Genomic DNA, 96,656 nt, shown 5'->3' with positions numbered 1-96,656 from the left:
CGGCTCCGCGGTAGCGGAGCCGGCCCGAGTGGTGTTGGTGGGTGTCAGCAGTCGAAGTACATGGCGAACTCGTGTGGGGTGGGGCGCAGGCGGACGGGGTCGACTTCGTTGGCGCGTTTCCAGTCGACCCAGGTGGAGATGAGGTCGGGGGTGAAGACGCCGCCTTCGAGGAGGTAGTCGTGGTCGGCTTCGAGGGAGTCGAGGACGGCGGGTAGGGAGCCGGGGACCTGCTTGACGTCGCCCCATTCCTCGGGCGGGAGGTCGTAGAGGTCCTTGTCGATGGGGGCGGGGGGTTCGATTTTGCTCTTGATGCCGTCGAGGCCGGCCATCATCATCGCGGAGAAGGCGAGGTAGACGTTCGCGGACGGGTCGGGGACCCGGAACTCGACGCGCTTGGCCTTGGGGTTGCTGCCGGTGACGGGGATGCGGGTGCAGGCGGAGCGGTTGCGTTGGGAGTAGACCAGGTTGACCGGTGCTTCGTAGCCGGGTACGAGGCGGCGGTAGGAGTTGACCGTCGGGTTGGTGAAGGCCAGCAGTGACGGGGCGTGGTGCAGGAGGCCGCCGATGTACCAGCGGGCGGTGTCGGAGAGGCCGGCGTAGCCGGTCTCGTCGTAGAAGAGGGGTTCGCCGCCGAGCCAGAGGCTCTGGTGGGTGTGCATGCCGGAGCCGTTGTCGCCGAACAGCGGCTTGGGCATGAAGGTGGCGGTCTTGCCGTTGGCCCAGGCCTCGTTCTTCACGATGTACTTGAAGAGCTGGAGCTGGTCGCCGGCGTGTAGCAGGGTGGAGAACTTGTAGTTGATTTCGGCTTGGCCGGCGGTGCCGACCTCGTGGTGGGAGCGTTCCACGGTGAAGCCGGTGTCGATGAGGCGGCGTACGATGCTGTCGCGGAGGTCGGCGTAGTGGTCGACCGGGGGGACGGGGAAGTAGCCGCCCTTGTAGGCGGTCTTGTAGCCGCGGTTGCCGCCTTCTTCTTCGCGGCCGGTGTTCCAGGCGCCCTCGATCGAGTCGATGTAGTAGAACGACTGGTGGGCGGAGGTTTCGTGGCGGATCGAGTCGAAGATGTAGAACTCGGCCTCGGCACCGAAGTAGGCGGTGTCGGCGATCCCGGACGCGGCGAGGTACGCCTCGGCCTTCTTCGCGACGTTCCGCGGGTCGCGGGAGTAGGCCTCGCGGGTGAACGGGTCGTGGATGAAGAAGTTCAACGCGAGGGTCTTCTGCGCCCGGAACGGGTCGATGAAGGCGGTGGCGACGTCCGGGAGCAGGAGCATGTCCGACTCGTGGATCGCCTGGAAGCCCCGGATCGACGACCCGTCGAACGCGAGACCATCAGTGAAGAAGTTGTCGTCGACAGACTCCACCGGCAGATTGAAATGCTGCATCACACCCGGCAGGTCACAGAAACGTACGTCGACGAACTTCACGTCCTCGTTCTTGAGGTAACGCAGGAGTTCCTCGGGATTGGCGAACACTCGTCCTCCTGGCAACGTCCACGGGGTAGCTAGGCTCCTGGCGACGCTATGGCCGTGCGGTTGCCCGGCCATGTCTCCAGTGTTTCTGCCGTGTTACGTCCCTCGCGTTGTGTCATGTTCCCTGGTGGGACGGACCCGATACGCGACGGACTGGTCCGGCTGTGCCAGTGTAGTGAAAATTGCTGCTATTGACCCTTTTCGGTATCACGTGCCGGACCTGCGCCGGGCCCGTGCCCGTGTGCTGGCTAGTCTTGTCCGCTGTGACGACCGAGCCCCACCACGCGCCGCCGCCCGCCACCGACCCCACCTTCGCCCCGGCCGACCTGGGCCGCCGCTTCGGGGCACTGGTCATCGACTGGGTGCTCTGCCTGCTCGCGTCGGGCCTGTTCGCCAGCCCCACCGGAGACCCGTGGGCGCCGGTCGTCGTGTTGATCGTGATGTACGGCTTCTTCCTCGGCCTGTTCGCACAGACCCCCGGCATGTACGTCACCAGGATCCGCTGCGTGGCCTGGGTCGACGGCGGACGGATCGGACTGGTCCGGGCCCTGCTGCGCGGCGTCCTGCTGGCGTTGGTCGTCCCCGCACTGCTGATGGACCAGCACCGGCGGGGCCTGCACGACCGCCTCAGCGGCGCGGTCGTCGTCCCGGCCGTACGCGCCGGGCGCTGACCGCCCGACCCGACCTCAGCGGCCCCGGCTCTGCCGGAAGGCACCGCGCGGCGGGCGGAGGTTCTTCGGGATGGCGCCCTTGGGCATCTGCGGCCGGGCGGTGAGCGCCTTGAGTCGCTTGTCCAGCGAGTTGACGTCCTTGCCGCTGAGGTTGCGCGGCAGCCGCATCAGCGTCATCCGCAGCTTGCGGATCGGCAGCTCGCCCTCGTCCTGGCCGATGACGTAGTCGTAGAGCGGTGCATTGCCGATCACCTTGGCGAGCCGACGCTTCTCCTGGCCGAGCAGCCCGCGTACCCGCTGGGGGTTGCCCTCCGCCAGCAGGATCACGCCCGGCTTGCCGATGACCAGGTGGACCATGTCCATCTGGGTGGTCGAGCTGACCGCCGGGGAGACCCGCCAGTCGCCCCGCATGTTCTCCATGATCTGCGCGGCGGCGCCCGGCTGCCCCTCGGCCGCGTTCATCATCGCCCGGTTCGACCGCAGGTTGAGCACGATCAGCAGGGCGAGCAGGGCGAACAGGATGCCCAACGGCAACCACAACCAGCCCCAGATCATGACCGCGACCACGGTCAGCGCGAGCGGAATCAGCACCGCGCCGGCCGCCAGTGGCGCGAACCACTTGTCCTGCTTGGCGGTGAACCGGAACACCAACCCGATCTGCTTCAGCCGCTGGCCGAACGAGACCTTCTCCTGGGGCTTTGCCATGCGCCCGAGTCTAGTGGTCGCTCGCCGCGCGGTTGATCCCCGGCCGGTCCCTGCCCGTCGGGTGCCGCTCGCCGGCCCGTCCTGGACCGGGGTTCGTGCGGTCGGTCGCCGACGCAGCCGGCGGAACCCTGTCGACGCCGGTCGGCTCAGCCGGCGACGGCGACGCTCTCGCGGGCGGCCAGGGCCTGCTGGTAGAGGCGGCCGGCGCGGTAGGAGGAGCGCACCAGCGGCCCGCTCATCACCCCGGCGAAGCCGATCTCCTCGGCCTCCTCGCGCAGCTCGACGAACTCCTCCGGCTTGACCCAGCGCTCTACCGGGTGGTGCCGGGGGGAGGGACGCAGGTACTGCGTGATGGTGATCAGCTCACAACCGGCGGAGTGCAGGTCGCGCAGCGCCTGGGAGACCTCGGCGCGCTCCTCGCCCATCCCCAGGATCAGGTTGCTCTTGGTGACCAGCCCGGCCGCGCGGGCCTGGCTGATGACGTCCAGCGAGCGCTCGTAGCGGAACGCCGGCCGGATCCGCTTGAAGATGCGCGGCACCGTCTCGACGTTGTGCGCCAGCACCTCGGGCCGGGCGCCGAACACCTCGGCGAGCTGCTCGGGGACGGCGTTGAAGTCGGGGATCAGCAGCTCGACGCCACAGCCCGGTTGCAGGGCGTGGATCTGCCGGACGGTCTCCGCGTACAGCCAGGCGCCGCCGTCGGGCAGGTCGTCACGGGCGACGCCGGTGATGGTGGCGTACCGCAGGCCCATCGAGACCACCGACTCGGCGACCCGGCGCGGCTCGTCGGCGTCGAACTCGGCCGGCTTGCCCGTGTCGATCTGGCAGAAGTCGCAGCGGCGGGTGCACTGGTCGCCGCCGATGAGGAAGGTGGCCTCCCGGTCCTCCCAGCACTCGTAGATGTTGGGGCAACCGGCCTCCTGGCACACGGTGTGCAGCCCCTCGCGCGAGACCAGCCCGCGCAACTGGGTGTACTCCGGGCCCATCTTGGCCTTGACCTTGATCCACGGTGGTTTGCGCTCGATCGGCGTCTCGGCGTTGCGTGCCTCGATCCGCAGCAGTCGCCGCCCCTCGGGAGCGGGCGTCGCGGTACGCGCGGCCTGGCCGGTCGTTGGCGCGGAGTGCTCGATCGTCACAAAACGAGCCTACGCCGGATGGTGGCCGTCGATGAACAGGGGCGACGGCCGTCACCTCGGAAATCCTGTGACGCCGGACACCGAGGGCGGGAATCACGCGTCACAGGACGGCCCGATCGGGTGCTAGCGTGGTCGTTCGAGAGCGACGACGGAGCCGAGTAGCGCCCCGATCCGCCAGTTGAAGAGAGCCGCCGGTTGCTGTGAGGCGGTCTGGCGTCGGGCCGTGAAGACCCTCCCGAGCTGCGGGAAGAACGGCGTGTGATGTGTAAGGAAGGGCCCCCTGCTAACGCCTGCGGTAGAGCAGGGGACCCCGCCTAACATCCGCGCCCAGTAGAGCCCGCCCGGCTGGCCCCGGTGAAAAGGCGACGAATGAGGCCCCCGTCCCGACGGGGGCGAAGGTGTGGTGGCACCGCGAGGTTCCCGCTCGCCCACACCTCCCGGGGATCGCGTTGCGATCGACGAGGAGGTAACCGTGCAACGCATCCTGTCCGACCGACTCACCCCGCACACCGGCCGTACCGTCCGGATCGCCGGCTGGGTCCACCGCCGCCGACTGCTCAAGTCGGTGGCCTTCCTGATCGTCCGGGACGCCGCCGGCCTCACCCAGGTGGTGGTCACCGACCCGGCGGTCCGCGCCGAGATCGAGGCGCTGCCCGAGGAGAGCGTCGTCGAAGTCGACGGCACGGTGGTCGCCAACGCCACCGCGCCCGCCGGGGTCGAGCTGACCGACCCGGTGGTACGCCCGCTCGGGCCGCCCGCCGTACCGCCGCCCTTCGACCTGTACCGGCCGACGCTCACCGCCAGCCTGCCCACCCAGCTCGACCACGCACCCGTCGCGCTGCGCCACCCGAGCCGCTCGGCGGCACTGCGCATCTCGGCGGCGGCGGTGGCCGGCTTCCGGGCCACGCTGGACGCCCGACGGTTCGTCGAGATCCACACCCCGAAGGTCGTCGGCTCGTCCACCGAGAGCGGGGCGAACGTCTTCGCGCTCGACTGGTTCGGCCGTCCGGCGTACCTGGCCCAGTCACCGCAGTTCTACAAGCAGCTCATGGTCGGTGTCTTCGAGCGGGTCTACGAGGTCGGGCCGGTGTTCCGCGCCGAGCCGCACGACACCGTACGGCACCTGGCGCAGTACACCTCCCTCGACGCCGAGCTGGGCTTCGTCACCGACCACCGGGACGTGATGGAGGTCCTGCGGGACACCCTGGCCGGCATGATGGAGACGGTCGACGACCGGGCCGGCGCCGCGTTGGCCACCCTCGGCGTGCAGGTGCCCGCCGTACCGGCGCAGATCCCGGACGTGCACTTCACCGAGGCCCTGCGGATCGCCGGGGCACCCGCCGACGAACCGGACCTGGCGCCCGCCCACGAACGGGCGCTGGGCGAGTGGGCGCAGCGGGAACACGGCTCCGACTTCGTCTTCGTCACCGGGTACCCGATGGCGAAGCGGCCCTTCTACACCCACCCCGACCCGGACCGGCCGGACTACTCGAACGGCTTCGACCTGCTCTTCCGTGGCCTGGAACTGGTGACCGGAGGGCAGCGGCTGCACCGGCACGCCGACTACCTGTCCGCCCTCGTCGCCCGGGGCGAACCGGTCGAGCCGTACGCCGGATACGTCGACGCCTTCCGGCACGGCATGCCGCCGCACGGCGGGTTCGCCATCGGTCTGGAACGCTTCGTCGCCCGGCTGACCGGAGCCGCCAACGTCCGCGAGGTCACCGCCTTCCCCCGCGACCTCCACCGCCTCACACCCTGACCCCGTCCGCCGTCCGCCGTCCGCCGTCCGCCGTCCGCCGTCCGCCGTCCGCCGTCCGCCGTCCGCCGTCCGCCGTCCGCCGTCCGCCGTCCGCCGTCCGATCCCGTCGATCATGGAGTTGTGGCACTGGAATCGCGGATGTATTTCCGTTTTGTTCCGACCACAACTCCATGATCGACGGGCGAACGGAGCGGGCGAACGGAGCGGGCGGGCGGGCGGGGGTGGTGGGCCGACGGGCGGCGGGACGCTCAGGTGAGGTGGCGGAGTTTGGCGCGGGCGGCGCGGCGGGCGATGGGGCCGAGGTCGTCGATCACCTCGACCAGGACGGCGAGTCGTTCCAGGGCGTCGAACGCGGAGCGCGCGCCGTCCGGGTCGACGCCGTCGTAGAGTTCCAGGCCGATGAAGGCGGCGCTGACGGCACGGGCCAGTCCGGTGGGGTCGACGACCGGGGCGATCGGTGAGCCGTCGAGCAGTCGCCGCAGCACCGACTCGATCTCGACCGTCCAGATCCGCAGGGCCGCTGCGGTGGACTCGGCGAGCGTGGGGTCGTTCTGTGCGCCGGCCAGCAGCTGGGCCAGCACCGCGAGGTTGCCCTCGGCCTGTTCCTGGTGGTGCAGGGTACGCCCGACGTCGAGCAGTTCGCGCAGGGACGACACCTCGGCGAAACGGGCCCGGTACGCGGCCACCCGGGTGCTGGTGACACTCCGGCACGCCTCGGCCAGCAGTTCGTCGACGCTGCCGAAGTGATAGAAGACCAGCGCCTGGTTGACGCCGGCCGTGGCCGCGATCGTCCGCGCCGACACACCGGCGATGCCGTGCGCACGGATCGCGGCGATGGCACCGTCGATCAGTTTGTCCCGGGTGGCCATGGTGTCCTCTCGTCTACTCCCGGGGATTCTCGCGCAGCGGGCGTACGGCGGCGGGCACCGGTGTCCGGTGCGACGGGACGTAGTCGACGGTGAAGCCGCCCTCGTAGCCGAAGAGCGGACCGAACCGGCGGTTGGTGACCCTGACCTCGATGCGGAACCGGTCGGTCCGGTCGTCGTACCACTCGCGTACGCGTGCCTCGCCGGTCAGCGCGGCGGGGCAGGGCAGCCCGTTCGGGAACCGCTGGACGCCACTGCGGATGGTCAGCCCACCGGCGGCGTCGACGGAGAGGTGCAGGTCGACGGCGAGGTGTTGGTGCGTACCGAGATAGTCGACCAGGACCCCGCGACGGGCGCTCCACACCATCGTGGCGTCGAAGCGTCGCCGCCGGTGTGGGGTGACCTGGAAGGTGCGGACGAAGGTCAGGGTGGGGCGGCCGTACGTGTCGGTGTAGGCGTAGTTCTCGATGGTGAACGGGATCTGCCGGCCGGTCTCCGGGAAGAGGATGTGGCGCAGGCTGCCGAGGCGCAGGAACGGCCCCGTGAAGGCGCCGCCGCGCCAGACCCGGTCCATCGTCCCGGTGCCGACGCAGCCGAGGTCGGGTTCGCCGTCGACCGCGAAGCGGCGGCGCAGGTGCGGGTGCAGACGGTCGAAGTCGTCGCCGAGGGCATGCTGGAAGACGGAGGTCACAGGTGCTCCAGGAGGCGGGGTGGCCGGGCGGCGAGGCGGTCCGGCGGGCGGCGCCGGCAGCGTCGGGCCGCCGGAGTGTGCGGATGCGGGGGTATCAGACAGGCGGCTGACGTGGCGACGACCAGCGCGAGGGCGGCCGACGTCCGGCCCGCGACTCCGGCCGCCGCGGTGACCGCGACCACCGCGAGCAGCCGGAGGGCGACGTCGCGGACCGCGTTGGCCCGGGCACGTTCCGGGGGTACGCCGGCCGTCAACCAGAGCCGCAGCCGGTCGAAGGACCACGCGGTGGCCCAGCCGAACAGCGGCCGGAAGGCGAGGTCGGCGAGCCGACCCAGGAGACCCCACCGAGGGGTGTACGAGTAGCCGGTCAGGAACCGGACGCCGTGCGGCCCGGGCAGGTAGCGCCAGTGGCCGGAGCCGGCGGCGACCAGTGACCGAGGGTCGTCGGAGCCGAACCGCAGTGCCGAGGTGCGGGTGCCGTCGGGACGCTGCCGCTCACCGGCGTGGACACCCCACCCACGCACGGTGAGCCTGGGGAGCACGGTGGTGGCGTACCGGAATCGGGCGGGTCGGCTGCCCGGCACCGGGTCGATCCGGCTGAACCGCACGTCCCATCGACGGTGCTCCCCGGGATCCTGGGTCGCCCACCAGACCTGCTCCATCGGTGCGTCGATGAGCGTCTCGACATAAACAGACCGCATGTCCACCCCCGAGTTTGAGCGACCGCTTAAACGTAACCGAATTTAAGCACTCGCTCAAGAGGTGTCGGCGTGAAGGTGCGCTCCCCCGGTCGCGGCCTGGTGCACGCCGGGGAGTGCACCCGGGTCACGCGCCGCGATCATGGGCTTGTGGTGGGGACGAGTCTGGCGAATGCCCTCAAAAAGGAAGCCACAACTCCATGATCGGCGGCGCGGCGGCGCGGCGGCGCGGCGCGGCGGGGCGCGGCGGGCGCGTGGCCGGGCGGTCCGTTCGTGGGCGACGGCCCCGGCGGTCAGGCGGTGGTGATGGTGGGCAGGTGGCGCTCGACGACGGGGAGCACCTCGGCCACGGTGACCGGGCGCCCCAACTCGGCCGAGAGCGAGGTGACCCCGGCGTCCCGGATGCCGCACGGCACGATCCGGTCGAAGTACGTCAGGTCGCAGTCGCAGTTGATCGAGAATCCGTGCAGGGTGACGCCCCGGGCGACCCGGATGCCGATGGCGGCCACCTTGCGGTCCGGGCCCCGGTCGTCAGCCGGCACCCAGACGCCGCTGCGACCGTCGACGCGGGAGGCGGTCAGGCCGAACTCGGCGCACACGTCGATCAGCAACTGCTCGACCCGCCGGACGTATGCGACCACGTCGACCGGGTCGGGCAGGCGCAGGATCGGGTAGCCGACGAGTTGCCCGGGACCATGCCAGGTGATCTTGCCGCCGCGATCCACGTCGACCACGGGGGTGCCGTCCATCGGCCGGTCCCACGGCTCGGTGCGCTTGCCGGCGGTGTAGACGCTCGGGTGCTCCAGCAGCAGCACCGTGTCGCCCCGCTCCCCGGAGACCACGGTCTCGTGCAGGCGGCGCTGCTCGTCCCAGGCGGCGGTGTAGTCGAGGACGCCGGCACGTACGGCCGTCAGGCCGGAGGTCGTCGCGGTCACGCGTACCAGCCTAGACCCGTACCCGCTGGTCACCTCCGGTGAGCCGGCTCACGGGCCGGGCGGCTCAGCGCTGCCCGACGCGCCACAGCCAGACGTCCTCGACGCGTTCCGGCTCGCCGAAGAGCAGCGTCAACGTCCGGCGTACCGCCTCCTCGTCGACCGGCCACTTGGCGCCGTGCACCTCGTCGGGGAGCACCACCGTCTCGATCCGCCAGTGCTCCAGGTCGACGCGTACCTCCTCGCGGGTGCCCTCGGTGACGATCGGCGGCAGGCCGCTGCGCGCGGCCTGGTCGAGCAGCGCGCCGAACGGACGCGGCACCGGCCCGATCCGGCCCCGGCCGTCGGGCCCGCCCGGGCCGAGGAAGAAGCCGGACGGGATGGCGAACTCACCCTGCCGGTTCGCCAGCGCGTACGCCTGCCAGCGCTGGCCGTCCGGGTAGACGTCGAGGGCCAGCGGCGCCGGGGTCAGCACCCCGCCCGGGGAGACGTAGTCGCGCCACGCGCCGGAGGTGATGAAGCGCGGGATCGGCTCCCGTTCGATGGTGAGCAGCGGCGTCGGGACCAGCGGCACCAGCGCCACCGCGAAGGCGGCCGTCCAGGCCACCGCCGCCGCCCGACCCGGCCGGTGGTGGCGGAGCCGGTCCACGGCGAACGCCAACAGCAGCCCGATCACCGGCGTCACCACCAGCGCGAGTCGGGCCGGCAGCGCGGCGTTCACGACGGGGAGCTGCCCGAGCAGGTCGAACGGCATGGGCAGGTCGGTGCGGTGGCCGTTGACCTTCGCCACCGGCCCGAAGGAGAGCGCGGTGAAGGCCACCGCCACGACGCCCAGCCCCCACAGCGTGGCCCGGCGTCGTGGCGTGGCCGACCGCCACAGCAGGGCGAAGCAGGCGACCGTGAGCAGCAGCAGGGGCAGCCCGAAGAAGGAGTTCTCCTCGGTCGGGTTCGGCGCCAGCGAGGTGCCCAGTCCGGCCTCGCCGGCCAGCGATCGGCGCGGGTAGGCGGCGTACGCGGCGATGTCCTCGGAGTGGATCACCGAGTCGAATCCGGTGCCGTGGAAGCGTTGGGGCCCGGCGAAGTGCAGCCAGAGCGGGTACGCCAGCAGCACCCCGGCGACCACGGTGGTCACCGCGAGGCCGCGCAGGAACGACGGCAGCACGGACCGGGCCTCGACCCGGTTGGCCGGGTGCAGCGCCCAGACGGCGACGAACAGGCCGAGCGCCAGCGCGGTGAAGAAGAGCCCCTCGGCGGCGATGGAGAAGGAGATCGCGACGAGTACGCCGAGGATCGCCCCGTCGCGCAGCGGGTGCGCCGACCGGCGCAGCACGAACAGCCGCCACACCAGCAGCGGCACCAGCCAGCCGGCGGTCCAGTTCAGGTGGGCGTTGGCGTGCGAGACCATGCCGGGGGAGAAGCCGATGAACAGTCCGCCGACGGCGGCGGCGAGGCGACTGCCGACGAGGTGCCGGGAGAGCAGCCAGTACCAGGCGACGGCGGTCGCGGCCAGGTTCAGCGTCAGGATCACCAGGAAGGTGGCCGGCGGCCCGATCAGGTACGTCAGCGGGGCGAAGACCACCGCGTACACGGTGATCGAGGTGTTGACCGCGAGGTTGACGCCGTCCGGGACGTTGATCAGGTACGTGAAGAACGGGTTCTCGCCGTGGCTGACCGTGTGACCACCGAAGGCCAGCAGCCACTCGAACAGTGCCTGGTCGCTGGAGTTGACCGTGATCGCGCGACCGTTCGGGTCTGACCACAGCCCGCTGGTCACCCAGACGGCGAGCGCCAGCGCGATCAACGTCACGATCAGGTCGGCGCGGCGGTCACGGGTGACGCGCGGCGGCGAGGTGGTCAGGGACGCCGAGGACGGGGAGCTTGGCACCTAGCGGACGTTACCAACCGCACCGGACACCTCAGGTCAGACCCGTCACCTCCGCCTGTAAGGAAGGGCCCCCTGCTAACGCCTGGTGTAGATAAAGGGACCCTTCCTAACATCTGGGCGCGGCGCGGCGGTGCCGAACGCACCAGGAGGGCAGGACGGGTGCGATCAGGCGTGCGGGACGGGTGCGGTCAGTCGTGCAGGGCGGCGTGCAGGGCCGTGGGCAGGGCCGTGGGCAGGTCGGGGTGGCGGAAGGTGAAGGCGGCCCGGTTGAGTACGCCGGGCAGAACCCGCGTGCTGGTCAGCGCCTCCTGGGCGAAGCCGCCGAGGACCGCCTTCAGGGCCAGCGCCGGGATCGGGATGACCGCCGGACGGCGCAACTGGCGGGCCAACTCCCGGGTGAACTCGGCGTTGGTGACCGGTGCCGGCCCGACCGCGTTCACCGGGCCGTTCAGGTCGGCGCGGGCCAGCAGGAACGTGACCGCGTGCAGCCAGTCGGTCATCGAGATCCACGGGATCCACTGGCGTCCGCTGCCGAGCCGACCGGCGATACCCAGCTTGAACGGCAGCAACTGCGGCTTGAGCAGCCCGCCGTCGCGGTGCAGCGGCAGTCCGGTCCGCAGCCGCACCACCCGTACCCCGGCGTCCTCGGCCGGGCGGGTGGCCGCCTCCCACACCCGGGCCACGTCGGCCAGGAAGCCCTCACCGGCCGGCGCGTCCTCCTCGACCACCCGGTCGCCGGTGTTGCCGTACCAGCCGATCGCCGAGGCGTTCAGCAGCACCTCGGGCCGGTCGGCCTCGGACAGACCGGCCATGGTGATGGCCAGGGTGCTGGTGGTGTCCACCCGGCTGGCGCGGATGAGCTGCTTGTACTGGTCGTTCCAGCGGCGGTCGCCCACCCCGGCGCCGGCCAGGTTGACCACCGCGTCCGCCTCCGCGACCAGCGCCGGGTCGAGCTGCGCCGCCGACGGGTTCCACTGCCGCTGGTCCGGGCGGCGCGGTGGCCGCCGGACCAGCCGGGTGACCTGGTGCCCGTCGGCCACGAGCAGGTCGACCAGTCGGGTGCCGAGGAAGCCGGACGCACCGGCCATCAGGATCCGCATACAGACATCTTCGGGTACGCGCAGCCGTCCGGCTGGGTCGAGTCGGTCACGCCGATGTCTCGGCTGACCCGACGTGGGTCTGTCGAACGACGACGTCAGGGGCGGCGCACGTGCCGGACGTCGACCAGTTCCGTCAGACCGGCGAAGTCGTTCGGGTTGGTCGTGTAGAGCGGCAGGCGGTTGGCATGGGCCACCGAGGCGATCATGAGATCGGCGAGCCGACGGCGGGTGGTGCGGCCGGTGGCGAGGACGGCGCTGGAGATCATCCCGAACGCTCGGGCCGCCTCGGCGTCGAACGGTAGCGGGTCGAAGGTGGCCTCGGTGTGTTGGAGCACGCTGGTCCGGCGGGCTCGTTCAGCGTAATCGTCGGCGTGGTGCGGGCCGGCGGACAGTTCCGCGAGCGTCACGGCGCTGATCACCATCTCCTCCGGCAGTTCGTCCGGGTCCAGCGCGCCGAGGAGGATCACGATGTTCGTGTCGATCAGGCCCCGGGTCGTGCTCTCACCACTCACGATCGAACGGGTCCTGATCGACGGCGGAGTCGAGATCTCGGCGGAATCGCTCCGCGTCGAGCGGGGGCGCGGTGGCGAATGCGGCCATCACTTCGGCGCGCGGAACGAAGGTGCGCCGCCGAAGCGGGATCAGCTTGCCGATGGGGGTGCCGTTACGGGTGATGACGTAGGAGTCTCCGCGCTCCACCCCGCGCATGATCGCGCCGGAGTCGTTGCGCAACTCTCGCTGTGTGATCTCCCGATGGGCGTGCTCAGCCACCCGCCCATTCTAGCCATGGGTGCTACAGAGTGCTACGCATGTCACGGGTGCGGGTCGGTTGGGTTGTCGTGCCAGCGGGCGCGGTAGGCGGCCTCGGCCGCCTCGTGGGCGGTGCGCTCCTCGAAGACCGCCGCGCGCAACGCGTGCCGGGCCTCGGACATCACCACCACCTCGGTGACGATCATGCCGACCAGGATCACGGCGAGTACACCGAGCGCGAGCAGTCCGGGCAGCGGCATGGCGATCGGGATGCCCAGCGCGAGCAGGCCCACGGTGCCCAGCCGGAGCCAGGAGAGGGTGCGCAGGGTGCGCCACTGGAACAGCATGTTCCCGACCAGATAGCAGAGCGCCCCGGAGAACAGCAGCGGCACGTCCGGTCCCTGGGCCGGCTGGCTGATGGGTACGCCGGGCTCGGCGATGTCGTGCACGATGCCCTCGGCGCCGAGGGCGAACAGCAGGATGCCGACGATCATCGGCAGATAGAGATAGGCGTACGCGTCGCGGGCCATCAGCACCCGGGGGCGGCCCTGGCTGGCGTGCAGCGCGATCCGCGCGGCCGGACCGATCACGTCGTAGTGGATCCACCACATGGCCGCGCTGAAGACGATGCCGAACACGGCGGCGGTCACCCCCGGCAGGGTGGGTGCCTGGCCGAGCAGGTTGCTGCCCAGGCCGATGGAGATCACCGACTCGCCGAGCGCGATGATCAGGATCAGGTCGTACCGTTCGGTCCAGTGCTCGGCCGACGTCACTCCCCAGCCCCAGGTGCGGGCCAGCAGCCCGGTGCCGTACTGGAGCAGCACGACGCTGATCCACAGGCCGTCCCGGACCAGCGCCGCCATGTCGTCGTCGGGCAGGTGACCGGGGAGCAGGGCGGCGACGAGCAGCAGCGCGGTGCTCAGGGTCAGCTCGGGGGCGTACCGGAGCAGTTGGCGGCGTTCCACCGGGTCGTCGCGGACGGCGCGCAGGAACAGCGCCAGGTGTACGGCCCGGATGACCACGTAGCTGACCGCCACCACGATCGGCCCGGCCTCGGTGCCGCCGCCGCCCATGAACGCCTGGGGCAGCGCGAGCGCGAAGCAGAACAGCGCGGCCATCCCGGCGACCATCAGGACGGGTACGAAGCCCTCGCCGATGCGTACCCGGGTGGCCACCACGGTGTGCACCACCCAGCACCACCACAGCACGGCGAGGACCAGCAGGGCGTGCAGCAGTTGCCGGTCGGTGATGTTCGCGGCGGTGGCCCGGGCGATGTTGAAGAAGGAGAAGACGAAGACCAGGTCGAAGAAGACCTCGAACTTGTCGACCCGGGCGCCCGGTGCGATCCCGACCGCCGGCCCCAGCCGGTGCCGTCGGCGCCTCTCGTCCACGGCCTGAGTGTGGCAGCGGCGCCGGTCGCCCGGGTGCATTTCGGATCAGCCCCCCGGGCGGTAACGCAGCCCGTCCATCAGCAGGTCCAGCAGCCGTCGTGCCTGGTCGCGCTGGTCTCGGCCGCCTGAGGCGAGACTGACGCCGCTGAGGCCGACCAGTACGTCGGCGGGGTCGACGTCGGCGCGTACGGTCCCGGCTGCCGCGCCCGCGTCGAGCAGCAGGCCGATCGCGCCGAGGAGGCGGTCGCGGCTCTGGGCGTACGGGTTGGCGCCGGCGGCGATCACCAGCCGGAGCGCGTCGGCCATCTCCCGTTTGGTGGTGAGGTAGTCGATGAACCGGTCCATCCACTCCCGGATCGCCTCGACCGGTGGGAGGCGGTCGCGGAGTTCGGCCGCCGCGTCGCAGAGTTTCGCCAGTTCGTTGCGGTAGGCCGCCTCGACGAGCGACTCCCGGGTGGGGAAGTGGCGATAGAGGGTGCCGATGCCGACCCCGGCGTCCTTGGCGATCGAGTCGAGGGTTACCTCCGGGCCTGCCTGGGAAAACGCCCGGACGGCCGCGTCCAGCAGCCGCTCGCGGTTGCGCTGGGCGTCGGCGCGGAGCGGTCGGGGACCGGTCTGCGGCACGTCTCCTCCTGAACTGGGCCGGAACCCGGGTGGCAAGCGGAGGAGCCTCCGGTTAGTGTGGTGGTAACGGAGGAGCCTCCGCTTCTCATCGTAGCGGCGGTCCACACCCGCCGCGCCTCTGTCGACAAGGATGGATCATGGCCATCGGTACGCCTGTCAGCACCCCGTTCACCGCCGAGTCCACCGCGCTGGAGGTCGTCGCGGGCATCGACCTCACCGGTCGCCGGGCCGTCGTCACCGGCGGCGGATCGGGCATCGGGGTCGAGACCGCCCGTGCGCTCGCTGCCGCCGGAGCCGACGTCACCCTGGCCGTACGCCAGCCCGACCAGGGCCACCGCGCGGCCGAGGAGATCACCCGTACCACCGGCAACGACCGGATCACGGTGGCCGCGCTCGACCTGGCCGACCCGGCCTCGGTCGCCGCCTTCGTGGCGAACTGGGACGGACCCCTGCACATCCTGGTCAACAACGCCGGCATGATGGCCTCGCCCGAGATGCGGACGCCGCAGGGCTGGGAGATGCAGTTCGCCACCAACCATCTCGGCCACTTCGCGCTGGCCACCGGGCTGCGTCCGGCCCTTGCCGCAGCCGGGGGCGCCCGCGTCGTCTCGGTCAGCTCGGCGGCCCACCTGCGCTCACCCGTCGACTTCGACGACATCCACTTCGCGAAGCGCGAGTACGAGCCGTGGACCGCGTACGGGCAGTCCAAGACCGCGAACGTCCTCTTCGCCGTGGAGGCGAGCCGCCGCTGGGCCGACGACGGCATCCTGTCCAACGCGCTGCACCCCGGAGGGATCCGGACCAACCTCCAGCGGTACGTGGACGAGGAGGAACTGGCCCGGCTGCGCGCCTCCAGCGGCCCGGCCGCCCCCTGGAAGACGCCCGAGCAGGGGGCCGCCACATCCGTGCTGGTGGCCACCTCGCCGCTGCTCGACGGTGTCGGCGGGCGCTACTTCGAGGACTGCCAGCAGGCCGGGCCGCACGAGCCCGGCACCCGGACCGGCGTCGCCGCGTACGCCGTCGACCCGGAGACCGCCCAGCGGCTCTGGCAGGTCAGCGAGCAGACCCTGGCCGGTTGAGCCGGCCGGTGTCGCAGGTCGGGGTGCCGGCAGGTGCCGATGGCGACCCGGTCGGCCGCACCGACGGACGAGGGCGCCCCGGTCACCTGACCGGGGCGCCCTCTCGTGCTGCTGACGGCGGTTAGAGGCCCAGCTCGGCCTCGAAGTTGCCGGCCTCCAGCCGCTCCTTGACCGCGACCAGGAAGCGGGCCGCGTCGGCACCGTCGATCAGTCGGTGGTCGTAGGAGAGGGCCAGGTAGATCATCGACCGGACCGCGACGACCTCGCCCAGCTCCGCGTCGTTGACCACGACCGGGCGCTTGACGACGGCACCCGTGCCGAGCATCGCCGACTGCGGCGACGGCACGATCGGGGTGTCGAAGAGTGCGCCCCGGCTGCCGGTGTTGGTCAGCGTGAACGTCGCACCGGCGATCTCGTCCGGGCTGATCTTGTTGGTCCGGGTGCGCTCGGCCAGGTCGGCCACCCGCTTGGCGATGCCGCCCAGGTTGAGGTCACCGGCGTTGTGGATGACCGGCACCAGCAGGCCCCGCTCGGTGTCCACGGCGATGCCGAGGTTCTCGGCGTCCGGGTACGTGATCGTCCCGCCGTCGAGGTCCATCCGGGCGTTGACGATCGGGTACGTCTGGAGCGCCTCGATCGCGGCGAGGGCGAAGAACGGCAGGAACGACAGCTTGACGCCGTGCCGGGCCAGGAACGACTCCTTGGCCTGCGCCCGCAGCTTGGCGATCTTGGTGACGTCCACCTCGATCACGGTGGTGAGCTGCGCCATCTCGTGCAGCGACTGCTGCATCCGCTTGGCGATCGCCGAACGGATCCGGGGCAGCTTCTCGGTCGTACCGCGCTTGGCGCTCGGCTGCGGCTTGGCGGCCGGCTTGGTCGGGGTCGTGGCGGCGGCCTGCGGTGCCGCGGCGGGCGCGGCCTGGGCGGCCTTGGCCTTCTCGGCCGCGTCCAGCACGTCCTGCTTGCGGATCCGCCCGCCGACCCCGGTGCCGTTGAGCGAGGCGAGGTCGACACCGTGCTCACCAGCCAGCTTGCGGACCAGCGGCGTCACGTACCCGGCCGACTGCTCACCGCCGTTCGACGGTGCCGCCGCGCGCTGCGGGGCGGGAGCGGCCGGCTGGGCGGCCTGCTCGGCCTTGGCCGGCTCCGGGGCCTTCTCGGCCTCGGGCGCGGGCTCGTTGTACGAGGCACCCGGCGTCGGCTCGGAGACCTCCTGCTTCGGCTCGGGCGTGGCCTCGGCCTTCGGCTCCGCCTTGGGCTCCGGCGTCGGCTCCGGCTTGGCCTCGGCTGGGGCGGCACCGGCCGCACCGACGACGGCCAGCGTGGCGCCCACCTCGGCGGTCTCGTCCTCGGCGACCTTGATCTCCAGGACGGTGCCGGCGACCGGGGAGGGGATCTCGGTGTCGACCTTGTCGGTGGAGACCTCCAGCAGCGGCTCGTCGACCTCGACGGTCTCGCCGACCTGCTTGAGCCAGCGGGTGACCGTACCCTCGGTGACGCTCTCGCCGAGGGCCGGCATCTGGACCGGGGAGCCCTCGCCCGACGGCGCGGAAGCCTGGGCCGGCTGCTCGGCCGGCTCCTCGACGGCCGACTGCTCCGCCTCGGCCTGCGGCTCCTCGGCAGCCTCGGCGGCCTGCTCGGCGGGGGCCTCCTCCTCCTGCTTCGGGGCGGCCTCACCGCCGGTCGACTCGCCCTCGCCGGAGATGACCGCCAGCTCGCTGCCGACCTCGGCCGTCTCGTCCTCGCCCACCACGATCCGGGTCAGCACGCCGGCCGCGGGCGACGGGATCTCGGTGTCGACCTTGTCGGTGGAAACCTCGAGCAGGGGCTCGTCGACCTCGACGGTCTCACCCTCCTGCTTGAGCCAGCGCGTGACGGTGCCCTCGGTGACGCTCTCGCCGAGCCGGGGCATGGTGACCGATACCGGCATGTTCTCCAGACTCCTTCATTTCCCTGGTGGGGGGATCATCGCCCGTCGCCGGACGCCGCGGGTTGTCGTGGTCAGGCGTGCGCGTGCAGCGGCTTGCCGGCGAGGGCAAGGTGCGCCTCGCCCAGGGCTTCGTTCTGCGTCGGGTGGGCGTGCACCAGCTGGGCCACCTCGCCCGGGTACGCCTCCCAGTTGTAGATCAGCTGCGCCTCGCCGACCAGCTCACCGACCCGGGCGCCGACCATGTGCACGCCGACCACCGGGCCGTCGTCGACCCGGACGAGCTTCACGAAGCCGGCCGTCTTGAGGATCTGGCTCTTGCCGTTGCCGCCGAGGTTGTAGTTGTACGTCTTGATCTTGTCGGCGCCGTACTGCTCCTTGGCCTTGGCCTCGGTGAGGCCGACCGAGGCCAGCTCCGGCTCGGAGTAGGTGACCCGGGGGATGCCCGCCTCGTCGATCACGGCGGGGTTCTGGCCGGCGATCTCCTCGGCGACGAAGATGCCCTGCTGGAAGCCACGGTGGGCGAGCTGGAGGCCGGGCACGATGTCGCCGACCGCGTACACGTTCGGCACGCTGGTGCGCAGCCGCTCGTCGGTCAGGACGTACCCACGGTCGGTCTTGACGCCCTGCTCCTCGTAGCCGAGGTCGGCGGTGTTCGGGCCCCGGCCGACGGCGACCAGCAGCAGCTCGGCCTCGACCGTGTCGCCACCGGCGATGGTGAGCTTGACGCCGTTGTCGGTCTTCTCGACCTTCTCGAACGGCTTGCCGACCTTGAAGTTGATCTTCCGCTTGCGGAACGCCCGCTCCAGCGCCTTCGACGACTCCTCGTCCTCGGCGGCGACCAGGCGGGGCAGCGCCTCGACGATGGTCACGTCCACCCCGAAGGACTTCCACACGCTGGCGAACTCGACGCCGATCACACCGCCGCCGAGCACGATCGCCGAACTCGGGACGCGGTCCAGGGTCAGGGCGTGGTCGCTGGTGATGACCCGCTCGCCGTCGACCTCCAGGCCCGGCAGGCTCTTGGCGTACGAGCCGGAGGCCAGCACCACGTTGCGGCCGGTGTACCGCTTGCCGTCCACCTCGACCGCGTTCGGGGCGACCAGCTTGCCGGCCCCGGCCACGAAGGTGATGTTCTTGGAGCCGCCGACCAGGCCCTGCAGACCCTTGTAGAGGCGGGAGATCACGCCGTCCTTGTACGCGTTCACCCCGGCCATGTCGATGCCGACCAGTTCGGCCTTGATGCCGAACTGCTCCGACTCGCGGGTCTGGTCGGCGATCTCGGCCGCGTGCAGCAGCGCCTTGGTCGGGATGCAGCCGTTGTGCAGGCAGGTCCCGCCCAGCTTGCCCTTCTCGACCAGCGCGACGTTCAGGCCCAGCTGGGCGGCGCGCAGGGCGGTCGCGTAGCCGCCACTGCCACCTCCGAGGATGACGATGTCGAAGGTTGCGTCGTTCGGCTCGCTCACGTCCAACTCCCAGGTCGCGTCGCTGCATCGGGGGTCACGGCGGGGTAACAGGGACACACCCCACCTCGGCCATCTTGTCACCACCGTGCGGAAGCCGCGTACCGAGGTGCCCAACGACACGTTGTCGCCACGTACCCTTGGCACTGCCTTCGACGACGGACGCGTGGGGAGACGGCTCGGTGGGACTGTTCCGGCGACGCAAGCAGGCACGCGCGGTTGACTCCGACCGTACGGCCAATCGCGCTGATCTGGAGCACTTGGAGAACTTTGTCCGGACCCGCAAGGGTGTCGAGGCGTTCATCGAACCCCGCACCACCGTCACCGAGACCACCGTCATCCTGATCGCCGACGACGGCGAGTGGACCCGGCGCCGCATCGACGGGCCGGACGGGGCGCGCCGCTTCGCGTACCGGGTCAGCATCCCGGTCTACGACATCGCCCTGATGGGCTACCCGCAGCGGATGCGCGACTACAACGAGCGCCGCAAGCGCCGCCCCGAGCAGTACTGACCTCGCCACCGCGCGGACGCCGGCCGGACCTCACCGCGCGTCGCACCCCGCCGTGCCCGCGCTCGGCCGTCGCGATGCTCCGGCTCGGGTGTTCGGATGTTAGGAAGGGTCCCCTGCTATGCACCAGGCGTTAGCAGGGGACCCTTCCTTACAAGCAGGTCAGCCGTTTGCGGTGACGTCGTCGATCAGGTGCAGCAGGGTACGGACCGGGACGCCGGTGCCGCCCTTGGTCCAGTAGCCGGTCGCCTCGCCCGAGTGGTACGACGGGCCGGCGATGTCGATGTGCGCCCAGGCGACGTCGTCGGTGACGAACTCGCGCAGGAACACACCGCCCTGCAACATGTGACCGGCCCGGTCCATGCCGGCGTTGACCTGCGAGATGTCGGCCACGTCCGAGTCCATGCCCTTGCGCACGTCGTCCGGCAGCGGCATCGGCCAGGCCGGCTCGCCGACCGCGTCACCGGCGTCACGGACCCGCTCGCACAGCTCGGCGGTGCCCATCAGGCCGGAGATCCGCTTGCCCAGCGCGACCACCTGCCCGCCGGTGAGGGTGGAGGTCTCGAAGAGGTAGTCGCAGCCGTCCGCGCAGGCCCGGGCCATCGCGTCACCGAGGATCATCCGGCCCTCGGCGTCGGTGTTGAGCACCTCGACGTTCTTGCCGTTGAACATGGTGATCACGTCGCCCGGCCGGTACGACGTCCCCGACGGCATGTTCTCCGCCATCGGCACATACGCGGTCACCGTCACCGCCGGCTTCAGCTCCGCGACGGCCAGCATGGTGGCGGCCACCGCCGCCGCGCCGGCCATGTCGGACTTCATCTCCCACATGCCCTGCGCCGGCTTGATCGAGATGCCGCCGGTGTCGAAGGTGATGCCCTTGCCGACCAGTGCCACCCGCTTGCCGGTGCCTCCGCCGTCCGGGGTCCAGGTCAGCTTGACCAGGCGCGGCGGTGCCTCCGAGCCCTGACCGACCGCGATGATGCCGCCGTAGCCGCCCGCACGCAGGGCGACCTCGTCGAGCACCTCGACCTCCAGGCCCGCCGCCCGGCCGGCCTCGGCGACCGCGTCGGCGAAGACCGGCGGGCGCAGCTCGTTCGGGGCGACGTTGACCCAGTCGCGGGTCTGCCGGACCGCGGCGGCCACCGTGCGGGCCCGCGTCACCTCGGCCTGCGCGCCGGCGTCCGCGGCGTCCGGCACCGCGACCAGCACCTCGGCCACCGGCTCGCGCCGGTTCGGCTGCGGGCGGGTCTTGTAACCGGCGAAGCGGTAGCCGCCGAGCAGCGCTCCCTCGCCGACGGCGCGCAGCGCGGCGGGGCCGTCGGCGTCGTCCGGCAGCGGCAGCGCGAGCGCCACCCGGGACGCGCCGGCCAGCGCCCGTACGGCGGCCCCCGCCGCCCGCCGCAGGGTCTCCGGGGCGGGTGCCGCACCGGTGGGCTCCGGTCCGAGTCCCACGGCGGCGACCAGCGGGGCGGTGACGGTGCCCAGAGTGGCCAGTTTGATCACCTCGCCCGGTCCGCCGGTGGCGCCGAGCAGCGCCAGCGTCTCGGTCAGCTTGCCGTCGAAGGCGGCGGCGATGCTCTCGGCGCCGCTGGCGAGCAGCAGGGTGCCGGCGAGGCCGCTGGTGGCGTCCTGCTCACCGGTCGTACTGTGCACGCCGATCACGATCGCGTCGACGGCGAGTTCGGCGGGGTCGGTGTCGACCAGGCTCAGGGTGGTGCTGGGCGATGTCACGGAAGCTGCTCCCGGGCGGGCCGGGCCGGCCGCGTGTGGCGTACCGGCGGTTCGGTTGGTGCCGGCGGATGAGGTACCCGTCGGACGTCGGTGCTGCCCCGCCGGTTCCTCCGGTGGGTCCCGCCGATGCTAACCAGACCGGTCCGCCCCGGTAAGTTCCCACCCATGACCGACGTGACCACCGACGCCGCCGAGACCCGGCTGCGTCGTTCTCCGCTGGCCGAGCGACACTCCGCACTCGGCGCCAAGTTCGCCCCGTTCGGCGGTTGGGAGATGCCGCTGGAGTACGCCGGTGGCGGGGTGCTGCGGGAACACGCCGCGGTGCGTACCGACGTCGGCGTGTTCGACGTCTCGCACCTGGGCAAGGCGCGGGTGACCGGGCCGGGCGCGGCGGAGTTCGTCAACTCCTGCCTCAGCAACGACCTGCGGCGGATCGGGCCCGGCCGGGCGCAGTACACGCTCTGCTGCGACGAGGCCACCGGCGGCGTGGTGGACGACATCATCGCCTACCTGTACGCCGACGACCACGTCTTCCTGATCCCGAACGCCGCGAACACCGCCGAGGTGGTGCGCCGGCTGCGCGCCGCCGCGCCGGAGCAGGTCACGGTCACCGACGAGCACGAGGAGTACGCGGTCCTGGCGGTCCAGGGACCGGGTTCGGCGGCGCTGCTGGCCGGGCTGGGCCTGCCCACCGACCACGGGTACATGAGCTTCTCGCCGGCCTCCCTCGACGGCGTCGCGTTGACCGTGTGCCGCACCGGCTACACCGGTGAGCTGGGCTTCGAGCTGGTGGTCCCGGCGGCCGACGCGGTCACCGTCTGGGACGCCCTGTTCGCCGCCGACCCGGCGCCGCGCGCCTGCGGGCTGGCCGCCCGGGACACCCTGCGCACCGAGATGGGATACCCGCTGCACGGGCAGGACCTGTCGCTGGACATCAGCCCGGTGCAGGCCCGGTCCGGCTGGGCGGTGGGCTGGGACAAGCCGGCCTTCTGGGGCCGTGCCGCGCTGCTCGCGGAGAAGACCGCCGGTCCGGCGCGTACGCTGCGCGGCCTGGAGGCCGTCGACCGGGCCATCCCGCGCCCCGGCATGGCGGTGTACCACGGCGACACCCGGGTCGGCACGGTCACCAGCGGCACGTTCAGCCCGACCCGCAAGCAGGGCATCGCGCTCGCGCTGGTCGACACCGCCCCGGCCCTGGCCGACGGCACCGAACTCCAGGTGGACGTGCGCGGTCGTCGCCTGCCGGTCCGGCTGACCCGACCGCCCTTCGTCGACCCCTCCGTGAAGTGACGCGGACCGGTGGCGTGACGCCGGCCTGACTCAGGGGCGGGGCGGCTCACCGGCGTCCAGGACCGCCTGGGTCCAGCCGCCCTCGACGACGCCGGAGGTGCCCAGGACGGCCCAGTCGACGATGTCGGTGGTCTCGACCTCCACCGGCGAGCCGATGCGGACCGAGGGGTCGGTGTTGGCGTCGCTGGCGCTGGCGCCGACGATCCGCTCCGGCGTCTCCCACGTGGTCACCCCGGCCCAGACGTACTCCGGGCCGTCGTCGCCGGGCAGCCCGTACTTGACCACGAGCTGCGTCTCCGACGGGAGCTGACCGGCGCGGAAACGGGCTCGGATGTCGCCCAGCCCGGCGCGGGCGGTGGCGACCGCCCGGCTCATCGCGTCGCCGGAGCGCGCGTACCGCACGTCGGGCTGGATACCGGCGAACAGGGTGCCGCAGGCGGCGGCGAAGTAGCGCCCGTCCGGGCCGGGGTGCCCGGCCGGTGGGCGCAGGCTCAGGAACGAGTCGGCCTCCGGGTCGGTGGCCGGGTCCAGCTCCAGCCGGAGCAGCACCGGCGCGGTCGCCCCGTGCTGCTCCGGGTTGCCGTACGCGACCGCGATGTCGTGGCCGGTGACCGTGGCCAGCACCGGCAGCGGCACGAACGCGGGCACCTCGTCGCCGGCCAGCCCGTCGGTCCAGTCCCGCAGCAGCCGCCGGGCGGCGCCGGTCATCACCGCGCCCCAGGCCCGGGTGAGGTGGTCCGGCACGCCCTGGGTCTGCAACTCCAGCAGACCGAAGCGGCGCAGTCCCTTGGTGGTGAACCAGAGACCCTCGGCGTCCGAGGAGTACGGCACCAGCACCCAGTCGACCAGCCGGACCCGGCCCTCGGCGTCCGGCAGCGACCGCAGCGCCGCCGCCGGGTCCAGGAACTGCAACCCGAACACGTCGACCACGTCGCCGCCGACCTCCTCGGCCACGGCCGCGGCCACCGCGCGGGCCGCCCACTCGTGGGCGGGCGGCCACCCCGGCCGGTACTCGGCCTGCACCACGACCAGATGGCTCGCGGCAGCCAGCCGGTCGAGCTGCGCCTGCGTGGCCCCGAACGCGGTGAGCAGGTCCGGCGGCAGGGCGGGGAACTCGCCGATCGGGCGGATGTCGACGCTCATCAGCGGGCTGTCCAACATCTGCACGGCGAGCCCGTGCACCGGCTCGGCCAGCCGGCCGGCCAGCCCGCGGACCGCCGTGCGGGCGGTCACCGACGGCAGCCCCACCGTCGGCACCAGATAGGTCGCGGTGAGCGACTCCGGGACCGGTACGGGCAGGAAGTCGTCGGTGATGAGCATGTCGTCCCCAGGGTGGCCGCGCCGGTGCTGTCGACAAGGAACGCTACCCGCCGGTGGTCGCACGGCTCAGCCGGACAGCACCAGACCCAGGTAGACCAGCGTGGTGACCAGCTCCACGGTGGCGCCGAGCACGTCGCCGGTGATGCCGCCGAGGCGGCGTACCACGTGTCGCAGCAGCCCGGCCGCGACGGCCAGCGCGGCGAGCACGACCAGCGGCCCCTGCCACGGGCGGTCCGGCACGGCCGGCACTGCCGCCAGTGCCACGGCGGCCGTCGCCACGGCCAGCGTGACCGGCCCGACGGTGCCGGCGACCATCGCACCGAGTCCGTCCGGGCGGGCTGCCGGGACACCCCGTCGACAGGCCAGCGAGACCCCGAGCCGACCGGCCGCCAGGGCCGCCAGCACCGCCGCGAACGCCGCCGACCGGGACCGGCCGGCCAACTCCGCCAGCGCGGCGGCCTGCACCAGCAGGACGAGCACCAGGGCGACCACACCGAAGGGCCCGACGTCCGGCTTCTTCATGATCTCCAGCGCGGCCGGCCCCCGCCGGTACGACCCGAGGGCGTCCACCGTGTCGGCCAGCCCGTCCAGGTGCAGGCCCCGGGTGAGCAGGGCGCCCGCCGCGACGGTCACCCCGGCGGCGACCAGCGGTGCGGTGACCGTGCCGAGCAGCAGCAGGAGTCCGCCGAGCGGCACGGCCAGCAGGGCGCCGACCACCGGGGCGAGCGCCATCGCCGTACCGGCCGTGGTCCGGTCGATCCGGCCGGCGCGTACCGGCAGGATGGTGAAGGTGGTCAGGGCCAGCCGCGCCCCGTCGCCGAGCCGGGGCTCAGCCGGCACGCGTGCCCTGCTCCGCCGGTTCGGTGCTGGTCGGTCCCGGACCTGCCGGCTCGGGCTCGCGGAAGTCCGGCTCGTCCTCCTCGACCGGATCCGGCTCGTCGGTCGCGTCCACGTCGCCGGCGTCGGCCGTGTCGTGCGACGGGCGCGGCGGCAGCGCGGCGGCCAGCGCCAGCGCCGAGCGCAGCAGCGGCAGCACGGTCAACGCGTTGGCCCCCTCGCCGAGGTCCAGCCGCAGCTGCGCGAGCGGGCTCAGGCCGAGCACGTCGGAGGCGAGCTTGACGGCCGGGTGCCCGCCGTGGTCGGCCAGCATGCACCAGTGCCGCGCCTGCCCGGCCAGGTCCCGACTGACCAGGCCGGCGGCCACGCCGACCGGCCCGTCCAGCAGCACCGGCGTGCGGCGTGCGGTCGCCCCCAGCAGGATGCCGGTGGCCACGGCGATGTCGCCGCCGCCGAGCTGGGCCAGCACGTCCTTGGCGTCGCGGGAGGCGCGCCGGGTGCGGTGCAGGGCGTCCCGGACGGCCGCGCAACGGGCCATCCAGGCCACGTCGTCGATCTCGCCGTTCTCGGTGATCACGCGGCCGAGCACGGCGGGCGCCTCGGCACCGGCGGTCGCGGCCAGCACTGCCGCCGCAGCAGCCTCGGTGCCGGCGCCGCACGCCGCCACCACCAGCAGTTGCACGCCGGCGTCCACGGCCTCCTCGGCCAGCCGCCAGCCGTACCGCAGCGCGGCGTCGACCTGCTCGGCGGTGAGCGCCGGGCCGTGCTCGATGGCGGCGGCGGTGGGCGCCTCCACCACCTGCAGACCTGCTCCGCTCTCGGCGGCGAGCCGGGCGAGCACGCCCTGACCGGCGCGGGCCGCCTCGGCGCGCCGGGCCGACTCCCCGGCCCGGGCTCCGGCGGCGCTCCCGCCGTCGTGGTCGCCGTGCAGCAGCAGCACCCGGACCGACTGCCAGGGTGCCGGGGTCGGGGTGCCCTGCGTGGCGGCGGCGAACGAGACCACCTGTTCCAGGACGCCGAGCCCGGTACCCGGCACGTCGAGCGTGGCGAGTCGCTCCACCGCCTGCGGACCGGCGTAGTCGTCGGGCATGGGCAGTTCCATGCCCGGCTGGATGACCAGACCGGTGTCGGCCACCGGCAGCGTCATGGTGGGTGCCGTCCACCCGGTATCGTCGGCCGCCGGGACCGGCGCGGACGCGGCCGGTGCCTCCGGGGTGGTCACCGGCGGCGACGCCGGCAGCGCCGCGACACCGTCGACCGGCCGCGCGTCGTTCGGGCCGGCCTGTGCGGGCACCGCCGTGCCGTTGACGGTGGCGGTGGACCGTTCCGGCGAGGGCTCGGCGGTCGGTGCGTGCTCCGGCGCGGCCGGCTTCAACCGGACCGGCTGGCCGGCGACCACCAGCACCACGGCGTCGCAGGCGTCGGCGACGGCCCGGTTGACCGCGCCGAGCGCGTCGGTGAACGCCCGGCCCAGCGGCGTGGTCGGCACCAGGGAGAGCCCGACCTCGGGACTGACCAGCACCAGCCGTGCCGGGCAGTCCCGGACGGCGGCGGCCAGCTCGGCGACGGTGACGGTGTCGTCGGCCGGCTGGTGGGCCGGGTCGAGCAGCACCGTGACCCAGCCGCCGAGGTCGTCGACGAGCAACGTCTCGTCCGGCCGGGCGTGGGCGATCACGTCGGCCAGTCGACGCGGATCGTCCGCCGTCTCCTCGGTGCTCCAGGTCTCCGGCCGGCGCTCCCGGTGCGCGGCGATCCGTGCCGCCCACTCCGCGTCGTCGTCGCCTCCGCCGGCGGCGGTGGCCACGTACCGGACCGAGACCGCGTCGGCCACCAGGGCCTCGGCGAACTCCGACTTGCCGGAGCGGATGCCGCCGAGCACCAGGAGCGTGTTCCACCCGTCTAGGGACATGGCTCGTACCTTAACGGCCGGCCGGGCGGGAGCGGCATCGCAGGGCCACGCTCCCGCGCCAGCTCACCGAGGCTCGGGGGACTGGTACATGTAGTCGTTGGGGTTCACGTCCGCCGGCTTCGGGTCCTCCTGCCAGGCACCCTCGCCGGGACGGGCGACCAGGGCGTCGACCAGTTCCTCCCGGTCCATCTCCCGTGCGCCCTGGATACCGCCGCGTACCGCCATGTCGCGAAGCTGTGCCGTGTCCATCTCCGGGATGGGTGTCGTCATCGTCGCCTCCTGAAGATCCGGTTCCTCCGGAGATACCCGGCCCGGCGACGGTCAACCACGGTGCCGACCGCGCACCGCGACGCCCCCGATCGACGCCCGTGGCCGGGCGGTCGACCGCGCGGTGCGACTACGCTGGCGGAGGTCCCGTCCCCACGGGACATCAGCGGCGAGGGGAGACGCGCACATGGCGTGGAGCTGGCGGTACGAGGGCGCGAACGGCGAGTCGGTCGACGGGCCGGGGGAGTCGTTCGGCAGCCAGGCGGACGCCGAGTCCTGGATCGGCCAGACCTGGCGGGAGCTCGCGGCGTCCGGCGTCACCTCGGTCGCGTTGCTGGAGGACGATCGGGTGGACTACCGGATGAGCCTGCAACCTCCGGCGGAGTGATGTCGCCGCGGGACTCCGAGCCGCTGGTGCTGGGGGTGCCCCGGGCCGCGTTCCGGCCCAGCCCGGTGTTCCTCGCACTGGTCGCGTTGCTGGTCGCCAGCGCGTTGCTGACCTGGCACGGCGTCGGCAACGTCCGCGTCGCGGTGTTCGGCTTCGTGGTCACCGGCTGGCTGGTCTCGCTCTGCCTGCACGAGTACGCCCACGCCGTGGTCGCGTACCGGTTCGGTGACCGGGGGGTGGCCCACCGCGGCTACCTGACGCTCAACCCGCTCAAGTACAGCCACCCGTTGCTCTCCATCGCGCTGCCGGTGGCGGTGGTGCTGCTCGGCGGCATCGGACTTCCCGGCGGTGCGGTCTGGGTGGACCGGCACGTGATCACCGGCCGACTGCGGCACACCCTGGTCAGCCTCGCCGGTCCGGCCACCAACGTGGTGTTCGCGCTGGTGCTGGTGGCGGTGTTGCGTCTCGGCTCGTCGGGCGGCGGGCCGGTGGAGTTCTGGGCCGCCGTCGCCCTGCTCGCCTTCCTCCAGGTCACCGCCAGCCTGCTCAACCTGCTCCCGGTGCCCGGACTCGACGGCGGCAACATGATCCAGCCGTGGCTGAGCTCGCCCTACCGGCGGATGTACGACCTCTTCGCGCCGTACGGCTTCATCCTGCTGTTCGCGCTGCTGTGGAATCCGACGATCGGCGGCTGGTTCTTCGACGCGGTCTTCGCCATCGGTGACGTCCTGGGCCTGCCGCCCTGGCTCTACGCCACCGGCCTGGACCTGGTCCGTTTCTGGCAGAGCTGAACCGCCGTCCCCGGCCGGGGCACGTGCCCGCCTCGGCCGGGGACGGGCCGGGTCAGGGCCGCTCGGCCGGCGACTCGGTACGCGCCGGGTCCCGCTCGGTGACCGGCTCGACGATCTCGTCGATCGCCTTGAGCAGACCGGCGTCGAGCTTCACCCCGGCCGCCTTCACGGTGTCGTGCACCTGCTCGGGGCGGGACGCGCCGACGATCGCCGAGGAGACGTTCGGGTTCTGCAGCACCCAGGCCACGGCGAGCTGGGCCATGGTCAGGCCGGCCTGGTCGGCCAGCGGCCGGAGCTGCTGCACCCGGGTCAGCACGTCGTCGGTGAGCCACTTGGCGATGAATCCGGCGCCGGACTTCTCGTCGGTGGCCCGGGAACCGGCGGGCGGCGGCTGGCCGGGGAGGTACTTGCCGGTGAGGACGCCCTGCGCCATCGGCGACCAGACGATCTGACCGATGCCCAGCTCCTCGCTGGTCGGCACGACCTCGCTCTCGATGACCCGCCAGAGCATCGAGTACTGCGGCTGGCTGGAGACCAGCGGGATGCGCAGCTCCCGGGCGAGGGCGTGGGCCTCGCGGATCTGCGACGCCTTCCACTCGGAGACCCCGATGTAGTGCGCCTTGCCGGAGTGCACGACGTCGGCGAACGCCTCCATCGTCTCTTCCAGCGGCGTGCTGTAGTCGTACCGGTGGGCCTGGTAGAGGTCGACGTAGTCGGTCCGCAACCGGCGCAGTGACCCGTTGATCGACTCCATGATGTGCTTGCGGGACAGGCCCCGGTCGTTGCGGCCCGGACCGGTGGGCCAGTACACCTTGGTGAAGATCTCCAGGCCCTCGCGCCGCTCCTGCTCCAGCGCCCGGCCGAGGACGTCCTCGGCGCGGGTGCCGGCGTACACGTCGGCGGTGTCGAAGGTGGTGATGCCGGCGTCGAGGGCGGCTCGGACGCAGGCGAACGCCGCGTCCTCCTCGACCTGCGAGCCATGGGTGATCCAGTTGCCGTACGAGATCTCGCTGACCATCAGGCCGGAGCGGCCCAGGTGTCGGAATTCCATGCCACGACCCTAGCCCCACCGGGGGTACGAACGGCCAGGGCGATCCTGGACGCATCGGTCGGCGTGGCCGCCCGGGGCGGCGGCGCCGCAGGCCGGTACGGGCCGCCGCACTCGCGCCGCGACGACCCGACCGTCCAGGTCAGAGCATCGGGCTGGCGTCGCTGAGCAGTCCCTCGATCTCCGCCACGACCTCGTCCGGGTGGCGGAACACCGGGGCGATCAGCGACCCGCCGCGCCGGTCCAGCGCACCCCACTGCCCGACACCGTTGGTGGCCAGGAACGCCACCGGATGGATCAGCAGCACCGGGTGGGCCGGGGCAACCAGCACCTGACCGGTCCGGTCCACCACACCCTTGCGCCCACCCAGGTCCACCACGGCCAGTCCCTCGTCGGTGAAACCGTCGACGTACCGACCGTCGGCGAGCGTGGTGTGGAAACCGTGGTAGCGGGTGGGCACCACGATCTGCCCCGTGCGGTCGACGGCACCCCACCCGTCGCGGCGGACCGCCGCCACGCCCCGGCGGAACGGCCGCACCTCGGCGAAACCGGGCGGCACCACCACCGCACCGTCGGTGTCCACCGCCAGCCAGCCGCTGTCGTCCCGCACCACCCAGGCCAGCCCGTCGGAGAAGGGCCGGGCCGCCACGTAGGTCGGCTCGACCACTGTCTCACCGGTCAGGTCGATCAACGACCACCGGTCGCTCTGCGGGCCGCGTACCCAGGCCAGACCCTCCCGGAACGGCTGGGCCTCGGCGTACCGGGCCGGCACGACCATCTCGCCCTCGTCGTCGGCGTACCCCCACAGGCCCTCGTCGCCGTCGCGGGCGGGCGCCGGGGGCCGCTCCCGCTCCAGCACCTCGTCCCAACTCCGCGGGTACGGCCCGAAGCCGTCCTCCTCGGCGCGCGTCGCGATCGCGTCCAGGCCGACGCGTACCCGGGCCAGCAACTCGGCGTCCCCCTCGCCGCGCAGGTCGAGGGCGCGCTCGAAGTGGTGGCACGCCTCCATCAACCGGCCCTGGTCGTAGCAGGAGCGGGCGGCGTGCTCGTGCAACGCCGCGCGCAACCGGTCCGGCAACTCCACCGAGTTGGCCTCCGCGAACAACCGGTCGGCCTCGGCGAACTCGCCCCGCCAGCGCAACACGTGCGCCAGCCGGGCCTGCGCCAGCGCGGACCGCCGCAGTTCGCCGGTGGCCTCCGCGTAGGTCAGCGCCATCCGGCCGTCGTCCACCGCGTCGTCGAGATCGCCGAGTACGCGTGAGGCCACCGCCCGCAGGCTCAGCAACCGGGCACGGGAACGGTTGTCCAGAGCGGAGTCGAGCTTGTCGGTGAGCCCCTGCCGGAGTTCCCGCAGTTCCTCCGGATCGTCGACCAGTTCGCGCAGCGTCGTCGGGTCGAGCCGCCAGGGGTAGTGCGCCAGCACCTGCTCCGGGTCGGCCGGCGCTTCGGGCTCCTCCTCGGGCTCGTCCTCCGGCTCCGGTTCGGGCTCGTCGCCCGGTGTTGCCGCGCCGACGTGGGGTGGCGGGCTGCCCACCTCGGAAAGGACGTCGTCGCTGTCCGACGACGGCAGCCCGTCAGTGAACGGCCCGCTCTCCGACGGCCCGGTACTGGGCGGCGTGGTGTCGTCGGCCGGCAGTTCCGGGATGTCCGGCGGTGCGGACACCGGCGCGGCGTGCGTCGGCGGGGCGTCGAGGTCCGGGCGGGTCCGCGACTCCGCCGAGGTGCCCGGGTCCGTGGTGCGCGTCCGATCCGACGAGGTGGCGGGCACTGCCGAGACCGGTGCGGCGGGAGGTGCGGAGACCGGCCGTGAGGTGTCCAGGACCGGCGACAGGGAGTCCAGGGCCGGCGGTGCGGAGACCGGCGCGGTCGGCGGGATGGCGAGCTGCGGTACCGGGTCCGCCGAGTAGGGAGCGGACGCCACCGACGTCTCCGGGAAGACGGGCGCGGAGACCGGTCGTGCCGGCGGTCCCGAGATCGGCCGGTCCGGGATTCCGGAGACCGGCCGGTCCGGTTGCCCCGAGACCGGCCGTGCGGGTGGCCCCGAGACCGGGGCCGTGGGTGGTCCGGAGACCGGCCGGACCGGGATGTCGTCATCGGAGCGGAACGTCGGTGTCGACAGGGAGGGCACCGGTGGTCCGGAGACCGGCCGGTCCGTCTCGGTCTGCCCGGCGTTGAACCACGATGGCTCCGGCGGTGTCTCGGGGGAACCGTGACGGGCGGGCCGATCGGGGGTGACCGCCGGACCGGAACCGGCGGCACCGAACCAACCCGGTCCGCTCTCGGGCGGTGCGGGCGGCGGCGAGTACGCGGCCGGCTCGGCCGGCGGCGGGAGGAACCGGGTCGGCTTCCGGGCGTCGGGCCGAGGCGCCGACGTCTCCGGCACGGACCGCTCGACCGGTGGTCGCTCGGCCGCTGGTTGCTCGACGGGAGTGCGGTCGACGGGCGTGCGCTCGAACGGCGTGCGCTCGACGGGAGTGCGGTCGCCCTGTGGGCGGTCGGCCGGTGACTGGTCACGTGGTGGGCGTGTCGGACCGGCGGTCGCCGGCGCGGGCGGTGCGGAGACCGGTCGGTGGCTCGGCGGTCCGCTGACCGGTCGGTGAGCCGGTGGTGCGGAGACCGGGGGCGGCGCGGCGGGGGCCGGTGGCGTCGGTGCGGCGCGGTGGGTGGGCGGTGCGGAGACCGGGCGGACCGGTCCGGCGGCGGGTGGTGCCGCCGCGACCGAGGGCGTCGGGGTCGGGGGTGGGGTGGCGACGACCGGCTGGTCGTGCAGGGGAGCGGGACGGACCTGGTGCTCGTGCAGCGGGGCCGGGCGTACCTCGTGCTGGTGCAGCGGGGCCGGCCGGACGGTCTCCCCGGCCTGCGTGCGGGGCCCGGCGGCTGCGGCGGGCCGGTCCGGGTCCGGGCGGTCGAGACGTTCCCGGTCGGGGCGGCCACCGCCGGGCCGGTCGCGGTCGGTGTCGTCGGGCCGGTCCGGGACCGCGGCGAGCGGCCGGTCCCGATGGGTGACGTCGGGCCGACCACGCTCCGGTGCGGGGGAGACCGGCCGGGCGCGACCGGCGGCGGGCGACACCGGGCGATCCGAGTCCGGTGCGGGGGAGACCGGGCGGTCGGGGACCACCGACAGGTGCGGGCGGCCGGGCCGGAGCACGTCGTCGTCGGGGGCGGGGGAAACGGGCCGGTCCAGGTCGGGACGTCGAGCGGCCGGACGCTCCGCGTCGAACCGTTCGGGTCCGGCCGGCTCCGGGACGTCGGCGCGGCGACGGCCGTCCGGCCGGTCCCGCTCGGTGCCGGGTTCGGAGGCCGCCGGTCGCTGGTACTCGCGGTGGTCCCGTCCGGTGCTCGGGCGCAGCGGGCCGGGTGCGGGCCACGGCAGGTCCCCGCCTGCCGGCGCCGGATCCCGTTCCGGGGCCGCCGGGCGTTCCCACTCGTCGCGGGTGGTGCGGATCGGCTCCTCGTCGACGTAGCCGTCCGGGTACGGGGCGCTGTCCGGGTCGCCCTCGCTGAAGTCGTCGCGGTAGTCGTACCGCTCGACCGACGGCCGGTCGTCGATCGAGGGCTCGCCCGGGTGGCTGCTCCACTGGTAGCGGGGTCGCGACGGGGTGTCACCGGTCGACCGGCGGTCGACGTCCTCGGCCGGTCGACGCGCGGCGGGCGACCGACGACGGTCCTCGTCCGACTCCCAACCGGGCCCGGGGCGTCCGGCCGGGGAGATCGGCACGTCCCGGTCCCGGCGACCGTCGCGCCCGACGGGTTCGGACCGGCGCGGAGGCTGGGGGTAGCGGTCCGGGTCGCGCTCGTCGCGTCGGTCCGGGCCACGCCGGGCATAGCGCTCCGGGTCCCGGTCGTCGCGCCGGTCCGGGTCGCGTCGGGCGTAGCGGTCCGCGTCGCGCCGGTCGAGGTCCCGCCGGTCGAGATCGCGGCGGTCGAGGTCCCGTCGGTCCGGGTCGCGCTGGTCGGGGTCTCGGCGGTCCGGGGCGCGCCGTCCCGGGTCGCGTCGGGCGTACCGGTCGGGGTCCCGGTCGTCGCGGCGGTCCGGGTCGCGTCGGGCGTAGCGGTCCGGGTCGCGCCGGTCCGGGTCGCGCCGGTCGGGATCGCGACGGTCCGCTTCGCGCCGGTCGGGATCGCGGTCGTACCAGTCGGCGTCGCGGTCGTACCAGTCGGCGTCGCGACGCTCCGGGGTGTCCCAGCCGACACGGCCGGGGTCGCGGCGATCCGGTTCACGTCGGTCCGCGTCGCGTCGGGCGTAGCGGTCCGCGTCGCGGCGGTCGGCCTCGGGCGGGGTGTGGCGGTCCGGGTCGCGTCGGGCGTACCGGTCGGCCTCCCGGGGGTCACGCCGGTCCGGGTCACGTCGGGCGTAGCGGTCCGGTTCCCGCTGGTCGCGGCGGTCCGGGTCGGGTGGGGCGTACCGGTCGCGGCGGTCCTGGTCCCTCGGCGGGTAGCGGTCGGGGTCGTACCGGTCGGGGTCGCGCTGGTCACGACGGGGCGGTGCACCGGTGGCGCCCTGGGCGCTCATCTCGGACCAGGTGATCCCGTCCCGTCCGCGCTCGGACCACCTGTCCTCGGCGCCGGGGCGCTCCGGACGTGTACCGGCGAACGACCGGTCGAACGGCGGCGCGCTGGTGGGGCCGTCGTGGCGTCGGGGCTCCGGGATCTCCTGCCGTCCCGGCCGACCGTCCGGCTCGTCGTCCCAGGACCGGCCCACGTACGTGCCGTCCGGGCGGGTCGGGGCCAGCGGCGGCACCTCGGCGCGACCGACGGCGCTGGACCGGCTGCGGGTGGGTGGCGGCTGGTGGTCGAGGCCGATGTCACCCGGGTATCGCTGGCCCGGGAACTGGGGTTCCCACTCGGCCGTCGGTTCGACGACCCAGGACGGATCGGCGGGGCCGGGCCACCGGTCGGCGTAGCCGCGACTCATCCGCCGGGCCCGTCGGTGCGGCCGGGACATCGCCGGGTGGCGGCGTGGGCTGCGGCACGGTGGTCGCGGGCCGGTCCGGCGGACGGGACGGCACCGGAACGCAACGTCGCGGCTGACCACGGGACCGACGTCCGCCCGCTCACGGGCGCGCCCCGGTGGTCGGCTCGCGTCCGCTCGCTCACGCCGATGTCACCTCGTCGGAAATGGTCGCGCTGGGCACCCCCGCAGGCCGGTCAAGTCGCTCGTGCCGGCACTGAATGGCTGCGCATGGAGGGTAGCGGCGCGGGCTCGTTCACCGCCACTGCGGCGCCCTCGTCGAACTCAAACGTTATCCTATTGATCAGGACATTTAGGTCTTTGGTGGGGTCGGACTTCCGGCGATCCGCCACCCTTGGTCGACTCGCCGTCGCGGCACCCGTGCCGGGTCAGGGATGCTCCATCACCAGCACCGCGAAGGTACCGGGCGCGAGTGCCTCGTAGCGGTGCGGGGCGTCGCCGGGGAAGGTCGCGTAGTCGCCCGGGTCGAGCTCCACCTGGTCCCGCTCGGGGCCGCAGCGCAGTCGCCCGGAGCCCACCACCACGTGTTCCACGCTGCGCGGGGTGTGCGGGTCGGCGGTACGCACCCGGCCCGGCTCCAACTCGATCAGGTACACGTCCCGACGGGCGTGGGCGGCTCCGGCGGTCAACAGCGTGCCGACGAAGTCGGCGTGCTCGGAGCGGATCCGGGGGCCGTCCCCGGCCCGGATCACCCGGACCGTGGTGGCCGGCGGCTCGACCAATCGACTGAACGGCACGTCGAGCGCCACCCCCAGCGCCCAGAGTGTCTCCACGCTGGGATTGCCGACGCCGGACTCCAGTTGCGACAGCGTCGACTTGGCGATGCCGGCCCGCCGGGCGAGCTCGGTGAGGGAGATGCCCACCCGCTGCCGCTCGTAGCGGAGGGCGGCGGCGATGGTGGCCAACGGGGGAGAGGGTTCGGGGGCCATGGTTCGCTCCGTCGGTCATGCTGTTCTATTTGACGAACATCAGCGGCGTGTTCATCATGATGAACCATGCGTACGCCAGAACGAACGCCGGGGGCGGGCGTACTCCGGGACGTCGCCGCCATCGCGGCGGCGATGGTCGCCGTGGGCGCCTCGTTCGGCGCGGTCGCCGTGGCCGCCGGGATCCCCGGCTGGGCCGCCGTGACGATGTCGGTGCTGGTGTACGCGGGCGGCGCGCAGTTCATGGCAGTCGGGTTGCTGGCCGCCGGCAGCCCGGTCGCCGCCGTCCTCGCCGGACTGCTGCTCAACGCCCGGCATCTGCCGTTCGGGCTGACCCTCGGTGACACGATCGGCCGTCGGCTGCGGCACCGCCTGCTCGGCAGCCACCTGATGACCGACGAGGCGACCGCGTTCACCCTGGCCCGGCCGCCCGGTGCCGACCGTCGCCGGGCGTTCTGGCTCGCCGGTGTGCTGCTCTTCCTGGCCTGGAACGCCGGCACCGTGCTCGGTGTGCTGGCTGGCGGGGTGGCCGGTGATCCGGCCGCGCTCGGACTGGACGCGGCCTTCCCCGCCGGCCTGATCGCCCTGCTGCTGCCCAGCCTGCGTGACCCCGAGACCCGGCGGATGGCGCTGGCCGGTGCCCTGGTGGCGGTACTCACCACACCGCTGCTCCCCGCCGGCCTGCCGGTGCTGCTCGCGCTGGCCGGGCCGGGGCTGCTGGCCGTCCGGCGCATCCGGGCACGCCCGACACCGGGCGACGCACCGGAGATGACCGCGCCGGGAACCACTCCGCCGGAGATCACGCCACCGAGGGCTGCGCCACCAGGGGCTGCCGCGGGGACCGATCCGGTGCCGGCCGGGCGAGGGGAGAAGGAGCCGTGCTGATCGCGGCGATCGTGGCGCTGGCCGTCGGGACGTACGCCTTCCGGGTCGCCGGGGTGCTGCTGCGGGACCGGCTCGACCTGCCGGCGTGGGCGCGGCAGTTGCTGCCGGTCGGCGCGGCGGCGCTGCTGGCGGCGCTGGCGGCCACCGCGGCGCTGACCGAGGCGGGCGGGTTCGCCGGCTGGGCCCGCCCGGCCGGGGTGTTGGTCGGGGTGGCGCTGGCCTGGCGGCGTGCGCCGTTCGTGGTGGTGGTCCTCGCCGCCGCCGGCACCGCCGCGGTGCTGCGCCTGCTCGGCGTGCCGTGACCGGTGCCGGCCGAAGGCCGGAGCGGTCGCCGTCGTGCGACGGCGACCCGACCGATCAGACCGGGTCGCCGAGGGCGACGCGGGGCTCGGGGGTACGCAGCTTGCGGAAGGTGATCGACCGCATGATCGCGTAGAAGTAGAGCGAGCCCATCCGCTGCTCGGTGCGGGGGAAGCGCTCCCGGACCAGTTTCTTGATCTTGCGCGAGATGAGGACGGAGTCGATCACCACGCCAAGCGCCAGCGCGCCCCAGAGCAGGTTGGAGGCGAGCCGGATCGCCGGGGGCATCGCCTGGTTGGAGCCGATCAGCACGACCAGCGCGCCGCCGAAGAACCAGGTGCCGACGGTACGCCGGGAGTCGACCACGTTGCGGGCGAGCAGCCGCTCCGGCCCCCGGTCACGGGGACCGCCCTCGCGCCGGAACTCCGCCGACGCCTCGGCCCGTCGCTGACGACGCAGCGCCTTGGCCTCGTCCTTGCTCAGCGCCTTGGTCGCGCCCGCCGGCCGACGGCCGGTGGTGGGCCGTTTGGGCGTCTCCCGTCCCTTGCTCGGCGTGTAACCACGCGCACGAGTGGACTCCGACTCCTCCTCGGCCGGGGTCTCCGGCTCGGTGGCGGGATCGGCGAGGTCGGCGGACTTACGACGAAACAGCGACGGCACGCGGCAAGGGTAGCCAACGACACGAGCCCGGTGCACATCGCGGTGCACCGGGCTCGTACGGAGGTGGTCGGGGTCAGGGGCGCTCGACGTGCGCGCCGAGGTCGGCGAGCTTCGCCTCGAAGTCCTCGTAGCCCCGGTTGATCAGGTCGACGCCGTACACCCGGGAGGTGCCCTCGGCGGCCAGCGCGGCGATCAGGTGGCTGAAACCGGCGCGCAGGTCGGGGATGACCAGGTCGGCGGCGTGCAGTTTGCTCGGCCCGGCGATCACCGCAGAGTGCTTGAAGTTGCGCCGGCCGAAGCGGCAGGGGGTGCCGCCCAGGCAGTCCCGGTAGACCTGGATGTTCGCGCCCATCGTGTTGAGCGCCTCGGTGTAGCCCAGCCGCTGCTCGTAGACCGTCTCGTGGACGATCGACAGGCCCCGCGCCTGGGTCAGCGCCACCACCAGGGGCTGCTGCCAGTCGGTCATGAAGCCCGGGTGCACGTCGGTCTCCAGGGCCACCGCGTTCAGCTCGCCGCCCGGGTGCCAGAACCGGATGCCGCCCTCCTGGCCCGGGTTCCCCAGCTTGGGCGGCCGGACGTCGGTCACCTCGTACTCGCCGCCGACCGAGCGGAAGACGTTCAGGAAGGTCATCATGTCGGCCTGCTCGGCACCGAGCACCTCGACGTGGCCCCGGGTGGCCAGGGCCGCCGCGGCCCAGCTCGCCGCCTCGATCCGGTCCGGGATCGGCCGGTGGGTGTAGCCGTGCAGCCGGGGCACACCCTGGATCTCGATGACCCGGTCGGTGTGCACCTTGATGATCGCGCCCATCTTCTGCAGGATGCAGATCAGGTCGATGATCTCCGGCTCGACGGCGGCGTTGCGCAGCTCGGTGACGCCCTCGGCCATCACGGCCGTGAGCAGCACCTGCTCGGTCGCGCCGACGCTCGGGTAGGGCAACGAGAACTTGGTGCCGTGCAGGCCGTTCGGGGCGGAGAGGTGCAGCCCCTCGGGCGTCTTGTCGACGGTGGCGCCGAACTCCCGCAGCGCCTGCAGGTGGAAGTCGATCGGCCGGGGCCCGATGTGGCAGCCACCCAGGTCCGGGATGAAGGCGTGTCCGAGGCGGTGCAGCAGCGGCCCGCAGAACAGGATCGGGATCCGGCTGGATCCGGCGTGCACGTTGATCTGGTCGGTGCTGGCGCTCTCCACGTTGGCCGGGTCGAAGACCAGCTCACCGTCCTCGAGGCCGTCGGTGACCTTGACGCCGTGCAGCCCGAGCAGGCCCCGGACGACCTCCACGTCGCGAATCTTGGGCACGTCGAACAACCGGCTCGGGCTGTCGCCGAGCAGGGCGGCGACCATCGCCTTGGAAACCAGGTTCTTCGCACCGCGCACGCGGATCCGCCCTTCGAGCGGGGTGCCTCCGTGTACGACCAGGACGTCGTCGGTCAACGCAACCTCCAGCGCGTGCGTGCTGCCGTGTCGATGTGGGTCACCGCGGGTCGCTACCCACGGCGCGGTCGCGGCCAAACGCACGCGCCCGCGTTCTCGTCCGCCCGGCAGCATAGCCCTCTGTGATGAGAATGGATCCGGTCACACTACCCCTGGGGGCATTTATCGGTGATCCGGCACTTTTGTGTGCGGCAATGGTTGCCGAGAGTGATCAGGCGCCGGGTAGCGCGAGCATCTGGTCCAGCGCCACCCGCGCGTGGTGCGCGGTGTCGGCGTCGACGGTGATCCGGTTGACCACCCGGCCGGCGACCAGCTCTTCCAGTGCCCACACCAGGTGCGGCAGATCGATGCGGTTCATCGTCGAGCAGTAACAGACGGCCTTGTCCAGGAACATGATCTGCTTGTCCGGGTGCGCCAGCGCGAGTCGGCGGACAAGGTTCAGCTCGGTGCCGACCGCCCATGCCGAACCGGCCGGAGCCGCCTCGATCGTACGGATGATGTACTCCGTCGAACCGACCAGGTCGGCCGCGTTGACCACCTCGTGCCGGCACTCCGGGTGCACCAGCACGTTCACGCCGGGCACCCGCTCGCGGACGTCGTTGACGCTGTCGAGGGTGAACCGGCCGTGCACCGAACAGTGCCCCCGCCACAGGATCATCCGCGCGTCGCGCAGCTGCTCGGGCGTCAGCCCACCGCCCGGCTTGTGCGGGTCGTAGAGCACGCAGTCGTCCAGCGAGAAGCCCATCTCCAGCACCGCCGTGTTGCGGCCCAGGTGCTGGTCGGGCAGGAAGAGCACCTTCTCGCCCTGCTGGTACGCCCACTCCAGGGCCCGCTTGGCGTTCGACGAGGTGCAGACCACCCCGCCGTTGCGGCCGACGAAGCCCTTGATGTCGGCCGACGAGTTCATGTAGGTCACCGGGACGGTCCGGGCCGCGATGCCCAGCTCGGTCAGGACGTCCCACGCGCTCTCGACCTGCGGCAGCGCGGCCATGTCCGCCATCGAGCAGCCGGCCGCCAGGTCCGGCAGGATCACCTGCTGCGCCTTCGAGGTGAGGATGTCGGCGCTCTCGGCCATGAAGTGCACGCCGCAGAAGACGATGTACTCCGCGTCCGGCCGGGCGGCGGCCTCGCGAGCCAGCTTGAACGAGTCACCGGTCACGTCGGCGAACTGGATCACCTCGTCGCGCTGGTAGTGGTGGCCCAGTACGAAGACCCGGTCACCGAGCGCGGCCTTGGCCGCCGCCGCCCGGGACACCAGATCGGGGTCGCTCGGTGCCGGCAGGTCACCCGGACACTCGACGCCACGCTCGGTGGCGGGATCGCTGCCACGGCCGAGAAGCAGCAGCGCAGTCGCGGTGTTGGAGGGCTCAGTCCAGGTCGACGTCACGCTGACCATGGTCCCACAGCATGACCAGCGCGCCGCCTGTGCCGGTGTGGGCTGCCACACTGCCAGGCATGCGCGTACTGCTCTGTCCGGACAAGTTCGCCGGCACGCTGCCGGCACCCGAGGTCGCCGCCGCGGTGGCCGACGGCTGGCGGGAGGTCGCACCCGGGGACGATCTGCTGGTCAGGCCGCTGGCCGACGGCGGGCCGGGCTTCCTCGACGTGCTCGCCGGCGCGCTGTCGGGACGGCGGGTGCCGGTGTCGACGACCGACCCGTTGGGCCGTGCGGTCGCCGGTGAGATCCTGCTCACCGACGACGGCGCGACCGCCTGGCTGGAGAGCGCCCAGGCGTGCGGACTGCACCTGCTCGACCCGGCCGAACGGGACCCCAGGGCCACCACGTCGTACGGGTTGGGTCAGCTGATCTCCGCCGCGGTCGAGGCGGGCGCCCGGACGGTGGTCGTCGGGCTGGGCGGCTCCGGCACCAACGACGGCGGCGCCGGGATGATCACCGCATTGGGTGCGGTCCCGCTGGACGACACCGGGAACGTCCTGCCGTACGGCGGTGCCGCGCTGGCCGCCGTCGCCACCCTCGACGGGGCGCCCCGGCTGCGCGACGCCCGCCTGATCGCCGCCACCGACGTCGACAACCCGCTGCTCGGGCTGCACGGCGCGAGCAACGTCTTCGGGCCGCAGAAGGGTGCCGACCGCGCCGACGTGCTGCTGCTCGACGCCGCGCTCGGACGCTGGGCCGAGGTGCTCGAACACGACCTGCCGGGCTGCCCGAGCGGGCTCGGCGCGCTGCCCGGCGGAGGCGCGGCCGGAGGCATCGGTGCCGCGCTGCTCGCCCTGGGCGGGCGGTGCGAGTCCGGCATCGGACTGGTCAGCCGGGCGATCGGGTTGGAGAGCGTGCTCGACGAGGTCGACCTGGTGGTCACCGGCGAGGGCAAGTTCGACCACCAGTCGCTGCGCGGCAAGGTGGTGGCCGGGGTGGCGGGCGCCGCGCGCGACCGGGGCGTACCCTGCGTCGTGCTCGCCGGCCAGGTCAGCACCGGTCGGCGCGAGGCGGCGTCGGTCGGCGTGACCGACGCGTACAGCCTGGTGGAGCACTTCGGCGGCGAGGAGCGCGGCGGGCTGGCGGCGGCGATGGAGCGTCCGGCCGAGGGGTTGCGGGAGCTCGGCTCCCGACTGGCCCGGCAGTGGAGCCGCTGACCGCAGGTCGTCCCCGGACCGCCCCGCTGTCCGGCGTGCGTCGGAGGGGCCGGTCACGCTGCCGGGTCACCCGGCCGTCGGCGGCCTACAATCAGAAGCTGGACCGCTGTGGGAATCGCTGACCGGCGAACGACGTTGGCCAGGGGAAGACCACTTCTTCGAACGCGCGCAGGGAGAATTCCACGTGACCACGCCAGCGCAGACCGAGTCGACCGAGGCCCAGGCCCCCACGTCCGTCGTCCTCACCGACGTCGCGGCGCAGAAGGTCAAGGCCCTGATCGAGCAGGAGGGCCGCGACGACCTGCGGCTCCGCGTCGCCGTGCAGCCGGGTGGCTGCTCCGGCCTGCGGTATCAGCTCTTCTTCGACGAGCGTTCGCTCGACGGTGACGTCGTCACCGACTACGACGGTGTCGAGGTGGTCGTCGACCGGATGAGCGCCCCCTACCTGACCGGCGCCACCATCGACTTCGCCGACCGGATCGACGCCCAGGGCTTCACCATCGACAACCCCAACGCAGGCAACTCCTGCGCCTGCGGCGACTCCTTCAGCTGAGTCTCCGACCTCCGACGGCGGAACGGCCCCCCGGGCCGTTCCGCCGTCGCGCATTCCCCCTCTCTCCCCGCCCCGCCCTGTCTGAGTTGATCAAGAGGTTTGGTCGCCCGGGAGGCGGTCGGGAGGGCGAAAACCTCTTGATCGACAACGCGGTCGGTGCGGGTACGGGAGTGTGGTTGGTGGGTTGGCCGGGGGCGGGATGGTTTGGGGTGGTGGGTGGGTAAGTGGGCGGTGGGGGAGGTTGAGCGGGCTGGTCGCTCGGCGAGCGTGGGGCCGGTAGGCTGACCGCGCCCTGATCCCGACCCCGAGGGTTGACATGAAGATCGCCGTGACCGGCTCGATCGCCACCGACCACCTGATGAGCTTCCCGGGCCGGTTCGCCGACCAGCTCATCGCCGACCAGCTGCACAAGGTCTCGCTCTCCTTCCTGGTGGACGACCTGGTGCTGCGCCGGGGCGGCGTGGCGGCGAACATCGCGTTCGGCATGGGGCAGCTCGGCCTGCGCCCCGTACTGCTCGGGGCCGTCGGCGCCGACTTCGCCGACTACCGCTCCTGGCTGGAGCGGCACGGGGTGGACTGCGACTCGGTGCACGTCAGCGAGGTGGCGCACACCGCCCGCTTCGTCTGCACCACCGACACGGACATGTGCCAGATCGCCTCCTTCTACGCCGGCGCGATGAGCGAGGCGCGCAACATCGAGCTGCACCCCGTCGCGCAGCGGCTCGGTGGGCTGGACCTGGTCCTGGTCGGTGCCAACGACCCGGCGGCCATGCTGCGCCACTCCGCCGAGTGCCGTGAGCGCGGATACCGGTTCGCCGCCGACCCGTCCCAGCAACTCGCCCGGATGGAGGGCGAGGACGTGGTGTCGCTCATCGACGGCGCCGAGTACCTGATGACCAACGACTACGAGAAGTCGCTGCTGCAGAGCAAGGCCGGACTGAGCGACGCGCAGCTGCTGGATCGGGTCCGGATCCGGGTCACCACGCTGGGCAAGGACGGGGTGGAGATCGCCGGGCGCGACTTCGCGCCGATCCACGTGCCGATCGCCCGTGAGGCCCAGGCGATCGACCCCACCGGCGTCGGCGACGGCTTCCGTGCCGGTTTCTTCACCGCGCTCTCCTGGGGCGTCGGGCTGGAGCGCGCCGCGCAGGTCGGCTCGCTGCTGGCCGCCCTGGTGCTGGAGACGGTCGGCACCCAGGAGTACCAGGTGCGCCGCGACCTGTTCGTCAAGCGCCTCGCCGAGTCGTACGGCGACGAGGCCTCCGACGAGGTCCGCCCCCACCTGCTGCCCTGACCTCCGCACCGTCACGGTGTCTCGGCTCTCGATCCCGAGCGGTTCCGCTACGGCGGACGGGATCGAGAGCCGATCGTCGTCTACACGAGGTTCAGGTGTTAGCAGGGGACCCCGGCTATGCACGAGGCGTTAATAAGGTGCCCTTCCTTTCACAGCGGCCGGTGGATGCCGCCTTTCACGCGGAGCGGCGGACGTCGTAGCCGGGGCCGGGGGCGGCACCGAGGAACTCCTGCTGGCGCATCCGGCACCAGGCCGGGATGTCCACCGCCGCCGCCGGATCGTCGGCGAGCACCCGGATCACCGCGCCGACCGGCAGGGACGGCAGTCGGCGGGCCAGCGCGATCACCGGCAGCGGGCACCGCTGACCGAGACAGTCGAGCACCTCGTCGGGGGTCGTCACAGCCCCACCACCCCCGCCTCGGCCCGCAGGTCGGCCACGATCTGCGGCAACTCGGTGAGGAAGCGGTCCACGTCCGCCTCGGTGGTGCCCCGGTGCAGTGAGACACGGACGTTGCCGTGCGACAGCACCCCCATCGCCTCCAGCACGTGCGACGGGCGCAACGTCGACGAGGTGCAGGACGAGCCCGACGACACCGCGAAGCCCCGCCGGTCCAGCGCGTGCAGCAGCGCCTCGCCGTCGACGTAGAGACAGGAGAAGGTGACCAGGTGCGGCAGCCGGCGCACCGGATCGCCGACCACCTCCACGTCCGGCACGTCGGCCGCCACGCGGGCCCGGATCCGGTCCACCAGCGGCGTCAGCCGGGCCGCCTCGACGTCGGCGTCGGCCGCCGCCGCGCGCAGGCTCGCCGCCGCCGCGACGACCGCCGGCAGGTTGACCGTGCCGGGCGTACGCCCCGACTCGTGCTCGTCCGACGGCCACGGCGACTCCCAGCGGGTGCCCTTGCGGACCACCAGCAGCCCGACGCCCGGCGGACCGCCCCACTTGCGGGCACTCGCGGTCAACACCGACCAGCCGGCCGGCACCGGTACCCGCCCCACGACCTGGGCGGCGTCGACGTACAACGGCACCCCGGCCTCGGCGCAGGCCACTGCCGCCTCCTCGACCGGCTGCACGGTGCCCACCTCGTGACTGGCGGCGATCAGCGCGGCCAGCGCCACCTCGGGCCGTGCCACCGCCGCCGACCAGGCCACCGGGTCCAGCCGGCCGGACCGGTCGACCGGCACCTCGCTCGCGGTGCCGCCCCGCGCCACGTGCTGCTCGGCCGCGTGCAGCACCGCCGAGTGCTCGATCGCCGAGTGCACCAGCCCCGCCCCGACACGTCGACGACCGGCCAGGCCGCCCAGCACGGCCGCGTGCGCCGCGCTCGTACCGCTGGGGGTGAAGGAGAGCTCGTCGGGGCGTACGCCGAGGGTGTCCGCCGTCGCCTCGCGGGCGGCGTCGAGCAGTTGGCGTGCGCGGCGGGCCTGGGTGTAGAGCCGATCCGGGTCGGCCCAACCGTCGTCGAGGGCGGCCAGCAGCGCCTGCCGGGCGACCGGATGCAGCGGCGCGGCGGTGGCCGCGTCCAGGTAGACCGGGGAAGGAATCACGTCTGCCCACGCTATCGCCTCGGTCGACGCAAGATCCCCCGTCCAGGGCGGAGAGTGACCCCAACCGGGTCGAGCCCGTCATGGTCGAGTAATCTGCGACCGTCGGTGACGCCTTTGCCGCTGGTGTGGTGGTTCCGCTCGGCGGAGCCGGCCCGACCGAGGAAGCACCGCGGCGCGCTAGGGAGGCAGGACCAGGTGGTCGCAAGGAGTTCGGAGGTACGGCCGACGGCCGTACGGCGCAGCGCATCCCCAGGAGCCGTCGGGCGTCGGGGGCGTCGCGCCGGGCGTCTTGCCGGGCTCGGCTTCGGTGGGGCGGCGCTGCTGGTCCTGCTCACGGGTTGTGACGTCGGTGCGGCGTTCGGCGGCTTCGGCTGGCCCCAGGGCGGCATCACGCCGGAATCCCGGCGGATGTACGACCTGTGGATCGCCTCGTGCATCGCCGCGCTGGTGGTCGGCGTCTTCGTCTGGGGCCTGATCTTCTGGTGCGTGGTGCGTTACCGCAAGCGCGGCAACGAGCTGCCCGTGCAGACCCGCTACAACCTGCCGATGGAGTTCCTCTACACCATCGCGCCGGTGCTGGTCGTGGCCGTGCTCTTCTACTACACCGCGGTCGTGCAGACCGACGTGGTGAAGACCACGAACAACCCCGACGTCACCGTCGAGGTGGTCGCCTTCAAGTGGAACTGGCAGTTCAACTACCGCGACGGCCAGGGTGTGGACGCCGAGACCACCGCCTCGGTGCTGGGCACCAGCGAGGTCATCCCGATCCTGGTGCTGCCGAGCAACCGGTCCATCCGGTTCGAGGAGACCAGCCGCGATGTCATCCACTCCTTCTGGGTGCCGGAGATGCTGTTCAAGCGGGACGTGATGCCGGGCAGCATCCGTAACGTCTTCGAGGTCTCCTCGCTGGAGTCCGAGGGCGCGTACGTGGGCCGCTGCGCCGAGCTGTGCGGCAGCTACCACGCCTTCATGAACTTCGAGCTGCGGGTCGTCTCGCCGGAGAACTTCGACCGGTTCCTCGCCGCCAAGCAGGACGGGGCTTCGACCCAGGACGCGCTGACCGCCATCGGCGAGGAGCCGTACGCGATCACCACGAAGCCGTTCGAGACGCGCCGTACCCAGGACAACTTCAACCAGGCCAACACCACGGCCGGCGCGGGAAGCTGAGGTAACGCCGGATGAAGACCGAGTGGCGCATCTTCCTCATCATCGCCGCGTTCCTGCTCTTCGCGACCGCCCTCTACGGCGGCTGGACGTTCGCCGACTCGGGCGGTCGGGTCGAGTGGATCGGCACCGTGGCCCTGCTGCTGTCGTTCCTGCTCTGCTCGATGTGCGGCGGCTTCTTCTGGTTCGTCTCCCGCCGGATCGACCTGCGTCCCGAGGACCGTCCCGACGGTGAGATCGCCGACGGCGCGGGCGAGATCGGCTTCTTCAGCCCCGGCAGCTACTGGCCGTTCGGGCTGGCCCTGGCCGCCGCCGTCGCCGGCCTCGGCCTGGTGTTCTGGCAGCTCTGGCTGCTGGTCGCCGGCATGCTCGCAGTGGTCCTCGCCACCTGCGGCCTGCTGTTCGAGTACTACAGCGGCACCCGACGCACCGCCGAGCACTGACCGGCACAGCGACCTGGTGAAAGCCCGCCTCCCTCAGGGAGGCGGGCTTTCCCGTGTCCGTGTCCGGGGTCGGCCACGTCGGGCGGGGTGACGTGGGTGGGGTGTCAGGCGGCGTGGCGTGGGTGCAGCGCCCGGCGGGCGGGCGGCGTGGCCCGCGAGAGCGAGGCGTAGGGGGCGACGAAGATCGCCGTGCCGCATCCGGTGCAGAGGAGTTCGGGACAGTCGGGGCCGTGACCATCGGCACAGGGCGGCATCTCGAAGGCCCGCATGCCGTCGCAGGTCTCACAGTGCAGCTCACGTACCAACATGGGGCGTCTCCTCCCGCGCGTGCCGGCCGGCGGTCGTGTGGGGAACTACTCGACTGTAGTTTTCCACGGCCGTCCGACGTTTCCGCACTCGGCCGACCGGCCTGGACGGGGTCGGGTCAGGCGGTGGCGACCTCGATCCAGCGGTCGAGCGTACGGGCGGCGTCGCCGGAGTCGATCGACTCGGCGGCCCGGTCCAGGCCGGCGCGCAGGGCGTCGGTCAGGTCGCCGTCCAGCGGACCCTGGGTGGCCAGGGCGGCGGCGGCGTTGACCAGCACGGCGTCGCGTACCGGCCCGGGTTCGCCGGCGAGCAGCCGACGGGCCACGTCGGCGTTGTAGGCGGCGTCACCGCCGCGCAGGTCGCTGAGGGTGGCCCGGGGTACCCCGAGCTCCGTGGCGTCCACCACGGTCTCCCTGACGGTGCCGTTCTGCGCGATCCAGAAGCGGGTGGGTGCGGCGGTGGTGAACTCGTCGAGGCCGTCCTCGCCGCGCATCACGATCACCGAGTCGCCCCGGGCGGCGAAGACGGTGGCCATCACCGGTGCCATGGACGAGTCGAAGCAGCCGACCGCACCGGCGCGGGGACGGGCCGGGTTGGTGAGCGGGCCGAGGAAGTTGAAGGCGGTGGGTACGCCCAACTCGCGGCGTACCGGGCCGGCGTGCCGCATGCCGGGGTGGAAGCGGGCGGCGAAGCAGAAGCCGATACCGGCCTGCTCGACGCAGCGGGCCACCCCCTCCGGACCGAGGTCCAGCGGGATGCCGAGGAACTCCAGCAGGTCCGCGGTGCCGCAGGAGGAGGAGGCGGCCCGGTTGCCGTGCTTGACGACGCGGACGCCCGTTCCGGCGACCACCAGGGCGGTCATCGTGGAGATGTTCACGGTGTGCGCCAGGTCGCCACCGGTGCCGACCACGTCCAGCGCGGTGGCGCGTACCTCCTCGGGCAGATCGACCGGGACGGCCTGGCCGAGCATCGCCTCCACCAGCCCGGTCACCTCGGCCGGTGTCTCGCCCTTGGCGCGCAGCGCCACGGCGAAACCGGCGATCTGGGCCGGCGCGGCCGAGCCGGACATGATCTCGCCCATCGCCCAGGCGGTGTCGGCGGCGGAGAGTTCCTCGCCGCGCAGCAGCGCGGTGAGCAGGTGTGGCCAGGTCCGATCGCCCATGACGGGCCTCCCGAGCAGACGAGTGCGGGTGGGACGGGACCGGCGCCGGCTCGCCCGGCGCCGTGGCGGTGCCGGAGTCGGGCGTGCGTCAGGCGGGGGCGTGCGTCCGCAGGACCTCGGCCACCGTGGCGGCGGTGGTCACCGGGTCGAGCGGGTGGACCAGGGTGGCGTCGACCTCGGCGTACGCGGCCAGCCAGCGGTCGGCGGCACGGGCGATCACCACGCAGGTCGGCGGGGAGTTCTCGTAGTCGTCCTTGATCTGCCGGGCGATGCCGAGACCGCCACCGGGGCTGGCCTCACCGTCGAGCAGCATCAGGTCGATCTCGAAGTCGTCGACCACGCGGACGCACTCGGCGTAGGTGGACGCCTCGACGAACTCGACGCGCAGGTCGGACGCCGGGCGGGTGCCCACGGCGAGCCGCATCCTGTCCCGCACCTGCGGGTCGTCGCTGTAGAGCAGGACGGTGCACAGACGCTCACTCATGCCGACACTCCGCTTCGCTCCGTGCCGTCCGCTGGCACCACCGCACCGAGTCCGATGACTCGCTCGCGCTCGCTCATGGTCAGACTTGCTCCCACCTCGTAGCTGCGCCGCCGATCGTACCGGTCGTGCCGACCTCCGGGACACGCCGCCCCGCGCGCCCCGCCGCCCGGCTCAGGTGGGGGAGCCGGCGGCGGTCTCCGCCGCACGTTGGCGGGCCTCCTGGCGGTCCAGTTCGCGGTCGACCCGGCGGGCCTCCCGTTCGGCCGAGCGCATCCACTGCACCACCAGGACGCCGAGCATCGTCACGCTGACGAACTCGCCGCCGGCCCAGAGGATGCCTCCGGCGAGCACCTGGTCGTCCCACGGGTCGGCCCAGGCCAGTCCGAGCGAGGGGTACCAGTCGCCACCGAACAGGGTGCTGCTCTGCATGACGGTCAGTCCGAGCACGGTGTGGAACGGCACCGACAGCAGCATCAGCAGGGCCCGGCCCGGGTACGGCCAGCGTCCGGGCAGCGGGTCCAGGCCGACCAGCGGCCAGAAGAAGAGGCAGCCGGTCATGATGAAGTGGGCGTGCACCACCTCGTGCGCCCAGACGTTCTCCAGGGTGTAGCGGTACAGGTCGGTGAAGTACAGCGCGAACGGGTTCACCACGAAGATGGCGAACGCCACCAGCGGGAACGTCCAGATCCGTACGACCCTGCTGTGCAGCACCGCCAGGAGGCGCTTGCGGGGGCGGGTCGGCAGCGTACGCAGGGCCAGCGTCACCGGCGCGCCCAGCGCCAGGAAGATCGGCGCGATCATGGAGAGCACCATGTGCTGCACCATGTGCACCGACAGCAGCGTGGTGTCGTACGCGTGCAGTCCGCTGACCGTGACCGAGGCGATGCCGCCCAGGCCGGGCCCGAGGAAGAAGACCGTCCGGGCGATCGGCCAGCGGTCCCCGCGCAGCCGCAGCCGGTGCACTCCGTAGAGGTAGAGGGCGGCGGCGACGACCAGGACGACGGCGAGCCAGTTGTCCAGCCTGGCCTCGGTGACCACGGCGGTGATCTGGAAGGGCGGCGGGCCGGCGTCGGCCGCGAGCCACCCGGCGCCACCCGTCACCGGGGCCGTCGCCGGGCTGATCGCGCCCGCCGTCAGCTGCGGCGCGGCCGATACGGCCAGCGTGATCGGGTCGGTTTCCAGCACGCCAATCAGCCTAGGTCAGGCGAACCGGACGGTACCGATCGGGCCACTCGGACCACGGGTTTCACCCCCCGCTGATCGCCGGCCGTGGTCAACGGCAATAATGACCGCGTGACTGCGGCCCCAGCCATTGACAAGAGCCGGATCCACTCTCTGACGCGGCCCAACATGGTCAGCGTCGGGACGATCGTCTGGCTCTCCAGCGAGCTCATGTTCTTCGCGGCGCTGTTCGCCATGTACTTCTCCATCCGCGCGGCGGCGCCGGAGCAGTGGGCGATGCACACCGAGGTCCTGAACATCCCGTACGCGACGACGTTCACGACGATCCTGGTGCTGTCCTCGGTGACCTGCCAGATCGGCGTGTTCGCCGCCGAGCGGGGTGACGTGCACGCGCTGCGGCGCTGGTTCACGATCACCTTCGTGATGGGCCTGATCTTCCTGCTCGGCCAGCTCAACGAGTACCGGGAGCTGGTCCACCACGGCATCAAGATCAACGCGGACGGCTACGGGTCGATGTTCTACCTGACCACCGGCTTCCACGGCCTGCACGTGGCGGGAGGTCTGGTCGCCTTCGTGATCTTTATGATCCGCACCACCATGGGCCGGTTCACGCCGGCCCAGGCCACCTCGGCGATCGTCGTGTCGTACTACTGGCACTTCGTCGACGTGGTCTGGATCGGGCTCTACGCCATGATCTACTGGCTTCAGTGATCTTGGCGTGTCTCGCGCCGTGCCGTTGCTCCACCCCCTGAGACAAGGTCCAACCGGTTAAGGACACAGGTCATGACTTCTGACAACGACCGCCGACGCGGCCTGCTCGCGCGGCTGCGCGGGCGGCCCGTGGCGCCCAGCAGGGGCCGCCGTCGGCTGGGTGCCGCGGTCCGGCTGGTCGCCGCGCTGATGCTGGCCGGCGGCGCCTACACCGTCCTCGCCCCGAGCGCGTCGGCGCAGGAAAACCCGCCGCTGAGCAGCGCCGCCGCGGACGGCAGGGCGCTGTTCGACGTGAGCTGTGTGACCTGCCACGGTCGCAACGCGCAGGGTGTCGAGGGGCGCGGGCCGAGCCTCATCGGCGTCGGCGGGGCCTCGGTCGAGTTCCAGGTCAGCTCGGGCCGGATGCCGATGGCCCGGCAGGAGGCCCAGGCGGCCCGCAAGCCCGCGGTGTTCACCCCGGACGAGATCGACCAGCTCGCCGCGTACGTCCAGGAGCTCGGTGGCGGCCCGGTCGTGCCGGCCGGCGACAACCTGCACTCCGACGGCAACATCGCGGTCGGCGGCGAGCTGTACCGGATCAACTGCTCGCAGTGCCACGCCTTCAGCGGCGGCGGCGGCGCCCTCTCCTCCGGCAAGTACGCACCGAGCCTCGCGCCCGCCACCGACCGGCAGATCTACGCCGCGATGCTGAGCGGCCCGCAGAACATGCCGGTCTTCGGTGACAACCAGATCACGCCGGAGCAGAAGGCCGACATCATCGCCTACATCCAGCAGACGCTGAAGTCGGACGGTGACCCGGGCGGGTTCAACCTGGGCCGGTACGGACCCTCCACCGAGGGCGTCGCGATCTTCCTGATCGGCATCGTCGCACTCGTCTTCGCCAGCCTGTGGATTGCGGGCAAGTCGTGACCGAGCGAACCAGCACCCACACCGAGCAGCCAGCCCACGCGGGCCGAGAGACGGTGGACGTGAACGACCCGGCACTGAGCCGGTTCGACATCGTCCGCGAGGGCGCCCGTCGGGACGACATCGAGATCGTCCACTACGAGGAGCAGGTCGCGCCGGGCAGCAAGGCCGAGCGCCGGCTGGTCCGTACGGTCGCCGGGATGTTCCTGGTCACCGGCCTGGCCGCGACGGCCTTCCTGGCGGTCTACATCTGGTGGCCCTGGGAGTACCAGCCGGGCCGTGGCGGGGACAAGTACTTCACCCCGCTGCTCGGCACGACCCTCGGCATCGCCCTGCTGGGCATCGGCTTCGGCATCCTGACCTGGGGCAAGAAGCTGCTGCCCAAGGAGGTGTCGATCCAGGACCGGCACGAGGGCGTGGTGGCCAGCGAGGACCGGACGATCACCGGGCAGACCATGCTCTACATGGCCGACGAGCTCGGCGTGAAGCGCCGCCCGCTGCTCGGCATGTCGCTGCTGGCCGGTCTGGTGCCGGTCGGTGCGGTCGCCGCGGCGCCGCTGGTCGGTGGCCTGATCTCCGACCCGCACGAGAACGACCAGATGATGACCACCGGCTTCGCCCCGCAGGACGGCCAGAAGATCCGCCTGGTCCGTGAGGACGGCCGGCCGATCCGCCCCGCCGACATCAGCGCCGGCGGCCAGATCACCGTCTTCCCGGGGATCGAGCACGGGGTCAGCAACCTGCACGCCGACTCGCCCACCCTGCTGATCCACCTGCGGGACGCCGACGCCGAGACCTCGCGCCGCAACAACGAGCGCGAGGGCCACGGCGACTACATGTGGGGCAACTACGCCGCCTACTCGAAGATCTGCACGCACGCCGGCTGCCCGGCGAGCCTCTACGAGCAGCAGACGAACCGCCTGCTCTGCCCGTGTCACCAGTCGCAGTTCCTGATCACCGACAACGCCAAGCCCATCTTCGGTCCGGCCAGCCGGCGGCTGCCGCAGTTGCCGATCGAGGTGGACTCCGAGGGCTACTTCGTGGCGACGTCCGATTACACCGAACCCGTCGGGCCCGACTTCTGGGAGCGGCCGTGAAGCGGCGCAAGTTTGACGTAGCAGCGGTTCCGGGCAACACCGCCCGGGCGGTCGACGACCGCTTCCAGGTGGCCACCCCCCTGCGCAAGCTGCTCAACAAGGTCTTCCCGGACCACTGGTCGTTCCTGCTGGGCGAGATCGCGCTCTTCTCGTTCATCGTCCTGCTGCTGACCGGTGTCTTCCTGACCTTCTTCTTCGAGCCGACGATGACCGAGGTCATCTACAACGGCAGCTACGCCCCGCTGCGGGGTACGCCGATGTCGGCCGCGTACGCCTCGACGCTGGACATCTCGTTCGACGTCCGGGGCGGCCTGATCATGCGGCAGATGCACCACTGGGCCGCGCTGCTGTTCATGGCGGCGATCGTGGTGCACATGCTCCGGATCTTCTTCACCGGTGCGTTCCGCAAGCCGCGTGAGACCAACTGGATCATCGGTTCGCTGCTGTTCTGGGTGGGCTTCCTGGCCGGCTTCACCGGCTACTCGCTTCCGGACGACGGCCTCTCCGGCACCGGTCTGCGGATCGCCTCGGCGATCATGCTCTCCATCCCGGTGATCGGCACCTGGGTCACCGCCGCGGTCTTCGACGGCGAGTTCCCCGGCACGATCATCATCAGCCGGTTCTTCATCGCCCACGTGCTGCTCATCCCGGGTCTGCTGGTCGCGTTGATCAGCGTCCACCTCGGGTTGGTCTTCAAGCAGAAGCACACCCAGTGGCCGGGTCCGGGCCGGACGAACAACAACGTCGTGGGCGAGCGGATGTTCCCCCGGTACGCGATCAAGCAGGGCGGCTTCTTCATGGTCGTCTTCGGCGTGATCGCGCTGATGGGTGGCCTGATCCAGATCAACCCGCTCTGGCTGTTCGGCCCGTACGAGGCGTGGGTGGTCTCGGCGGCCAGCCAGCCCGACTGGTACGTGATGTTCCTGGACGGCTCGACGCGGTTGATGCCGGACTGGGAGATCAACATACCCATCGGCGACGGGTACGTGATTCCACCGCTGTTCTGGCCGACGGTGGTGCTACCGGGCATCCTGGTCGGGCTCTCCACGCTCTATCCGTTCATGGAGGCCCGCTACCTGAAGGACTACCGGAGCCACAACCTGCTCCAGCGTCCCCGCGACGTGCCGTTCCGGACCGGCCTGGGCGCCATGGCCATCACGTTCTACGTGATCCTGACGCTCTCCGGCGCGAACGACGTCATCGCCGACAAGTTCCACATCAGCCTGAACGCGATGACCTGGGCGGGCCGGATCGGTCTGCTGCTCCTTCCGCCGCTGGCGTACTACGTGACCTACCGGATCTGCCTCGGTCTGCAACAGCACGACCGGGAGGTCCTGGCCCACGGTGTGGAGACCGGCATCATCCGGCGCCTGCCGGACGGTCGGTTCGTCGAGGTGCACCAGCCGCTGACCGCACCGGACGAGCACGGACACACCGAGCTGGACTACGCGGGCTGGGTGGTGCCGAAGAAGATGAACCGGCTCGGTGCGCTCGGGCCGGCGATCCGGGGCTTCTTCTACCCGATCGAGAAGCCGGCGGAGGCGCCGGTGTCGCCGGGTCACCCGCCCGTCGAGCCGCGCGCGGAGCGCGAGGAGATCGGCAGCGGCGAGTCCCGCCGCTGAGTTCCGTCACCGCGTGACGTGGCGCCCGCCGGAGAGATCCGGCGGGCGCCACGCCCGTTGTGGGCCTTCCACCCCGCCGCCGGAGCTTCCCGCCCGTCGTCGGATCGCAGGAATAACCCCGGCCAGCCGGGTATCCGTGCGGTCCAACGTCTCAACGGGGAGGAAGCATGTTGGGTATCAAACGCCTCGGCCTGCTGGCCGCACTGGTGCTGGTGGGTGTCGCGCCCGCTGCGGCAGCGCAGGCGGCGGCGCAGCCTTCGGAACAGGACACGCAGTACCTGCAGGCGGTGCACCAGGTCAACCTGTACGAGATCGCCGCAGGTGAGCTGGCTCAGCAGAAGGCCGAGAACGAGCAGGTCAAGGAGCTGGCGCAGCAGTTCGTCACGGACCACACCGAGCTGGACCAGTCGGTGCAGGACGTGGCCGGGCAGCTCAACGTCCAGTTGCCGAACGAGCCCACCCCTGATCAGCGGACGGCTCTCGACCAGCTGAACAACGCCAGTGGTGAGGAGTTCGACCGGCTCTGGGTGACCCAGGGTCTGGCCGGTCACCTGCAGGCCATCCAGGCGACCCAGACGGAGATCTCGCAGGGCACCGAGCCGCAGGTGGTCCAGCTCGCGCAGACCGCGCTGCCGGTGCTGCAGGCGCACTACGACGCCCTGGTGACGCTGGCCGAGGAACTGGGCATCCCAGTCCCGCAGACCAGCGCCAGCGGTACGCCGGGCCCGGGTGGCACGGTGCCGGCTCCGGGTGGCACCACCCCGGCTCCGGGCGTCACCGAGGAGACCCCGGGTGGCACCACCGAGTCCCCGGCGCCGGGTGTCACCGAGGTCCCGGTGCCGCAGGAGAGCTGATCCGGCGGTGAACGCGGCGAGCCGGTCCGTCCTCCAGGATGGACCGGCTCGTCCCGTCGTGGCAGGAAGCGGACCGCTCGGCTGAGGACTCCAGCTAGTTCTCTGTCCGGCCTTTGCTCTGCTTCAACCGACGCACTGCTTTTCGGCGCGAACCGTTGCGTGGGTTGAAGCAGAGCAAAGGGGCCGCGCAGGACCTCGGTCTCCCCAGCGCGAAGGGCCGCGAAGCACCTCGGCGCCGGGACCGGCAGCGTGGTGGCGCGTCAGTCGGTGGCGCCCAGGCCGATCGCGAACGCCTCCTCCAGGTCGTGCCGGGAGTACGCGCGGAACGCGATGTGCGACTCGGTGTTGAGCACTCCGGGCACCTTGGAGATGCTGCCGGCGATGATCTGCGCGATCTCCTCGAACTGGCGGACCCGGACCATGGCGATCAGGTCGACGTGTCCGGCCACCGAGTAGACCTCGCTGACCCCGGGCAGGTCGGCCAGCGCCTCGGCCACCTCGGGGATCGAGTCGGTGGCGCAGTCGATCAGGACGATCGCGGTGATCACGGCAGGTCTCTCCGTTCGTCGGCGTCGCTGCCCATGCTATGGCCTGCCTGCCGGACCCGCCCCGGAGTACCGCTGCCGCACGCTCCGATCGGGCGGACAGACCCGACCGATCCGACCGGCCCCGGGGAAGGAACCGGAGGAAGCAGGGTCAGGCAGCCGGGACGGTGAGGCCGGTGGCGGTGCGGATCACCTCGTGCAGGCGTTCACCGGCGTCGACGGTGGCGCCCGGCCAGACGACGCTGCGGGTCACCTCGCCGGCCACGGTGGCACCCGCGCCGACCACGCTGCGGTGGCAGCCGCCGGTGACGGATGCGGTCGGGTCGACCAGGCTGTCGTCGCCGGCGGCGTGCAGGTTGGCGGCGAGGTAGTCGGCCGGGGTGCCGGTGTCGACGAAGGTTCCCGGGTAGGGGACCACCGTCAGCCGGCCGTCGGCCTCGGCCGGTCGCCAGACCGCGCGGACCAGGTCGCCGAAGACCGGCGGCAGGTCCCGGACCAGCCGCCAGGGGAGCAGCGAGAAGCCGGTGAAGACGTGGCCGTCGAAGGTGCCCGGCGCGGTGGGGTCCGGCGCGGGTCGGCCGAGCAGGCGTACGGAGTCACCGTCCCAGTCGTGCAGCAGCGCGGCGATGTCCGGCCCGGGTGGTGCGGCCGGATCGGCCAGGTACGCGTCGGCGTTGCCGACCAGGACGCCCCGCCCGGCGATCCAGTCCCGCAGCCGGCCCACCCCACCGGCGGTGCCGAGCGGACCGTCGGGCTCGACGGAGAGGTGGGCGCGCGTACCGACCTGCTCGACGACCTGCTCGCCGAGATAGCTGGCGTTGACGGCGACCGTCTCCGGCCCGGTCAGGCCGAGACCGGCGAGCCGGGCCAGGGCCCGGTCGAGCAGCGGTACGTTGCCCACCGGGCAGAGCGCCTTGGGCACCCGCTCGGTCAGCGGGCGCAGCCGGGTGCCCTCGCCGGCGGCGAGCACCACCGCGCAGATCCCGCCCGCCGGTGCGCCGGTCGGACCGGCGTCCGGGCCGCTCACGGCGCGGTGTCGGGGAGTGGGGGCGGGAACCGGTCGGTCAGCGGGCCGATGCCGTAGTAGGCGAGCAGCCGGGCGGTGGGCCAGGTCAGCTTGGGCAGGTCGTCCAGCGGATGCCAGACGGCCTCGAAGACCTCCGCCCCGTCCACCTCCAGCGCGGTGGTCGACGCCGGCACCTCGGCGGTGAAGACCATGTCGACCCAGCCCTTGGCGTGCACGATCGCGTTCGGTGTGGCCGGGGTCAGCCGGGCCGGGGCGAGTCGGACGCCGGTCTCCTCGTGCAGTTCGCGGGCCGCACCCACCGCCGGGTTCTCGCCGCGTTGCAGCAGACCGGCGGGCAGCGTCCACCCGCGCCCCGGTGGCTGGCGGAGCAGCAGCAGCCGACCGGCACCGTCGGCCTCGCTGTCGCGCAGCAGTGTGACGGCGCCGACGATGTACTTGGGTACCGCCATCCGGACCAGTTGACGACGTACCGGCAGGGGCAGCCGGTAGAAGACCTGGTACGCGACGGCGCGTGCGGCGCGGCGCGAGCGGGGGATCATGGTTCCAGGCTAGTGGCCGTACGCCGGGCGCGCGTCGCGGGACGGCCGGCCGGTCACTGCCGGTGGTCGACCAGGTCGATGAGCTGGCGTACCACGGTGTCCGGTTCGATCACCCGGTCGAAGACCGCGACCAGCAGGGTCTCCAGGTCCGGGTAGCCGAGTTCCTCGGAGAGCCGCAGCAGCGGCAGGTCGCTGGCCAGGCCCCGGTTGTGCTGACGCAGGGCCAGCCCGATGGTGGCCCGGCCGAGGCGCACCTTGTCGCTGATCGAGATGCCGGGCTCGCTGTGGTCGGCGAACCACCGGTTGATCTGCATCTGCGCGTGCGGCGACTTGACGAAGCCGAGCCATTCCCGGCGGGGGCCGCGCGGGGCGACCTCGGCGTCCAGGCCGCTCTCCGCGTCGGTCTCGGTGAAGATCTCGACCACGTCGCCCTCCTCCAGCTCGGAGGAGAGCGGCACCAGCCGGCCGTTGATCCGGGCGGCCAGGCACCGGTCACCCCGGTCGGTGCCGAGTTCGTACGCCAGGTCGACCGGGGTGGCCCCGCCCGGCAGCACGACCTGTCGGCCCTCGGCGACCACCTGGATCTGCGCCTCGGACAGGTCGCAGCGCAGCGACTGGAGGAACTGCGCCGGGTCGGCGGCGTCCTGCTCCCAGTTGAGCACCCGGCGCAGCCAGTCGAGCTGCTCGGCGCGGGCACCACCGGAGCGCGGGAAGCGGAAGTCGGCCACCACGCCGTACTCGGCGGACCGGTGCATCTCCTCGGTGCGGATCAGCACCTCGACGGTGCGGTTCTTGGGGCCGCAGACGGTGGTGTGCAGGGAGCGGTACAGATTGTTCTTCGGCGAGGCTATGAAGTCCTTGAACCGGCCCGGCACCGGGCGCCACAGCCCGTGGATCGCGCCGAGGGCGGCGTAACAGTCGGTGGCCGGGCCGTCCACCACGACGGTGATCCGGGGCAGGTCGTACGGGACGGTGTGCCCGCCGGACACGGTGTCCTTCCAGATCGAGTAGAGGTGGCGGGGGCGAGGGGCCACCGTGGCGTCGACCCGGCCCCGGCGCAACGCCACCCGGGACTGGGTCACCACCTCGGCGAGGTAGCTGTCCCATCCGGGGCGGTCGTGCACGTGCCGGGCGATGCGGGAGTGCTCGTCCGGCTCCAGGTGCAGCAGCACCACGTCGTCCAGCTCCCGTTTCAGGGTCTGGATGCCGAGCCGGTCGCAGAGGGGTACCAGCACCTCCTGCGTCTTACGGGCGATCCGCTCCCGCGAGGCGGCCGAGCGTACGCCCAGGGTCCGCATGTTGTGCAGGCGGTCGGCGAGCTTGATGACCAGCACCCGGACGTCCTTGCCGGCTGCGATGATCATCTTGCGGATGGTCTCCGCCTCGGCGGCCTTGCCGTAGAACGCCTTGTCGAACTTGGTCACCCCGTCGACCAGATGCGCCACCTCGTGGCCGAAGTCCTCGGCCAGCGCCTGCAACGTGTAGCGGGTGTCCTCCACCGTGTCGTGCAGCAGCGCCGCGACCAGGGTGGTGGTGTCCATGCCCAGGTCGGCGCAGATCTCGGCGACCGCGAGCGGGTGCGTGATGAACGGCTCCCCGCTCTTGCGGAACTGCCCCCGGTGCATGTTCTCCGCGATGGTGTACGCCCGGCGCAGCACGGCCGGGTCGGTGCCGGTGTGGATGGCACGGTGGGTGCGGACCAGATGGCCGACCGGCTCGGCCTCGGCGGTGGGCCAGGTCAGCAGTGAGCGGAGCCTACGGGCCAGGGGCAGCTCACCCGGCTGTGTCGGGAGCGCACCGCCCAGGGCTCCGCCATGTCCGGCGTCGACGTCCACCTGGGACACCCCCTGACGCCCACCCCGCGAGTGCCGGAGACCGGCAACCGGGAGCAGACCCTCGAAACGGGCAGGAATGCACTTCCTTAACAGAGTAAGTGAGCCGACGTAGTCCGATCGGACAGTTGCTCATGAGCGTTCGGACCAGAGTTGGTGAGATGCGCCGCTCTCGGCCTTCTCCAGCAGGTCCCGGAAGCGGCCCGCGCCGGCCACCGGGGAGGCCCAACTGTCCGACATCTCGACCAGCCGGGTCTCCGGACGTTCCAACCAGGACAGGATCCGTTCCGACTCCTCCGGGGTGGCCGCCGGGACCGGACCGTGACCGGGCGACACCGTCTCGGCGGTGGCCCGGATCGTGGCCAGCGTCGGTCGAGGGTGGACGCCGGCCGGGGAGACCCCGGCACCGGCCAGCCGGCCGTGCCGCACCAGCGCCAGCTCCCAGCCACCTCCGGCGGCCGGGTGGGCGGCGGCCAGCTCGGCGATCCCGCTCAGCGCGGCGAGCCGCTGCATCCGCACGGTGGCCCGGAGCACCGCGGCCAGCCGGGACCGCAGCGTCGCGGCCTCCTCGTAGCGCTGGGCGGCGGCGAGCGTCTCGATCCGGGCGAGCAGGGCGTCCACCACCGGTTGGGGGTCACCGGTGGTGGCGGTGGCGAACGGCTGCACCGCGCGGTCGTCGTACTCCTGGGGGGTGATCCGGTGCTCGCAGGGCGCCGGGCAGCGACCCAGCTCGGCCAGGGCGCAGGCGGGGGTGATCGTGCGCAGCGACAGCCGGTGGGTGCACTGTCGCAGCGGCACCGCGTCGTGGAAACCGGCGGCGGCCAGCTCCGCGGTGCGCCGCGAGGTGAACGGACCGAGGTAGGCGCGGTCGCCGGGGGAGATCTCCCGGACCACCGACAACCGGGGGTACGGCCCGTCGGTCAGCTTCAGCCAGACCATCCGCTCCGGGTACTTCGACCGTCGGTTGTACGGCGGCGCGTGCGCCCCGATCAGCCGCAGCTCGCGGACCTCGGCCTCCAGCGGGTGCGCGCACTCCACCGCCTCGACGCGCTCGGCGGCGGCCAGCATCTCCGACATCCGGGCGCGTTTCTCGGCGGCCGTGAAGTAGCTGCGGACCCGGGTGGCGATGTCCCGGGAGGTCCCCACGTAGAGGGGCCGGTCGTCGGCGGCCCGGAAGATGTAGACACCCGGGGACCGGGGCAGGCCCTCGGCGAGGTGCCGTTTGCGGCGCTGGGTCGGGGTGACCGCGCGGGAGAACTCGATGGCGTCGCCGACGGTGTCGACCCGGTGGCCGCCGAGCCGGCCGATGAGCCCGTGCAGGACGTCCACGGTGGCCCGGGCGTCGTCCAGCGCGCGGTGGGTCGGCTGGGTGCCGGCCCGGAAGTACGCGGCCAGCGTGGCGAGCTTGCGGTTGGGCACCTCGTCGCGCAGCAGCACCCGGCGCGCGAGTGCGGCGGTGTCCAGCACCCGGAGGTTCGGCCAGCGGTAGCCGTGCCGGGCGCAGGCGGCCTTGAGGAAACCGACGTCGTACGGCGCGTTGTGCGCCACCAGCACGGCGTCCGAGACGAACTCCAGGAAGCTCGGCAGCACCTGCTCGATCGGTGGCGCCGGCAGCAGCATCGCCTGGGTGATGCCGGTCAGCACGGTGATGAACGGCGGGATCGGGACTCCGGGGTTGACCAGGGTGCCCAACACCCCCAGCTCCTCGCCGCCGCGCACCTTGACCGCGCCGATCTCGGTGATCCCGCCGCCGTCCGGGGCACCACCGGTGGTCTCCAGGTCGACCACCACGAACGTCGTCGCGTACAGGGGCAGCGCCGGGTCGACGCCGTCGACGGTCGGGTCGAGCCCGGCCAGCGCCGGCTGGAGGTACTCCTGTTGTGCCATCGCCGGCACGCTAACCGCCCGGTGCGACACTCCGGTCCCGGGCGTCCCATGGGTCCCGTACGTCACCACCGGTCTAGGATGAGAGATCGGCTCACTCACCAGGCGGTGGGCCCGGTCGCGGTGGGAGACTTGCCACATGCCCCTCACCGAGCCGTCCGACGACAACCTCCCGCAGGAGGAGCAGGTCGTCACGGTGCCGGCCGCTGGTGAGGTGGGTTCTGCCGACGGGGCGGCGACCGCTGGAGAGCCGGCGGAGCCGGAGCCGAGCCTGCCCGAGCCGGTCCGCCAACGGATCGTCTCGCTCACCGCCGCCGTGCTCCCCAGCCTGCCCTCCGACGAGGTGCCCGTGCCGTTGCGCCGGGTCGCCAAGTTCGCCCCCAACCGCCGGGCCCGACTCGGCGCGCCCGTGATCGCCGCCCAGCTCGCCGCCGACCCGCTGTTCCGGCAGCGGGTCACCGCCCGGGTCCTGGCCGACGCCGGTGACCTCGGCACCGCCGTGGTGGAGGGGACCGCACCCGCCGCCGCCGACCCGGTCGAGGTGGCGGCCCTGGCCTATCTGGCCCGACCTCGCGGCTGGCGCGAGCTGATCGACGCCAGCGGCGCGGCGGTCCGGGCCGAGGCGGACAGCGCGGTCGTCGCCGAGCTGGTCCGCCTGGCCGAGCAACGGGCCACCCGCGCCGAGCACGACCGGGCGGTGGCCCGGGTCGAGGCCGACAAGCTGCGCGACGAGGTGGCCCGGGTCCGTGAGGAGATGGGTCAGCTCCGCGAGGAGGCCCGCCAACTGGCCCGTACGCTCCGGGAGACCCAGGCCCGCGAGCGCCGGGCGGCCGAACTGCTCGCCACCGAGCGGGGCCGCGCCGCCCGCGCGGCGGCCGACGCCGACGCCGAGCTGCGCCGGGCCCGGGCGCGACTGGCCGAGGCCGAGGCGGCGGCCGGGGTGGCCCGGTCCAGCGCCAAGGAGGCCCGTTCGGTCGACGACGCGCGGCTGTGGCTGCTGCTGGAGACCATCGGTCAGGCCGCCGTCGGGCTGCGCCGCGAGCTGGCCCTGGACCCGGTCGACAAACTGCCGGCCGACTTCGTCGCGGACACCTACGCCGACTCGTCGGCGGCCACCCCGGCCGGTGCCGCCGCCCGCGCCCAGGACACCGACGACCCGGGCCGGTTGGACCAACTGCTCGCGCTGCCCCGGGCCCACCTGGTCGTCGACGGCTACAACGTGACCAAGCGCGGCTTCGGCGAGATGTCCCTGGAGCAACAACGCAAGCGCCTGATCAGCGGCCTCGGCGGCATCGCCGCGCAGACCGGTGACGAGGTCACCGTCGTCTTCGACGGCGCCGAACGCATGCATGGACTGCCACCCACCCCGCGCGGGGTGCGGGTGCTCTTCTCCCGCAAGGGGGAGACCGCCGACGAACTGATCCGCCGACTGGTCCGCGCCGAGCCGCCCGGTCGCGCGGTGGTGGTGGTCTCCTCCGACCGGGAGGTCGCCGACGGCGTACGCCGTCACGGCGCGTACCCGCTGGGGGCCGACTCGCTGCTGCGGCGGCTGGCCCGCTCCTGACCCGGCCGGTCCGAGCGACCGCGCGCGACGGTGGGCCGGCTCGGCGGCGATGCCCGGTCTGCTCGGCGCGGGCGCGGCCCCGGTCGTGGCGGGCAATAGGATGAGCGCCCATGGCGACAGGAGCGGCGAGATGAGGCGCACGGTGGGCGTCGGGCCCGGTGCCGGCCGTGGTGACGGCGGGACGGCCCGGTGAGTCCGCGCGGCTGGGCGGTGCTCACCCTGGTCGTCCTCGGCCTCACCGTGGTGCTGGCCGCGCTGGTGCTGATCCCGTGGCAGCGTCCGCCGGCCCCCCGCGCCGACCAGCTCGCGGCGCTGCGTGACCTGCCCACCGAACAGGTCGAGCGGGCCCGGGAGTTCCGGGCGGCGCTGCGCCCCGGCGGCTGGGCCGCGCTGGGCATCGGCCTGCTGGTGGCGCTGGCGCTCGGGTTGACGCCGCTGGGCAGCCGCCTGGTCGAGCTGGCCGGGCGCCCGTTCGGTGGGCACTGGACCGCCCAGGCGATCCTCGGCGGGCTGGCCGTGGTGCTCGTCGCCGACCTGCTGACGCTGCCGTTCGCCGCCTGGCGGCACAGCGTGCTCACCCGGTACGGGCTGGCCACCAACGGGTGGGGCGGCTGGGCGGTGGACCTGCTCAAGTCGTACGCGGTCAGCGCGGTGATCGGCGCGGTGGCCCTGCTCGGCTTCTACACCGTGATCCGGCTGGCGCCCCGCTGGTGGTGGGCGTTCGGCGCGGCCGGTGCGGCCACCCTGGTGGTGCTGCTCTCCTTCGTGCTGCCGGTGCTCGTCGAGCCGGTGTTCAACCGGATCAGTCCGATGGAACCGGGCCCGTTGCGCACCGAGCTGATGGAGCTGGCCGACCGCGACGGCGTACCCGTGCGCGACGTGCTGGTGGCCGACGCGTCCCGGCGCACCAACGCGGTCAACGCGTACGTCTCCGGGATCGGACCGACCCGGCGGGTGGTGGTCTACGACACCCTGCTGCGCGAGGCGACCCCGGCCGAGGTGAAGGCCGTGGTGGCCCACGAACTGGGCCACGCCCGCGACCGGGACGTGCCCATCTTCACGCTCACCGGCGCGCTGGGCGCGGCGGCGGCCGTGGTGGCGCTCTACCTGATCGGCTCCTGGCCGCCGCTGCTGCGCATGGCCGGGGTGGACTCGGTCGCCCAGCCCCGCGCGTTCCCGCTGTTGCTCGCCCTGGTCACGGTGGCCGGACTGGTGTTCACGCCGATGCAGGCGCTGATGTCGCGGCGGCTGGAGGCACGCGCCGACGCGCACGCGCTGGCGCTGACCGGTGACCCGGCCGCGTTCGAGGCGATGCAGCGCCGGATCTCCTCGGTCAACCTCGGCGACCCGGACCCGCCCCGCTGGGAGTACCTCTACTCCGCCACGCACCCGTCCACCGTGGAGCGGATCGCCGCCGCCCGCGCCTACACCCGAGAGGCCGGCCGATGAGCCGCACGCTGTTGATCACGAACGACTTCCCGCCCCGGCCGGGTGGGATCCAGTCCTTCGTGCACAACCTCGCGGTGCACCAGCCCGCCGGCTCGGTGGTGGTCTACGCGTCGAGCTGGCCCGACGCCGACAAGTTCGACGCCGACCAGCCGTACGAGGTGGTGCGTGAACGCACCAAGGTGCTGCTGCCCACCCCGCTGATCGCCCGACGGGCGGCCCGGTTGGCCCGCGCCTACGACTGCGACACGATCTGGTTCGGCGCGGCCGCCCCGCTCGGGCTGCTCGCCAACGGGCTGCGGCGACGGGCCGGCGTACGGCGGGTGGTCGCCCTCACCCACGGGCACGAGGTGGGCTGGGCGGCGCTCCCGGTGGCCCGGACCGCGCTGCGGCGCATCGGCCGGGGCGCCGACGTGGTGACCTACCTCGGCGAGTACACCCGCACCCGGTTGGCGCGGGCGCTGGACGGCCTGACCGACCTGCGCCGGCTCGCACCCGGAGTGGACGTGGACTTCTATCACCCGGCGGTCGACGGCAGCGGGGTACGCCACCGGCTGGGGCTCTCCGACCGGCCGGTGGTGGTCTGCGTGTCCCGGCTGGTGCCGCGCAAGGGCCAGGACATGCTGATCCGGGCACTGCCGCTGATCCGCCGCCGGGTGCCCGACGCCGCGCTGCTGGTGGTCGGTGGCGGCCCGTACCGGGCGACGCTGGCCCGGCTGGCCCGCCAGGCCGGGGTGGAGCGGGACGTGGTCTTCACCGGTTCGATCCCCGAGGCCGAGCTGCCGGCGCACTACGCGGCCGGTGACGTCTACGCGATGCCCTGCCGCACCCGCAACCGGGGGCTGGACGTGGAGGGACTCGGCATCGTCTACCTGGAGGCGTCGGCGGCCGGTCTGCCGGTGGTGGCCGGCAACTCCGGCGGCGCGCCCGACGCGGTCCGCGAGGGCGAGACCGGGTACGTGGTCGACGGCCGGGACCTCGCCGAGCTGACCGACCGGGTGGTCACCCTGCTCACCGACCGGGACCTGGCCCGCCAGTTCGGGGCGGCCGGCCGCGCCTGGGTGGAGCGGGAGTGGCGCTGGGAGACCCAGGCCCGCCGCCTGTCCGACCTGCTCACCGACCCGAGGTAAGGAAGGGCCCCCGGCTAACGCCTGGTGTATAGCAGGGGACCCCTCCTAACACACGAGCGCGCGGCACCCGAGCGCGTGCGGCGCGGCACCGAGCGCGGCGCGGCGCGGCACCGAGTGCACGCGGCGTGGTGCCTCGGCGGACCGGGCGCGGTGCCTCAGCGGATGCGGGCGAGGATGTTCTCGGCGGGGGCGGGACGGCCGAAGTGCCAGCCCTGGCCGGCGTCGCAGCCGATCGCGCGCAGCCGCTCGGCCTGCCCGACGGTCTCCACCCCCTCGGCGGTCACCGTCAGGTCCAGGGCGTGCGCCAGCGAGACCAGCGAGGCGAGGATGCGCTCGTTGGCCCGGTCGCCCGGTGAGCGCAACCCCCGGACGAACTCGCCGGCCACCTTCAGCTCCGTCACCGGCAGGTCACGCAGGTACGCCAGGTTGCTGTAGCCGGTGCCGAAGTCGTCGATGGCGATGCGGACGCCCAGGTCGGCCAGGGTGCGCAGGGCGCGTACCGGCTCCTCGGCGTTGCTCATCATGGTGCTCTCGGTGATCTCCAGTTGCAGCCGGTGCGGTGGCAGACCGGTACGCCGCAGCAGAGCGCTCACCTCCTCCACCAGCCCGGGACGGCGAACCTGGCGGACCGCGAGGTTGACGCTGACGTACGGCGGTGCGCCGGCGGCGGCCGTCCAGCCGACCGCCTCCCGGCACGCCTCGGCGAGGACCCAGGCCCCCAGCGGCACGATCAGCCCGGTCTCCTCGGCCAGCCCGATGAAGCTGTTCGGTCGCAGCACCCCCAGGTCCGGGTGACGCCAGCGCACCAGCGCCTCCACACCGAGCACCGAACCGTCGTGCAGCGACGTCAGCGGCTGGTAGTCGAGGTAGAACTCGCCGCGCTCCAGACCGGCGGGGATCGCCGCGCTCAACGCCTGACGGGCCTGCTCGCGGCCGTCGCGTTCGGCGTCGTAGAGCGCCCAGCCGCCGCCACCGGCCGACTTGGCCCAGTGCAGCGTGCTGCCGGCGGCCCGCAGCAGGTCGTCGGGGGAGGTGTCGGCGGCCCGCCGTTCCACCACCCCGACGCTGGCGGTGACCGTCACGTCGTGCCCGCCGACCACCACCGGCTCGGAGAGCGCGGCGAGGGCCGCCTCGGCGACCGCGACCACGTCACCGGTGCCGGTGGAGCGCTCCACCAGCACCACGAACGCGTCCCCGCCGAGCCGGGCCACCAGGTGCGGCTCCACCGACCGCGACAGCCGCCGGGCCGCCGCCACGAGGGCCCGGTCGCCGACCGAGTGACCGTACGAGTCGTTGACCCGCTTGAAGCGGTCCAGGTCGAGGAAGCACAATCCGACCCGCCGTCCGGCGCCGACCGTGCCGCCGAGCGCGGCGACCAGCCGTTCGGCGAACAGCGTGCGGTTGGGCAGGCCGGTCAGCGGGTCGTGGGTGGCCTGGTGGCGGAACCGGGCCTCGCTGGCCCGCAACGCCCGCTCCGCGTCCACCCGGGCGGTCAGCGCGGCCCGGCGGATCGACTCCTGCTCGTCCAGCGTCCGGTCGTGCAGGGCCCGCGCGTAGGCGGTGGCGATCGCGGCCAGCAGCCGGGCCATCCGGTCCTCGATGTCGTCGGCGACCAGGTCGAGGTCGCGGACCAGCCGGAGCTGGATCACCTCGACGGTGCGGCCGAGCGCCTCGGCGGAGGCGATGTGTGCGGCGACCAACTCGTTGGCGACCCGGTGGCCCACCCGCAGGTCGAGCGGCTCCGCCCGCAGCGCCTCGGCGAGCTGGTCGGTGAGCTGCTGCAACAGCAGCTCCAACTGGGCGTGTGGCATCGGCAGGTAGCTGGTCCCGGAGACCGCCTTGGCCCAGGCGCGGGCGAACGTGCCGGCGCAGGAACGGCCGTCCGGAGGCTCAACCACCGAGCCGCCCGACCCCGCCCAGGAAGACCGCCTGCTCGGCGTTCTCGGCGCTCTCCGGGGTCTCCGGACGCCACTGCGGCACCCACACCACCCCGGGCTCGACCAGCTCGAAGCCGTCGAAGAACGCGGTCAGCTCGGCCCGGCTGCGCACCCACAGCGGGCTGTCGGTGCGCTGGTAGACCTCCTCGGCCTCGGCCCGCTCGGCCTCGTCGCGGCCGTCGTCGCTGGCCTGCGAGAGCACCAGGTGGCTGCCGGGGGCCAGCGCCTTCCGCAGCGTACGCAGCAGGTCGGCCGGGCGGTCGTCGTCCGGTACGAAGTGCAGCACCGCGACCACCAGCACGGCGACCGGCTCGGAGAAGTCGATCAGGGCGTTGACGTCGGGATGCGCGAGGATCCGCTCGGGATGACGGAAGTCCTCCTGGACGACCGTGGCCCGCTCGGTGTCGGCCAGGATCTCCCGGCTGTGCGCCACCGCCACCGGGTCGACGTCGACGTAGACCACCCGGGAGTCGGGGGCGTGCCGCTGGGCGATCTCGTGCACGTTGCCGACGGTCGGGATGCCCGATCCGATGTCGAGGAACTGCCGGACTCCGGCGGCGGTGAGGTACTGCACGGCCCGGCGCAGGAAGGCGCGGTTGGCCTGGGCCATCAGCGGAGCCTCCGGCACCAGCGCCATCATCGCCCGGGCCGCTGCCCGGTCGGCGGCGAAGTTGTGCGAGCCACCGAGATAGTAGTCGTACATGCGGGCGACGCTGGGTCGTTCGACGTCGATCGTCTCGGGTGACCAGTCCGGCCGCTGCATGCCACACCCCTTCGCGCCAGCCGGGGCGACACCGCCCCGGCCGGTATTCTGCCCCGCCTGGGCGCGGGAGGCCATAGCGCGATCACGGAGAGGGTCATTGACGTGCGGAGATGCGTTTTCCTGCCGAGGGGCGACCCGACGCCCCGACGCCCCGGCGGCGAGGACGGGCCTCGACGCCGGGAGCCGCGACGGATGGATCAGAACTTCGGCGCGTCCGGGGCCTCGAGCAGACCGAGCCGCAGCGCGGTCATCAGCGCCTGGGCCCGGTTGGCCGCACCCAGCTTCTCGTACAGCTTCGAAATGTGGGTCTTGGCGGTGGACTCGCTGACGAAGAGCTGCTTGGCGATGCCGGCGACGCTCATCCCGTCGGCGAGCAGGCGCAGCACCTGGCCCTCGCGGGGGGAGAGCTGCGGACCGGACGGGGCGAGCCGCCGCTTCATCGCCTCGGCCAGGTCGGCGGCGGTGAAGGCGCTGGGGGAGGAGGCGGCGTGCCGGGCGGCGGCGACCACCTCGTCGGCGGGCGCGGTCTTCGGCACGAAGGCGCTGGCCCCGGCCTCCAGGGCGCCGAAGAGCTGGTCGTCGCCCGCGTACATGGTGAGCACCACGATGCCCATGGTGGCGCTGGACTTGCGCAGCGCGCGGGTGGCCTCCAGGCCGCTGCCGTCGGGGAGTCGCAGATCCATGATCACCACGTCCGGCTGCAGCGCGCCGGCCTGCCGTACGCCCTCGGCCGCCGTCGCCGCCTCGCCGACGACCTCGAACTGCCGGTCACGCTCGAAGGCGTGGCGTAGGCCCTTACGGATCAGGTCGTGATCGTCGACAAGGAGGACCTTGGTACGAGTGGCCGGTGTCGGGCTTGTGGTCATCCTCGGGTTACTCCCCTTCTGCTGCTGCGCCGCTACCGCGAACGTTATCGCGCCGGGGGGACGACCCGACCACCACCGCTACGGTCGTCCCGCTGGGCTGTCGCGGCCTGATCTCCAACCGGCCTCGGATACGTTCCGCTCTCTCGGCCATGATCGCAAGACCATAGTGCCCGTCCGAGCGCTGGTCACCTATGCCGTGACCGTCATCCGACACTTCGATCTGTGCGTACGGGGGATCCACCTCGCAGGTGACCCAGAGATTGGACGCTCCCGCGTGCTTACGCGCGTTGGTGACCGCCTCCTGGGCGATGCGCAGCAGCTCCGCCTCGGTCGCGGCGGGCAGCCGCGCGGTGGACTCGTCCAGCGACAGGTGCACCCGCAGCCCGCCGGAGGCGCCGACCGTCCGCGCGTACTCGGCGATGGCGGCGGCCAGGCCGCCGTGCCGGTCGACCTCGCTGCGCAGCTCGAACAGGCTCAGCCGCAGCTCGGTGATCACCCGGGTGACCTCGTGGCGCAGCGTCCGCAGCGAGTCGGCGGTCTCCTCGGCGTCGTCGTGCACGGTGGCCAGGGCGTTGTCGATGCCGTAGCCGACCATCACGAGTTCCTGCGCCACCCCGTCGTGGATCTCCCGGGCCAGTCGCTGCCGTTCCTCGTTGGTGGCCAGCGACCGCACCTCGTCGAAGAGGAGCGCCGCCTCCAGGCGCAGCGCCGCCGGACCGGTCAGCGCGGTCACCTGGGACACCACCGACGGCGGGTACGCCTGCCCGGCGTCGGCCTCCAGCACCACCAGCCCGACCGTACGCAGCCCGGCGACCAGCGGCACGATCAGCGCGGAGACGTCGTTGCCCCGGTGCGTGCGGGACTGCGAGCGGGCCGCGGTCTGCGGCTGCTGGCTGGCCCAGGCGTCGGCGATGGCCGAGTCGGCGTCGAGCGTGGTCTCCCAGTCGACCCGGTCGGCCCCGATCTGGGCGAGCACCACCAGCCGCCCGCCGCCACTGGCGGAGAGCACCGCACCCCGGTCGGTCCGGGCCACCGTGCGCAACTCCTCCAGCAGGTGCTCGGAGATGCCGCCCGGGTCGAGGGTCGCCCCGGGCAGTTGCCGGGCCACCGTACGGAGCTGGGTGAGCAGGCGGGTCGCCTCGGCGTACGGCTGCGGTTTGCCCTCCTGCCGGACCTGCATCACCCGGTGCAGGGTGCTGGCCGCGTAGAGCCCGAGCGCGGCGAGGATCAGCCATTGGGCGCAGACCGCCAGGTAGCCGGGTTGGCTGAGCTGGCGTACCCCGCCGACCTCGGTCAGCGCCCCGGCGACCAGCAGGGTCCCGGCGACGACCGCGATCAGCGTGGCGCCCTCGCGGAAGCGTCGCCGCAGCGCGGTCACGGTGACCGGCACGGCGAGGTAGGGCAGCACCGCGGAGGCGCCCAGCCCGCCGATGTGGCCGCCGACGGTGGCGACCGCCGCGACCTGGCTCGCGGCCAGGCCGAGCACCATCACCTCGGCCACCCGGCTCAGCGGCCCGACCAGGCGGTGCTGGGGTGCCAGCAGCGCGGGCAGTCCGGCGATCGCCAGCAGGGCGATCCACCAGAGTTGGGCCACGTCGCGGGTGGCGAGCAGGGTGAGGACGGCGACCAGCGCGAGCACGACCACCCGCGCCGCCGCGGCGAGCGGGTGGGAACGGGCCAGGGCCGATGTCGAGGCGGGCACGTGACGGATCGTAGTCAGGAGCCGTAGATGTCGGCGATCTCCGCCGCGTACGTCTTGTGGACGACCTGACGCTTGACCTTCATCGACGGCGTCAGCTCGCCGGTGGCCTCGGTGAAGTCGCGGGGCAGGATCCGGAACACCTTGATCGCCTCGGCCTTGGAGACCGACTGGTTGGCCCGGTCCACCGCGGCCTGGATCTCGGCCCGCAACGCCTCGTTCTCGCGCAGCGACTCGACGTCGGTCCCGGCCGGCAGCCCGGCCGACTCCAGCCAGGCCGGCAGGGCCTCCTCGTCGAGGGTGACCAGCGCGGCGATGAACGGCTGCCGGTCGCCCACCACCAGGCACTGGCTGACCAGGCGGTGTGCCCGGACCTGGTCCTCCAGCACGGCCGGGGCGACGTTCTTGCCGCCGGCCGTCACGATGATCTCCTTCTTCCGGCCGGTGATGGTCAGGTAGCCGTCGCCGTCGAGCGAGCCGAGGTCACCGGTGTGGAACCAGCCGTCGGCGGTGATCGCCTCGGCGGTGGCCGCGTCGTTGTGCCAGTACCCCTGGAAAATCAGCTCACCGGCGATGAGGACCTCGCCGTCGTCGGCGATCCGGATGGTCACACCGGGCAGCGGCCGACCGACGGTGCCGATGCGGGTGAAGTCCGGCAGGTTCGCCGAGGCGGCGGGGGAGGTCTCGGTCAGGCCGTACCCCTCGCAGACGGTCACCCCGACGCCCCGGAAGAAGTGCCCCAGCCGCGCACCCAGCGGCGCGCCGCCGGAGATCGCGTCCCGGCACCGGCCGCCCAGCGCGGCCCGCAGCTTGCCGTAGACCAGCTTGTCGAAGAGCGCGTGCTGCAGGCGCAGGCCCAGGCCCGGCCCGGACGAGGTCTCCAGCGCCTCGCTGTACGCGATGGCGACCGCCTCGGCCCGCGCGAAGATCTTGCCCTTGCCGGCGGCCTCGGCCTTCTGCTTCGCGCCGTTGTAGACCTTCTCGAAGACCCGGGGCACGGAGAGCACGAAGGTCGGCTTGACCTCCTGCAACTCGGCGACCAGGTGCTTGGGGTCGGCGCAGTGCGCCATGGTCACCCGGGCGTGCACCACGCCGATCTGGATGAGCCGGGCGAAGGAGTGCGCCAGCGGCAGGAACAGCAGGGTCGACGCGTTCGGGCGGAACAGGTTCGGCAGCACCGGGACGGCGTTGGCGATGTCGGCGTACATGTTGCGGTGGGTCAGCACGCAGCCCTTGGGTCGGCCGGTGGTGCCGCTGGTGTAGATGATCGTGGCGACGTCCGAGGAGCGCAGGTCCGCGCGTCGGCGGTCGATCTCGGTCGGTTCCACCGCCTGGCCGGCGGCGACCAGGTCGTCCACCCCGCCGAGGTCGATCTGCCAGAGGTGGGCCAGGTCGGGCAGGTCGTCGCGGACGCCGGCCACCAGGGTGGCGTGCGCGGTGGTCTCCACCACGACGCCGACCGCGCCGGAGTCGGCCAGGATCCAGGCGGCCTGCTCGGCGCTGGAGGTCTCGTAGATCGGCACGGTGACCGCGCCGGCCGCCCAGATGGCGTAGTCGACCAGGGTCCACTCGTACCGCGTGCGGCTCATCAGCGCGACCCGGTCACCGGGCCGGACCCCGGCCGCGACCAGGCCCCGGGCCACCGCCACCACCTCGTCGCGGAACTGCCGGCAGGTCACGTCGACCCATCCGCCGGAGCCGTCCCGTCGGACGAACTGGACCAGGTCCGGGGCGGCTTCGGCGTTGTCCCAGACCGGGTCGGTCAGGTTGGCGGAATCGCCGACCGTGACGATCGGCGGGACGGAGAACTCGCGCACCTGCACTCCCTCGTGCTCGCTGGCCGGGTCTGCCGCCTGGCGGCTGGAGTGAAACCTACCGTCTGACCGGCGTAGGAGCACATCGCAGGTGGGGCGGCGCGGCGCGGGCCCTGCACGGGACGGGTAGCCTCCCCCCATGGCGGACTCCTCCACCCAGTCGATCACCATCGGCGCGCCACCGGACCGGGTGGTGGCGGTGATCTGTGACTTTCCGAGCTATCCCGAGTGGGCCGAGGCGGTGCGGCAGGCCGAGGTCGTCGAGGAGTACGAGGACGGCTATGCCAGCCAGGTCCGGTTCGTCCTCGACGCCGGGGTGATGGCCGACGAGTACGTGCTCGAGTACGGCTACTCCGAGGACCTGTCCCACATCGAGTGGCACCTGGTGGCGCCCTCGAAGATGCAGAGGTCCCAGCGCGGCTCGTACGACCTGGTGGTCGACGCCGACGGGGGCACCACCGTGACGTACACGCTCGAGGTGGAACTCGCGGTCGGAATGCTCGGGATGTTCCGCCGCAAAGCCGAGAAGATGATCATGGATGCTGCGTTGAAGCAGCTCAAGCGCCGGGTAGAAACACTCGGTTCGGCGCAGTGACGCGTCCGGCGACCCGGTCGCCACGGTAGAGGAGCCCAGCATGGGTGCGACAGATCCGGGTACGGCCCGGGAAGAGGCGGAGCGGCTGGTCGCCACTCTGCTGGCCGGCGTACGGCTGGCCGCCGCGAACCCCGGCGCCGGGCCGTTCGGCCCGCTCGGTGGGATGGTGACCAGTGTCCTCGGTCACAAGGACGCCCCCGGTGACCGGGGTGGGCGCACCGAAACCGCCGGTGCCGGTTTCGCCACCGGTGCTGCGGAATGCTGCGTCTGTCCGGTCTGTCGAGGTATCAGCGCGTTGCGTGACCCGAGTCCGGAGTTCGCCGAACGGCTTGCCACCGGTGCCGGCGACCTCGCCGCCGGTCTGGCCAGCTTCCTGCGGGCCTTCACCCCGGCCGACCCGCACTCCGACCCCACCGCACCGCCCTTCGCCCCGTCCCGTCCCGACCCCGACCCCGCCGGGCCCCCGTCCGACCCCCCGGCGCCCACCGCAGGCCCGTCCACGACCGCCGGGCGCAGCCCGGACAGTGATCACGTGTGGCGCGAGGCGACCCGTACCGGGCATGATTCTCAGCCGGCACCGGAGCGGGACGTCTGGTCCGCCGCCACACGGGCGGAGGACGGCGCCGCACCGGTCGCCACGCCCGTCGACGCCGCCGGGCCGGTCGGGCCGACCGCACGCCGCACGCCGGGCGACCGCCCGGTGGTGCCCGCCTCGCGGGTGCCCGACGGTACGCCCGCACCGGGTGGCGAGCCCGCACCGGAGGCGGAGGCCGTTCCGGGCAACGGGCCGCAGGGCGAGCCAGGCGACGGGGCCTGACCAGGGAGGACCCGTACCACCGGCGAGGGCAGGTGCGCGGGGTGGCACAGCAGAGGGGAGTGGCAGCGGTGACGCTGACCATCGGAGTCGACGTCGGTGGCACGAAGGTGGCCGGCGGTGTCGTCGACGACACCGGCAGGGTTCTCGTGCAGACCCGACGGGACACCCCCGCCGACGACGTCGGCAAGACGCGGGACGTCATCATCGAACTGGTCACCGAGCTCGCCTCCGGACACGAGATCCAGGCGGTCGGCATCGGCGCGGCGGGCTGGATCGACGCCGGCCGCTCGACCGTCCTGTTCGCCCCCAACCTGGCCTGGCGCGACGAGCCGCTGCGCGCGTACGTCAGCGCGGCCGTCGGGCTGCCGGTGATCGTGGAGAACGACGGGAACGTGGCCGCCTGGGCCGAGTTCCGTTACGGCGCCGCCCGGCAGGCCGAGGACTCGATGGTCATGTTCACCATCGGCACCGGTGTCGGCGGCGGCATCGTGCTCGGCGGTGAGCTGGTCCGGGGCGCCAACGGCATCGCCGCCGAACTCGGTCACATGCTCACCGTGCCCGACGGCCACCAGTGCGGCTGCGGACGGCTGGGCTGCATCGAGCAGTACGCCAGCGGCAGCGCCCTGGTCCGCTTCGCCCGCGCCGCCGCCCGGCAGGAACCGCACCGCGCCACCGCGCTGCTGGAACTGGCCGACGGCGAGGCCGAGGCGATCACCGGTCCGATGGTGACCGCCGCGGCCAAGGGCGGTGACCCGGTGTCGGCCGAGGCGTTCGCCCAGGTCGGGCGCTGGCTCGGCACCAGCCTGGCGGACATGGCGCAGATCCTCGACCCGCAGGTCCTGGTCGTCGGCGGCGGCGTCATCGACGCCGGTGACCTGCTGATGGGCCCGACCCGACGCTCGTTCACCGATGCGTTGGCGCAGCGCAGCCGGTTGCCGGTGGCCGACATCCGCCCCGCCGAGCTGGGCAACTCGGCCGGCGTCATCGGCGCGGCCGACCTCGCCCGACGGATCTGACATGGGTGCTCCCGGAGTGCCGCTGCGCGTCGTGTCGTACAACGTGCACGGCCAGCGCGACGACACCGCCGCGCTGGCCGAGGTGGTCCGCACGACGGCGCCGGACGTGGTGGTGGTCCAGGAGGGCCCGCGTCGCTTCCGGTGGCGGGAGAAGTCGGCCGCGTTGGCCGAGTCGTTCGGCCTGGTGGTCGCCGCCGGTGGGTTGCCCGCCCTGGGCAACCTGGTCCTCACCGACCTGCGGGTACGGGTGACCGACGCCCGGTGCCGGCGGTTCCCGCTCACCCCCGGGCGGCACCTGCGCGGCGCCGCGTTCGCCGACTGCGTGGTGGGCCGGTCCGCCCGGTTCACCGTGGCCGGCTCGCACCTGTCCACCGACCCGACCGAGCGGCCCGGCCAGGCGGAGCTGTTCCGGCGGGACCTGGCCGCCGCGCCGTACCCGGTGATCGCCGCCGCCGACCTCAACGAGGAGCCGGGCGAACCGGCGTGGCGGACCGTCGCGGAGGGGCTGACCGACACGGCGGTGGCCGCGGACCGCACCGACCGGCTCACCTACTCCTGCGCGAACCCCCGGCGGCGCATCGACGCCCTCTTCGTCGACCCCCGGATCACCGTGGTCGACTACGACGTGCTGGACACCCCGCTGACCCGCCGTGCCAGCGATCATTTTCCGATCCTGGTCGACCTGCTGATACCCGCCGCCGACTGACCGGCGGCGCTCCGGCGGGCTGGACATCCCGCTCCGGAGTGGAGAGGATTTCGCGCGACCCGGCACCCGTGCGGAGACGAAGGAGACCCCGGTGCCCACCCCCACCGAGCACCACGGTCGGTCCGAACCGGAGACGACCCCCCTCGCCCGCAGCCGTGACGGCAGTCCGGTCTCCGACCGGGGCGACACCGTCTGCGTCATCGGCGCCGGCGCCAGCGGCCTGACCGCCGTCAAGAACCTCGCCGAGCACGGCTTCGGCGTCGACTGCTACGAGCGTGAGACGGGCATCGGCGGTGCCTGGAACTGGCGGCACGACCGCAGCCCGGTGTACGCCAGCACGCACCTGATCTCGTCGCGGCCGTTCACCCAGTTCCCCGACTTCCCGATGCCCGACGACTGGCCCGACTACCCGCACCACAGCCGGGTGCTGTCCTACTTCGAGCGGTACGCCGACCACTTCGACCTGCGCCGGCACATCTGGTTCGGCACGGAGGTGGTGCGGGTCGAACCGGTCGGCGACGACCGCTGGGACGTCACCACCCGCAGCACCGGCGGGTACGGCCCGGAGCGCACCTCCCGGTACGCCGCCGTGGTGATCGCCAACGGACACAACTGGTCGCCGAAGCTGCCCCGCTACGAGGGGTTGGAACAGTTCCGGGGCGAGGTGATGCACGCGTCGTCCTACAAGGACCCGGCCCAGTTGCGCGGCAAGCGGGTGCTGGTGGTGGGCGCCGGCAACACCGGGTGCGACATCGCGGTGGAGGCCGCCCAACAGGCCGCACGCTGCTGGCACTCCACCCGCCGGGGCTACTGGTATGCCCCGAAGTACGTCTTCGGCCGCCCCGCCGACCAGGTCAACGACACGCTGCTGGCGTTGCGGGTGCCGCTGCGGGTACGCCAGTGGCTCTACCACCGCACGTTGCGGCTGACCGTCGGTGACCTGACCCGTTTCGGCCTGCCCCGGCCCGACCACCGGGTGTACGAGACGCACCCGATCGCCAACAGCCAACTCGTCTACTACGTCGGCCACGGTGCGATCGCGCCGGTGCCGGACGTGACCCGGTTCCACTCGCATTCGGTGGAGCTGACCGACGGTCGGCAGATCGACCCGGAGGTGGTCGTCTTCGCCACCGGTTACCTGCCGCGCTTCGAGTTCCTGGACGGAAAGCTCCTCGGCGACGACGAGGGCGTGGGTCGTCCCCGGTTGTGGCTCAACGCGTTCGTGCCGGAGCACCCCACCCTCGCGGTGACCGGCCTGGTCCAACCGGACTCCGGCGTGTTCGCCCTGTCGCACTGGCAGGCCGTGCTCTTCGCCCGGCTGCTGCGACTGCGGACCACCCGGCCGGACCGGGCGACGGCGTTCGCCGCACGGGTCCGGGCCGGTGCCGGTGAGCGTTACTCGGGTCAGGTCAAGGACTCGACCCGGCACTGGTTCGAGGTCGGCCACGCCGACTACCTGCGGGTGCTGGAACGCGCGTTGCGCGACCTGGAGGCCAAGTGAGCGAGCGAAGCGAGGCGGCGGCGTGAGCGAGCGTGGCGAGCGAGCCATTGGGTTCAGGGCGGGTGTGTCTCGCGCTGTCGGGGAGCGAAGCGAGGCGGCGGCGTGAGCGACCGGGTGCGGGTGATGCGGAGCTGGGAGTGGGCGCGGCCGGTGCGTCCGGTGCGCCGTGAGGTGCTCGGCGCCACGCCCGAGCTGGAGGAGGGGCGGCCACCCCTGTTGTTCGTGCCCGGCTTCGGGCACGGTGCCTGGGTGTACGCCGAACACTGGCTCGGGCACGCCGCCGCGCGGGGGTTCCCGGCGTACGCGGTGAGCCTGCGCGGGCACGGCGACAGCGGTCCGGCGCCGGACGCGACGCTGCGCGCGTACGCCCACGACGTGGTGCAAGTGGCGGCGGGCCTGCCACGCCAGGCGGTGCTGGTGGGGCACGGTGCCGGGGCACTGGTGGTCGCGCACGCCCTGGCCCGGTATCCGGCCCGGGCGGCGGTGCTGGTGGCACCGGTGCTCGGCGGGTGGGCGACGTTCGGCGCCGCGCTGCGGCGCAACCCGCTCGGCACGCTGCCGGCGGTCTTCGGCGGTGGGCTGCGTCTGCACCGCCGCCAGTTGTTCAGCGACGAGCTGCCCGACGCCGACGCGCGGCGCTACACCGGTCGGTTGGGGCGGGCGGCCCGGCGGGCGCAGTGGCGGCTGCTGACCGGAGCCGAGCCGGAGCCGCCGGTGGGCCGCCCGCCGGTGCTGGTGCTGGGCAGTCCGGACGACCGGGTGGTGCCGCCGTCGGCGCTGACCGGGGCGGCCCGCCGGTACGACTCGGCACCGCTGCTCTTCCCCGGCATGGGGCACGACCTGATGCTCGACGCGCGGTGGCAGGAGCCGATCGACGCGATCCTGGACTGGCTGGACAAGGGCCCGGCCCGCGACGACCGTCCCTGAACGCGCGACCTCCCGGCCCGGTCCGCGGGGACCGGGCCGGAGTCACCCGCCTCAGCCGCTGGTGAGGTGGGTGACCAGCTCGCCGCTCTGGTCCAGGGTGGAGAGATAGGACCGGGCCCAGGCCCGGATGTCGTGTTCGTGCAGGTGCTCGCGCATGGCCCGCATCCGGGCCCGGACGTCCGCCGGGTCGGCCCGCAGCGCCGCGAGCAGGCCCTGCTTGAGCCCCTCCAGGTCGTGCGGGTTGACCAGGTACGCCTGCGGCAGCTCGGCGGCTGCTCCGGCGAACTCGCTGAGCAGCAGCGCGCCCGCGTCGTCCACCCGGGCGGCGAGGTACTCCTTGGCGACCAGGTTCATGCCGTCCCGCAGCGGGGTCACCGCCATCACGTCGGCGACCCGGTAGAGCGCGGCCAGTTCGGCCCGGTCGAACGGCTGGGTCAGGTAGTGGATCGCGGGCTCGCCGACCCGGCCGAACTCGCCGTTGATCCGTCCGACCTCGCGTTCCACCCGGTCGCGGAGGATCTGGTACTGACCGACCCGCTCCCGGCTGGGCACGGCGACCTGCACCAGCACGGTGTCGCGGACCTTGACGTGGCCACCGGCCAGCAGCTCGCTGTACGCCTTGAGCCGCTGTTCGATGCCCTTGGTGTAGTCCATCCGGTCGACGCTGAGGATGACCTGGTCCGGGCTGCCGAGGTCGTGCCGCAGTCGCCGGGCCCGGTCCGCCACCGCCGGCCGACCGGCCAGCGCGGCCATCTCGGCGGTGTCGATGCTGACCGGGAACGCCCCGATGCGGACCACCCGGTCCTCGACCGCGATCCGCCGGTCGGTGGCCGGCAGGCCCAGCACCTTCGAGACCAGTTGGGCGAAGTTGTGCGCGGCCTGGGCCCGTTGGAAACCGACCAGGTCGGCGCCGAGCATGCCCCGGAGCAGTTCGGCGCGGCGGGGGAGCTGCATGAACAGCTCCGGCGGCGGGAACGGCACGTGCAGGAAGAAGCCGATGCGCAGGTCGGGTCGGAGCGTGCGGAGCAGCCCCGGCACCAGTTGCAGGTGGTAGTCCTGCACCCAGACCACCGCGCCGGTCTCGGCGACCTCGGCGGTGGCCTCCGCGAACCGCTGGTTGACCCGCTGGTACGCGTCCCACCACCGTCGGTGGTGTTCCGGCTGCTCGACCGCGTCGTGATAGATCGGCCAGAGGGTCGCGTTGGCGAACCCCTCGTAGTGGTCGCGCAGGTCCTCGCCGGTCAGCGGTACGGCGTGCATCCGCACCCCGTCGACGTCCGGCAGGCTGGGTGCGGGGCCTGTCCCGCCCGCCCAACCGACCCATGTCGCCGGGGTGTGTCGTAACAGTGGGTGTAGCGCACTCACCAGCCCGCCTGGGCTGCGGCGCCACTCACAGGCGCCGTCGAGCGCCACGTTGTCGTCGATGGGGAGGCGGTTGGCCACCACCACGAGAGAACTCTGTCGCATCTCGGGCATTCCGATCAGCAGGGGAGTGACCGCCCACGAGAACAGGAACAACCGGGCAGTCGGCGGGTGACGTGACGTACTGCGGTATTCCTACTGACAGTAAGTTACACCACTGTTACGCCCCCTGGTGTGGGCGTGCGCGTCCCGGTATCCGGGCGGCTACCGTACGCGGTCGGTGGGAGTTGCCGGTCGGCTCAGACGACCGCGCCGTCGTCCGGCCCCCGGTCCTCGGCGTCGCCGGGGCGCAGCCGCCACACCAGCGTGACGAATCCGGCCAGGATGCCGGTGAAGCCGAGCAGCGTCACGATGCTCGGGTCGGCGGGGAGCAGGTCCGGGAAGAGGAACAACACGAAGCCGAGCATCACGGCGAGGACGCCCGCCACGGCATACTTCGACACCCGGGGCAGGGGCGGAGGCGGCGGCGGGACATAGCGTTCGTCGTCGTCGGGGTGGTCCGGCAGGTCGGCACCGAACGTGTCCAGGCCCTCCAGCAGCGACGGACCGTCGCCGTCGCGCGGGCCACGGCCCACCGAGACGCCGGAGACGTCGGCGGCGTACGGCAGCCGGCGGACGTCGGTGGCGGTCGGTCCGGCCGGCTCCTCGGGCGTCGGCCGGGGGGTGGTGATCGTGCTGCTGCCGCCGTCGGGCTGGTCGTCCACGTTCTCGGCGGCGGGCCACGGGTGGTCCCCGCTGCCCGGCGAGTTGTGGAAACCGGCGACGATCCGTTCCCACTCGGCGTCGATGTCCGGTTCCTCGGCGCGGGCCGTGCCGGTCTCGTCGGCGAGCTGACTGAGGTAGTCCCGCGCGGTGCTCAGATGCGAACGGTCCACGTAGAGCCGGTCGACCGGCCGGGCGGGGACCGTGGTGGTGCGGGTGACCGGGTTCAGATCGGCCGAGGGTTGCAGATACGCGGCGATGCCGCCGGCGGCCAGCACGTCGAGCAGGTGCTCACCGACGCGCGGGTCGACGTCGCCGGCGATGGCGTACTCGCTGGCGTCGAGCCCGTTGTCCCGCCGTCCCCGGCGGGCCCCACCCGCTGACACCGGACCATCCTCCTCATCGCGCCGCCGGCGCGCCCCGCGTCCAGCCCCTCGACGCACCCCCGCACGCCGTGCTCTGAATCGTGACACGTCCGGGGTCGGTTCGGGGAGTGCCTTGTGGCGTGGGGTACGAAGTCGGTGTCCGTGCCGCTGGTCGCGGCCGTGCCTCTATGTCCGTTCTTGCTCGGAGCGTGCCAGGGGACACGGGCGCCGACCACGCTCCGGCGGCGGGCGGGTCGCCCGCCGGACGTTGTGGCGGGCGGTGGAGCTTCGTAGGCTTCCTGCCACGACCGCCCGGCCCGGCCGTGCCGTCGCGACGACCGCCTCGCCGAAAGGACGCCGGTGCTGTACTGGCTCTTGAAGTACGTGTTCCTCGGCCCGCTGCTGAGAGTGATCTTCCGGCCGCAGGTGGAGGGCCTGCACCACGTACCGGCGACCGGCCCGGTGATCCTGGCCAGCAACCACCTCTCCTTCTCCGACTCGATCTTCACGCCGCTGATCGTGCCGCGGAAGGTCACCTTCGTGGCCAAGGCCGAGTACTTCACCGGCAAGGGACTCAAGGGCTGGCTGACCAAGATGTTCTTCGTCGGCACCGGCACCATCCCGGTGGACCGCTCCGGCGGCCAGGCCGCCCGCGCCGCGCTGGACACCCAGCTCACCGTGCTGCGCGCCGGCGGCATCGCGGGCATCTACCCGGAGGGCACCCGGTCACCCGACGGGCGGCTCTACCGGGGCAAGACCGGCGTGGCCCGGCTGGCGCTGGAGAGCGGCGCGCCGGTGGTGCCGGTGGTGATGCTCAACCTGGACGAGATCCAGCCACCGGGCACGCTCGTCCCGAAGCTCGCGCGGGTCCGCATCCGCTTCGGCCCGCCGCTGGACTTCTCCCGGTACGCCGGCATGTCCGGTGACCGGTTCGTCGAGCGCGCCGTCACCGACGAGATCATGTACGAGCTGATGGAGCTCTCCGGCCGCGAGTACGTCGACGTGTACGCGCAGAAGCTCAAGCCCGCGCCCACCCCGGCACCGGCGGCCCCGCTGGCCGCCTGAGCCGCCTGGCGTCGGTCAGGAGGCCAGCGTCCGGGCGCCCGTCTCCGGCGGATGGGCCAGCCGGAGCAGGCCGGGCGCGCCGTTGCGGTGCGCGAACGCGCGTACCTCGGTCAGCGGTCCGCTGCTCGCCGCCGGGTCGTCCGCCGCCGTGAACTCCCGCACCGCGAAGGTCAGCGCCAACATCCGGTCGGTCACGTCGGGGATCCCGGCGTAGATCTCGGCGGCCGCCAGGTGCAGCTCGGCGGCGCGCCGGTGGTCGCCGTCGGCGCCGGCCAGCGCGCCGCTCACGGTCCGCAGAGTCGCCTCCGACCAGGGCGTACGGTGTCCCACCTGGTCGAGCATGGCCCGGACCCGGGCCGCCGGCTTGCGTCCGGCCAGGGTGGCCGCCCAGCCGGCGGCGGCGATCCACTCCCCGCTGGCCAGCGCGGGAACGCTCGTCCACGCCTCGGCCAACTCGTCGACGAGCGCGGCGGCCTCGTCGGTGCGCTCCTGCAACGCCCGGCACAGCGCGCCCATCGCCACCATGGTCCAGTGCAGGCGATGGAAGCCGCTGCGTCGGGCGGTGTCCAGCGCGGCGGCCACGTCGTCGCCGGGGGCCTCGGTGGCGTCACCGGGCGGCCGGGTCGCCCCGGCGGCCGGCGGCACCGGCTGGCCCCGCAGCACCAGCAGGCACGACCGCAGCCCGCGTACCTGCATGTCCCAACTGCCCGTGGGGGTGTCGACGAACGCCTCGGCGGCGGCGAGCAGGCGCGGGAAGTCCCCCTCGAACCAGGCCCGCATCGCCTCACCCGAGTAGCTGGTGGTCAGCGTCTGTCCGCTGGCGGTGCGCGCCGGTGCCGCCGAGAGCAGCGCGTCCGAGCGCAGCCAGTCGCCCTCCTCACGCACCGCGTACGCGAGGTTCTGGGTGGCCCGGGGCAGTGCCAGCAGCTGCCCGGCGCGGCTGAACTCGGCGAGGGCGTGCAGGTCGTCCAGTCCGGCCCGGTCACCGGCCTGGTACCGGGCGGTGGCCGCGGTGATCCGCGCGTTGGTACGGATCTCGGCCAGCCCGAGCCGCTCGCCGATCTCGGCGGCCGTGGCCGCCGCCGCCACCGCCGGATCGCGTTCGTAGTTGAGCATGTGCAGCCGGCCCAACTCGGCGAAGGCGTCGGCCTTCTGGGCGCTGTCCGGCAGCGGCTCGAACAGCCGCACCGCCCGGTCCAGGCAGACCAGGGCGGCCTGCCGGTCGGCCCGCAGCCAGGCCGCCTGACCGAGCAGCGTCCAGGCCCGTGCCGCGCACGCCTCGTCGCCGCAGGCCAGCAGCCGGTCGGCGAGTGTCTGCACCTGCTCCGGCCCGCCGCCGGAGAGGAACGCGTTGCCGTCGCGGTAGAACGAGATCTCGGTGCTGAGCAGTTCCAGTTGCAGCCGGCCGACCGGATCGGAGTCGTCGGCGAGACCGAGCGCGCGGGCCGCGTGGCTGGCGGCGGCGTCCAACCCGTGCAGCGCGTACGCCCGGCGGGCGGCCCGGTGCAGCGCGGCCCGGGCCGGACCGGCGTAGCGGCGGGTCTCCAGGTCCAGGGACCGGGCGATCTCGTGCGCCGCCCAGCGGTGGTGGGCCAGCACCTCGGCCAGGTCGGTGTCCCGGCTCTGCGACAGGGTGTCCAGCCAGTCGGCCGTCCGGTCGTGCCGGGCCACCCGCTCGGTCCGCGGCAGCCGTTGGTAGCACACGTCGCGGACCAGCACGTGCCGGAAGCGGTACTCCGGCTGGCCGGCCATCGTGGACGCGGCCTGCTCGTGCACGAAGTCCCGCTGCTCCAGCCGGCGCAACGCGCGCTCGACCGCCTCCACCGGCTGCCCGACGGCGGCGGCCACCGCGCCGGGCCAGAACTGCACGCCCACCACCGCCGCGGCCAGCAGCACCGCCCGGTCCTTCGGGTCGAGCAGGTCGACCCGGTTGGCGATGACCGCGTGCACGCTCTCCGGCATCGGCAGGTCCAGGTGCTTCTCCAGCGACCAGCCGCGCCCCGACTGCCGCAACGCGCCCTGCTCGATCAGCATCCGGACGTACTCGTGCGCGTAGAGCGGGTTGCCGCCGGCCACCTCGATCAGCGGGGTCAACAGGTCGGCCGAGAAGGCGGCCTGGCCGAACATGTGCGCGTACAACGCGGCGATGCCGGTGTCCCGCAGCGGCGGCAGGGTGATGGTCACCGAGCCGGTGATCGTCCCCGCCCAGCTCGGATCGCGGTCGACCAGCTCGGGACGGGCGGTGCAGAGCAGCAGCAGCGGTACGTCCCGGGCGGCCGCGCCGAGCAGTTCCACGAAGCGCAGCATGGCGTCGTCGGCCCAGTGCAGGTCCTCGAAGACCAGCACGGTCGGTCGGCGGGCGGCCAGTGCCAGCAGGAAACGCCGCCAGGCCGACTCGGCCTCCTCGGCCGGCAGCGGCGTACCGGCCAGCCCGACCAGCGGGCGTAGCGCGTCGGCGACCCGGTCGCGCTCGCCGGGACCGACCAGCTCGGCGACCGCCCCGGCGAGCCGCTGCGCGGCGCTGGTGGCCGGATCGGTGTCCAGGATGCCCGCCTCGGCCTTGACGACGTCGGCCAGCGCGGCGAACGTGACGTTCTCCCCGAACGGCGGGCAGCGGCCGATCCGCCAGGTCAGCGGCTCGTCCACCAGCCGGCCGGTGTGCCGGTGCAGCTCGCGTACCAGCCGGCTCTTGCCGATGCCGGCCCGGCCGAAGACGGTGACCACCTGCGGGCGGCGGTCGCGCAGGCTGCGGTGCAGCGCGTTGACGAGCATGCCCAGCTCGTGCTCGCGGTCGATCAGCGGCGTGGTGTCCGGCTCCCGGTCGGTGGCCTGCTGGCGTACCGCGGACAGGGCCAGCCACACCTCCGTCGGCGCGGACCGGCCGCGCAGCGTGACCGGGGGCTGCTCGTCGTAGCGGATGGTGTCCCGGGTGAGCGCGTGCGTGGTCCCGTCCACCAGCACCCCGCCGGGCGGGGCGACCGACTGCAGGCGGGAGGCGGTGTTCACCACGTCGCCGGCGACGATCGCCTGCCCGCCGTCGCGGGCCGCCGCCACGTCGACGAGCGCCTCACCGGTCGCCACCCCGACCCGGAAGCGCAGGCCGTCGGTGCCGGTGGGGGTGAACCGGGTCAGCACCCGTTGCAGCTCCAGACCGGCGCGGACGCAGCGCAACGCGTCGGTCTCGGTGGCCACCGGTGCGCCGAACAGGGCCATCACCGCGTCGCCGATGTACTTCTCCACCACCCCGCCGTACTGCCCGACCACCCGGCGGGCGGCGGAGAAGAACCCGGTCTGCATGCCCCGGACCAGCTCCGGGTCGGCCCGCTCGACGTACGGCGTGAAATCGATCAGGTCGACGAAGAGGACGCTGACCCGGCGGCGGTCCTCCTGGGGGAGCGGGGCGGGGCGGTCGCTGCCGGCCCGGGGCGTGCCGCAGGAGGTGCAGAAGGCCACGTCGGCGGCGAGCGGGTTCAGGCAGTGCGGGCAGACGGCGCCGAGCTCCGCACCGCAGCCACCGCAGAAGCGGTCGCCGTCGGCGGCGGTGCGTCCACAGCGATCACACTGTGCGGCGATGACACCCTCCACTGGCGAGCCCCCGACGCCCGGGGGCGCAGGTCCGAGTATCGCTGCCCGGTGGACTGTCGGGTACCGGGCTGTTGGCTTGTGGACACTCCTCCGGGCGGTCCGACGCGTACCGAACGGCTAGATTCAGGCAGCCGATCAAGTGGACACGCTGAGCAGGGGGACAGCCTCATGGTGTACGTCATGTTGAAGAGTGACTGGACCGACGGTAACGGAGTCACCCATCCGGCCGGTGACTCGGTGGACGTGGACGCCGCGACCCTCGCGCTCCTGCAGGCGCAGGGCATCGTCGGCGAGGTGCCGGGGTCGGGCAAGGACGGCACCGACTGGGCCGGTCCGGGCGGTACGGACTGGGCCGGTCCGGGCAGCACCAAGCCCTGACCTGGACGGTGCACGGGCGGGGCCGGGGACGATCGTCCCCGGCCCCGCCCGTTCGTCGTGCCCGCGTCGTCGCGCTGGGTCAGCGGTCGCTCATGCCCGCCCGGCGGCGCAGGGCCGGCACGTCGGTGACGACGATCCGTCGACCCTCGGTACGCAGCCAGCCACGGTTGGCGAAGGACCCGATCGCCTGGTTGACGCTCTGTCGTGAGCCGCCGGCCATCTCGGCGAGCTGGCTCTGGTTCAGCTCGATGGTGATCATCGGAGCCTGACTCTCCCCGGCGAGCCGGACCAGCGTCTTGGCGACCCGACCGGGCAGGTCGAGGAAGACGTGGTCGGCGTTCTGCTCGGTGAGTCGGCGGATGAGCGCGCCCAGCGAGCGCATCACCGCGTCCAGGATGCGCGGATTGGAGTGCACCAGCTCCATGAAGGCGCCCCGGGACAGGGCGAGGGCGGTGCAGTCCTCGATCGCCTCCGCGGACGCGGACCGGGTGGAGGCGTCCAGCAACGAGACCTCACCGAGAACGTCCGGCGGTCGGATCACCGACAGCACGGCCCGTTCGCCGGTCGGCGCGGTGCGGAACACGGCCACGGCACCCCGTCGCAGCACGATGAGCGACTCGCCGGGGTCGTTCTCCACGAACAGCAACTGACCCTTGCGATACGTCCGGGGCACCGCAGCGGCGATGACCCGCTGACGCACCTCCGGCTCCAGCCCGGCGAACATCTCCACACCCGTGAGCGCGTCGCCCGGCTCCGGCAGGCGCATCTCCACGGCCCCACCCCTCCCCGGTAAAGGACCAAACTCGCTCACCGGGTGAGCCTGGCGGCCCTTGACGAGGTGTTCTGACACCCGTGCGGCGTCCGGCAGCGGTACACATCAGATCATGACGGTCCGGTCGCTTGCTGTACACCCCTCAAATCACTTCCGTGACAGCTTCGAGCTGCGGATGTCCCCCAATCGGGACGATTGGAAACGCTCCCGGGGTGGGTGACCCGGTCGAGCGGCCCCGTCGGGCGTCGGCGAGGATGGCGGGGATGGCCTACCGCTACTTCTACGACTGCGAATTCATCGAGGACGGCCGGACCGTCGAGCTGGTCTCGATCGGCGTCGTCGACGAGTACGACCGCGAGTTCTACGCGGTCTCCACCGAGTTCGACGCCAGCCGCGCCGTGCCCTGGGTCCGCCGCAACGTGCTGGACAAGCTGCCCTCCCCGGCGGACCGGGCGTGGCGCTCGCGGGAGCGCATCCGCGACGAGCTGTACGACTTCCTGGTCGAGCCGATCCGGGACCGGCCCGGCGAGGAACTGGAGCTGTGGGCCTGGTACGCCGCGTACGACCACGTGGTGCTGGCGCAGCTCTGGGGCGCCATGCCGGCCCTGCCCCGGGAGATCCCCCGCTACACCAAGGAGCTGCGACAGCTCTGGGACGAGCGGGGGCGGCCACGGTTGCCGAACGCCGACGCGGCCCGCCACGACGCCCTGGTCGACGCCCGGCACAACCTGGCCCGCTGGCGGGCGATCACCGGTTCGTAGCGCCGGTGTCCCCGCAGTGCGGTCGATCGGTGGTTTGGCCCGTTCTGCCCCGGGCATCGGTGTGGCCAACGGTGCCGAGGTGAGGGAGCGTGACGAGGTGTTGACCGTCCGGGACGCCCGGCGCCGGATCACCGAGTTGATCAGGGCGGCCGAAGTCTGCACGCTCACCACGACCTCCCTCGACGGCCGGCTCGTCGGCCGTCCGATGGCGCTGCAACGCGCGGACTTCGACGGCGAGTTGTGGTTCTTCGCGGACGCCGGGTCGTCGACCGTCCGCCAGTTGCGGGTCAACGCGGAGGTGGCGGTGGGCTTCCACGACCCGGACGGGCGGGTCTGGGTGTCGCTGTCCGGTACGGCCCGGGACGACTACGACCGGGCGCGGGCCGAACGGTTGTGGCACCCGGGGCTCACCGGGTGGTTCCCCGACGGGGTGGCGACGAGCGGTTTGACGCTGGTCGCGGTGCACGTCACCGAGGCCCGGTGCTGGGACGCCCGGGACGGCCGTTCGGTCGGCCTGCTGGGGCAGGGCGGCTCGGGCTCGGGCGGTGGTCCGGCGTCCGCCGGTGACGACACCTGCTGACTGGCGGTGACGACGCTTACTGGCCGGTAACCGGGGCGCGGTGTGAGGTGGGCCGGTGCGGCGACTACAGTTCGGGGGACGGCCCGCCCCGGGCCGGCAACGGTGCCGAGGTCTGACCTGACACTTATCCTGGGGCTTGATCGGGCTTGACCGAATTGCTCCCAGGAGGATGAGCGGATCATGCGTATCGGCGTGCTCACCGGCGGCGGCGACTGCCCGGGTCTCAACGCGGTCATCCGGGCGGTGGTCCGTAAGGGCGTCGCCAGCTACGGCCATGAGTTCGTAGGGTTCCGGGACGGCTGGAAGGGCCCGCTGGAGGGTCTGTCCCGTCCGCTGGGCATCGCGGAGGTCCGGGGGATCCTGCCGCGCGGCGGCACCATCCTCGGCTCCTCGCGGACCAACCCCTTCAAGATCGAGAACGGCGTCGAGCGGATCAAGGACAACCTGGCCGCACAGGGCGTCGACGCGTTGATCGCCATCGGCGGCGAGGACACCCTCGGTGTCGCCACCAAGCTGCACGAGCTGGACGTCAAGGTCATCGGCGTGCCGAAGACCATCGACAACGACCTCGGCGCCACCGACTACACCTTCGGCTTCGACACCGCGGTGAACATCGCGATGGAGGCGATCGACCGGCTGCACACCACCGCCGAGAGCCACCACCGCACCCTGGTCGTCGAGGTGATGGGCCGGCACGCCGGCTGGATCGCCCTGCACGCCGGCTTGGCCGGTGGCGCCAACGTGATCCTGCTGCCGGAGCGGCAGTTCGACGTCGAGCAGGTCGCCGGCTACGTCGAGAAGCGCTTCCAGCACCAGTACGCCCCGATCGTCGTGGTCGCCGAGGGAGCCCAGCCGCTGGAGGGCCAGATGGTCCTGCAGAACCAGGAGCTGGACTCGTTCGGTCACGTCCGGCTCGGCGGCATCGGCCAGTGGCTGGCCGAGCAGCTGGAGGCCAAGACCGGCAAGGAGGCCCGCACCGTCGTGCTCGGGCACATCCAGCGCGGTGGCACGCCGACCGCCTTCGACCGGGTGCTCGCCACCCGGCTCGGCCTGCAGGCGATCGACGCCGTGCACGAGGGTGACTGGGGCAAGATGGTCGCGATGCAGAGCACGGACATCGTCCGCGTCCCGCTCGCCGACGCCACCCGCGAGCTGAAGACCGTTCCGCTGGAGCGGTACGCCGAGGCCGAGGTCTTCTTCGGCAGCTGATCGTCGTCCCGACGTCGCGGCGGACCAGCAGGTCCGCCGCGACGCCGGCACCCGAAGGGGGTACGTCAGGTGTCAGCCGGGGTGCACACCGTCGCGGTGATCGGCGCGGGCAAGATCGGCGAGCTGATGCTCTCCGGCCTGCTGCGGTCCGGCTGGCCGGTGGACCGGCTGCTGGCCACCGCCCGGAGGCCGGCACGCGCCGAGGAACTCGCCGCCCGCTACGGCGTCCGGGTGGTGGACAACCTCACCGCCGTCGACGAGGCCGACGTGCTCGCCGTCTCGGTCAAGCCGCAGGACGCCGCCGCCCTGCTGGACGAGATCGGGCCCAAGGTGCCCGCCGAGAAGCTGGTCATCTCGCTCTGCGCGGGCCTGCCCAGCAGCTTCTTCAGCCGCCGGCTGCCCGAGGGCACCCCGGTGGTCCGGGTGATGACCAACACCCCGGCCCTGGTGGACCAGGCGATGACCGCCATCTCCGCCGGGGCGCACGCCACCGGCACACACCTGTCGCTGGCCGAGGAGATGTTCACGCCGCTCGGCGCGACGATCCGGGTGCCCGAGACCCAGCAGGACGCGGTCACCGCGCTCTCCGGCTCCGGCCCGGCGTACTTCTATCTGCTGGTCGAGGCGATGACCGACGCCGGCATCCTGCTCGGCCTGCCCCGGCAGGTGGCGCACGACCTGATCGTGCAGACCGCGATCGGCTCGGCGGTGATGCTGCGGGACTCCGGCGAACATCCCGTGAAGCTCCGCGAGGCGGTCACCTCACCCGCCGGCACCACCATCTCCGCCATCCGAGAGCTGGAGAACCACGGCGTACGCGCGGCGCTGCTGGCCGCCCTCGAAGCGGCCCGCGACCGGGCCCGCGAGCTGGCCGCCCAGGCCGAGTGAACGGCACCGCCGGTACGCGGTGACGACGCCCCGGCGGCGCAGGTCGGCAGCGGGCTCCTTCCGGCGACCGGCGTGCCGCATACTGTCGCGGTGTTCACACTCGCCCAGGCCCGGCACCTGGTAGCCACCCTGCGTCCCCGCATCGACGAACTGATCCGGGTCCGGGCCGACCTGGCCGAGTTGCAGACCGACCTGGCCTCCCACGGGCTGAGCGCGCTCGGCGGGCGCGCCGAGGTGAAGGCGCTGGAGGCCCGGCTGCACGCCACCCTCGACGACATCCGGCAGCACGGCATCGAGATCAAGAGCCTCGCGCCGGTGCTGCTCGACTTCCCCGGCGAACGGGACGGCCGTCAGGTGCTCTGGTGCTGGTTGGAAGGCGACAGCGACGTGCGCTGGTACCACCGCGCCGACTGCGGCTTCGCCGGCCGCCGCCCACTCTGACCGGTGTGGCCCGGGCACGCCGTTGCCGGAGGCGTCTGCCCCAGCTCGCGCACATGCCATCGTCGACAGTGGTTGGTCATCGACCAGGGTGGACGAAACGGCGGCTGTTCGGTGGCGGTGTGTGCCGATGTGGGCGTTGCTCGCGCGGTAAGGCCGCAGGCGTCCGGGCGGTCGGCCCTTCTGCCGCCAGAGAAGCCGCCGAGTTCGCCGGAGCTATCGTTATTTCGTTTCGGTGGCTGGGGGCAGGACCAGGCTGGCTGGAGGACCTTGTGACGGTGGTGCCCGCAGGCGGGCTGGAACCCGGCGGTGAGGAGCTCCGACGTTTCGCTCGGCGACCGCTCCGAGGACGGCGACTGCAACTCATCGTCGACGGGGCAGAGCCGGTCGACGTGCCAGAGGTGGTGAGCGATGCTCTCGCCATTCCAGTCGCCGCCTCGCACTGCATGACGTGCTCGCGTACAAGGAACGGCGGTCGAGGGTGCGTCGTGAGGCGTTGGACGAGTTGACCGCGGACGCGATCGACACGGGCGTCTACGACGAGGCGATCAGGCGCGGCCGCCAGTCGCCAGATGATCAACTCGGCGCGTGACCGGCCCTGCTTGGCCCCCGGCCCACACGGACCGTCGCGACGCAACGAGTGGAGGCACCTTGATGTTCGCCATCGCCCTGACCGGGGACGCGCAACTGCGTCCGCTCGATCCGTGGCACGCCGAGGAGTTCCTGGCCAACCTGGACCGGGCCCGGGAGCACATCGCACCCTGGGTGGGGCCGTCCTTCGTGGCGAGCGACCTGGACGGGGCGCGGCAGGTGTTGCAGCGCTACGCGGACCGGTGGGCCCGGGACGGCGGCGGGATCTGGGGGATCTGGCTCGGCGACCGGCTGGTCGGCGGGGTACTGCTGGTGTCGTTCGACGCGGCGACCGGGGTCTGCGAGGCGGGCTGCTGGCTGGAACCGGCAGCCGAGGGGCGTGGCCTGGTGACCCGCGCGGTCGAACGCATCATCGACTGGGCATTGGTCGAGCGTGGCCTGCACCGGGTCGAGTGGCGTACCAACGCGGGCAACGTGCGCAGCATCGCGGTGGCGCGTCGGCTCGGGATGCGGCGCGACGGCGTACTCCGGGAGGTGTTGTCCCGCCCGGGCGGGCGGGTCGACCTGGAGGTCTGGTCGGTGCTGGCGCCGGAGTGGCGGGCCCGCCGCGAGGGCGCGGCAGCTAGCGACGGATAGGCCTGGAGCCGGGGCCGCCACCCGTGCCGGCGGCCGGCGGGGGCTGACGGGTCAGCCGGCCTCGGCCAGCGCCGCCCGCAGCTTGTCCGCGTCGCCGGGGGCCTCCTGCTGCCAGTTGGCCGGGTCGGCGGAATAGACCGTGCCGTAGGCCGGGGTGTCCGGCTGGAACCGCCAGCTCTCGGCGAGGGCGCCGGCGTCCACCGCGTCGTAGCCGATGCGGTCGAGGAACGCGGTGACGACGGCCTTGGCCTCGGCGTCGTCCCCGGCGATGGGCAGCGCGCTGCGGTCGGCCGCGCCGGCCGGTCGGGCCAGGGAGGACAGGTGCCTGAAGTGGATGTTGTTGAACGCCTTCACCACGCGCGACTCGGGCAGGTGACGTTGCAGCAGCTCGCTGCTGGTGGCGGTGCCCTCGTCCAGTTCGGGGAACCGGCCGTCGCGCTGCGGGTAGTAGTTGTTGGTGTCGATGACGACCTTGCCGGCCAACGGCGCGACCGGCACCGACCGGTACGCCTTCAGCGGGATGGTGACCACCACCAGGTCACCGGCCTCGGCGGCGGCGTCAGCGGTGCCCGCGCTGGCACCCGAGCCCAACTCGTCGACCAGGTCGGTCAGCGTCTCCGGTCCGCGCGAGTTGCTGACCACCACCTCGTACCCGGCGGCCACCGCCAGCCGTGCGACGGTGCCCCCGATGTGTCCACTCCCGATCAGCCCCACGACCGACACGCCAGATCCTCCCGCCACACGTCGACCCGTCACGTCCGAACCTACCCCCGCCGCAGGCCACCGACCCCGGGTTCGCGCCGGATCCGGTCCACCCCGCCGATCATGGACTTGTGGTGCACCCGAACCGGCACTTTCAAGGCATAACTCCTGCCGCAACTCCATGATCGCCGGGGCTGAGTGTGTGACTGTGGGCGCGGATCGGGTCAGGGGGTGGGGAGGGTTTTCTCGACGGCGGCGCGCAGGGTGGGGTCGTCGGGGGTGACGGTGGGGGCGAACCGGGCGGCGACGGTGCCGTCCGGGGCGACCAGGAACTTCTCGAAGTTCCAGCGGACGTCGCCGGTGTGACCGTCGGCATCGGCGGTGTCCACCAGTGCCGCGTAGAGCGGGTGGCGGTCCGCGCCGTTGACGTCGACCTTCTCCGTGAGCGGGAAGGTGACCCCGTAGTTGACCTGGCAGAACTCGCTGATCTCGGCGGCGCTGCCCGGTTCCTGGCCGGCGAACTGGTTGCACGGCACGCCGAGCACCACCAGCCCCCGGTCGGCGTACTCGTCCTGGAGTTTCTGCAGGCCGGCGTACTGCGGAGTGAGGCCGCAGCGGGATGCCACGTTGACCACCAGCAGCGTACGACCGCGGTACTGCGAGAGGTCGGCCGGACCGCCGGCGAGCGCGTCGATGGGGGTGTCGAAGACCGTCATGTCGCGAGGCTACCGCCGCCGGTGGCGGGGCCACGTGGGCCCCACCACCGCGGCGAAACGCTCAGTGCCGGGTCAGGAGGTGGCGGCGTCGACCGTGCCGGCGTAGTCCGGGTTGGCCTTCAGCCACTCCTCGACGGCCTTCGGCTCGTCGTCCTGGTGCACGTTGAACATCAGGTCTTCCAGCGAGCCGAGCTGCTGGGTGTCCATCTTGAACTTCTTCAGCATCTCGGCGGCCTCGGGGAAGTCCGCGCTGAAGCCCTCACGGGCCAGGGTGTTGATCTCCTCGGTGCCGCCCAGCGTGCCCTTCGGGTCCGCCAGGTCCTTCAGCTGGTAGTTCGCGTAGGCCCAGTGCGGGTGCCACAGGGTCACCACGATCGGCTTCTGGTCCTTGATCGCGCCGTCCAGCGCGGCCAGCATGGCCGGGGTCGAGGAGGTCTTCAGGCTCAGCTTGCCGGTCAGACCGTACTCCGGGATGACCTTGTCCTGGGTGGCGGCGGTCAGGCCGGCGCCCGGCTCGATGCCGATGATCTCGCCGTTGAAGGTGTCGGCCTTGTCGGCCAGGTCCTCCAGCGAGTTGACGTCGCTGACGTACTCGGGCACGGCGATGCTCAGGCGGGCGTCGTCGTACCAGACGCCGAGCTTCTCGAGCTTGTCGCCGTACTCCTTCATGTAGTCGGCGTGCGTCTGCGGCAGCCAGCTGTCGAGGAAGAGGTCGATGTCGCCCGTCGACAGGCCCTGGTAGACGATGCCCGCCTCGACGTTCTTGAGCTCGACCTCGTAGCCCTTCTCCTCCAGCAGGTTCTTCCAGAGGTACGAGGCGGCGATGGCCTCGTCCCAGGACATGTAGCCGATGGTGATCTTCTTGTTGTCACCGTCGGCAGAGTCGTCGGAGTTGCCGCAGGCCGCGGCACCGGTCAGCGCCAGGGCGGCGGTGGCCGCCAGCGCGACCCGGCGCACCATTTTACTGCTCCACATGTGGGGTTCCTTCCCTCGTTGCTGTGCACCGGCGGAACTCGCGGTAGCGAGGCAGGGCACCGGCAACGGGACTTCCCTGCGTGGGTCAGGACGGGGGATCAGGCTCGTTGCATGGCGCGTTGCGCCTTCGCGGACGCGGTACGCGCGCCGATCGAATCGGTGAGACGGTCGAGCACCACCGCCAGGATCACCACGGCGATGCCGCCCTCGAAGCCCGTGCCGACCTGGACCCGGGCGAGTGCCGTCATGATGACCTCGCCGAGGCCACCGGCACCGACCATGCCGGCGATGACGACCATCGACAGCGCCAGCATGATGACCTGGTTGACGCCGGTCATGATGGTGGGCAGGGCCAGTGGCAGTTTGGTGCGCAGCAGGATCTTCCACGGCGAGGCGCCGAACGCCTCGCCGGCCTCGATGACCTCGCGGTCGACCTGGCGCAGGCCCAACTCGGTCAGGCGTACCCCGGGCGGCATGCTGAACACGACGGTGGCCAGCACGCCGGGCACGGCGCCGACACCGAAGTAGAAGATGGCCGGGATCAGGTAGACGAATGCGGGCATCGTCTGCATCAGGTCGAGGACCGGTCGGACGATCGCCGAGGCGCGCCGGTTCTCCGCGATGAAGATGCCCGTCGGTACGGCGAGCAGCAGGGCGAGGCCGCTGGCCACCAGGACCAGTGCCAGGGTGCTCATGGTCTGGTTCCAGATCGGCATCCCGGCCACCATGCCGAGTCCGAGCGCGGTGCCGAGGCCGAACTTCCAGCTCCGCAGCCACCAGCCGAGGCCGGCGAAGATCAGCACCATGACGATCGCCGGGGGCGCGGTCAGTAGGTCGACGAGCGGCTCGACCAGCGCGTCGACGGTGGCGGCGATGCCGTCGAAGACGGCGGACAGATGTTCTCTCGACCAGTCGACGGCGGTCTTGAACGCGTCGCCGATCCGGATGTACGGCAGCATGTCGTCGAGACCGTCGGCGCGGTTCACGCGGATCCTCCCGTGAGGCGGACCGATGGCTCGGCAACCACCTGGACCGGTACCTGCGGTGCGGTGTCGCTTCCGGGCGGCGTCGTGTCGGCCGTTCCGCCCGCCTGGACCGCGTCGGCGGTCGGCGTCGTCCCGGCGGGCTCCGGCGTGGCGGTGTGCTCGCCGATGTCAGCGCTGATGCTGCCCAGGGCGCTCAACAGCGTGACCCGTGGAATCACGCCGGCGAGCCGCCCGGCTGCGTCGACCACGGCGACGGGCGCCGGGCTCTCGGCACAGGGCGCGAAGATGTCGGCCACCGGCGTCGTGTCGTCGACCATTCGGGCGTACTCGGTCGACACGATCTCCTGGAGGTTGGTCATTCCGTCCCGGACCGCCCGGGTGGCGTCGTCGGCGGTCACGGTGCCCAGGTACCGCTTGTCGCGGCCGGTGATGTAGACGGCTGACGTCTGGGTCTCGCGCAGTACGCGGGCGGCCACCCGCGGGCCGGAGTTCACGTCCACGACGCCGAGCGGTCGCTCCATGACCGCTGCCGCGGTGAGGATCCTGGTCCGGTCGACATCGGCGACGAACTGGGCGACGTAGTCGTTGGACGGGTTGGTGAGGATCTCCTCGGCGGTGCCGATCTGGACGATCCGGCCGGCACGCATGACCGCGATCCGGTCGCCGAGGCGCATCGCCTCGTTGAGGTCGTGCGTGATGAACACGATCGTCTTGCCGAGCTCGGCCTGTAGTTCGAGGAGCTGGTCCTGCACCTCGCGGCGGATGAGCGGATCGAGCGCGGAGAAGGCCTCGTCCATGAGCATGATGTCGGTGCCGGCGGCGAGCGCGCGGGCCAGACCGACCCGCTGGCGCATGCCGCCGGACAGTTCCTGCGGCAGCTTGTCCGCCCACTTGTCCAGGTCGACCATCCGGAGCGCCTGCAGCGCCTTCTCCCGGCGCTCGGCGCGGGGCATGCCCGCGACCTCCAGCGCGTAGCCGGCGTTGTCCAGCACCGACCGGTGCGGCTGGAGCGCGAAGTGCTGGAAGACCATGCTGATCTTCTCGCGGCGTAGCTTGCGTAGCGCGGCGGGCTTGAGCGTGGTGATGTCGACCCCGTCGACCTCCACCGTGCCGTGCGTGGCGGGCAGCAGCCCGTTGAGCATCCGGATCAGGGTGGACTTCCCCGAGCCGGACAGGCCCATGACCACGAAGATCTCGCCGCGTCTGACCTCGAAGTTCGCGTCGACGACCGCAGCCGTGACCGGTAGACCTGCCAGTTCCTCGTCCCTGCCTGCGCTGTTCCTGAGGATTTCCATCGCCTTGTCGGCGCGGTTCCCGTAGACCTTGTACAGGGAGTTCACTCTGAGTGCGGACACGGTCTCCATTCCAAGGGCATATGGTACGAGGCCAATTCTCGGGCGACGGACGCAGGCGTGCATCTATCGAAAATCTGTCGTGCCGTGGGCCGGCCGGAGACAGGATAGTCCCCGGTGGAGCGACACCCGACCTTACCCGAACGGTTTCCGTCGACGAAAACGTCGATGCCGAACCGTGTCGTGAGCGGGGCGACAGGAATACGTTCCGGCGGCGGTCATTGCGGGCAGTATTGGTTGCACAAGTGCAATTCTGGGATGAAGAACCGAGCGCCTAGCGGACCTCCGATGGTGGGCATAAACGCACGAAACGGTCTATATCAAGCGCTGCGTCGATCACTGGGCGTAGCCGCCGCGTTCCGATGACGTCTGATTGTCCGTGTCGTTCCGCACACTTTCCGGATCCGGTGGCATCGCATTCTTCGCGGGCGGGACCCGTCGTGTCATTGCGTGCGATGAATTCGACTGATGTGGATATTCATGGATTCGACATGGAACCTTCGTGAGACCGAGACGGAATCTCCACGGGATCTACACGGTTCCGCCGGTCCCCGAATTCGTGCCGTCGACCACAGGTGAGCGATCGACGGATGTCGACCGGCATTGGGACGGGACTCCGGCGGTGGGAACCGGCGGCGTATCGGTCGGGGGTCGCGAGCGGGATGCCGGGTCCGTGGTGGGTGCCGGATTGCGCCCCACGGGTGGCTGGCCCGGCGGGGTGGGCGGGGGTGCTGTCCGGGGGTGGGCGCTGGTTCCGCTGCTCGGGGGCGGTGTGCGCCGTGGTCGGTGCGAGCCCTGATCGAGTCGGGGATCGAAAGATGCACATCTTGACGAAGTGGTTTCGTGTGAGTAGCGTCTCCTCATCCTTTTGGAAAGTTTCCTAACTGTTTGGAGACGCCACATGAAGAGATCGCTCCGCCGGGCCCTCTGGGTCGGCGCCGTGGTCGCGGTGACCGTCGCCACGGTCCCGATGGCCTCGGCGTTCGGCGCCGGAAGCGTGACCACCTCGTTCAACCGGGTGTCGGACTGGGGGACTGGTCACGAGACGCGGGTCACCGTCACCAACGGCTCGACCGCCACCGTCAGCACCTGGCGCATCGAGTTCGAGCTGCCCTCGGGCACCAGCGTCAGCAGCTCCTGGGACGCCGACGTCACCCGTAACGGCAACCGCTACGTGGCCGTCAAGAAGAGTTGGGCCGGCGGACTGGCCCCGGGCGCCTCCTTCAGCTGGGGCTACAACGGCACCGGTGCGTACCGGGCGCCGTTGAACTGCACGGTCAACGGCGTGGCCTGCGGCGGTGGCACCCCGCCGCCCACCACGACGCCGCCCACCACCACCCCGCCGACCACCGCTCCGCCCACGACTCCACCGCCCACCACCCCGCCCCCGACCACGCCGCCGCCGAGCGGCCAGAAGGTGGTCGGCTACTTCACCCAGTGGGGCGTCTACGGCCGTAACTACCACGTCAAGAACATCCACACCAGCGGCTCGGCGTCGAAGCTGACCCACATCCTGTACGCGTTCGCCAACACCACCGGCGGCCGGTGCACCATCGGTGACAGCTACGCCGACTACGAGAAGGCGTACACCGCGGC

At 72.5% G+C, this 96,656-nt stretch carries 89 protein-coding genes (1 of these 89 only partly in view); 38 read left to right on the top strand and 51 right to left on the bottom strand.

Annotation, left to right across the window (positions count from 1 at the left end):
• Positions 1-44: 44 nt before the first annotated feature.
• Positions 45-1,469 carry a type I glutamate--ammonia ligase gene (gene glnA, locus ACFYTT_RS19950; protein WP_387260981.1) on the bottom strand — a complete coding sequence of 475 codons (1,425 nt, stop codon included), beginning with the start codon at positions 1,467-1,469 and terminating at the stop codon, positions 45-47.
• A gap of 323 nt (positions 1,470-1,792) precedes the next feature.
• On the opposite strand from glnA, the gene ACFYTT_RS19945 reads away from it, so the two are divergent.
• Entirely contained in the window at positions 1,793-2,137 is a 345-nt protein-coding gene (locus tag ACFYTT_RS19945; protein WP_254877077.1) for an RDD family protein, read from the top strand.
• 15 nt (positions 2,138-2,152) lie between these two features.
• On the opposite strand, the gene ACFYTT_RS19940 is transcribed toward ACFYTT_RS19945, so the two are convergent.
• Positions 2,153-2,842 (bottom strand): DUF4191 domain-containing protein, encoded by a 690-nt coding sequence (locus tag ACFYTT_RS19940; protein WP_131055719.1) that lies wholly within the window; start codon positions 2,840-2,842, stop codon positions 2,153-2,155.
• 146 nt (positions 2,843-2,988) lie between these two features.
• Complete coding sequence (lipA, locus tag ACFYTT_RS19935) at positions 2,989-3,978, bottom strand: lipoyl synthase (protein ID WP_131055717.1); 990 nt, start codon at positions 3,976-3,978, stop codon at positions 2,989-2,991.
• Positions 3,979-4,450: 472 nt separating this feature from the next.
• Here lipA and aspS point away from each other — a divergent pair, with 472 nt between their 5' ends.
• Positions 4,451-5,737 (top strand): aspartate--tRNA(Asn) ligase, encoded by a 1,287-nt coding sequence (gene aspS / locus ACFYTT_RS19930; protein WP_387260976.1) that lies wholly within the window; start codon positions 4,451-4,453, stop codon positions 5,735-5,737.
• Between the two features lie 248 nt (positions 5,738-5,985).
• On the opposite strand, the gene ACFYTT_RS19925 is transcribed toward aspS, so the two are convergent.
• From ACFYTT_RS19925 to ACFYTT_RS19880, 10 genes are all read right to left on the bottom strand, one after another.
• A complete protein-coding gene (locus tag ACFYTT_RS19925) occupies positions 5,986-6,606 on the bottom strand; it encodes a TetR/AcrR family transcriptional regulator (protein ID WP_131055713.1) in 621 nt (206 codons plus the stop codon).
• A gap of 13 nt (positions 6,607-6,619) precedes the next feature.
• Positions 6,620-7,294: a DUF4166 domain-containing protein gene (locus ACFYTT_RS19920; RefSeq protein ID WP_176094941.1), complete on the bottom strand. Its 675-nt coding sequence runs from the start codon at positions 7,292-7,294 to the stop codon at positions 6,620-6,622.
• Positions 7,291-7,995 carry a hypothetical protein gene (locus ACFYTT_RS19915; protein ID WP_387260972.1) on the bottom strand — a complete coding sequence of 235 codons (705 nt, stop codon included), beginning with the start codon at positions 7,993-7,995 and terminating at the stop codon, positions 7,291-7,293. The genes ACFYTT_RS19920 and ACFYTT_RS19915 overlap by 4 nt, the downstream gene beginning before the upstream one ends.
• Before the next feature lie 290 nt (positions 7,996-8,285).
• Positions 8,286-8,927 carry a lipoyl(octanoyl) transferase LipB gene (gene lipB, locus ACFYTT_RS19910; RefSeq protein WP_357215660.1) on the bottom strand — a complete coding sequence of 214 codons (642 nt, stop codon included), beginning with the start codon at positions 8,925-8,927 and terminating at the stop codon, positions 8,286-8,288.
• 64 nt (positions 8,928-8,991) lie between these two features.
• Positions 8,992-10,809 (bottom strand): DUF2079 domain-containing protein, encoded by a 1,818-nt coding sequence (locus ACFYTT_RS19905; RefSeq protein ID WP_387260969.1) that lies wholly within the window; start codon positions 10,807-10,809, stop codon positions 8,992-8,994.
• Positions 10,810-10,997: 188 nt separating this feature from the next.
• A complete protein-coding gene (locus tag ACFYTT_RS19900) occupies positions 10,998-11,909 on the bottom strand; it encodes a TIGR01777 family oxidoreductase (protein ID WP_387260967.1) in 912 nt (303 codons plus the stop codon).
• Positions 11,910-12,004: 95 nt separating this feature from the next.
• Positions 12,005-12,421, bottom strand: a complete 417-nt coding sequence (locus tag ACFYTT_RS19895; protein ID WP_387260964.1) for a type II toxin-antitoxin system VapC family toxin — start codon at positions 12,419-12,421, stop codon at positions 12,005-12,007.
• The gene (locus ACFYTT_RS19890; RefSeq protein WP_176094937.1) at positions 12,411-12,680 is read right to left on the bottom strand and encodes a type II toxin-antitoxin system Phd/YefM family antitoxin; all 270 of its coding nucleotides are present in this window, start codon (positions 12,678-12,680) and stop codon (positions 12,411-12,413) included. Before ACFYTT_RS19890 ends, ACFYTT_RS19895 begins: the two co-directional genes overlap by 11 nt.
• Positions 12,681-12,721: 41 nt before the next feature.
• Positions 12,722-14,050, bottom strand: coding sequence for a low temperature requirement protein A (locus tag ACFYTT_RS19885; protein WP_387260961.1), 1,329 nt, complete (start codon positions 14,048-14,050; stop codon positions 12,722-12,724).
• Positions 14,051-14,095: 45 nt separating this feature from the next.
• Positions 14,096-14,674 (bottom strand): TetR/AcrR family transcriptional regulator, encoded by a 579-nt coding sequence (locus ACFYTT_RS19880; protein ID WP_176094935.1) that lies wholly within the window; start codon positions 14,672-14,674, stop codon positions 14,096-14,098.
• Between the two features lie 137 nt (positions 14,675-14,811).
• Between ACFYTT_RS19880 and ACFYTT_RS19875 the strand changes: the two genes are divergently transcribed.
• Positions 14,812-15,753: an SDR family NAD(P)-dependent oxidoreductase gene (locus tag ACFYTT_RS19875; RefSeq protein ID WP_387260959.1), complete on the top strand. Its 942-nt coding sequence runs from the start codon at positions 14,812-14,814 to the stop codon at positions 15,751-15,753.
• Between the two features lie 121 nt (positions 15,754-15,874).
• Here ACFYTT_RS19875 and sucB read toward each other — a convergent pair whose 3' ends face one another.
• On the bottom strand, positions 15,875-17,683 hold the full coding sequence (gene sucB, locus ACFYTT_RS19870) for a 2-oxoglutarate dehydrogenase, E2 component, dihydrolipoamide succinyltransferase (protein WP_387260956.1): 1,809 nt from the start codon (positions 17,681-17,683) through the stop codon (positions 15,875-15,877).
• Positions 17,684-17,754: 71 nt separating this feature from the next.
• Positions 17,755-19,146 carry a dihydrolipoyl dehydrogenase gene (lpdA, locus tag ACFYTT_RS19865; protein WP_131056807.1) on the bottom strand — a complete coding sequence of 464 codons (1,392 nt, stop codon included), beginning with the start codon at positions 19,144-19,146 and terminating at the stop codon, positions 17,755-17,757.
• 179 nt (positions 19,147-19,325) lie between these two features.
• Between lpdA and ACFYTT_RS19860 the strand changes: the two genes are divergently transcribed.
• Positions 19,326-19,655 (top strand): hypothetical protein, encoded by a 330-nt coding sequence (locus ACFYTT_RS19860; protein WP_117228376.1) that lies wholly within the window; start codon positions 19,326-19,328, stop codon positions 19,653-19,655.
• A gap of 159 nt (positions 19,656-19,814) precedes the next feature.
• On the opposite strand, the gene ACFYTT_RS19855 is transcribed toward ACFYTT_RS19860, so the two are convergent.
• Entirely contained in the window at positions 19,815-21,386 is a 1,572-nt protein-coding gene (locus ACFYTT_RS19855) for a leucyl aminopeptidase (protein WP_176094931.1), read from the bottom strand.
• 165 nt (positions 21,387-21,551) lie between these two features.
• On the opposite strand from ACFYTT_RS19855, the gene gcvT reads away from it, so the two are divergent.
• Complete coding sequence (gene gcvT / locus ACFYTT_RS19850) at positions 21,552-22,676, top strand: glycine cleavage system aminomethyltransferase GcvT (protein ID WP_387260951.1); 1,125 nt, start codon at positions 21,552-21,554, stop codon at positions 22,674-22,676.
• Between the two features lie 30 nt (positions 22,677-22,706).
• Here the strand turns inward: gcvT and ACFYTT_RS19845 are convergent, their stop codons facing one another.
• The 4 genes from ACFYTT_RS19845 to ACFYTT_RS19830 form a co-directional block, all read right to left on the bottom strand.
• Positions 22,707-23,996 carry a DUF2314 domain-containing protein gene (locus ACFYTT_RS19845; protein WP_387260948.1) on the bottom strand — a complete coding sequence of 430 codons (1,290 nt, stop codon included), beginning with the start codon at positions 23,994-23,996 and terminating at the stop codon, positions 22,707-22,709.
• Between the two features lie 66 nt (positions 23,997-24,062).
• Positions 24,063-24,836, bottom strand: coding sequence for an adenosylcobinamide-GDP ribazoletransferase (locus tag ACFYTT_RS19840; RefSeq protein WP_176094928.1), 774 nt, complete (start codon positions 24,834-24,836; stop codon positions 24,063-24,065).
• Positions 24,826-26,742, bottom strand: coding sequence for a bifunctional adenosylcobinamide kinase/adenosylcobinamide-phosphate guanylyltransferase (gene cobU, locus ACFYTT_RS19835; protein ID WP_387260945.1), 1,917 nt, complete (start codon positions 26,740-26,742; stop codon positions 24,826-24,828). Before cobU ends, ACFYTT_RS19840 begins: the two co-directional genes overlap by 11 nt.
• A 63-nt stretch (positions 26,743-26,805) precedes the next feature.
• The gene (locus ACFYTT_RS19830) at positions 26,806-27,012 is read right to left on the bottom strand and encodes a hypothetical protein (RefSeq protein WP_131057367.1); all 207 of its coding nucleotides are present in this window, start codon (positions 27,010-27,012) and stop codon (positions 26,806-26,808) included.
• Positions 27,013-27,196: 184 nt separating this feature from the next.
• Here ACFYTT_RS19830 and ACFYTT_RS19825 point away from each other — a divergent pair, with 184 nt between their 5' ends.
• Together ACFYTT_RS19825 and ACFYTT_RS19820 are read left to right on the top strand one after the other, a co-directional pair.
• Positions 27,197-27,397, top strand: a complete 201-nt coding sequence (locus ACFYTT_RS19825) for a hypothetical protein (protein WP_131057369.1) — start codon at positions 27,197-27,199, stop codon at positions 27,395-27,397.
• Positions 27,397-28,188 carry a site-2 protease family protein gene (locus tag ACFYTT_RS19820; protein ID WP_387261025.1) on the top strand — a complete coding sequence of 264 codons (792 nt, stop codon included), beginning with the start codon at positions 27,397-27,399 and terminating at the stop codon, positions 28,186-28,188. The genes ACFYTT_RS19825 and ACFYTT_RS19820 overlap by 1 nt, the downstream gene beginning before the upstream one ends.
• Before the next feature lie 52 nt (positions 28,189-28,240).
• On the opposite strand, the gene ACFYTT_RS19815 is transcribed toward ACFYTT_RS19820, so the two are convergent.
• The 3 genes from ACFYTT_RS19815 to ACFYTT_RS19805 all read right to left on the bottom strand — a co-directional run bounded on the left by ACFYTT_RS19815 (position 28,241) and on the right by ACFYTT_RS19805 (position 35,137).
• Positions 28,241-29,239 (bottom strand): aldo/keto reductase family protein, encoded by a 999-nt coding sequence (locus ACFYTT_RS19815; protein WP_131057373.1) that lies wholly within the window; start codon positions 29,237-29,239, stop codon positions 28,241-28,243.
• A gap of 139 nt (positions 29,240-29,378) precedes the next feature.
• Positions 29,379-34,151 (bottom strand): WG repeat-containing protein, encoded by a 4,773-nt coding sequence (locus ACFYTT_RS19810; protein ID WP_387260941.1) that lies wholly within the window; start codon positions 34,149-34,151, stop codon positions 29,379-29,381.
• A 425-nt stretch (positions 34,152-34,576) separates the two neighbouring features.
• Positions 34,577-35,137, bottom strand: a complete 561-nt coding sequence (locus ACFYTT_RS19805) for a helix-turn-helix domain-containing protein (protein ID WP_131057726.1) — start codon at positions 35,135-35,137, stop codon at positions 34,577-34,579.
• Between the two features lie 66 nt (positions 35,138-35,203).
• Between ACFYTT_RS19805 and ACFYTT_RS19800 the strand changes: the two genes are divergently transcribed.
• Entirely contained in the window at positions 35,204-36,019 is an 816-nt protein-coding gene (locus ACFYTT_RS19800) for an AzlC family ABC transporter permease (protein ID WP_387260938.1), read from the top strand.
• Positions 36,013-36,321 carry an AzlD domain-containing protein gene (locus ACFYTT_RS19795; protein WP_176094924.1) on the top strand — a complete coding sequence of 103 codons (309 nt, stop codon included), beginning with the start codon at positions 36,013-36,015 and terminating at the stop codon, positions 36,319-36,321. The genes ACFYTT_RS19800 and ACFYTT_RS19795 overlap by 7 nt, the downstream gene beginning before the upstream one ends.
• 55 nt (positions 36,322-36,376) lie before the next feature.
• On the opposite strand, the gene ACFYTT_RS19790 is transcribed toward ACFYTT_RS19795, so the two are convergent.
• From ACFYTT_RS19790 to nadA, 3 genes are all read right to left on the bottom strand, one after another.
• A complete protein-coding gene (locus tag ACFYTT_RS19790) occupies positions 36,377-36,979 on the bottom strand; it encodes a DUF3043 domain-containing protein (protein ID WP_131056104.1) in 603 nt (200 codons plus the stop codon).
• 73 nt (positions 36,980-37,052) lie between these two features.
• Positions 37,053-38,408, bottom strand: a complete 1,356-nt coding sequence (gene murA / locus ACFYTT_RS19785; protein WP_131056102.1) for a UDP-N-acetylglucosamine 1-carboxyvinyltransferase — start codon at positions 38,406-38,408, stop codon at positions 37,053-37,055.
• A 211-nt stretch (positions 38,409-38,619) separates the two neighbouring features.
• Positions 38,620-39,795 carry a quinolinate synthase NadA gene (gene nadA / locus ACFYTT_RS19780; RefSeq protein ID WP_176094922.1) on the bottom strand — a complete coding sequence of 392 codons (1,176 nt, stop codon included), beginning with the start codon at positions 39,793-39,795 and terminating at the stop codon, positions 38,620-38,622.
• A gap of 68 nt (positions 39,796-39,863) precedes the next feature.
• Between nadA and ACFYTT_RS19775 the strand changes: the two genes are divergently transcribed.
• The 3 genes from ACFYTT_RS19775 to ACFYTT_RS19765 all read left to right on the top strand — a co-directional run bounded on the left by ACFYTT_RS19775 (position 39,864) and on the right by ACFYTT_RS19765 (position 42,850).
• Positions 39,864-41,003 (top strand): glycerate kinase, encoded by a 1,140-nt coding sequence (locus ACFYTT_RS19775; protein ID WP_131056098.1) that lies wholly within the window; start codon positions 39,864-39,866, stop codon positions 41,001-41,003.
• A gap of 184 nt (positions 41,004-41,187) precedes the next feature.
• Positions 41,188-41,556, top strand: a complete 369-nt coding sequence (erpA, locus tag ACFYTT_RS19770) for an iron-sulfur cluster insertion protein ErpA (RefSeq protein ID WP_131056096.1) — start codon at positions 41,188-41,190, stop codon at positions 41,554-41,556.
• 316 nt (positions 41,557-41,872) lie between these two features.
• Positions 41,873-42,850: a carbohydrate kinase family protein gene (locus ACFYTT_RS19765; protein ID WP_131057788.1), complete on the top strand. Its 978-nt coding sequence runs from the start codon at positions 41,873-41,875 to the stop codon at positions 42,848-42,850.
• 175 nt (positions 42,851-43,025) lie between these two features.
• On the opposite strand, the gene ACFYTT_RS19760 is transcribed toward ACFYTT_RS19765, so the two are convergent.
• Both ACFYTT_RS19760 and ACFYTT_RS19755 read right to left on the bottom strand, forming a co-directional pair.
• Positions 43,026-43,250, bottom strand: coding sequence for a sulfurtransferase TusA family protein (locus ACFYTT_RS19760; protein WP_131057789.1), 225 nt, complete (start codon positions 43,248-43,250; stop codon positions 43,026-43,028).
• Positions 43,247-44,398 carry a cysteine desulfurase family protein gene (locus ACFYTT_RS19755; protein WP_176094918.1) on the bottom strand — a complete coding sequence of 384 codons (1,152 nt, stop codon included), beginning with the start codon at positions 44,396-44,398 and terminating at the stop codon, positions 43,247-43,249. Before ACFYTT_RS19755 ends, ACFYTT_RS19760 begins: the two co-directional genes overlap by 4 nt.
• Positions 44,399-44,593: 195 nt before the next feature.
• On the opposite strand from ACFYTT_RS19755, the gene coxB reads away from it, so the two are divergent.
• The gene (coxB, locus tag ACFYTT_RS19750) at positions 44,594-45,565 is read left to right on the top strand and encodes a cytochrome c oxidase subunit II (protein ID WP_131055531.1); all 972 of its coding nucleotides are present in this window, start codon (positions 44,594-44,596) and stop codon (positions 45,563-45,565) included.
• 11 nt (positions 45,566-45,576) lie between these two features.
• Positions 45,577-46,005, top strand: coding sequence for a cytochrome c oxidase subunit 4 (locus ACFYTT_RS19745; RefSeq protein ID WP_387260929.1), 429 nt, complete (start codon positions 45,577-45,579; stop codon positions 46,003-46,005).
• A 104-nt stretch (positions 46,006-46,109) separates the two neighbouring features.
• Here the strand turns inward: ACFYTT_RS19745 and ACFYTT_RS19740 are convergent, their stop codons facing one another.
• The 4 genes from ACFYTT_RS19740 to ACFYTT_RS19725 all read right to left on the bottom strand — a co-directional run bounded on the left by ACFYTT_RS19740 (position 46,110) and on the right by ACFYTT_RS19725 (position 49,079).
• Positions 46,110-46,313, bottom strand: a complete 204-nt coding sequence (locus ACFYTT_RS19740) for a hypothetical protein (protein WP_131055535.1) — start codon at positions 46,311-46,313, stop codon at positions 46,110-46,112.
• A 116-nt stretch (positions 46,314-46,429) separates the two neighbouring features.
• Entirely contained in the window at positions 46,430-47,473 is a 1,044-nt protein-coding gene (trpD, locus tag ACFYTT_RS19735; protein ID WP_387260926.1) for an anthranilate phosphoribosyltransferase, read from the bottom strand.
• Positions 47,474-47,561: 88 nt separating this feature from the next.
• A complete protein-coding gene (locus ACFYTT_RS19730) occupies positions 47,562-47,957 on the bottom strand; it encodes a hypothetical protein (protein ID WP_131055539.1) in 396 nt (131 codons plus the stop codon).
• A gap of 171 nt (positions 47,958-48,128) precedes the next feature.
• Positions 48,129-49,079 carry a cytochrome c oxidase assembly protein gene (locus tag ACFYTT_RS19725; protein ID WP_236145928.1) on the bottom strand — a complete coding sequence of 317 codons (951 nt, stop codon included), beginning with the start codon at positions 49,077-49,079 and terminating at the stop codon, positions 48,129-48,131.
• A 171-nt stretch (positions 49,080-49,250) separates the two neighbouring features.
• Here ACFYTT_RS19725 and ACFYTT_RS19720 point away from each other — a divergent pair, with 171 nt between their 5' ends.
• From ACFYTT_RS19720 to ACFYTT_RS19700, 5 genes are all read left to right on the top strand, one after another.
• On the top strand, positions 49,251-49,850 hold the full coding sequence (locus ACFYTT_RS19720) for a heme-copper oxidase subunit III (protein ID WP_162854382.1): 600 nt from the start codon (positions 49,251-49,253) through the stop codon (positions 49,848-49,850).
• Positions 49,851-49,922: 72 nt separating this feature from the next.
• On the top strand, positions 49,923-50,759 hold the full coding sequence (locus ACFYTT_RS19715; protein WP_176094914.1) for a cytochrome c: 837 nt from the start codon (positions 49,923-49,925) through the stop codon (positions 50,757-50,759).
• Positions 50,756-51,853, top strand: a complete 1,098-nt coding sequence (locus ACFYTT_RS19710) for a ubiquinol-cytochrome c reductase iron-sulfur subunit (RefSeq protein ID WP_131054108.1) — start codon at positions 50,756-50,758, stop codon at positions 51,851-51,853. Before ACFYTT_RS19715 ends, ACFYTT_RS19710 begins: the two co-directional genes overlap by 4 nt.
• Positions 51,850-53,475, top strand: a complete 1,626-nt coding sequence (locus ACFYTT_RS19705) for a ubiquinol-cytochrome c reductase cytochrome b subunit (protein WP_131054107.1) — start codon at positions 51,850-51,852, stop codon at positions 53,473-53,475. The genes ACFYTT_RS19710 and ACFYTT_RS19705 overlap by 4 nt, the downstream gene beginning before the upstream one ends.
• A gap of 167 nt (positions 53,476-53,642) precedes the next feature.
• Positions 53,643-54,329: a DUF4142 domain-containing protein gene (locus ACFYTT_RS19700; protein WP_176094913.1), complete on the top strand. Its 687-nt coding sequence runs from the start codon at positions 53,643-53,645 to the stop codon at positions 54,327-54,329.
• Between the two features lie 260 nt (positions 54,330-54,589).
• Here ACFYTT_RS19700 and ACFYTT_RS19695 read toward each other — a convergent pair whose 3' ends face one another.
• The 5 genes from ACFYTT_RS19695 to ACFYTT_RS19675 all read right to left on the bottom strand — a co-directional run bounded on the left by ACFYTT_RS19695 (position 54,590) and on the right by ACFYTT_RS19675 (position 60,159).
• Complete coding sequence (locus ACFYTT_RS19695; protein WP_131054105.1) at positions 54,590-54,877, bottom strand: Lrp/AsnC family transcriptional regulator; 288 nt, start codon at positions 54,875-54,877, stop codon at positions 54,590-54,592.
• A gap of 148 nt (positions 54,878-55,025) precedes the next feature.
• The gene (locus tag ACFYTT_RS19690; protein WP_387260918.1) at positions 55,026-55,901 is read right to left on the bottom strand and encodes a sugar phosphate nucleotidyltransferase; all 876 of its coding nucleotides are present in this window, start codon (positions 55,899-55,901) and stop codon (positions 55,026-55,028) included.
• The gene (locus tag ACFYTT_RS19685) at positions 55,898-56,440 is read right to left on the bottom strand and encodes an NUDIX hydrolase (RefSeq protein WP_131054104.1); all 543 of its coding nucleotides are present in this window, start codon (positions 56,438-56,440) and stop codon (positions 55,898-55,900) included. Before ACFYTT_RS19685 ends, ACFYTT_RS19690 begins: the two co-directional genes overlap by 4 nt.
• Before the next feature lie 53 nt (positions 56,441-56,493).
• A complete protein-coding gene (locus ACFYTT_RS19680; protein ID WP_131054103.1) occupies positions 56,494-58,275 on the bottom strand; it encodes a bifunctional (p)ppGpp synthetase/guanosine-3',5'-bis(diphosphate) 3'-pyrophosphohydrolase in 1,782 nt (593 codons plus the stop codon).
• A 129-nt stretch (positions 58,276-58,404) separates the two neighbouring features.
• A complete protein-coding gene (locus tag ACFYTT_RS19675; RefSeq protein WP_387260915.1) occupies positions 58,405-60,159 on the bottom strand; it encodes a DEDD exonuclease domain-containing protein in 1,755 nt (584 codons plus the stop codon).
• A gap of 136 nt (positions 60,160-60,295) precedes the next feature.
• Between ACFYTT_RS19675 and ACFYTT_RS19670 the strand changes: the two genes are divergently transcribed.
• The 3 genes from ACFYTT_RS19670 to ACFYTT_RS19660 all read left to right on the top strand — a co-directional run bounded on the left by ACFYTT_RS19670 (position 60,296) and on the right by ACFYTT_RS19660 (position 64,296).
• Complete coding sequence (locus tag ACFYTT_RS19670) at positions 60,296-61,720, top strand: NYN domain-containing protein (RefSeq protein WP_176094911.1); 1,425 nt, start codon at positions 60,296-60,298, stop codon at positions 61,718-61,720.
• A 189-nt stretch (positions 61,721-61,909) separates the two neighbouring features.
• Entirely contained in the window at positions 61,910-63,169 is a 1,260-nt protein-coding gene (locus tag ACFYTT_RS19665) for a M48 family metallopeptidase (protein ID WP_387260912.1), read from the top strand.
• Positions 63,166-64,296 carry a glycosyltransferase family 4 protein gene (locus tag ACFYTT_RS19660; RefSeq protein WP_387260909.1) on the top strand — a complete coding sequence of 377 codons (1,131 nt, stop codon included), beginning with the start codon at positions 63,166-63,168 and terminating at the stop codon, positions 64,294-64,296. Before ACFYTT_RS19665 ends, ACFYTT_RS19660 begins: the two co-directional genes overlap by 4 nt.
• 155 nt (positions 64,297-64,451) lie before the next feature.
• Here ACFYTT_RS19660 and ACFYTT_RS19655 read toward each other — a convergent pair whose 3' ends face one another.
• The 5 genes from ACFYTT_RS19655 to ACFYTT_RS19635 form a co-directional block, all read right to left on the bottom strand.
• Positions 64,452-66,107 carry a putative bifunctional diguanylate cyclase/phosphodiesterase gene (locus tag ACFYTT_RS19655; RefSeq protein ID WP_387261022.1) on the bottom strand — a complete coding sequence of 552 codons (1,656 nt, stop codon included), beginning with the start codon at positions 66,105-66,107 and terminating at the stop codon, positions 64,452-64,454.
• Between the two features lie 79 nt (positions 66,108-66,186).
• Positions 66,187-66,996, bottom strand: a complete 810-nt coding sequence (locus ACFYTT_RS19650) for an SAM-dependent methyltransferase (RefSeq protein ID WP_387260906.1) — start codon at positions 66,994-66,996, stop codon at positions 66,187-66,189.
• Between the two features lie 197 nt (positions 66,997-67,193).
• A complete protein-coding gene (locus ACFYTT_RS19645; RefSeq protein ID WP_088972416.1) occupies positions 67,194-67,862 on the bottom strand; it encodes a response regulator transcription factor in 669 nt (222 codons plus the stop codon).
• A 7-nt stretch (positions 67,863-67,869) separates the two neighbouring features.
• Positions 67,870-69,564, bottom strand: a complete 1,695-nt coding sequence (locus tag ACFYTT_RS19640; protein WP_131054281.1) for a GAF domain-containing sensor histidine kinase — start codon at positions 69,562-69,564, stop codon at positions 67,870-67,872.
• A 14-nt stretch (positions 69,565-69,578) separates the two neighbouring features.
• On the bottom strand, positions 69,579-71,378 hold the full coding sequence (locus ACFYTT_RS19635; protein ID WP_131054280.1) for a long-chain fatty acid--CoA ligase: 1,800 nt from the start codon (positions 71,376-71,378) through the stop codon (positions 69,579-69,581).
• 136 nt (positions 71,379-71,514) lie between these two features.
• On the opposite strand from ACFYTT_RS19635, the gene ACFYTT_RS19630 reads away from it, so the two are divergent.
• The 6 genes from ACFYTT_RS19630 to ACFYTT_RS19605 all read left to right on the top strand — a co-directional run bounded on the left by ACFYTT_RS19630 (position 71,515) and on the right by ACFYTT_RS19605 (position 76,937).
• Positions 71,515-71,970, top strand: coding sequence for an SRPBCC family protein (locus ACFYTT_RS19630; RefSeq protein ID WP_131054279.1), 456 nt, complete (start codon positions 71,515-71,517; stop codon positions 71,968-71,970).
• Positions 71,971-72,010: 40 nt separating this feature from the next.
• Positions 72,011-72,787, top strand: coding sequence for a hypothetical protein (locus ACFYTT_RS19625; RefSeq protein WP_387260902.1), 777 nt, complete (start codon positions 72,011-72,013; stop codon positions 72,785-72,787).
• A gap of 59 nt (positions 72,788-72,846) precedes the next feature.
• On the top strand, positions 72,847-73,803 hold the full coding sequence (locus ACFYTT_RS19620; protein ID WP_176095951.1) for an ROK family glucokinase: 957 nt from the start codon (positions 72,847-72,849) through the stop codon (positions 73,801-73,803).
• Between the two features lies 1 nt (position 73,804).
• Positions 73,805-74,509, top strand: coding sequence for an endonuclease/exonuclease/phosphatase family protein (locus ACFYTT_RS19615; protein ID WP_387260899.1), 705 nt, complete (start codon positions 73,805-73,807; stop codon positions 74,507-74,509).
• Positions 74,510-74,600: 91 nt separating this feature from the next.
• Positions 74,601-76,010 carry an NAD(P)/FAD-dependent oxidoreductase gene (locus tag ACFYTT_RS19610; RefSeq protein ID WP_176094905.1) on the top strand — a complete coding sequence of 470 codons (1,410 nt, stop codon included), beginning with the start codon at positions 74,601-74,603 and terminating at the stop codon, positions 76,008-76,010.
• 123 nt (positions 76,011-76,133) lie between these two features.
• Positions 76,134-76,937 (top strand): alpha/beta hydrolase, encoded by an 804-nt coding sequence (locus tag ACFYTT_RS19605; protein ID WP_387261019.1) that lies wholly within the window; start codon positions 76,134-76,136, stop codon positions 76,935-76,937.
• Positions 76,938-76,988: 51 nt separating this feature from the next.
• On the opposite strand, the gene ACFYTT_RS19600 is transcribed toward ACFYTT_RS19605, so the two are convergent.
• Both ACFYTT_RS19600 and ACFYTT_RS19595 read right to left on the bottom strand, forming a co-directional pair.
• Positions 76,989-78,404, bottom strand: coding sequence for a trehalose-6-phosphate synthase (locus ACFYTT_RS19600; RefSeq protein ID WP_387260896.1), 1,416 nt, complete (start codon positions 78,402-78,404; stop codon positions 76,989-76,991).
• A gap of 194 nt (positions 78,405-78,598) precedes the next feature.
• Positions 78,599-79,447, bottom strand: coding sequence for a DUF308 domain-containing protein (locus tag ACFYTT_RS19595; RefSeq protein ID WP_131054830.1), 849 nt, complete (start codon positions 79,445-79,447; stop codon positions 78,599-78,601).
• Positions 79,448-79,786: 339 nt separating this feature from the next.
• Between ACFYTT_RS19595 and ACFYTT_RS19590 the strand changes: the two genes are divergently transcribed.
• The gene (locus ACFYTT_RS19590) at positions 79,787-80,491 is read left to right on the top strand and encodes a 1-acyl-sn-glycerol-3-phosphate acyltransferase (RefSeq protein ID WP_131054829.1); all 705 of its coding nucleotides are present in this window, start codon (positions 79,787-79,789) and stop codon (positions 80,489-80,491) included.
• A gap of 15 nt (positions 80,492-80,506) precedes the next feature.
• On the opposite strand, the gene ACFYTT_RS19585 is transcribed toward ACFYTT_RS19590, so the two are convergent.
• Positions 80,507-84,076, bottom strand: a complete 3,570-nt coding sequence (locus tag ACFYTT_RS19585; RefSeq protein ID WP_176094904.1) for an adenylate/guanylate cyclase domain-containing protein — start codon at positions 84,074-84,076, stop codon at positions 80,507-80,509.
• A 180-nt stretch (positions 84,077-84,256) separates the two neighbouring features.
• Here ACFYTT_RS19585 and ACFYTT_RS19580 point away from each other — a divergent pair, with 180 nt between their 5' ends.
• Positions 84,257-84,454, top strand: a complete 198-nt coding sequence (locus ACFYTT_RS19580; RefSeq protein WP_236146062.1) for a hypothetical protein — start codon at positions 84,257-84,259, stop codon at positions 84,452-84,454.
• A gap of 79 nt (positions 84,455-84,533) precedes the next feature.
• Here ACFYTT_RS19580 and ACFYTT_RS19575 read toward each other — a convergent pair whose 3' ends face one another.
• On the bottom strand, positions 84,534-85,226 hold the full coding sequence (locus ACFYTT_RS19575; protein ID WP_013735136.1) for a Crp/Fnr family transcriptional regulator: 693 nt from the start codon (positions 85,224-85,226) through the stop codon (positions 84,534-84,536).
• Between the two features lie 263 nt (positions 85,227-85,489).
• Here ACFYTT_RS19575 and ACFYTT_RS19570 point away from each other — a divergent pair, with 263 nt between their 5' ends.
• From ACFYTT_RS19570 to ACFYTT_RS19540, 7 genes are all read left to right on the top strand, one after another.
• Positions 85,490-85,987 carry a polyadenylate-specific 3'-exoribonuclease AS gene (locus ACFYTT_RS19570; RefSeq protein ID WP_131055759.1) on the top strand — a complete coding sequence of 166 codons (498 nt, stop codon included), beginning with the start codon at positions 85,490-85,492 and terminating at the stop codon, positions 85,985-85,987.
• 79 nt (positions 85,988-86,066) lie between these two features.
• The gene (locus ACFYTT_RS19565; protein ID WP_387260891.1) at positions 86,067-86,567 is read left to right on the top strand and encodes a pyridoxamine 5'-phosphate oxidase family protein; all 501 of its coding nucleotides are present in this window, start codon (positions 86,067-86,069) and stop codon (positions 86,565-86,567) included.
• 180 nt (positions 86,568-86,747) lie between these two features.
• Positions 86,748-87,776 (top strand): 6-phosphofructokinase, encoded by a 1,029-nt coding sequence (locus ACFYTT_RS19560; RefSeq protein WP_131055757.1) that lies wholly within the window; start codon positions 86,748-86,750, stop codon positions 87,774-87,776.
• A 69-nt stretch (positions 87,777-87,845) separates the two neighbouring features.
• A complete protein-coding gene (gene proC / locus ACFYTT_RS19555; protein WP_131055755.1) occupies positions 87,846-88,664 on the top strand; it encodes a pyrroline-5-carboxylate reductase in 819 nt (272 codons plus the stop codon).
• A gap of 90 nt (positions 88,665-88,754) precedes the next feature.
• Positions 88,755-89,105, top strand: coding sequence for a DUF2203 domain-containing protein (locus ACFYTT_RS19550; RefSeq protein WP_131055753.1), 351 nt, complete (start codon positions 88,755-88,757; stop codon positions 89,103-89,105).
• A 448-nt stretch (positions 89,106-89,553) separates the two neighbouring features.
• Positions 89,554-89,694 (top strand): hypothetical protein, encoded by a 141-nt coding sequence (locus ACFYTT_RS19545; RefSeq protein ID WP_387260886.1) that lies wholly within the window; start codon positions 89,554-89,556, stop codon positions 89,692-89,694.
• 62 nt (positions 89,695-89,756) lie between these two features.
• Positions 89,757-90,329, top strand: a complete 573-nt coding sequence (locus tag ACFYTT_RS19540) for a GNAT family N-acetyltransferase (protein ID WP_387260883.1) — start codon at positions 89,757-89,759, stop codon at positions 90,327-90,329.
• Positions 90,330-90,380: 51 nt separating this feature from the next.
• On the opposite strand, the gene ACFYTT_RS19535 is transcribed toward ACFYTT_RS19540, so the two are convergent.
• The 5 genes from ACFYTT_RS19535 to ACFYTT_RS19515 form a co-directional block, all read right to left on the bottom strand.
• Complete coding sequence (locus tag ACFYTT_RS19535; protein ID WP_387260881.1) at positions 90,381-91,052, bottom strand: NADPH-dependent F420 reductase; 672 nt, start codon at positions 91,050-91,052, stop codon at positions 90,381-90,383.
• 203 nt (positions 91,053-91,255) lie between these two features.
• Positions 91,256-91,747, bottom strand: a complete 492-nt coding sequence (locus ACFYTT_RS19530) for a glutathione peroxidase (protein ID WP_387260879.1) — start codon at positions 91,745-91,747, stop codon at positions 91,256-91,258.
• Between the two features lie 72 nt (positions 91,748-91,819).
• Entirely contained in the window at positions 91,820-92,722 is a 903-nt protein-coding gene (locus ACFYTT_RS19525) for a glycine betaine ABC transporter substrate-binding protein (protein WP_387260876.1), read from the bottom strand.
• A 98-nt stretch (positions 92,723-92,820) separates the two neighbouring features.
• Positions 92,821-93,681 (bottom strand): ABC transporter permease, encoded by an 861-nt coding sequence (locus ACFYTT_RS19520; RefSeq protein WP_387261017.1) that lies wholly within the window; start codon positions 93,679-93,681, stop codon positions 92,821-92,823.
• A 23-nt stretch (positions 93,682-93,704) separates the two neighbouring features.
• Positions 93,705-95,072: a betaine/proline/choline family ABC transporter ATP-binding protein gene (locus tag ACFYTT_RS19515; RefSeq protein WP_387260873.1), complete on the bottom strand. Its 1,368-nt coding sequence runs from the start codon at positions 95,070-95,072 to the stop codon at positions 93,705-93,707.
• An 889-nt stretch (positions 95,073-95,961) separates the two neighbouring features.
• On the opposite strand from ACFYTT_RS19515, the gene ACFYTT_RS19510 reads away from it, so the two are divergent.
• Positions 95,962-96,656 carry the start of a glycosyl hydrolase family 18 protein gene (locus ACFYTT_RS19510; RefSeq protein ID WP_131053843.1) on the top strand. Its footprint extends 925 nt past the window's final position, so 695 of the gene's 1,620 nt are visible here — the first part of the coding sequence; it begins with the start codon at positions 95,962-95,964; its stop codon lies beyond the right edge, outside the window.

Origin of the sequence: Micromonospora sp. NPDC003816 (genome assembly GCF_042874705.1) — a bacterium.
Taxonomy (GTDB): Bacteria; Actinomycetota; Actinomycetes; order Mycobacteriales; family Micromonosporaceae; genus Micromonospora.
The sequence above is the reverse complement of the archived record's forward strand: the minus strand, read 5'-3'. Positions and strand labels throughout refer to the sequence as shown.

Bases quoted from the DNA above. Each gene is read 5' to 3' on its own strand.
- ACFYTT_RS19940 (WP_131055719.1), bottom strand. From the start codon at position 2,842: ATGGCAAAGCCCCAGGAGAAGGTCTCGTTCGGCCAGCGGCTGAAGCAG.
- ACFYTT_RS19925 (WP_131055713.1), bottom strand. From the start codon at position 6,606: ATGGCCACCCGGGACAAACTGATCGACGGTGCCATCGCCGCGATCCGT.
- ACFYTT_RS19915 (WP_387260972.1), bottom strand. From the start codon at position 7,995: ATGCGGTCTGTTTATGTCGAGACGCTCATCGACGCACCGATGGAGCAG.
- ACFYTT_RS19900 (WP_387260967.1), bottom strand. From the start codon at position 11,909: ATGCGGATCCTGATGGCCGGTGCGTCCGGCTTCCTCGGCACCCGACTG.
- ACFYTT_RS19875 (WP_387260959.1), top strand. From the start codon at position 14,812: ATGGCCATCGGTACGCCTGTCAGCACCCCGTTCACCGCCGAGTCCACC.
- sucB (WP_387260956.1), bottom strand. From the start codon at position 17,683: ATGCCGGTATCGGTCACCATGCCCCGGCTCGGCGAGAGCGTCACCGAG.
- gcvT (WP_387260951.1), top strand. From the start codon at position 21,552: ATGACCGACGTGACCACCGACGCCGCCGAGACCCGGCTGCGTCGTTCT.
- ACFYTT_RS19845 (WP_387260948.1), bottom strand. From the start codon at position 23,996: ATGCTCATCACCGACGACTTCCTGCCCGTACCGGTCCCGGAGTCGCTC.
- cobU (WP_387260945.1), bottom strand. From the start codon at position 26,742: ATGTCCCTAGACGGGTGGAACACGCTCCTGGTGCTCGGCGGCATCCGC.
- ACFYTT_RS19830 (WP_131057367.1), bottom strand. From the start codon at position 27,012: ATGACGACACCCATCCCGGAGATGGACACGGCACAGCTTCGCGACATG.
- ACFYTT_RS19825 (WP_131057369.1), top strand. From the start codon at position 27,197: ATGGCGTGGAGCTGGCGGTACGAGGGCGCGAACGGCGAGTCGGTCGAC.
- ACFYTT_RS19820 (WP_387261025.1), top strand. From the start codon at position 27,397: ATGTCGCCGCGGGACTCCGAGCCGCTGGTGCTGGGGGTGCCCCGGGCC.
- ACFYTT_RS19815 (WP_131057373.1), bottom strand. From the start codon at position 29,239: ATGGAATTCCGACACCTGGGCCGCTCCGGCCTGATGGTCAGCGAGATC.
- ACFYTT_RS19810 (WP_387260941.1), bottom strand. From the start codon at position 34,151: ATGAGTCGCGGCTACGCCGACCGGTGGCCCGGCCCCGCCGATCCGTCC.
- ACFYTT_RS19805 (WP_131057726.1), bottom strand. From the start codon at position 35,137: ATGGCCCCCGAACCCTCTCCCCCGTTGGCCACCATCGCCGCCGCCCTC.
- ACFYTT_RS19800 (WP_387260938.1), top strand. From the start codon at position 35,204: ATGCGTACGCCAGAACGAACGCCGGGGGCGGGCGTACTCCGGGACGTC.
- ACFYTT_RS19775 (WP_131056098.1), top strand. From the start codon at position 39,864: ATGCGCGTACTGCTCTGTCCGGACAAGTTCGCCGGCACGCTGCCGGCA.
- ACFYTT_RS19765 (WP_131057788.1), top strand. From the start codon at position 41,873: ATGAAGATCGCCGTGACCGGCTCGATCGCCACCGACCACCTGATGAGC.
- ACFYTT_RS19745 (WP_387260929.1), top strand. From the start codon at position 45,577: ATGAAGACCGAGTGGCGCATCTTCCTCATCATCGCCGCGTTCCTGCTC.
- ACFYTT_RS19740 (WP_131055535.1), bottom strand. From the start codon at position 46,313: ATGTTGGTACGTGAGCTGCACTGTGAGACCTGCGACGGCATGCGGGCC.
- trpD (WP_387260926.1), bottom strand. From the start codon at position 47,473: ATGGGCGATCGGACCTGGCCACACCTGCTCACCGCGCTGCTGCGCGGC.
- ACFYTT_RS19730 (WP_131055539.1), bottom strand. From the start codon at position 47,957: ATGAGTGAGCGTCTGTGCACCGTCCTGCTCTACAGCGACGACCCGCAG.
- ACFYTT_RS19715 (WP_176094914.1), top strand. From the start codon at position 49,923: ATGACTTCTGACAACGACCGCCGACGCGGCCTGCTCGCGCGGCTGCGC.
- ACFYTT_RS19700 (WP_176094913.1), top strand. From the start codon at position 53,643: ATGTTGGGTATCAAACGCCTCGGCCTGCTGGCCGCACTGGTGCTGGTG.
- ACFYTT_RS19685 (WP_131054104.1), bottom strand. From the start codon at position 56,440: ATGATCCCCCGCTCGCGCCGCGCCGCACGCGCCGTCGCGTACCAGGTC.
- ACFYTT_RS19675 (WP_387260915.1), bottom strand. From the start codon at position 60,159: ATGGCACAACAGGAGTACCTCCAGCCGGCGCTGGCCGGGCTCGACCCG.
- ACFYTT_RS19670 (WP_176094911.1), top strand. From the start codon at position 60,296: ATGCCCCTCACCGAGCCGTCCGACGACAACCTCCCGCAGGAGGAGCAG.
- ACFYTT_RS19660 (WP_387260909.1), top strand. From the start codon at position 63,166: ATGAGCCGCACGCTGTTGATCACGAACGACTTCCCGCCCCGGCCGGGT.
- ACFYTT_RS19655 (WP_387261022.1), bottom strand. From the start codon at position 66,107: ATGCCACACGCCCAGTTGGAGCTGCTGTTGCAGCAGCTCACCGACCAG.
- ACFYTT_RS19650 (WP_387260906.1), bottom strand. From the start codon at position 66,996: ATGCAGCGGCCGGACTGGTCACCCGAGACGATCGACGTCGAACGACCC.
- ACFYTT_RS19645 (WP_088972416.1), bottom strand. From the start codon at position 67,862: ATGACCACAAGCCCGACACCGGCCACTCGTACCAAGGTCCTCCTTGTC.
- ACFYTT_RS19630 (WP_131054279.1), top strand. From the start codon at position 71,515: ATGGCGGACTCCTCCACCCAGTCGATCACCATCGGCGCGCCACCGGAC.
- ACFYTT_RS19625 (WP_387260902.1), top strand. From the start codon at position 72,011: ATGGGTGCGACAGATCCGGGTACGGCCCGGGAAGAGGCGGAGCGGCTG.
- ACFYTT_RS19615 (WP_387260899.1), top strand. From the start codon at position 73,805: ATGGGTGCTCCCGGAGTGCCGCTGCGCGTCGTGTCGTACAACGTGCAC.
- ACFYTT_RS19605 (WP_387261019.1), top strand. From the start codon at position 76,134: ATGCGGAGCTGGGAGTGGGCGCGGCCGGTGCGTCCGGTGCGCCGTGAG.
- ACFYTT_RS19600 (WP_387260896.1), bottom strand. From the start codon at position 78,404: ATGCGACAGAGTTCTCTCGTGGTGGTGGCCAACCGCCTCCCCATCGAC.
- ACFYTT_RS19580 (WP_236146062.1), top strand. From the start codon at position 84,257: ATGTTGAAGAGTGACTGGACCGACGGTAACGGAGTCACCCATCCGGCC.
- ACFYTT_RS19570 (WP_131055759.1), top strand. From the start codon at position 85,490: ATGGCCTACCGCTACTTCTACGACTGCGAATTCATCGAGGACGGCCGG.
- ACFYTT_RS19560 (WP_131055757.1), top strand. From the start codon at position 86,748: ATGCGTATCGGCGTGCTCACCGGCGGCGGCGACTGCCCGGGTCTCAAC.
- ACFYTT_RS19540 (WP_387260883.1), top strand. From the start codon at position 89,757: ATGTTCGCCATCGCCCTGACCGGGGACGCGCAACTGCGTCCGCTCGAT.
- ACFYTT_RS19530 (WP_387260879.1), bottom strand. From the start codon at position 91,747: ATGACGGTCTTCGACACCCCCATCGACGCGCTCGCCGGCGGTCCGGCC.
- ACFYTT_RS19525 (WP_387260876.1), bottom strand. From the start codon at position 92,722: ATGTGGAGCAGTAAAATGGTGCGCCGGGTCGCGCTGGCGGCCACCGCC.
- ACFYTT_RS19520 (WP_387261017.1), bottom strand. From the start codon at position 93,681: ATGCTGCCGTACATCCGGATCGGCGACGCGTTCAAGACCGCCGTCGAC.
- ACFYTT_RS19515 (WP_387260873.1), bottom strand. From the start codon at position 95,072: ATGGAGACCGTGTCCGCACTCAGAGTGAACTCCCTGTACAAGGTCTAC.